Source organism: Streptomyces himalayensis subsp. himalayensis, from assembly GCF_013778455.1.
Lineage (GTDB): Bacteria > Actinomycetota > Actinomycetes > Streptomycetales > Streptomycetaceae > Streptomyces > Streptomyces himalayensis.
In genome coordinates, this window is record NZ_JACEHE010000012.1 from 170,473 (window position 1) to 260,785 (window position 90,313).

At 70.6% G+C, this 90,313-nt stretch carries 68 protein-coding genes and 1 riboswitch (1 of these 69 cut by a window edge); of the genes, 44 read left to right on the plus strand and 24 right to left on the minus strand.

What is annotated here, in order from left to right; genetic code table 11:
* Nucleotides 1-1,572 carry the 3' portion of a glycerol-3-phosphate dehydrogenase/oxidase gene (locus tag H1D24_RS20800; protein ID WP_181659125.1) on the plus strand. 135 nt of this gene lie to the left of the window's left edge, so only the last 1,572 of its 1,707 coding nucleotides appear in the window; its start codon lies off the left edge, out of view; its stop codon occupies nucleotides 1,570-1,572.
* Between the two features lie 46 nt (nucleotides 1,573-1,618).
* Here H1D24_RS20800 and H1D24_RS20805 read toward each other — a convergent pair whose 3' ends face one another.
* Entirely contained in the window at nucleotides 1,619-2,662 is a 1,044-nt protein-coding gene (locus H1D24_RS20805; RefSeq protein ID WP_181659126.1) for a serine hydrolase domain-containing protein, read from the minus strand.
* Between the two features lie 112 nt (nucleotides 2,663-2,774).
* On the opposite strand from H1D24_RS20805, the gene H1D24_RS20810 reads away from it, so the two are divergent.
* The 6 genes from H1D24_RS20810 (at nucleotide 2,775) to H1D24_RS20835 (ending at nucleotide 15,719) form a co-directional block, all read left to right on the plus strand.
* The gene (locus H1D24_RS20810) at nucleotides 2,775-5,237 is read left to right on the plus strand and encodes a protein kinase domain-containing protein (protein ID WP_258564211.1); all 2,463 of its coding nucleotides are present in this window, start codon (nucleotides 2,775-2,777) and stop codon (nucleotides 5,235-5,237) included.
* Between the two features lie 284 nt (nucleotides 5,238-5,521).
* Entirely contained in the window at nucleotides 5,522-8,305 is a 2,784-nt protein-coding gene (locus H1D24_RS20815; RefSeq protein WP_181659127.1) for a serine/threonine kinase C-terminal domain-containing protein, read from the plus strand.
* A 221-nt stretch (nucleotides 8,306-8,526) separates the two neighbouring features.
* Complete coding sequence (locus tag H1D24_RS20820; RefSeq protein WP_181659128.1) at nucleotides 8,527-10,155, plus strand: serine/threonine-protein kinase; 1,629 nt, start codon at nucleotides 8,527-8,529, stop codon at nucleotides 10,153-10,155.
* A gap of 89 nt (nucleotides 10,156-10,244) precedes the next feature.
* The gene (locus tag H1D24_RS20825) at nucleotides 10,245-11,981 is read left to right on the plus strand and encodes a serine/threonine-protein kinase (RefSeq protein ID WP_181659129.1); all 1,737 of its coding nucleotides are present in this window, start codon (nucleotides 10,245-10,247) and stop codon (nucleotides 11,979-11,981) included.
* 186 nt (nucleotides 11,982-12,167) lie between these two features.
* Complete coding sequence (locus H1D24_RS20830) at nucleotides 12,168-13,817, plus strand: succinic semialdehyde dehydrogenase (RefSeq protein ID WP_181659130.1); 1,650 nt, start codon at nucleotides 12,168-12,170, stop codon at nucleotides 13,815-13,817.
* A gap of 54 nt (nucleotides 13,818-13,871) precedes the next feature.
* Complete coding sequence (locus H1D24_RS20835) at nucleotides 13,872-15,719, plus strand: GMC family oxidoreductase N-terminal domain-containing protein (RefSeq protein ID WP_181659131.1); 1,848 nt, start codon at nucleotides 13,872-13,874, stop codon at nucleotides 15,717-15,719.
* A 121-nt stretch (nucleotides 15,720-15,840) separates the two neighbouring features.
* On the opposite strand, the gene H1D24_RS20840 is transcribed toward H1D24_RS20835, so the two are convergent.
* On the minus strand, nucleotides 15,841-16,887 hold the full coding sequence (locus H1D24_RS20840; RefSeq protein WP_181659132.1) for an LAETG motif-containing sortase-dependent surface protein: 1,047 nt from the start codon (nucleotides 16,885-16,887) through the stop codon (nucleotides 15,841-15,843).
* Between the two features lie 388 nt (nucleotides 16,888-17,275).
* On the opposite strand from H1D24_RS20840, the gene H1D24_RS20845 reads away from it, so the two are divergent.
* Nucleotides 17,276-18,001 (plus strand): hypothetical protein, encoded by a 726-nt coding sequence (locus H1D24_RS20845; protein WP_220136979.1) that lies wholly within the window; start codon nucleotides 17,276-17,278, stop codon nucleotides 17,999-18,001.
* 466 nt (nucleotides 18,002-18,467) lie between these two features.
* Here the strand turns inward: H1D24_RS20845 and H1D24_RS20850 are convergent, their stop codons facing one another.
* Nucleotides 18,468-18,755, minus strand: coding sequence for a chorismate mutase (locus tag H1D24_RS20850; protein ID WP_181659134.1), 288 nt, complete (start codon nucleotides 18,753-18,755; stop codon nucleotides 18,468-18,470).
* 401 nt (nucleotides 18,756-19,156) lie between these two features.
* On the opposite strand from H1D24_RS20850, the gene guaA reads away from it, so the two are divergent.
* Nucleotides 19,157-20,737: a glutamine-hydrolyzing GMP synthase gene (guaA, locus tag H1D24_RS20855; RefSeq protein ID WP_181659135.1), complete on the plus strand. Its 1,581-nt coding sequence runs from the start codon at nucleotides 19,157-19,159 to the stop codon at nucleotides 20,735-20,737.
* 83 nt (nucleotides 20,738-20,820) lie between these two features.
* On the opposite strand, the gene H1D24_RS20860 is transcribed toward guaA, so the two are convergent.
* Nucleotides 20,821-21,303 (minus strand): pyridoxamine 5'-phosphate oxidase family protein, encoded by a 483-nt coding sequence (locus H1D24_RS20860; protein WP_181659136.1) that lies wholly within the window; start codon nucleotides 21,301-21,303, stop codon nucleotides 20,821-20,823.
* Between the two features lie 76 nt (nucleotides 21,304-21,379).
* Nucleotides 21,380-22,024, minus strand: coding sequence for a hypothetical protein (locus H1D24_RS20865; protein ID WP_181659137.1), 645 nt, complete (start codon nucleotides 22,022-22,024; stop codon nucleotides 21,380-21,382).
* A gap of 267 nt (nucleotides 22,025-22,291) precedes the next feature.
* On the opposite strand from H1D24_RS20865, the gene H1D24_RS20870 reads away from it, so the two are divergent.
* The 3 genes from H1D24_RS20870 to H1D24_RS20880 all read left to right on the plus strand — a co-directional run bounded on the left by H1D24_RS20870 (nucleotide 22,292) and on the right by H1D24_RS20880 (nucleotide 25,443).
* Nucleotides 22,292-23,077: a class II aldolase/adducin family protein gene (locus H1D24_RS20870; RefSeq protein WP_181659138.1), complete on the plus strand. Its 786-nt coding sequence runs from the start codon at nucleotides 22,292-22,294 to the stop codon at nucleotides 23,075-23,077.
* A gap of 289 nt (nucleotides 23,078-23,366) precedes the next feature.
* On the plus strand, nucleotides 23,367-24,632 hold the full coding sequence (locus tag H1D24_RS20875; RefSeq protein ID WP_181659139.1) for a hypothetical protein: 1,266 nt from the start codon (nucleotides 23,367-23,369) through the stop codon (nucleotides 24,630-24,632).
* A 280-nt stretch (nucleotides 24,633-24,912) separates the two neighbouring features.
* The gene (locus H1D24_RS20880) at nucleotides 24,913-25,443 is read left to right on the plus strand and encodes a DoxX family protein (protein WP_181659140.1); all 531 of its coding nucleotides are present in this window, start codon (nucleotides 24,913-24,915) and stop codon (nucleotides 25,441-25,443) included.
* A gap of 129 nt (nucleotides 25,444-25,572) precedes the next feature.
* Here the strand turns inward: H1D24_RS20880 and H1D24_RS20885 are convergent, their stop codons facing one another.
* Nucleotides 25,573-25,815: a hypothetical protein gene (locus tag H1D24_RS20885; protein ID WP_181659141.1), complete on the minus strand. Its 243-nt coding sequence runs from the start codon at nucleotides 25,813-25,815 to the stop codon at nucleotides 25,573-25,575.
* Complete coding sequence (locus tag H1D24_RS20890; RefSeq protein ID WP_181659142.1) at nucleotides 25,802-27,220, minus strand: PspC domain-containing protein; 1,419 nt, start codon at nucleotides 27,218-27,220, stop codon at nucleotides 25,802-25,804. Before H1D24_RS20890 ends, H1D24_RS20885 begins: the two co-directional genes overlap by 14 nt.
* Before the next feature lie 209 nt (nucleotides 27,221-27,429).
* Between H1D24_RS20890 and H1D24_RS20895 the strand changes: the two genes are divergently transcribed.
* Nucleotides 27,430-28,728, plus strand: a complete 1,299-nt coding sequence (locus tag H1D24_RS20895; protein WP_181659143.1) for an ATP-binding protein — start codon at nucleotides 27,430-27,432, stop codon at nucleotides 28,726-28,728.
* Nucleotides 28,725-29,450, plus strand: a complete 726-nt coding sequence (locus tag H1D24_RS20900) for a LuxR C-terminal-related transcriptional regulator (protein ID WP_181659144.1) — start codon at nucleotides 28,725-28,727, stop codon at nucleotides 29,448-29,450. The genes H1D24_RS20895 and H1D24_RS20900 overlap by 4 nt, the downstream gene beginning before the upstream one ends.
* Nucleotides 29,451-29,585: 135 nt before the next feature.
* Here the strand turns inward: H1D24_RS20900 and H1D24_RS20905 are convergent, their stop codons facing one another.
* The 4 genes from H1D24_RS20905 to H1D24_RS20920 all read right to left on the minus strand — a co-directional run bounded on the left by H1D24_RS20905 (nucleotide 29,586) and on the right by H1D24_RS20920 (nucleotide 32,971).
* Nucleotides 29,586-29,909: a plasmid stabilization protein gene (locus H1D24_RS20905; RefSeq protein WP_181659145.1), complete on the minus strand. Its 324-nt coding sequence runs from the start codon at nucleotides 29,907-29,909 to the stop codon at nucleotides 29,586-29,588.
* Between the two features lie 125 nt (nucleotides 29,910-30,034).
* Entirely contained in the window at nucleotides 30,035-31,048 is a 1,014-nt protein-coding gene (gene ku, locus H1D24_RS20910) for a non-homologous end joining protein Ku (RefSeq protein WP_181659146.1), read from the minus strand.
* A gap of 101 nt (nucleotides 31,049-31,149) precedes the next feature.
* Nucleotides 31,150-31,611: an SRPBCC family protein gene (locus H1D24_RS20915; RefSeq protein WP_181659147.1), complete on the minus strand. Its 462-nt coding sequence runs from the start codon at nucleotides 31,609-31,611 to the stop codon at nucleotides 31,150-31,152.
* A gap of 301 nt (nucleotides 31,612-31,912) precedes the next feature.
* Entirely contained in the window at nucleotides 31,913-32,971 is a 1,059-nt protein-coding gene (locus H1D24_RS20920; protein WP_181659148.1) for a C40 family peptidase, read from the minus strand.
* A gap of 370 nt (nucleotides 32,972-33,341) precedes the next feature.
* On the opposite strand from H1D24_RS20920, the gene H1D24_RS20925 reads away from it, so the two are divergent.
* Entirely contained in the window at nucleotides 33,342-33,695 is a 354-nt protein-coding gene (locus H1D24_RS20925) for a hypothetical protein (protein ID WP_181659149.1), read from the plus strand.
* 115 nt (nucleotides 33,696-33,810) lie between these two features.
* On the opposite strand, the gene H1D24_RS20930 is transcribed toward H1D24_RS20925, so the two are convergent.
* Nucleotides 33,811-35,019: a C40 family peptidase gene (locus H1D24_RS20930; RefSeq protein WP_181659150.1), complete on the minus strand. Its 1,209-nt coding sequence runs from the start codon at nucleotides 35,017-35,019 to the stop codon at nucleotides 33,811-33,813.
* Nucleotides 35,020-35,027: 8 nt separating this feature from the next.
* Nucleotides 35,028-35,223, minus strand: a riboswitch (cyclic di-AMP (ydaO/yuaA leader).
* A gap of 314 nt (nucleotides 35,224-35,537) precedes the next feature.
* Here H1D24_RS20930 and pcrA point away from each other — a divergent pair.
* A complete protein-coding gene (gene pcrA, locus H1D24_RS20935) occupies nucleotides 35,538-38,000 on the plus strand; it encodes a DNA helicase PcrA (RefSeq protein ID WP_181659151.1) in 2,463 nt (820 codons plus the stop codon).
* Nucleotides 38,001-38,149: 149 nt separating this feature from the next.
* On the opposite strand, the gene H1D24_RS20940 is transcribed toward pcrA, so the two are convergent.
* Together H1D24_RS20940 and H1D24_RS20945 are read right to left on the minus strand one after the other, a co-directional pair.
* Nucleotides 38,150-39,991: a peptidoglycan DD-metalloendopeptidase family protein gene (locus tag H1D24_RS20940; protein ID WP_220136981.1), complete on the minus strand. Its 1,842-nt coding sequence runs from the start codon at nucleotides 39,989-39,991 to the stop codon at nucleotides 38,150-38,152.
* Nucleotides 39,992-40,211: 220 nt separating this feature from the next.
* Nucleotides 40,212-41,072 (minus strand): esterase/lipase family protein, encoded by an 861-nt coding sequence (locus H1D24_RS20945; RefSeq protein WP_181659153.1) that lies wholly within the window; start codon nucleotides 41,070-41,072, stop codon nucleotides 40,212-40,214.
* Nucleotides 41,073-41,702: 630 nt separating this feature from the next.
* Here H1D24_RS20945 and icmB point away from each other — a divergent pair.
* The gene (icmB, locus tag H1D24_RS20950; RefSeq protein WP_181659154.1) at nucleotides 41,703-42,113 is read left to right on the plus strand and encodes a coenzyme B12-dependent isobutyryl CoA mutase small subunit; all 411 of its coding nucleotides are present in this window, start codon (nucleotides 41,703-41,705) and stop codon (nucleotides 42,111-42,113) included.
* Between the two features lie 286 nt (nucleotides 42,114-42,399).
* Here the strand turns inward: icmB and H1D24_RS20955 are convergent, their stop codons facing one another.
* Together H1D24_RS20955 and H1D24_RS20960 are read right to left on the minus strand one after the other, a co-directional pair.
* Entirely contained in the window at nucleotides 42,400-44,010 is a 1,611-nt protein-coding gene (locus H1D24_RS20955) for a DUF5691 domain-containing protein (RefSeq protein WP_181659155.1), read from the minus strand.
* A gap of 157 nt (nucleotides 44,011-44,167) precedes the next feature.
* Nucleotides 44,168-45,517: an SWIM zinc finger family protein gene (locus H1D24_RS20960; protein WP_181659156.1), complete on the minus strand. Its 1,350-nt coding sequence runs from the start codon at nucleotides 45,515-45,517 to the stop codon at nucleotides 44,168-44,170.
* Nucleotides 45,518-45,651: 134 nt separating this feature from the next.
* Here H1D24_RS20960 and H1D24_RS20965 point away from each other — a divergent pair, with 134 nt between their 5' ends.
* The 7 genes from H1D24_RS20965 (at nucleotide 45,652) to sucD (ending at nucleotide 56,725) form a co-directional block, all read left to right on the plus strand.
* The gene (locus H1D24_RS20965; protein ID WP_181659202.1) at nucleotides 45,652-46,782 is read left to right on the plus strand and encodes an ATP-binding protein; all 1,131 of its coding nucleotides are present in this window, start codon (nucleotides 45,652-45,654) and stop codon (nucleotides 46,780-46,782) included.
* Nucleotides 46,779-49,529, plus strand: coding sequence for a DUF5682 family protein (locus H1D24_RS20970; RefSeq protein ID WP_220136982.1), 2,751 nt, complete (start codon nucleotides 46,779-46,781; stop codon nucleotides 49,527-49,529). Before H1D24_RS20965 ends, H1D24_RS20970 begins: the two co-directional genes overlap by 4 nt.
* Nucleotides 49,529-50,731: a VWA domain-containing protein gene (locus H1D24_RS20975; RefSeq protein WP_181659157.1), complete on the plus strand. Its 1,203-nt coding sequence runs from the start codon at nucleotides 49,529-49,531 to the stop codon at nucleotides 50,729-50,731. Before H1D24_RS20970 ends, H1D24_RS20975 begins: the two co-directional genes overlap by 1 nt.
* Nucleotides 50,732-50,913: 182 nt before the next feature.
* Complete coding sequence (locus tag H1D24_RS20980) at nucleotides 50,914-51,876, plus strand: methyl-accepting chemotaxis protein (protein ID WP_181659158.1); 963 nt, start codon at nucleotides 50,914-50,916, stop codon at nucleotides 51,874-51,876.
* A 155-nt stretch (nucleotides 51,877-52,031) separates the two neighbouring features.
* Nucleotides 52,032-54,206 carry a hypothetical protein gene (locus H1D24_RS20985; RefSeq protein ID WP_181659159.1) on the plus strand — a complete coding sequence of 725 codons (2,175 nt, stop codon included), beginning with the start codon at nucleotides 52,032-52,034 and terminating at the stop codon, nucleotides 54,204-54,206.
* A 440-nt stretch (nucleotides 54,207-54,646) separates the two neighbouring features.
* Nucleotides 54,647-55,822, plus strand: a complete 1,176-nt coding sequence (gene sucC, locus H1D24_RS20990) for an ADP-forming succinate--CoA ligase subunit beta (RefSeq protein WP_181659160.1) — start codon at nucleotides 54,647-54,649, stop codon at nucleotides 55,820-55,822.
* A gap of 21 nt (nucleotides 55,823-55,843) precedes the next feature.
* Nucleotides 55,844-56,725: a succinate--CoA ligase subunit alpha gene (gene sucD / locus H1D24_RS20995; protein ID WP_181659161.1), complete on the plus strand. Its 882-nt coding sequence runs from the start codon at nucleotides 55,844-55,846 to the stop codon at nucleotides 56,723-56,725.
* A gap of 192 nt (nucleotides 56,726-56,917) precedes the next feature.
* Here sucD and H1D24_RS21000 read toward each other — a convergent pair whose 3' ends face one another.
* Nucleotides 56,918-58,171 (minus strand): sigma factor-like helix-turn-helix DNA-binding protein, encoded by a 1,254-nt coding sequence (locus H1D24_RS21000; RefSeq protein WP_181659162.1) that lies wholly within the window; start codon nucleotides 58,169-58,171, stop codon nucleotides 56,918-56,920.
* A gap of 199 nt (nucleotides 58,172-58,370) precedes the next feature.
* Between H1D24_RS21000 and H1D24_RS21005 the strand changes: the two genes are divergently transcribed.
* Entirely contained in the window at nucleotides 58,371-60,230 is a 1,860-nt protein-coding gene (locus H1D24_RS21005) for a cell division protein PerM (RefSeq protein WP_181659163.1), read from the plus strand.
* On the opposite strand, the gene H1D24_RS21010 is transcribed toward H1D24_RS21005, so the two are convergent.
* Together H1D24_RS21010 and H1D24_RS21015 are read right to left on the minus strand one after the other, a co-directional pair.
* On the minus strand, nucleotides 60,227-61,324 hold the full coding sequence (locus tag H1D24_RS21010) for an IS630 family transposase (protein ID WP_374064273.1): 1,098 nt from the start codon (nucleotides 61,322-61,324) through the stop codon (nucleotides 60,227-60,229). The genes H1D24_RS21005 and H1D24_RS21010 overlap by 4 nt on opposite strands.
* Nucleotides 61,325-61,473: 149 nt before the next feature.
* On the minus strand, nucleotides 61,474-62,370 hold the full coding sequence (locus H1D24_RS21015; RefSeq protein ID WP_374064279.1) for a hypothetical protein: 897 nt from the start codon (nucleotides 62,368-62,370) through the stop codon (nucleotides 61,474-61,476).
* A 313-nt stretch (nucleotides 62,371-62,683) separates the two neighbouring features.
* On the opposite strand from H1D24_RS21015, the gene purN reads away from it, so the two are divergent.
* Both purN and purH read left to right on the plus strand, forming a co-directional pair.
* Nucleotides 62,684-63,301, plus strand: a complete 618-nt coding sequence (gene purN / locus H1D24_RS21020; RefSeq protein WP_181659165.1) for a phosphoribosylglycinamide formyltransferase — start codon at nucleotides 62,684-62,686, stop codon at nucleotides 63,299-63,301.
* Between the two features lie 17 nt (nucleotides 63,302-63,318).
* Nucleotides 63,319-64,902: a bifunctional phosphoribosylaminoimidazolecarboxamide formyltransferase/IMP cyclohydrolase gene (purH, locus tag H1D24_RS21025; protein ID WP_309484399.1), complete on the plus strand. Its 1,584-nt coding sequence runs from the start codon at nucleotides 63,319-63,321 to the stop codon at nucleotides 64,900-64,902.
* A 235-nt stretch (nucleotides 64,903-65,137) separates the two neighbouring features.
* Here the strand turns inward: purH and H1D24_RS21030 are convergent, their stop codons facing one another.
* Nucleotides 65,138-65,743, minus strand: a complete 606-nt coding sequence (locus H1D24_RS21030; protein WP_181659167.1) for an RDD family protein — start codon at nucleotides 65,741-65,743, stop codon at nucleotides 65,138-65,140.
* A gap of 407 nt (nucleotides 65,744-66,150) precedes the next feature.
* Between H1D24_RS21030 and H1D24_RS21035 the strand changes: the two genes are divergently transcribed.
* From H1D24_RS21035 to H1D24_RS21060, 6 genes are all read left to right on the plus strand, one after another.
* A complete protein-coding gene (locus H1D24_RS21035; RefSeq protein ID WP_181659168.1) occupies nucleotides 66,151-67,008 on the plus strand; it encodes a bifunctional methylenetetrahydrofolate dehydrogenase/methenyltetrahydrofolate cyclohydrolase in 858 nt (285 codons plus the stop codon).
* An 857-nt stretch (nucleotides 67,009-67,865) separates the two neighbouring features.
* Nucleotides 67,866-68,348: a DUF3017 domain-containing protein gene (locus tag H1D24_RS21040; RefSeq protein ID WP_181659204.1), complete on the plus strand. Its 483-nt coding sequence runs from the start codon at nucleotides 67,866-67,868 to the stop codon at nucleotides 68,346-68,348.
* Between the two features lie 710 nt (nucleotides 68,349-69,058).
* On the plus strand, nucleotides 69,059-70,135 hold the full coding sequence (locus tag H1D24_RS21045) for an XRE family transcriptional regulator (RefSeq protein ID WP_181659169.1): 1,077 nt from the start codon (nucleotides 69,059-69,061) through the stop codon (nucleotides 70,133-70,135).
* A gap of 545 nt (nucleotides 70,136-70,680) precedes the next feature.
* Nucleotides 70,681-71,670, plus strand: a complete 990-nt coding sequence (locus H1D24_RS21050) for a malate dehydrogenase (protein WP_181659170.1) — start codon at nucleotides 70,681-70,683, stop codon at nucleotides 71,668-71,670.
* Nucleotides 71,671-71,806: 136 nt separating this feature from the next.
* The gene (locus H1D24_RS21055) at nucleotides 71,807-73,621 is read left to right on the plus strand and encodes a sulfatase-like hydrolase/transferase (protein ID WP_181659171.1); all 1,815 of its coding nucleotides are present in this window, start codon (nucleotides 71,807-71,809) and stop codon (nucleotides 73,619-73,621) included.
* Between the two features lie 91 nt (nucleotides 73,622-73,712).
* Nucleotides 73,713-73,958 (plus strand): helix-turn-helix transcriptional regulator, encoded by a 246-nt coding sequence (locus H1D24_RS21060; protein ID WP_181659172.1) that lies wholly within the window; start codon nucleotides 73,713-73,715, stop codon nucleotides 73,956-73,958.
* A gap of 33 nt (nucleotides 73,959-73,991) precedes the next feature.
* On the opposite strand, the gene H1D24_RS21065 is transcribed toward H1D24_RS21060, so the two are convergent.
* Nucleotides 73,992-75,212 carry an RNA-guided endonuclease InsQ/TnpB family protein gene (locus H1D24_RS21065; protein ID WP_181659173.1) on the minus strand — a complete coding sequence of 407 codons (1,221 nt, stop codon included), beginning with the start codon at nucleotides 75,210-75,212 and terminating at the stop codon, nucleotides 73,992-73,994.
* 277 nt (nucleotides 75,213-75,489) lie between these two features.
* Here H1D24_RS21065 and H1D24_RS21070 point away from each other — a divergent pair, with 277 nt between their 5' ends.
* The 7 genes from H1D24_RS21070 to H1D24_RS21100 all read left to right on the plus strand — a co-directional run bounded on the left by H1D24_RS21070 (nucleotide 75,490) and on the right by H1D24_RS21100 (nucleotide 84,520).
* Nucleotides 75,490-75,705 carry a DUF397 domain-containing protein gene (locus H1D24_RS21070; protein ID WP_309484400.1) on the plus strand — a complete coding sequence of 72 codons (216 nt, stop codon included), beginning with the start codon at nucleotides 75,490-75,492 and terminating at the stop codon, nucleotides 75,703-75,705.
* Nucleotides 75,706-75,838: 133 nt separating this feature from the next.
* Nucleotides 75,839-76,873 carry a questin oxidase family protein gene (locus tag H1D24_RS21075; RefSeq protein WP_181659174.1) on the plus strand — a complete coding sequence of 345 codons (1,035 nt, stop codon included), beginning with the start codon at nucleotides 75,839-75,841 and terminating at the stop codon, nucleotides 76,871-76,873.
* A gap of 441 nt (nucleotides 76,874-77,314) precedes the next feature.
* Nucleotides 77,315-78,817, plus strand: coding sequence for an aldehyde dehydrogenase family protein (locus tag H1D24_RS21080; RefSeq protein ID WP_181659175.1), 1,503 nt, complete (start codon nucleotides 77,315-77,317; stop codon nucleotides 78,815-78,817).
* 103 nt (nucleotides 78,818-78,920) lie between these two features.
* Complete coding sequence (locus H1D24_RS21085) at nucleotides 78,921-80,435, plus strand: GMC family oxidoreductase (protein ID WP_181659176.1); 1,515 nt, start codon at nucleotides 78,921-78,923, stop codon at nucleotides 80,433-80,435.
* Entirely contained in the window at nucleotides 80,435-81,580 is a 1,146-nt protein-coding gene (locus H1D24_RS21090) for a quaternary amine ABC transporter ATP-binding protein (RefSeq protein ID WP_181659177.1), read from the plus strand. The genes H1D24_RS21085 and H1D24_RS21090 overlap by 1 nt, the downstream gene beginning before the upstream one ends.
* Complete coding sequence (locus H1D24_RS21095) at nucleotides 81,580-83,553, plus strand: ABC transporter permease (protein ID WP_181659178.1); 1,974 nt, start codon at nucleotides 81,580-81,582, stop codon at nucleotides 83,551-83,553. The genes H1D24_RS21090 and H1D24_RS21095 overlap by 1 nt, the downstream gene beginning before the upstream one ends.
* A 1-nt stretch (nucleotide 83,554) precedes the next feature.
* Entirely contained in the window at nucleotides 83,555-84,520 is a 966-nt protein-coding gene (locus H1D24_RS21100; protein WP_181659179.1) for an ABC transporter substrate-binding protein, read from the plus strand.
* A 124-nt stretch (nucleotides 84,521-84,644) separates the two neighbouring features.
* Here the strand turns inward: H1D24_RS21100 and H1D24_RS21105 are convergent, their stop codons facing one another.
* The 3 genes from H1D24_RS21105 to H1D24_RS21115 all read right to left on the minus strand — a co-directional run bounded on the left by H1D24_RS21105 (nucleotide 84,645) and on the right by H1D24_RS21115 (nucleotide 86,859).
* Nucleotides 84,645-85,484: a hypothetical protein gene (locus tag H1D24_RS21105; RefSeq protein WP_181659180.1), complete on the minus strand. Its 840-nt coding sequence runs from the start codon at nucleotides 85,482-85,484 to the stop codon at nucleotides 84,645-84,647.
* A 122-nt stretch (nucleotides 85,485-85,606) separates the two neighbouring features.
* On the minus strand, nucleotides 85,607-86,341 hold the full coding sequence (locus tag H1D24_RS21110) for an isocitrate lyase/PEP mutase family protein (protein WP_181659181.1): 735 nt from the start codon (nucleotides 86,339-86,341) through the stop codon (nucleotides 85,607-85,609).
* On the minus strand, nucleotides 86,338-86,859 hold the full coding sequence (locus H1D24_RS21115; RefSeq protein ID WP_181659182.1) for a carboxymuconolactone decarboxylase family protein: 522 nt from the start codon (nucleotides 86,857-86,859) through the stop codon (nucleotides 86,338-86,340). The genes H1D24_RS21110 and H1D24_RS21115 overlap by 4 nt, the downstream gene beginning before the upstream one ends.
* A 47-nt stretch (nucleotides 86,860-86,906) precedes the next feature.
* Here H1D24_RS21115 and pdxR point away from each other — a divergent pair, with 47 nt between their 5' ends.
* The 4 genes from pdxR (at nucleotide 86,907) to H1D24_RS21135 (ending at nucleotide 90,296) form a co-directional block, all read left to right on the plus strand.
* Nucleotides 86,907-88,313 carry a MocR-like pyridoxine biosynthesis transcription factor PdxR gene (pdxR, locus tag H1D24_RS21120; RefSeq protein WP_181659183.1) on the plus strand — a complete coding sequence of 469 codons (1,407 nt, stop codon included), beginning with the start codon at nucleotides 86,907-86,909 and terminating at the stop codon, nucleotides 88,311-88,313.
* 14 nt (nucleotides 88,314-88,327) lie between these two features.
* On the plus strand, nucleotides 88,328-88,666 hold the full coding sequence (locus H1D24_RS44105) for a phosphodiester glycosidase family protein (protein WP_181659184.1): 339 nt from the start codon (nucleotides 88,328-88,330) through the stop codon (nucleotides 88,664-88,666).
* Entirely contained in the window at nucleotides 88,642-89,028 is a 387-nt protein-coding gene (locus tag H1D24_RS21130; RefSeq protein WP_181659185.1) for a hypothetical protein, read from the plus strand. The genes H1D24_RS44105 and H1D24_RS21130 overlap by 25 nt, the downstream gene beginning before the upstream one ends.
* 80 nt (nucleotides 89,029-89,108) lie before the next feature.
* On the plus strand, nucleotides 89,109-90,296 hold the full coding sequence (locus H1D24_RS21135) for a glutathionylspermidine synthase family protein (protein ID WP_181659186.1): 1,188 nt from the start codon (nucleotides 89,109-89,111) through the stop codon (nucleotides 90,294-90,296).
* Nucleotides 90,297-90,313: the final 17 nt, after the last annotated feature.

Here is a 90,313-nt window from a genome sequence, read left to right on the forward strand (position 1 = left end):
CTGTCCACAGGCCTGGTCGAGGCGAGGGACTGGGCGTCCGGCACCTCGAGCCGGTCGAGCAAGCTGATCCACGGCGGTCTGCGCTATCTGGAGATGCTCGACTTCGCGCTGGTGCGCGAGGCGCTGAAGGAGCGGGGCCTGCTCCTGGAGCGGCTCGCACCCCATCTGGTCAAGCCGGTGCCGTTCCTCTATCCGCTCCAGCACAGGGGCTGGGAGCGGCTCTACGCAGGATCGGGCGTGGCCATGTACGACGCCATGTCGATGGCGCGCGGGCACGGCCGGGGACTGCCGGTGCACCGCCATCTGAGCAGGAGTCATGCACTGCGGGTCGCGCCGTGCCTCAAGAAGGAGGCGCTGGTGGGGGCCCTGCAGTACTACGACGCGCAGATGGACGACGCCCGCTATGTGGCGACGCTGGTGCGCACGGCGGCGGCGTACGGCGCGAAGGTCGCCAACCGCGCCAGGGTGACCGGCTTCCTGCGTGAGGGCGAGCGCGTCGTCGGCGCCCGGGTGCAGGACGTGGAGGCAGGCGGGGAGTACGAGGTCCGCGCCCAGCAGGTCGTCAACGCCACCGGTGTGTGGACGGACGACACCCAGGCGATGGTGGGCGAGAGGGGGCAGTTCCATGTCCGGGCGTCCAAGGGCATCCACCTCGTCGTGCCCAAGGACCGGATCCACTCCACGACGGGCCTGATCCTGCGGACCGAGAAGTCCGTTCTCTTCGTGATCCCGTGGGGGCGGCACTGGATCATCGGGACGACGGACACGGACTGGGACCTGGACAAGGCGCACCCGGCGGCGTCGAGCGCCGACATCGACTATCTGCTGGAGCACGTCAACTCGGTGCTCGCGGTCCCACTTTCGAGGGATGACGTGCAGGGGGTGTACGCGGGTCTGCGGCCGTTGCTCGCCGGGGAGTCGGAGGCGACGAGCAAGCTCAGCCGCGAGCACACGGTGGCGCATCCGGCACCCGGTCTCGTCGTCGTGGCGGGCGGCAAATACACGACGTACCGGGTGATGGCCAAGGATGCGGTGGACGAGGCGGTGCACGGCCTCGACCAGCGCGTCGCGGACTGCGTCACGGAGGACATCCCGCTCGTCGGCGCCGAGGGATACCGGGCGCTGTGGAACGCGCGGGCACGGATAGCGGCGCGCACCGGTATCCATGTGGTCCGCGTGGAGCACCTGTTGAACCGCTACGGTTCGCTCACCGAGGAGCTCCTCGACCTCATCGCCGCGGATCCCACGCTGGGCGAGCCGCTCCAGGCGGCGGACGACTATCTGCGGGCCGAGATCGTCTACGCCGCCTCCCACGAGGGCGCGCGGCACCTCGACGACGTCCTGACGCGGCGCACCCGGATATCCATCGAGACCTTCGACCGGGGCACGCGCAGCGCCCGGGAGGCCGCCGAGTTGATGGCTCCGGTGCTGGGCTGGGACAAGGACCAGATCGAGCGCGAGGTGGAGCACTATCAGAAGCGGGTCGAGGCCGAGCGCGAATCGCAGCGCCAGCCGGACGACCTGACGGCGGACGCGGCACGGCTGGGGGCGCCGGACATCGTGCCTCTGTAGCGGGGCCGGAGCGGGGTCCGGGGCACGCGGGAGGCCGTTCTCAGGTTCAGGGCGCCCGGGGACAGAATTCGGCGGCCAGGAGGGCGGGTTCGAGCTTCCGATCGGCTATGCCGTCCGTGTTGACCCGGAGTATGAGGACGCGTCGGCCGTCGGCGGTGGCCGCGGTGCGCACATAGCTGCCGGCTATGCGTCCGTTGTGCCCCCACACCGTGGTGCCGCAGGGCAGCCGCAGAGGGTACAGGCCCATTCCGTAGCGGCCTTGCGTGGCACGGGTGTTGAGCATCTCGTGCAGTTCGGCGGGCGGGAGCAGCCTTCCGCCGAGCAGGGCGGCGTAGAAGCGGCCGAGATCGGCGAGGGTGGAGACGAGTTCGCCGGCCGCACCGGCGACCCGGGGGTCCAGGGCCGTGACGTCCGTGCCGTCGGCGGTGTAGGAGCGGCCGTGCGGCGACGGCAGCGAGGTGTGGGCGCCCGGGAAGGAGGTGCCCGTCAGATGGAGGGGGGTGATGATGCGGCGCTCGGCCTCGGCGGCGTAGGAGCGGCCGGTGACCTGCTCTATGACCATGCCGAGCAGCACATAGTTGGTGTTCGAGTACGCGAAGCCGCCCCGCTCGGACGGGGGGTGCGCAAGCGAGGTGCGGACCGCTTGGAGGGGAGAGAGGGGGACGGTGCCCTGGGTGTCCGTTGTGAAGTCGTAGAGGCCGCTGGTGTGGGTGAGCAGCGTCCGCAGGGTCAGCTTTCGGCCATCGTTGCCGTGGCCCCGTATGAGGCCGGGCAGATGGCGGTCCACGGTATCGGACAGGGAGAGCCGTTGTTCGGCCGCGAGTTGCAGCACTACCGTGGCGATGAACGTCTTGGTGACGCTGCCCGCGCGGAAGTGGTCGGCGCGCCGTATGGCGGGACCCGTACGGGCGAAGCGGGTGCCGCTTTCCTCGCGGGTCAGAAGGGCCGCCGCAGGGGCCCTGCCGCGGGTGACGAGCAGCGGAAGAGCGGCGTCCGCGGGCGGTGTCGCCGAGGCCGGGGCGCTGCCCGGGGCCAGACCGAGGAGGACCGCGGCCAGCAGCACGGCCAGCGGTGTCCGAGGCAGGGGCATACGGTCCTCCATGTGTGCGACCCATCATGGGGGACGGCGGACCCTGGGCGTCGGCCGGTCCCCGGGTGAGGGACAATGAAGGCTCTGTCAGGGCGGGTTGCAGAGGGGACGCATGTCGGAGGCCGAGCAGACGGGTAACGCCCGTCAGGACAACACCGCACGTCTCCTCGCCGGGCGCTACCGGCTGGGAGGGGTCCTCGGCCGCGGCGGCATGGGCACCGTCTGGCGCGCCCTGGACGAGACGCTGGGGCGCCCGGTCGCCGTCAAGGAGCTGAGGTTCCCCTCGAACATCGACCAGGAGGAGAAGCGCCGCCTCGTCACGCGCACGCTGCGTGAGGCCAAGGCCATCGCCCGGATCCGCAACACCAGTGCGGTGACGGTGTACGACGTGGTCCACGAGGACGACCGGCCGTGGATCGTGATGGAACTCGTCGAGGGCAAGTCGCTCGCCGAGGTCATCCGCGAGGACGGGCTGCTGACGCCGAAGCGCGCGGCCGAGGTCGGCCTGGCGGTCCTCGACGTCCTGCGCTCGGCGCACCGCGAGGGGATTCTCCACCGCGACGTGAAGCCGTCCAACGTGCTGATCGCGGACGACGGCCGGGTCGTGCTGACGGACTTCGGCATCGCCCAGGTCGAGGGCGACCCGTCCATCACCTCGACCGGCATGCTCGTCGGCGCGCCCTCGTACATCTCGCCGGAGCGGGCGCGCGGGCACAAGCCGGGCCCCGCGGCCGACCTGTGGTCGCTCGGCGGTCTGCTGTACGCGTCGGTGGAGGGCTTCCCTCCGTACGACAAGGGCTCCGCGATCGCGACGCTCACCGCCGTGATGACCGAGCCGCTGGAGCCGCCGAAGAACGCGGGCCCGCTGGAGAAGGTCATCTACGGCCTGCTCGCCAAGGACCCCGAGCAGCGGCTCGACGACGCGGGTGCGCGGGCTCTGCTCAACGACCTGATCCACGCCCCCGAGCCGGAGCCGGTCGACGCCACGAAGGTTGTGCCGTTGCCGCCGGTGCCGGAGAAGCGGCCGCGCAGGGGCGGTTCCAAGGCGGGCGGTTCGAAGGCGGGCGGTACGTCGGGCGGAGGTTCGGCGTCCGCGGCTGCGGGCGCCTCCGCTGGTGCTGCCTCCGGTGCCGCGTCGTCCGGTGGCGCGGCGGCCGCCGCGGGGCGGAAGGCCGAGGACGCTGCGGATCGACTGCGCGGTGCGCTGCGCTCCCTGCGGCCGGCGCGCAAGACCGCTGCGGGATCGTCCGCGGCGTCGGCGTCGGCGTCGGCGTCGGCCGCGGCGCCCGCGGACGGGACGCGAGGCACCACGGCGGATGCGGAGGGGACCCCGGGCCGGTCGGCGACAGGCGCAGCTGGTTCCCCCGGCACCGGAACCGGCGCGGATTCCGTCAGCGGTTCCGGTGCGGCATCCGGGAATGGCGCCGATGCCGAAGCTCCCGGTACCGGTGGCTCTGCCCGTTCAGCCGGTACTGGTGCCCGTGGCGGCGGGGCGGAAGTAGCCGAACCCGAGGCAGCGCACACCACCGCTTCGGGAGCGACCGCTTCGGGAGCGACCGCTTTGGAATCGGACGCTTCGAGAACAAACGCTTCGGCAGGCACCGCCTCCAAGGAAGCCGCCGACGACGCCGGGTCGGGCGCCACTCGCGCTGCTGGTGCTGTGGATGCCGCTGGTGCGGCCACGAGTGGGACGTCCGGTGCCCAGGGCGACGCCGGGGCGAATGCGACGGCCGCGCACAGTGCTTCCGGCCTCCCGGCCACTCCGCCGCCCCCGGACACCCCGCCGCATCCTCAGCCCAAGGCGTCGCTCACCGATGTGGTGTCACGGCGCGTGCTCGTGGCCGTCGCCGTGGTCGTGGCGCTCGCCGTGCTCGGCACCGTGCTGGCGCTCTCGTTGAGCGGCGGCGACGGCGCGCAGGACAGCAGCAACGGCAGCGACAAGGCCGCATCCAGCGGCGCGAGCGCCGACAGCGGCGAGGCGGGCAAGGGCAGCGGGGGCGACGCCGGTACCGACAAGGGCAGCGGCGGGGACACGGGTTCGAGCGAGGACAGCGGCTCGGGGGAGTCCGCGGGCCAGGGGAAGGACCTCGGCGAAAACTCGAGCAGCGGCAGCGGCAACGACGCCGGCACCGGCTCGCGGTACGGCGCCGTGACGACGTACAAGCATGATCAGGGGTTCTCGATCGGCCTGCCGAAGGGCTGGAAGTACGTCTCCTCGGATGCCGCGGGTGCGCGTTTCACCGGCCCGGACGGACAGAAGCTGCTGGTCGGCTGGACGACGACGCCCAAGGACGATGCGGTGCGCGACTGGGAGAACCAGGAGCGGTACATGACCCGCGCCCAGTACGACCGCATCCGGATCGAGAAGGTGGGCTACCGCGGCTGGAACGCTGCGGACTGGGAGTTCACCTACGTGGACGGCGGCACCAAGTGGCGGTCGATAGACCGTGGTTTCGTCGTGAACTCGCGACTCGGCTATGCGCTCATGTACACGGCGAAGGCGGCGGACTGGAGCAGCGAGCAGCGGCGTGGAACCTGGCAGACGTTCGCCCGGACCTTCACGCCCAAGTCCTGACCTGTCGCAAACCGTCCTGACCCGTCGCGACCCGCCCAGGCCGGTCCTGGCCGGTCCTGGCCCGTCCAGGACGTCCAGGCCGGTCCTGGCCCGTCCAGGCCGGTCCCAGGCCGTCCCAGCCCGTCCGATTTCGCGGCACGTCCCGTGAGATCTCGCATCCCGTCAATACGGATTGCCTTCGGCACGTATCGTGAGTGGTTGCGGACGGTGCGCAGCCGCATCCGTGCGTAAGAAGTACGAAAGACGAACGGAATTGACCACCGTGCGGGGACGGGGGATGCGTCGTGGACGACTACGCGGGGCGAGTGCTCGCCGACCGCTACCGCCTGCCGCTGCCGCCGTCCGACGAGTACGAACTGGCGCAGACGCGGGCCTTCGACACCTTCAGCGGACAGGAAGTCCTGGTAAGGCAGGTGCCGTTGCCGGAGGTCGTCGAGGCGGAGGTGCTCGACGCCGACGGTCTTCCCGAGGGATTCGTCAGCGCGGGCCCGCGGCGCGCACCCGGTCGCGCGACGCGCAGGGCCACGGACCCGGCGGTGCGGCGCGCGATCGAAGCGGCGCAGGCGGCCGCGCAGATCCCCGACCATCCACGGCTCGACCAGGTCTTCGACGTGTTCGCGGAGGGCGGTTCGCTGTGGATCGTCAGCGAGCTGGTGGCGGCCCGGCCGCTGGCCGCGCTGCTCGCCGAGAAGCCGCTCACGCCCTACCGGGCGGCGGAGGTCGCCTCGGACGTTCTGACGGCCCTGCGGGCGCTGCACGCCCACGGCTGGGTGCATCGCAACATCACCACGCGTACGGTCCTGGTCTGCGACGACGGTCGCGTGATGCTGACGGGCCTGGCCGCCGGCGCGGCGGAGGAGGCGCTGTGCGGATACGATCCGCGGCCGGTCACTGACTTCGGCGGAGCCGCTGACTTCGGCGGAGCCGCTGACTTCGGCGGTGCTGATGGCTTGGGCGGGGCCGACGACTTCGCCGGTGCCGATGGATCCGTCGGGTCCCATGGCTCCGTCGGGTCCCATGGATCGGTCGGGTCCCATGGCTCCGTCGGGTCCCATGGCTTCGGCGCGGCCGACGGGCTCGCCGGTGGCCGGTCCGGGGACTTCGACACGAGCGCCTCTGGCCGTGGCGGCGGGCCAGGTGACTCGCATCCTGCCGGTACGCCGGTCATCGGCCCGCCCTCCTCCGGACCGGCGGTGCCGACGTCGTCGTACAGGCCGTCCGGCACCTCCCCGGCCACGGCTCTCGGGCGGCGCGACCTGGAAGCCGGTGGTGACGTCAGGGCGGCACGCGCGGGCGCCATCGCGGCCTATCGCGCCGGAGCCCAGGCAGCCGCGCGGGTGAGTCAGGAACAGCGCACCGGCGCGACGCCCGCCCTGCCCGCGCCTCGCTCCGACGAGGCACCGGCCCCCGACCGGAACGGGGACACACAGCGCGGTGAAGCCGTGGCGCACGGACACATTGCCAACCCCTATGGAGTGGGCCGAGCGCAGCCCCAGCCCTGGCACGGGGCGGTTCCGCGAGCCCGCGGGGTGGTGGCGGGGCAGCACGACGAAACCGGAACCGAAACCAGACCCGGAACCGAAACCAGCCCCGGAACCGGAACCGGAAGCGAAGCCGGAACCGGACCCGTAACCGGAGTCGAATCGCCGTCCAGCGCTGAGATGATCCCGGCCGCGCGCCGCGACGGAGCATCAGCACTCGCCGAATCCGGCACCGACTCCACGCGCCCCGGAACCCGCTGGGGCGAGCTCGTGGCACCCGGTCGCGAGAACCGGGGGCCCGCCACACCACTGGCCGCCGAGCGGGCCCGGCAGGCCCGGATGGTGGTGGTCGGACCCGTCACCGAGCGGTGGGCGCCGGAACAGGCCGGCCCCGTGCACGAGAACTGGCAGCTGGCGCCCCCCATCGGCCCGGCCACCGACCTGTGGGCGCTGGGTGCGCTGCTGTTCCGTGCCGTGCAGGGCCACGCGCCGTATCCGGAGGAGAGCACGGCGGAACTGGTGCAACTCGTGTGCGCGGAGCCGCCCGCGTTCGCGGAGGAGTGCGGACCGCTGCGGCCCGTCGTCGAGTCGCTGCTGCGTCAGGACCCCACCGAGCGCATCGACTTCGAGGAACTGCGCGGCTGGCTGCGCTCCCTCGTCAGGTCGGCTCCGGAGCCGGACGCGGGCGCCAACGTCGTGGCGGCGCCGCCGTACGACGCCGGCCGTCTGCCCGTCGTACGCCGCCGCGGTGAGCTCGTACGGAAGCGCCGCGCCGCCCCGCCCGCCACCACCGGACACAGCGGCCGGCACAAGAGGGCCAGGCCGGAGCGGCAGCCGCGGCAGCGGGGGCCGAGGTCGCTCGGCCGGACGCTGCTTCTGCTCATACTGCTGGGAGTGGTCGCGGCCATCGCCTACGCGATGCTGTTCATGCCGAAGGCCGAGACCAGTAGCGACGGCAGTCAGGGGCAGGACCGGACAGGCACCGCGGGAGAGGCGATGTCGGCCGCCCCGGGATCCACGCAGGGGCAGGACGGCAGCCAGGACGGCGACTCGGAGAAGTCGCCCGGGGCGTCGTCCGGCAAGACGCCCGAGGAGAGCGGCGGTTCGCAGCACACGCAGACCACCGGTCCCGATCTGCCGGAGGGGTTCGTTCTGCGCAAGGACCCGGAGGGCTTCCAGGTCGCCGTGGCCCGCGGATGGGACCGGAAGCCCGAGAACGAGCAGGGCCAGATCCGCTACTCGGACGGCGACTTCACGCTGATCGTCGTCTCGGGCCGGGACAGCACCTCGGTGTACGGCGGCGACCCCATGGTGTACCAGCGCGAGAAGGAGCTGGAACTGCAGCCCTTCCGCGATTCCAGTTGGGCCACCTCCAGCGGGATGCGCCGTATCGAGGTGGGCGGACGCGTCATGGCGGAGGGCCAGTTCACCTGGCAGGACGCGAAGGGGCGGGAGATCTACGTACGCAACCTCGCGCTGATCCTCGACGGCCGGTATCACGTCGTCCAGGTCCGCGGTCCGGAAGCGGAGCGTGACGAGGTGACGAGGCTGTACGAGCAGGCTTCGGCGACATATCAGGTCACGTGAGGGACTGACCCGGTCGCGGCGAGAACCGTCACAGGGCGGTCCTACCGTCGGCCTGCCGGTCCGAGCCCACTGCGGCGCCCTTTACGGCGCACCGTCCTGCCGGACGGTGTTCGCACCTGCGTACGGAATGCCGCGGCGCGCAACCACCTGCATACCTGATCCGGTCACGTCGGCCGGAGGATGACCTTCCATGTGCACACGCGTGCGGCATGATGGGGCGCATGGGGACCGAGGGGGACAACGTCCGCGTCATCGCCGGCCGTTACCGGCTGGAGGCCCGCCTTGGACGGGGCGGAATGGGCGTCGTCTGGCGTGCCACCGACCAGCTCCTCGGCCGTCAGGTGGCCGTCAAGGAGCTTGCGCTCGACGAGACGCTGTCCCTGGAGGAGGCCCGGCACCAGCGCGAGCGCACGCTGCGGGAGGCGCGGGCGGTCGCCCAGCTCAGCCACCCCAACGTGGTCGTCGTGCACGACGTCGTCGAGGACGACGAACGCCCCTACCTCGTGATGGAGTTGATCGACGGCGGTTCCCTCGCCGAGCGGATCGCCCGGAACGGACCGGTGGACGCCGCCGAGGCGGCCCGTATCGGACTCGCGCTGCTGGCCGCTCTGCAGAAGGCGCACCAGGCGGGAGTGCTGCACCGCGACCTCAAGCCCGCCAACGTCCTGATGGAGGCGGGTACCGGCCGCGTCGTGCTCACCGACTTCGGGATCGCGCAGGTCACCGGGGCGACGACGCTCACCGAGACCGGGTCGTTCGTCGGCTCGCCCGAGTACACCTCGCCCGAGCGGATGTCCGGCGACAGAACCGGACCCGAGTCCGACCTGTGGTCTCTCGGAGCGCTGCTGTGCACGGTGCTCAGCGGGGAATCCCTTTTCCACCGCGACTCCTTGGGCGGCGTCCTGCACGCCGTCGTCATGGATGACATCCGGATCCCGGACGCGGCCGCCCCGCTGCTGCCGGTCGTCCTCGGGCTGCTGGAGCGCGACCCCGACCGCCGGCTGACCGCGGCGGAGGCGGAACGCATGCTGCGCGCCTACGTCGACACGGGCCGCACCCCGCACCTGCCCGCCGACCACGTCCCCACCCAGCGCGATGTGCCCCGCCACCAGGGCCACCACATGCCGCGCCCTCATGTGCCGCGTCCACACGTGCCGGTGCCGCACGCTTCCGAGCCGGGGCCCGCGAAACCGAGGCGCTCGGCCCGTACGATCCTGGCCGCCGCGGCCCTGGCCGTTGCCGTGGTCGGGGCCGGAGTCTCCGCCGCCGCGTTGCTCATGGGCGGAGACGGCGAGGGGGAACGGGCGCCCGGCACCTCGGCGCCGTCGCCCACCGGCTCCCCGGAAAGCCCCACCCCGACGGTGACCGTGACCCGGCAGCAGACGGAGACCACGACGGCGCCCGCGGCACCGGCGGGCTATCGCATCGTCAAGGACCCAAAGGGGTTCTCGCTCGCCGTACCGGACGGCTTCAAGCGCAACCCGCAGGGGTCGCGCGTCTTCTACATGTCGCCGGGCGGCACCTTCCGTATCGGCATCAAGGTGGCCGACCCGGAGGAGGGCGGTCCGCTCGAGGTGATGCGCCGCTCCCACGCCAAGGGCCCGGAGAACAACCTCGGTTACCGCGACGGCGAGGTCCTCGCCACCACGCACAACGGACGTCCCGCGGCCCTCTGGGAGTTCACCTGGGACGGCTTCACCGAGGCGGAGGGCGCCCGGCACACGTACGACCTGTGCTGGGAGGAGGGCGGCCGGATGTACGACGTGTGGGTGTCGGCGCCGGTCGGCCGGTCCGACGAGGCGAAACGGTATTTCGATACCGCGGTTGACTCGTTCGTGCGGGCGCAGTGAACCGAGCCGGCCGTGTGGTTTGTCACGGTGCTGCATCCGAACCCCACCCCATGTGGTCTTCCCCCGTTCCCCTTCGCAAGGATGTGGCCATGATGAACCAAGGGGGACAGCCGAACGAGCCGACGAGCTACGGGCTGCAGCCACCGCAGCACAACCCGCAGAACGTCCCGCACCCGCAACACCCCCAGCACAATCCGTACGCGCAGCAGCCGCCCGCCGCTCCGTACGCCGCCCCCACCCCGGTAGCGCCGCAACAGCAGCCTCCGCACCAGCAGCCCCCTCGGCCGCACCCGCAGGCGCAGGCGCAGCCGGACCCGGGCGCAGGCCGCCTGATAGCAGGCCGCTACCGGCTGCTGTCCAAGCTCGGGCACGGAGGCATGGGCACCGTATGGCGGGCGAAGGACGAGACCGTCGACCGTGAGGTGGCCGTCAAGGAGCCCCGGGTTCCCGACCACGTTCCCGAGCGCGAGCGCGCCAACGCCTTCGAGCGCATGCGCCGCGAGGCCCGCGCCGCGGCCCGGCTCGACCACCCGTCGGTCGTCACCGTGCACGACGTGGCCGTCGAGGACGGACGGCCGTGGATCGTCATGGAGTTCGTGCAGGGCCGGTCGCTGGGCGACGCGCTGAAGGAGGGCACCCTCGACGCCCGCGAGTCCGCCCGCATCGGGCTCGAGGTCCTGGGCGCGCTCGAGGCCGCCCACCAGGCGGGCATCCTGCACCGCGACGTCAAGCCCGACAACGTCATGCTCGGGCGGCACGGCCGGGTGGTCCTCACCGACTTCGGCATCGCCCAGATCGAGGGCGAGACCAGCCTGACGGACACCGGCGGCTTTGTCGGCTCGCCCGAGTTCATCGCCCCCGAGCGGGTACTGGGCCAGCGCCCGGGACCGTCCTCCGACCTCTGGTCGCTGGGTGTCGTCCTGTACGCCGCGACGGAGGGCGTGTCGCCGTTCCGCCGCACCACCACGCCGTCGACGCTGCAGGCGGTCCTCAACGCCACGCCCGCGGCGCCCGCCTCCGCGCAGGGCCCGCTGGCCGAGGCGATCAACGGGCTGCTCCAGAAGGATCCCGCGCACAGGCCCGGTGCCGCCCGGATCCGCCATCTGCTGGAGCAGGCCGCTCAGCCGCCCCAGCCCCAGCCGACGCAGGTCGTCCAGATCGGCGGCGGGCCTGGCGGGTCCGGGGGCAGGAGCATCCGCCTCGGCCGCAAGGCGTGGCTGGGCGCGGGGGCCGCGGTCGTGGCCGCGGCCGTGGCGGCGTATCTGGTGATCGCGAACCCGTTCGCGGGCCCGCTGCCGGAGGGCTGGACGACACGCGAGGAGAAGGCGCTGGGTGCGACTCTGGCTGTGCCCACGGACTACGTGAGGTCCGTGCCGGACGGCACGAACGACAAGGAGCACTGGGTCACCTACACCGACCCGAGCTACTCGCTGTCCATCGCTCTGACCCTCTACAAGAAGTCCGAGGACACCCTCGACGAGATCGCGGGCTCCGCGACCTCGGAGGCGTATGACGACATGGACTCCATGGAGGACACCGAGGACGGCGACTTCTCCTTCATGGCGGAGAAGCCCGCGCCCAAGGGGAGCACCACGAAGACCTCGTACGAGGAGCGCGACGCGGCGGAGAACACCGTCACCTACGTCGACGACCAGACCGATTCGGACACCCCGCGCCCGCGCGAGGCCAGGGTCTTCTACTACATGACCGAGTCCGGTGACCTGTACAAGCTCTGGATCGACTATCCGGGCAAGGGCGACTTCACGGAGCGCGGCCGGGAGGTCGCCAAGGCGGCCATCGAGAACCTGACGATCGAGAAGCTCTGACCGTCAGCGGCGCGGACGGGGACCGCCTGAGGGGGTGCCTGAGAGGGCCTGAACGATCCCCCGTAACCCTGGGTAATCCCTGCTCGGGGTATTCGCTGCCAGTGATCACTGGCTCCATGTGCGCAGTCCGTGAAAGCCATTACCGACGGGTACCCAAAAGCTCGGCGTGCCCCTACGCTCACGCCCATGACGGACTCGCAGGCCACCGCCCCCACGCCTGGGGCCACGCCGGACACGACCGGTGCCACGGTCGGTACGAACCCGCTCGCCCCCGCCCCGGCGGGCGCGCGCACGGCGGCCGACGTGGTCACGCCCGAGCTGGTCGCCCAGCTCACCCGAGACGTCGTCGGCTCGGGCCGTACGGCCAACCACACGCCGTTCACCGGCGAGAAGCTGGCCGACCTGCCCGAGTCCACGCCCGCGGACGTCGAGGAGGCCTTCGCGCGGGCCCGCGCCGCCCAGCCGGTGTGGGCCGCGACGCCCGTACGGCAACGGGCCGCCGTCCTTCTCCGTTTCCACGATCTCGTCCTCGCCCGCCAGGCCGAGGTGCTCGACCTCATCCAGCTGGAGACCGGCAAGGCCCGGCTCCACGCGCACGAAGAGGTCCAGGCGGTTGCCGTGGCCGCGCGCCACTACGGCCGCAAGGCCCCCTCGTATCTGCGCCCCAAGGGGCACACCGGAGCCGTGCCGACCCTCACCAAGGTCACCGAACTCCGCCACCCGCGGGGCGTCATCGGCCAGATCGCGCCCTGGAACTACCCCCTCGAACTGTCCGTCGGCGACGCCCTGCCTGCCTTCGTCGCGGGCAACGCGGTCGTCATGAAGCCCGACACGGAGACCGCCCTGACCGCCCTCTGGGCGCGTGATCTGCTGATCGAGGCCGGGCTCCCCGCCGGGGTCTTCCAGGTGGTGCTCGGCGACGGCCCGGTCGTCGGCCCGGAGGTCGTCAAGCGCGCCGACTACGTCTCTTTCACCGGCTCCACGCGCACCGGCCGCGAGGTCGCCCAGGGTGCCGCCGCCCGCCTGGTCGGCGCATCCCTCGAACTCGGCGGCAAGAACGCCATGCTGGTGCTGCACGACGCCGACATCGAGAAGGCCGCGGCGGGCGCGGTGCGCGGCTGTTTCTCGACCGCGGGGCAGCTGTGCATCTCCATCGAGCGGCTCTACGTCCACGAGTCGGTGGCGGACGCTTTCGTGGAGCGGTTCACGGCGCGTACGAAGGCGATGCGGCTCGGCACATCCCTCGCGTACGGCGCGGACATGGGCTCGCTGGCCGGAGCGCGGCAGCTGGAGGTCGTGGCCCGGCATGTCGAGGAGGCCGTCAAGCAGGGTGCGAAGGTGCTGGCGGGCGGCATGGCCCGCCCGGACGTCGGGCCGTACTTCTACGAGCCGACCATCCTGGACGGCGTCGAGGCTCCGATGGCGGTCTGCACCGAGGAGACCTTCGGCCCGGTCGTCTCCATCTACCGTTTCAAGGATGAAGACGAGGCGGTCGAGCTCGCCAACTCCACGCCGTACGGCCTGAACTCCTCGGTCTGGACGAAGGACGGCCGTCGCGGGCGCCGGATCGCGGCCCGTCTGCGCAGCGGCACGGTCAACGTCAACGAGGGGTACGCGTCGGCGTACGGCAGCGTCCAGTCCCCGATGGGCGGCATGAAGGACTCCGGCCTCGGCCGCCGCCATGGCTCCGAGGGCATCCTCAAGTACACCGAGCCGCAGACCGTCGCCCATCAGCGGATCATGCCCATGGCACCCGCGTTCGGCATGGACGACGAGAAGTACGCGGCCTTCATGAGCCGGAGCCTGCGGGTGATGAAGGCGCTGCGCCTGCGCTAGCAGCCACCCCGCTCTCAACCACCCGTTTTCAGCAGTTCTCAACGAGGAGAGCCAGTGTCACAGGAGGACTCTGCCCAAGTCCGGGGCAGCGACGGCCACGAAGTCCGGGGCAGCGACGGCCACGACGATGCCTACGACTACGACGTCATCGTCATCGGCTCCGGCTTCGGCGGCTCGGTGTCCGCGCTGCGGCTGACCGAGAAGGGGTACCGCGTCGGCGTCCTGGAGGCGGGCCGCCGCTTCACGCGCGAGACCCTGCCGCGCAACTCCTGGGACCTCAAGAACTACCTGTGGGCCCCGCCGCTCGGCCTCTACGGCATCCAGCGCATCCATCTGCTGGGCAATGTGATGGTGCTGGCGGGCGCGGGGGTCGGCGGCGGCTCGCTGAACTACGCCAACACGCTCTACGTACCGCCGGCCGCGTTCTTCAACGACCCGCAGTGGAAGGACATCACGGACTGGCAGGAGGAGCTGAAGCCCTACTACGACCAGGCCGAGCGCATGCTCGGAGTGCGGCTCAACCCGACGATGACGCCCTCGGACGTCCATCTGAAGGCGACCGCGGAGGCCATGGGCGTAGGCGACTCCTTCCATATGGCGCCGGTCGGGGTCTTCTTCGGCGACGGGAAGGACGCCGACGGTTCGGAGGCGGTCAAGGCGGAACCGGGACGGGAGGTCGCCGACCCATACTTCGGCGGCGTCGGACCGTCCCGCAACGCCTGCACCGAGTGCGGCGAGTGCATGACAGGCTGCCGCCACGGCGCGAAGAACACCCTCAACGAGAACTACCTCTATCTCGCCGAGAAGGCCGGCGCGGTCGTCCACCCGATGACGACGGTCGTCTCCGTCACCGAGGACTCGGGGGCCGGCTTCGCCGTCGCGACGCTGCCCACGGACGACAAGCGCAAGGGGGAGGGCCGGACGTATCGGGCCCGCAAGGTCGTCATCGCGGCCGGTACGTACGGGACGCAGACGCTCCTGCACCGGATGAAGGACGGCGGACAGCTGCCGTATCTCTCCGACCGGCTCGGGACCCTGACCCGTACGAACTCCGAGGCGCTGGTGGGCGCCCAGACGGACAACCGCCGCTACCGCAAGAAGCACGGCGTCGCGAAGGCCGACTTCACCAAGGGCGTGGCGATCACGTCCTCGATACACCCCGACGAGAACACGCACATCGAGCCGGTCCGCTACGGCAAGGGCTCGAACGCGATGGGTGGCCTGACGACCCTGCAGGTGCCGTACCGGCCGGGCGCGCGGGTGAGGGGCTGGCTGGGGAACCTGGCCCGCCACCCGTTGCTCGCCGTGCGCCAGCTGTCCAACCGGCGCTGGTCGGAGCGGACCATCATCGGTCTGGTCATGCAGTCGCTGGACAACTCCCTGACCACGTACCGCAAGCCGAAGGGCATAGGCAAGGGACTGCTGACCGCCCGGCAGGGGCACGGCGCCCCGAACCCGGAGCAGATCCCCGAGGCCACGCAGGCCGCGAGCCTCCTCGCCGAGGAGATCAACGGCTTCGCCGGCTCCAACATCGGCGAGCTGATGGGCACCCCGCTGACGGCCCACTTCCTGGGCGGCTGTCCGATCGGGGACTCGCCCGTGTCCGGCGTGATCGACCCGTACCACCGGGTCTACGGCCACCCGGGCATCTCGGTCGTCGACGGCGCCGCGGTCTCGGCGAACCTGGGCGTCAACCCGTCCCTGACGATCACCGCGCAGGCGGAGCGGGCCATGTCGTTCTGGCCGAACAAGGGCGAGGAGGACCCGCGCCCGGCCCAGGGCACCGCGTACGAGCGGCTCCCGGCCGTCGCGCCGAAGGCCCCGGTCGTCCCGGCGGACGCGTTCGGCGCGCTGAAGCTGCCGTTCCTGGGTATGCCGGCGGTGCCGCCGAAGAGGCCGTAACGCCTCTCGGCGTTACGCGAAAAGGACCCGTGCTCCCCTCCGAGCGCGGGTCCTTTTCCGTATATGGGGCCTTCGGCTGTGCCCCATACGGGGCTGTGCCGTGCCCTACTTGCGATGTGCCTTACGCGGCAGCGCCCTCGCTCTTACGACGCCGGACGACGAAGACCGCACCGGCACCGCCGACGACCGCGACACCGCCGACGAGGGCGATGGTGGGCAGCATCGAGGAGGAACCGGTCTCGGCGAGGTTGCCGGTGGCCGGGATCTTGTCGGCGCCGCCCTGCGGCTCCTTGCCGCTCTCCGGCTTGTCGCCCTTGCCCGGCTTGGCCTTGCCCGGGTCGTCGTTGTCGCTGCCGGCCGGGAGGACGGTGAACTCGTAGAACGCGAACGAGCTGTGGACGCAGTTCTTCTCCTCGTCCACGTAGCCGCCGAGGCCGATGGTGAAGCCGTCGCCGGCAGGCGCCTTCGCGCTGATGTTGACGCGCAGCTTGATGGCGACGACCTCCTTGGCACCCAGCGATGTCTCGCCGAAGTACCAGCCGTTGCCGACCTCGTCGGCGATCGACTCCCAGGTCTTGCTCGCCGGGTTGAAGTACTCGAGCTGGGCGTAGGTGCTCAGCCAGTCCTTCTCGTTGTCGCTCTCCGAGAAGTTGTCCACAGCGGCGAGCCACTGGACGGTGCCCAGAGCCTTGTCGCTCTTGTTGGAGGCGGTCAGCGTGAACTTGTGCCAGCCGCTGCCCGCGACGATCTTGCCGGGAAGACCGGAGACGGCGAGGTCCAGCTGGGAGTCGACGTCGACACCGTCCTCGTCGACCGGGCACTCCTCGGGCCACTCGCTCGGCTCGGCGCTCGGCGACGCGGACTCGCTCGGCGGCACCGAAGCGCTCGGCGACGCGGACTCGCTCGGCGAGGAGGACGCGCCGCTCTCTTCGGTGGCCGGGGTGCTCTCGGTCGCCGAAGGGCTGCTCGCTTCGGTGGCCGGGGTGCTCTCGGTGGCCGAGGGGCTGCTCGCTTCGGTGGCCGGAGTGCTCTCGGTCGCCGAAGGCGAGCTGCTCTCCGTCGTCGTGGTCGTGGTGTCGTCCGCGAACGCGGCCGGCGCCGACAGGAGCGCGATCGGGGCTATGACAGCCGTCGCGGCCGCAGCGGCCAGGGCACGGCGAAGCTTCATGAAGACCTCGGTGAAGTCCGGCGTACTGCGGCACCGCAGTACGAAGTGAGGAGGCCTCCGCCTCATGGGGGGACGCGGATGTGGCCGTTGGTTCCGAACATGTGACCTGTGGTCCCTGGGAATGGTTGTGCTCATTCTTAGGGAATTCTTATGTGACTTGGGACACGTGGGGTTCGTGCTGGTTCACGGCCTTGGGCTCTGAGCCGTCCGTGGGTTCGTTGTGCGGTCGTGATCAAGCCCGTACAACCATTTCCGCGAGCTTGGATCGTTACGTAAATCGCTGGCAAAACGGGCTTGTTGGGGGCTTGGATGACGCTTCCGCGGACGGATTCGGGTTTCCGTGCGGACGGCTTTTCGGGCCGTGAGACATGAAGGTGGAGAACAAGACGTGAAGTCAGCTGCGCAGCGGGCCCTCGTGGCCGCGTCCGTGGTGGCCGCTCTGGGCCTGACCGCCGCGTGCGGCGGGAACGGTGGCGGGGACGACGCCAAGGCGTCGTCGAAGGAGAGCTCTCAGAGCAAGGAGACCGCGGCCGCGGAGGCCGGGGCCAAGGCGCTGACCGCCGCGCAGCTGGACAAGGCCGTCGTCACCAGCGCCGAGCTCAAGGGCTACAAGATCGAGAAGATGTCCGGTGCGGACATGCCGTCCGAGATCGTGCCCGCCGACCCGGCCGAGTGCCAGCCGCTCGCGGACATGTTCATGTTCAGCACCCAGCCGAAGGCGCAGGCCCGTATCGGCCGTACTCTCACCGGCCCGAACGAGCTCGACGCCACGGTCACCTCGCTCGCCCTCCTCGCGCACGAGCAGGCCGACGCCGAGAAGATCATGGCGGGGCTGCGCACGGCCACCGAGAAGTGCACCGGGTACGAGCACGCCGACTACGAGTACAGCGGCGTCGAGGCGCTGGACGCCCCTGACGCGGGCGACGAGGCCGTGTCGTACAAGGTCACCGGAGACATAGACGGCGACAAGGTGCCGATGGCCTTCACGGTCGTCCGCAGCAGCTCGACCATCGTGTCCTTCTACGCGATCAACATGCTCGACGCCAAGAAGGTCGAGGTTCCCGCAGAGGTCGTCGACGCCCAGCTCGCCAAGCTGGAGAAGGTCGCCGGCTGAGCACACAAGCAGGCTGACCGCAAAAGAGAGACCGGCCGGCCCCGGGCGTCCCCGGAGCCGGCCGGCCCTTTGTCGACCGGGCTGCTGTCCCCTGCCGTCCGGTCACATGTCTGGAGCGAGGTCCCACGACGCACAGCACGATCCGTACGCCTCATCGCTCCAGCGGAGCCACGCGTGGTTCTCCAACGAGCCGCCCCTGGCTGGCACGGACACCCGGACCAACGAAGCCCGCGAAAGCCCGGTCACGCGCCGTATGGGTGAGAGCGGATGCGAACGTGTGCGCGGCTGTACGCCTTGGACCGGCACGGGTGCGCCTGGGGCCGGAACGAGCGAGCGCGCCTGCGGCCGACACGGGTGCGTATGCGACCGTCACGAGTGGGCCCGCGACCGACACGAGTACGCCCGCGGCCGGGCGCATGCTGTCGTGGCACGTGCCCGGCCGCGCGGCCGTGATGCAGGCGGCCGCTCAGATACGGCCCCGGCACAGCTCCAGCAGCGTCATCGCCAGCGACGTGCCGGGCTTGCCCAGCGCGTCCCGGTAGCGGCCGAGGACCTCCATCTCGCGGGACAGGTTCACACGGCGTCCGCCGGATGCGATCCGGGCGTCCTGGATCACGGCCGAGACGGCCATCCGTTCCTGGACCAGGCCGATGATCCTGTCGTCGAGTGCGTCGATGCGCTCGCGCGCGCCGGTGATCAGGTCGGCCGCCTCGTCGGTACGGGCGCCGGTCTTCTCCGCGGAGGTGGTGGTCATCTCGGTGGCTCCTTTTCGGGTGGGTCCCCTGGTCGGGGGCGGTGCCCCGGAGCGGCAGGGCCCGTAACGACAGAGCGCCCCGGGCCTTGTCGGCCCGGGGCGCCTGGGAAGTCGCTTGTCAGTTGCTCAAGCAGCACGACCATGGCAGCCGGTGGGCCGGTTGCCATAGGTAAAGACGAAGGTCTGGTGCTTGCGCATGGGAGCAGTATGGCCCGCGGCGCGGACAGCGTCCACGCGGGTTCGGATGGTGAGACGAAGGCGGAGACCGAGCAGGGACGAAGGAGAGGGTGCGCGCCCCGGTAGAATCGACATATCAGACCCCCTGCCGCACGCAGCCCGGGCTGATGCCAGACACCTCTGCTCACGCAGATCCGCCTGCTCAACGCCGGAAGGCCGCCGCCGTGCCATCAGCGTCCCCCGCCGCCCCCGACACCGTCCTGGTCGTCGACTTCGGTGCGCAGTACGCCCAGCTCATCGCCCGTCGCGTCCGTGAGGCCCGGGTCTACAGCGAGATCGTGCCGAGCACCATGCCGGTCGAGGAGATGCTCGCCAAGAACCCCGCGGCGATCGTCCTCTCCGGCGGTCCGTCGTCGGTGTACGAGGAGGGCGCGCCGACCGTCGACCGCGCGCTCTTCGAGGCCGGCGTCCCCGTCTTCGGCATGTGCTACGGCTTCCAGCTGATGGCCACCTCGCTGGGTGGCGTGGTCGACAACACGGGCGCCCGTGAGTACGGCCGTACGCAGCTCGCCGTGTCCCGCCCCGGCTCGACCCTCTTCGAGGGCACCCCGTCCGAGCAGGCGGTGTGGATGTCGCACGGTGACGCCTGCTCCGCGGCGCCCGAGGGCTTCACGGTCACCGCGTCCACGGACGTCGTGCCGGTCGCGGCCTTCGAGAACGACGAGAAGAAGCTGTACGGCGTGCAGTACCACCCCGAGGTGATGCACTCCACGCACGGCCAGCAGGTTCTCGAGCACTTCCTCTACCGCGGCGCGGGTCTGAAGCCGTCGTGGACCACGGGCAACGTGATCGAGGAGCAGGTCGAGTCGATCCGCGCGCAGGTGGGCACCAAGCGCGCGATCTGCGGTCTGTCCGGCGGCGTCGACTCCGCGGTCGCGGCCGCGCTCGTGCAGAAGGCCATCGGCTCCCAGCTGACCTGCGTGTACGTCGACCACGGTCTGATGCGCAAGGACGAGACCGAGCAGGTCGAGAAGGACTTCGTCGCGGCCACGGGCGTGCAGCTCAAGGTCGTCGACGCGGAGGAGCGGTTCCTCAACGCTCTCCAGGGCGTCTCGGACCCCGAGGAGAAGCGGAAGATCATCGGCCGGGAGTTCATCCGGGTCTTCGAGCAGGCCCAGGCCGAGATCATCGCCGAGGCCCCCGACGACCAGCCGGTCGAGTTCCTGGTGCAGGGCACGCTCTACCCGGACGTCGTCGAGTCCGGCGGCGGCACCGGCACGGCGAACATCAAGTCCCACCACAACGTGGGCGGCCTGCCCGAGGACCTCGAGTTCAAGCTCGTCGAGCCGCTGCGCAAGCTGTTCAAGGACGAGGTCCGGATGGTCGGCGCCGAGCTGGGCCTGCCGGACGAGATCGTCCAGCGTCAGCCGTTCCCCGGCCCCGGCCTCGGCATCCGCATCGTCGGCGAGGTCACCAAGGAGCGCCTGGACCTGCTGCGCGAGGCCGACGCCATCGCCCGCGAGGAGCTCACCGCGGCAGGCCTGGACCGCGACATCTGGCAGTGCCCGGTCGTGCTGCTCGCGGACGTCCGCAGCGTCGGCGTCCAGGGCGACGGCCGTACCTACGGCCACCCGATCGTGCTGCGGCCCGTCTCGTCCGAGGACGCGATGACGGCCGACTGGTCGCGCCTGCCGTACGACGTACTGGCCCGGATCTCGACCCGGATCACCAACGAGGTCAAGGACGTCAACCGCGTCGTGCTCGACGTGACGAGCAAGCCGCCGGGGACGATCGAGTGGGAGTGACCTCCCCAGAGTGACGAACGGCGCCGCCCAGATCACTTGGCGGCGCCTTTCGCGTACGTGGGTGGGTCCTGTGCCTGCGCGCCTCAGGTCCGCTTGACCGTGCGTACCGCATCGCCCGGCTTCCACACCTCCACGACCAGGTACTTCTCGTCCTCGACATACGTCCGCACCACCTCCGTCACCTCGGTCCGGAAGAGATGGAACGGTTCCGGCGGCTTGACCTCGCCCGCATAGAGAGCCACGGTCTCCGGATCCTCGACCTCGATCGCGCGGCCGGAGATCCGGACGTCACCGCCCGCCATGTGGGTACCGGCTCCGGGGTTCGCCTGGAGCGAGAAGCGCGGATCGCGCCGGAGGTCGAGCGCCTTGAGTGAGTCCGGCATCATGCCGAACCACAGCTCGCCGTGCAGAAATCGGACCTCGAGCCCGGTGGTGCGGGGCGAACCGTCCTTGCGAAGGGTCGCAAGGATGTGATGCGTGAACTTTCCGAAGCGGTCTTCGACGGTTCTGGCGAGTTCGGGTTCGGCTGCGGAGAAGGCTGCCCAGTTATTCGACTGCGACGTCATACGGCCAGTCTGGCGCGGAAACCCGACACCTTCTGTCGTCTTGCCGCGCCGTGTCGTCGGTGTCGCCGCCGGCGTGTCAGGCCGTGTGTCCGGTCTGCTGCCCGGCGGTGCCGGGTCGTGCGAAGCGGTCCCGGCCGTACTCGTCGCGGACCGGCGTGCATCCCGCGGCCGCCAGCCGCTGCCCCAGCTTCTCGCGGCGGGCCGTGCCGATCCGGAGGCTGCCCAGCAGGAACACGGGCGTCAGCACGGCGAGCGGCAGCAGAACGGCGAACTTGCCGGTCAGCAGTGCCAGCAGCAGGAAGAGGCCGGCACTGCCCCAGGCCATCGTCATCAGCTGCTTACGGTTGACGGCCGAGCCGGCGGCGTCGTACCGGATGAGCGTCGTGACCAGATCCACGTCCGCCTCTGCCTCGGGCAGCGGTACGAGGGTGCCCGGGTGCATGCCCGGGACGGGGCCGCCACCACCCGCCTGCGGATACGCGGCCGCGTTGGCCGCGGCCCGCTGCTGCGCCGCGGGGCTCGTGTCACGGACAAGGAAGATCCGGATCTCCTTCTGTCGGCCCACATGGCGGACCTCCGCGTACCGGAAGCCGTAGCACTCGGCGATGTGGACGAGCGCGCCGAACGTCTTCCACTCCGCGAACGGATGGATGAGTTCGACGACGTCCTGGGAGGCGACTTGCCGGAGGAGGGCGGAGATCTGGCGGTCGGCGATGGTCATGGTGATCTTTCTGATGGGGACGGTGCGTTGTCCGGTGGGACGGACAGGACGTACTGGATGGACAGGACGCACTGGACCGGACCGGGCGGACAGGGGACATACAGCGAGACTCGTCAGCACCCGTGACGGTTGTGCATGCGGTCTCTTCACATCCGTGCCCTGTCTTCCTGCGCTGACCGGCGGTAACTTCCGCTCCGTACGACTCCGTACCGCTCGGTACGCACCGCGGGACCGGTGAAGGTCCGCACTTCCAGGGCTGGAGGACATATGCAGGCGCCGACGCCGATCCCCACCGAGCAGCTGCGGTTCGCGATGCCACCGGTGCACGAGTCGGTCGCCGACGAGCGGCAGTACCGCAAGGAACGGCTGGCAGGGGCCCTGCGGGTGTTCGGGCGGCTCGGATACGAGGACGGAGTGTCCGGGCACATCACCGCGCGGGACCCCGAGTACACGGACTGCTTCTGGGTGAACCCCTTCGGGATGCCGTTCCAGCACATCACCGCGGGCGATCTCGTCCTCGCCAACTCCGAGGGGCAGGTCGTCGAGGGCGAATACCACGTCAACCAGGCAGCGTTCACCGTACACGCGCAGGTGCACACCGCCCGCCCCGACGCGGTCGCCGTCGCCCACTGTCACTCGGTGTACGGGCGCGCACTGTCGACGCTGCGCGAACTCCTCGACCCGATCACGCAGGAATCCTGTGCTTTCTACGAGGATCACGCTCTCTACGACGATTACACGGGCGTCGCCGTGGACGCAGAGGAGGGCCGCCGGATCGCGTCCGCGCTCGGCCCGCGCAAGGCGGTGATCCTGCGCAACCACGGGCTGCTGACGGTCGGCGACTCGGTCGACGCGGCGGCCTGGTGGTTCATCTCGATGGAGCGCTCCTGCCAGGTCCAGCTGAGCGCCAGGGCCGCGGGCCGGCCGACGCTGATCGACCACAAGCAGGCGCTGGCCACCCGCGAACAGCTCGGCGGCGATCTGGTGGCGTGGATCAACTACCAGCCGCTGTGGCGTGCCGTCAGCAGCACGGAACCCGATCTGCTGCCGTAGAAGCAGCCACCGGCGCCCGCTCGACGACGTACGCCCATGCCCCATCCCGCTGGATGATCTCGGCCATACCGAAATTCTCGCAGCCGGGGTCAACACGGCTTCCCCGCAATCACCCGTCCTGACCTGACCCGCGGGAAAGGCGACGGTTGAGGTGCGGCACAATTCCCTGACACGGCAGGCGGATTCGGCGGACAAGAATCCCATAACGGGATCAATGCCAAAAAGCGATCGAAAGCCGTAAAGAGATCTTCGCGGTTTCGGGAAGCGGCGCGGGAAGGCGGCGGCAGTCGTGGCGGTGCAGGAGGCGAGACAGGGCTCGCACGAAGGCGGCTGCGCGTGCGGCGACTGCCCGCACGGCGCGCGTGAAGGGCACCGTCGGGCTGTGGCGGCGTTCCTCGCGAAACGTGACGAGTTGGCCGCCGGGCAGGGGCTGCCCGCGGCCGTCGCGCACTCGGCCGGCGCCTCGCGGCAGTGGGTGTCGGACGAGCTGACGCAGTCCGCGGCCCTCGTCGCCGAACGCAGTCGCGCGGAGGGCGAGGCATGGCTGGCGCGGCTGTGGCGGCGCACCCTCGTCGTCGTCTGGGCCGCCGTCGCCGTACTGCTGCTGGTGCAGGCGCTCACGGCGATCGGTGCCGGATGGTCGGCGGCCCGGACGGCCGGGTTGCTCTCGGCGCTCGTCGTGGCCGGTCTGCTGAGCGGTGCCGGTTATGCGCACCGGGCGCGCGGAGGCGTGCTGGCGCCGGTGATCGGCGAGGACAACCGTCTGTCGACCTCCCGGGCCGTGGCCGGCTGCTGGGTGCTGTTCGTCGTCTTCGCCGTGCTGGTACTCGCGGGCGAACTCGCCGCCGCCTCGGGCCACCGGGAGCGCGACGAGCTGATCGCCGGGCTCGAACTCGCCCGAGGCGCCGGGGTGGTGACCGTCGTCGCCGTGGTGTGCGGCGTCGCCGTCCTCGTACGCCGGGTCGTGGCGCTGCGCGTGCTGGGCCAGCGGCTGCAGAAGGTACGCGCGGACCGGCCGCGGGCCGCCGACCTGCTCACCGACGACGCGGGCCGCGGCAGCTTCGCCGACACGCAGTACATCCTGATCAGCGCCGTCGCCGTGATCTTCGCGGCGGTACGGCTCGCGCGCCACCCCGAACAGCTGCCCGATCTGCCGTGGGGGCTTGCTCTGCTGGTGCTCGTATCGGCCGCGACGTATCTCGCCGGCAAGTACGCGGAGGGCGGCCGGCCGGTGATCCTCTCGGTCGTACGGGCACGGGAGGCCGGCGACCTCGACGCGCCCATCCGTACCGGCGACGACATCGAGATCCGCGGCGCCGGCTTCGTCCCGCCCGGCGCGGGCACCGCGGACCGGCTGGCGCGCATGGTCGTCCGGATCGGCACGGTGCACGCCCATGTGCCGCTCGTGCCGGTGCCCGGCGGCTTCACCAACCCCACGGACACCGTGCTGACGGTGCCGGTCTCCGTCGATGTGGAGCCTGGCCGGGTCGAGGTGCAGGTAATCACGGCGGCGGGCGTCGAGACGAACTCGTGTGCGATTGACGTAGTGGACTGAGACGGGGCGCGGGGTGCGCGGTTCCGCCGCCTTCGCCGCCGTCCTCCGCGTCCCGGACCGGTCGGGGTCACGCGTGCGCCGTGACCGCCGCCGTCGTTCGTAGAGGCGCCGCGATACCGCCGAACGTGGGGGACATACCGCCGAATCGCTGGAAGATGCGGCGCAATTGTTGGGTCTGCCGACGAATACGTCATATGCCTGGTGAACCACGTCCTCGTGGCGTACGTATTAAGTCTGTTGAAGAGTAAAGCGACGGCGGGCAGAGAGGCGGCTCAGCGCGATGGTGCACGGTATGCGAACGGACAGTCACATCAGCTATGTCAATGGAGAACGCAGCGACTGGCGGGAGACCGCGACACGCTACGCGCTGGTCCCGTTGCGGATCTTCCTCGGGTTCACCTTCATCTACGCGGGCCTCGACAAGCTCACCGACAGCGCCTTCATGTCCGCGACGGGAACGGGCTCGGTCGGCGACATGATGCGCGGAGTGCGCGACGTCTCCGCGATCCCCTCGCTCGTCGACCTGGCGCTGAAGAACCCGGTCGGCTTCGGGTACGCCATCGCCCTCGGTGAACTGGCCGTCGGTCTCGGCACCCTGTTCGGGCTCCTGACGCGCCTTGCCGCGCTCGGCGGCGCCCTGATCTCCCTCAGCCTCTGGCTGACGGTGAGCTGGGCGACCACGCCGTTCTACTACGGCAACGACCTGGCGTATCTGATGGCCTGGCTGCCGCTCGTGCTCGCGGGCGCGTCGGTGCTGTCCGTGGACGCGGCCATCAGGGGGCGGCGCGGGCGGGGGGCCGAGTACGCGTAGGCGGGACTGCGCTCGGTCGCTTCGCTTCAGGTGGTCGCTCGGTCGCTCCGCCGCCGGTGCCCCGGATCAGGTGCCGATGCCCCGGATCAGGGTCAGGATGGCCCGCATCAGGGTGAGGATGCCTCTGGTTCAGGGTGCTGGTGGCGGGCCGTCCAAGGTCCGAGGGCCGGTGGTGTTCCGGCGGCTACGGCGTACCGCATAGGTCGTGCCCGTGGTGACCGCGGCGAGGAACAGCCCGACCGCCACGATCGGGATGATCGCGTACCACGGAGTCTCCCAGGCGCCGCCCGCGTCGCCCAGGTAGGCGACCCCCGCGGCCAGCAGGAAGACGCCCGCGACCAGCTTTCCCGGCTGGAACTCATGACGCAGCACGGGCCACCTCCGCCTGTCCGACGCCTACTTCGAGCCGCAGGTCGACGGTTCCGCCGTCCTTGCTGCCTGCCGGAGGATCAAGCGTCACCGTTTTCTCCTTGCCCGGTGCGATGTCCACGTCCTGCTGGGCCTCGCCCGGCAACTGGATGTCGCCGATGCCCACTTCGACGTGCAGTTTCACCGTCGCGTCCGGCGGGACGACGACCTCGATGCGGCCCATGCCGAGCTCGGCCCGCGTGGTGAGCGTCTCGCCCTCGCCGACGTCCACACGGCTCAGGTCGAGGGTGCCGACACCCGTGTCCAGCGCGTACGCCGGCTGGACCTTCGCGACTGTGGCGGGCGCCCACTCCGTACGCACCCAGTTCGTGTCGATGTCCTTCGGCAGAGCCGCCGACATCGCCAGGAGTCCCGCCGTGACGACCGCGAGCAGAATCGACCCGACCCCTGTCCGGCCGACGAAGGCACTGACCGTGATGCCCAGCGCGAACACGGTCAGAGCACCGGCGAGACCGGTCTGGAGGCTGGTGACCAGGGCGTGGTCGTCCCAGGTCAGGCCGGTGCCGAGGGCCCCCGCGGCCAGTGCCAGCAGGAACACCCAGCCGCCGATCCAGCGCGGGCCCTGGGAGCCGCGCCCGCGCGGCCCGCTCGGCTGGGGTGGGCGGGCCGCTGCGTACGTGCTCGTCGCGTGGGGCTGCCGGGAGCTGCTCGGCTCGGTGGCGGGGCCCTTCAGCTCCGGAGGGCCCCACAAGTAGCCCGTACCGCCGACGTGTGTGCCGTCCTTGACGATCGGATCGCGCCACCAGGACGGTATGGGGGCGGCGACCGGAGGCGCCTGTGCCTCGGGCGGGGCGTCGGCCACCGCCTGTGCGGCGAGGGGGTCGGCGTCGGCGGTGCCGCGCTGCGCCGACCAGTAGCCGGCGCCGGCGAGAAGCAGCGCCAGGACCGCGGCGAAGGTGAGGAGCCCGCCGTTGCTCAGCATCGACAGGAACAGGCCGCAGCCGACGAGCGCGCAGAGCACGGCCGTCAGCGCCGGGCCGTCCACGCGGCCCGACAGCAGCCTGCGCGCCTCGTTCTCCTCCTCCTCGTCGAAGGGTACGAACAGCCAGGCGAAGCCGTAGAAGATGAGGCCGATGCCGCCGGTGACCGCGAGAACGGCGAGACCGATCCGGAAGATCACCGGATCCATGTCGCACTGGCGACCGAGACCGGCGCAGACCCCGCCCAGCATCTTGTGCCGACGGTCCCGGCGGAACTTCGACGGGGCTGTCGGCTCGGCGGGGTCCTGGGCGGCGGCGGCATCCGGCAGCCCCCCGGCCAGGGGCCCGCCTGTGCCTTCCCGCGGGCCGCCGTGGCCGCCGGCCGGCCCGGGCGCGGCATCTGCGGCGGCGCGCTGCTGATCGGTCATGCGTCCATGGTGACGTCCCACAACCCACATCGGCATCGGGCTGGACCCTGGACGATCCCTGATATTGCGCCCTGAGGTAGTCCCCGCGTTGTGGCTGGGGGAGAAGCCGAGAGCCTGTGCACAGGGTTCCGTGGGCGCAGCCCGTGTCAGGGAAGCTTAGGGGTCCAACCCTGATGTCCCGCGCCGCAAGGCGTGTGACCATCGGTGGCATGCCGGAAGCCGCCGCCGCCCCCACCCCCACCGCGCGCCCCCTCCGCAAGCTCTACCGCAGCAGCGACGGCCGCTGGCTCGGCGGAGTGGCCAGGGGTCTCGCCGGGCACCTGGGGCTGCCCGTCATCTGGGTGCGGCTCGTCTTCGTAGGACTGTTCATGGCGGACGGCCTCGGCGCCCTGCTCTACGCGGCGTTCTGGTTCTTCGTCCCGCTCGGCGTCGGCGGCGTCGACGCCGAGCGCCCCCCGGCGGTCACCACGGAGGCGTCTCCTGACGGCCGCCGCAGACTCGTGGCCCGCAAACCGGACAAGGGCCAGATCGTCGCGCTGCTCGCCATGGTCGTCGTGGCCATGGTCTTCGTCGGCAACGTCGACCTGGGCGGCCCGGTCAAGGCGTACCTGTGGCCGGCCCTGCTCGTCGGCGCGGGCGTGGCCCTGGTCTGGCGCCAGGCGGACAACGCGCGGCGGGCGCGCTGGATGGAGGTCGGCCGGCGCCGCCGCACCCTGACCCTGGTGCGCTCGGCGGCGGGCGTGCTGCTCGTCGGCACCGGAGTCACCGGCATCTTCGTGCTGCAGGGATCGGCCGAGCACCTCGGCTCCGTGCTCCAGGCGGCGCTCGCCGTCCTGGTCGGCATAGCCCTGCTCGCCGGCCCGTATCTCGTACGCATGACCCAGGACCTGTCCGAGGAGCGGCTGATGCGTATCCGCGCGCAGGAGCGTGCGGAGGTCGCCGCGCATGTGCACGACTCGGTCCTGCACACGCTGACGCTGATCCAGCGCAACGCGGAGAACGCCGGCGAGGTCCGGCGCCTGGCGAGGGCTCAGGAGCGCGACCTGCGCGCCTGGCTGTACAAGCCGGAGGGCAACGGCAAGTCCGCAGAAGACGCAGCCGAGGAGCCGGACACGCTCGCCGAGGCCGTGCGTCGCAATGCCGCCGAGGTCGAGGACAAGCACGGCGTCCCCATCGAGGTCGTGGTCGTAGGCGACTGCCCCCTCGACGAGAAACTGGGAGCACAGATGCAGGCCGCGCGGGAAGCAATGGTGAACGCCGCCAAGTACGGTGGCGAGGGCGGTGCGGTGCAGGTCTACGCCGAGGTCGAGGACCGGACCGTCTTCGTGTCGGTCCGTGACCGCGGGCCCGGTTTCGATCTGGATTCCGTCCCCGAGGACCGGATGGGCGTACGAGAATCGATCATCGGCCGTATGCAGCGCAACGGCGGTACGGCGCGGCTGCGGGCCGTACCGGACGGCGGCACCGAGGTCGAGCTGACCATGGAAAGGGCGGAGAAGACGTCATGAGCGACGTGGCGGGGGCGAACGAGCCGACCGGTACGAACGATCCTGCGGAGGGCGCGGGCGGGCGTCGCGTACGGGTCGTCCTGGTCGACGACCACCGTATGTTCCGCACGGGAGTCCAGGCGGAGATCGGCCGGACCGAGCAGACCGGGGTCGAGGTGGTCGGCGAGGCCGCCGACGTCGACCAGGCGGTGTCGGTCATCACGGCCACTCGGCCCGAGGTGGTGCTGCTCGACGTGCATCTCCCCGGTGGCGGAGGCGTCGAGGTGCTGCGCCGCTGTGCTTCCCTGATGGGCGACGCGGAGCAGCCCGTCCGGTTCCTGGCGCTGTCCGTCTCGGACGCCGCCGAGGACGTCATCGGTGTCATCCGGGGCGGCGCTCGGGGCTATGTCACCAAGACGATCACGGGCACGGACCTGGTCGATTCGATCTTCCGCGTCCAGGACGGCGACGCGGTGTTCTCGCCGCGTCTGGCGGGCTTCGTCCTCGACGCGTTCGCGTCCACCGACGCCCCGCCGGTCGACGAGGACCTGGACCGTCTCACCCAGCGTGAGCGCGAGGTGCTGCGGCTCATCGCCCGCGGCTATGCGTACAAGGAGATCGCCAAGCAGCTCTTCATCTCCGTGAAGACGGTCGAGTCGCACGTGTCGGCGGTGCTGCGCAAGCTCCAGCTCTCCAACCGGCACGAACTGACCCGCTGGGCCACGGCGCGCCGGCTGGTCTGACGAGCCGTCCGGCAGGCATCCCCAAGCGGTCGGCCGGTGCGGTGGGTCGGCCGGACGGGGCCCGGGCTCCGGGGAGCCAGGGACCCGTCGCCGTACTCGGCTGCCGCAGTCAGCTGCCGAACTCGGCTGCCGAACTCAGCCGCCGAGGGCCCTCTTCAGCTCGGCCTTGTTCATGCTGGAGCGCCCGTCGATGTTGCGCCGCTTGGCTTCGGCGTAGAGCTGGTCGTACGTCGGTTCCTGGGCGCCGGAGCGGGACCTCTCGCCGCCGCGCTTCGACGCGGACTTGTCCTGGGTCGAACTACGGCTGGCGGTGCGGGACTCGCCGGACTGTGCGCGTTCTTTGTTCACGGTGCGGGCCGCGATCTCCTTGGCTCGCTCCGTACTCTCTCCGCGCTGTTCGGCACTCTCCTTGATGTGCTCGTACTGACGCTCGCGTTTCTGGCTGGATCCTCTTGGCATGATCCTCACCTGTCTGTTTCTCTCAGCTGTGCTTGTGTGTTCTCACACCCGGTTGTGTTCTCACACCCGGTTGTGTTCTCACACCCCGTTGTGTTCTCACGCCCCGTTTGCGCGGCACGATCCGCTCAGGCGGCCTTCTTCCGGCGAGTGGCTTTGCTCAAGGCGTCGATGAGCTCTTCGCGGTTCATCCGGGAGCGGCCAGGAACTCCGATTTCCGTGGCGCGCTCGTAAAGTTCTTCCTTCTTCAGATTCCTCAGATCCTTTTCTGGCTCCGGCTCCGGCTTCGATTTCTTCGCGGCCGACGGAGTGCCGCGGGCGGTCTTCTTACGCCTCTTGCCACCGGCCTTTTCCCCCGCACGGTCGATGCTGGCCTGAAGGACCTGCATCAGGTCGACGACATTGGTGGCCTCGGGCGGTTCCTCCGCGACGGCGATCTCCTCGCCCTGGCGCTTGGCCTCGACGAGTTCCGCGACCTTTTCCTCGTACGTGTCCCGGTAGTCCTCGGGATTCCAGTCGACCGCAAGACCGTCCATCAGGCGGAGTGCCATGTCCACTTCCTTGCCGGACAGGTCCACGCTTTCCGGCAGACCAGGCACCGTCTCGTGTGGATCGCGTATTTCATCGGCCCAATGCATCGTCTGCAGAACCAGTACGTCCGGCTGGGCACGCACAGCCGTCAGATACTGCTTGCTGCGCATCACGAACGTGGCGATCCCTGCGCGGTTCGATTTCTCCAGAGCGGTACGCAGCAGCTGGTACACCTTCGCGTACTCCTTGCCGCGCGGCCCCAGGTAGTACGTCCTGTCGAAGTACACCGGCTCCACGTCGTCCAGGTCGACGAAGCCGCTGATCTCCACCAGCTGGGACTTTCCGGGGGCGATCCGGTCGAGCTCCTCCCGCTCGACGACGACGTACTCGGCGTCCTCCTCCTCGTCGCCGAGCGGGTAGCCCTTGGCGATGTCCTCGAAGCGCACCTCCTTGCCGGTGCGCTCGTTGACACGCTTGTTGCGGACCCGGTCGGAGGTGCCGCGCTGCAGCAGGCGGAAGTGCGTGGTGTGGTCCTCGATGGCCGTGTAAAGCGATACGGGGACCGTCACCAGGCCGAAGCTGAGGACGCCCGACCAGATCGCTCGCGCCATCGCGGATCACCTCCGCATCCCGGGTTCGTTCCACGATCGTCGGATCGTGTCGCCAGACCTCGTGTCCTCGGGAGAGGCGGTCAGCCCCTCAGGAGAGGCGGTCAGCCGCCCGGAGCGATCCGGCCGCGCCAGGCACCCGTTTCGGTGCCGCGCTCCTCGATGAAGTGCTTGAAGCGCTTCATGTCGCCCTTGGCCCGGCGGCCGATGATGCCTGCCATATCGGCGGTCTTCTCCGCGAGACCGGAGGGCTCGACGTCCAGGGCGAGGTTGACCCTGGTGTGCGTGTCGTCCAGGCGCTGGAACGTCACGACGCCCTTCTGCTTCACCTCGCCGGAGGTGGTGCGCCAGGCGACCCGTTCGTCGGGGAGCTGGTCGACGATCTCCGTGTCGAACTCCCTGCGGGCCCCGGCGATGCTCGTGACCCAGTGGTTGTGCCGGTCGTCGATCTGCTGGACCTGTTCCACACCTTCCATGAAATTCGGGAACTCCTCGAACTGCGTCCACTGGTTGTACGCGGTGTGCAGCGGGACGTCCACGTCGACGGACTCCATGGTCGTGCTCATGAGGTGTCTCCTCCTTCCGACGGGAGACCGCTCAGGCGATCCCCCCGAGCAACAGGAATCATCTGTATTCGGCTTCCCCTAAGAGGAGGGCCTAACCGGCTCTGCGTGTCCCGATTCGTGTGGATGTGTACCGGGCGTACTGGGTGAGGTGCGCGACCTGAGGGCGGGCGTGGAGGGCGTGGAGGCGCCCACGGCGGATGCCGCCGGCGCCACGCCACCCGCATCGAGGGCGCAATGACACCTGCATTCCCGGTGCTACGCCACCCGCATCCCCGGTGCAATGCCCCCCGCATTCCCGGTGCTACGCCACCCGCGTCGCCCCCGCGAACGGCATTTCGTCGATGGGTGCGACGCGCACCGGCGCGCTGGGATTAGGGGCGTGGATCATGCGGCCGTTGCCCACGTAGATGCCGACGTGGCTGACGCTCGAGTAGAAGAAGACCAGATCGCCCGGGAGCAGTTCGGCGCGCGGGATGCGCCGGCCGGCGTCGATCTGGGCATACGTCGTGCGGGGCAGGGACACGCCCGCCGAACGGTACGCGGCCTGGGTGAGGCCGGAGCAGTCGAAGGCGTTGGGACCGGTGGCACCCCACACGTAGGGGCTGCCCAGCGCCCGGAACGCATAGGAAACGGCCTCGGAGGCACGGGAGTTGGGGGCTGCGGCCGATCCGTCCGGGAAGGCCTCGAGGCCTCCGGGACCGGAGGCGGGGAACGCGCCCCCCGTCCCGTCCCCGAAGATCCCGGCGCGCTCGCCCGTGGAGAGGCGGTTGAGCAGCTGCTGAGCCTCGGCCAGCTTCGTGGTCACGGTCTTCTTGTGCCGCTTCAGTTCGGCCTGGCGGGCCGTGAGTTCGGCGAGCCGGCCGTCGGCCTCCTCGCGGAGCTGCTCGATCTGCTGCAGCTGCTTCTGGACGACTGCGACGTCCGCGGCCTGGCGGTGACCGGCGCGCTCCGCCAACGCCGCGCGCTCCAGGTACTGGTCGGGGTCGGAGGAGAGTGCCAGCTCCACGCCCGGGTCTACGGCGCCTGAACGATACTGCGCAGCCGCCGCCGAACCCAGCGCACCGCGCGCGGAGTTCAACTGCTCCATTCTGCGGGCCGCCTCGTCGCGCAGCTCGTCGACGCTCTTCTCGGTCTCGCCGGCGTCCTCCTTCGCGCCGTTGTACTTCTCGGTGGCGATCTCCGCCTCGTGGTAGAGCTTGTCGACCTTGGCCTTCACCTGGGCTGGGGTGAGATCCGGCGCCGCGTGACCGGCGCCGTCGAAGGCCGTCGCGGTCGCTGCTCCGGCGAGTGCGAGAGTGGTGGCGGTGCGGGCCGTATGGCCGCTGAGCGAGCGCTGTCTGGGCTTCCGGTGCGCTGCCACGGGGGTCCACGTCCTTCCGGGGGGCGTACGGCGTACGACCGCCGAGGAACCGGCATGGGGACGGGTGTCCGGCGGCGGCCCGCACAGGGGGAGCGCGCCGCCGCCGGACCTTCTCGGCGGAGGTGTCCGACTGCCGCCCTCGGCCCGGGCGGCGATGGGGAGCCGGGCACCTGGGGAAGCACGCTAAACCCGTCCGTCACCCCGCGGTGACGCCATGTGCGCAACTGGCCGGAGTGGACCGCCCGGTGCCCGTATGTGACCGTGGCGTCGGCAGGCCGCCGCCCCCTTGCCGTACGCCTGTGACCGTTGCCCCGGAAGTGGCCCCCCTGCCCGGAGGCCGGTGCTAGTGGTCCGGTTAGGCTCCGGCCTCATGGACGTACTCATCCATCTCTTCGTCGGCCTGCACATCATCGGCATCGCCTCGCTTCTGGGCGGCTTTCTGACCCAGATGAAGGCGATGGGCGAGGGCACGGCACGGTTCGGCCCGGCGATGCTGCACGGCGCGCTCACGATGCTCGTCACGGGAGTGATCCTGGTCGGCCTCAACCAGGCCGACGACCAGCCCGTCGACAACATCAAGATCGGCGTGAAGCTGGCGCTGCTGATCGTGATCCTGGGACTCGTCTACGTGAAGCGCGACGAGGAGAAGGTGGACAAGAGGTCGTTCGGTCTGGTGGGCCTGCTGACGACGGCGAACGTGTTCATCGCGGTGCTCTGGACCTGAGGGCCTGGCTGATCTCAGCGAGGCGGGCTGATCTCAGCGAGGCGAGCTGATCTCAGCCCGTCCGGCAACCCAACCGGCGCGAGGCAACCGCAGCCCCCGCCCCCACGCCCCGCACCTACGCGGGCCGCACCACGCTGTGAATCGGCATGTAGTAAATCGACTCGACCCGAACATTCGCCCCCGGCTTGGGCGCATGGATCATCTCGCCATTCCCGATGTAAATCCCGACGTGGCTGATGTCGTCGTAGAAGAAAACCAGGTCCCCCGGCTCAGCATTGTCGACAGACACGGTCGTGCCGACCTTCACCTGATCCCAGGTGGTACGCGGCAGCGACACCCCTGCCGTCTTCCACGCGGCCTGGGTGAGCCCTGAGCAGTCGTACGACTCGGGCCCCGTGGCCCCCCACACGTACGGCTTCCCTATCTGGGCCTCGGCGAAGTCGATGACCTTGGCGGCCATCGTGGCGTAGCTGGAGGATCCGGTGCTGCCGGAGTCACTCCCGGTGCCCGTCCCGGAACCGGTGGCAGCCTCCTGCTCGGCCTGCTCCTGCTCGGCCTGCTCCTGCTCGGCCTGCTCCTGCTCGGCCTGCGCCTCCTGACGCTGCCGCTCCTCCTCGGCCTGCCGGCGCGCCAGCTCCTCGGCCTTGCGCCTGGCCTCTTCCTCCTTCGCCTTCTCGATCGCGGCGAGCCGCGCCTTCTCCTCGGCGGTCAGCTCCGACAGCAGCTCGCGCGCCTCGCTGAGCTTCTGCTGGACGTCCTGCTTGCTCGCCTTCAGGTCCGCCTGCGACTCGGTCAGCGACGCGAGGGACTCCGTCGCCTCCTCGCGCTTCTTCGTCGTCTCGATCTGCTGCGTCTGGTAGTCGTCGACCGCTTCCTTCTGCCGGTTGGTGAGCCGGCTCATGAGCTGGCTCTGGTCGAAGTACTCCTGCGGGTCCTCGGCGAGCAGCAGCGTGGCGGTGTCGGAGACGCCCCCGGTGCGGTACTGGGCGGCGGCGAAGGAGCCGAGCTCGCGGCGTGCCTCGTTCAGCTTCTCGGTGCGCTTGGCCACGTCGTCGAGCAGCCCGTCGACGTGCTTGCGCTGCTCGTCGGTCCGTTCCTGGGCCGCGTTGTACTTCTGGGTGGCGACGCCCGCCTGACGGTAGAGGTCGTCGACCTTCTTCTGGACCTCTTCGAGACTGGGCTTCGGTTCGGCGGGCGCGGCGGTCGCCGTCTGTGACATGAGCGCCACGGATGTGAGGGCGGCGGCGGTGAAGCCGACCGCGGGGGACGTGCGGAGACCGGCGACGAGCTGGCCGGTGGTCCGCGGCTTGCGGTGCGACGCCAAGAGAGGCGACTCCTTCCGTGGACCGCCTACCGGGTTAGCTGTCGGGTTCGGGCGGGTGGTTCGGAAGGCTGCCCTACGGTCCGTCCGTGCCTCGTGCCCGCGGGTGTCGCGCGCACTCGGTACGGGACCGATTCACCCCAAGGTCAAAGTGGGTCCCCGGCTCCGGCTGCCGCGAGGGCGCACCGGACTCGGCGGAGGCAACCCGTCCCGGCGTCGTTCGCCGGCGGGGGTACGGGCAGCCCGCCGGGCACGCTAGCCAACTCGTGTGGCCGCTGTGAAGGTTGATGTTCGATATGCCCGATACAATTTTGTGACCTTGACCGTTCGGCGGGGTCTTAGGGGGTGCTTCTACGTAAAGCAGAAAGACCGCTGATATCTGCAGCTGTAGGGATTTATCCGGCTTTTCAAGCCAAGTGTTCGGGTTCCGAGTCGAGATCTCTCGCCGCTGTCGGCGGCGATGCGGCCGACTTCCCAAGGCGGCAGTGACTGTCAGCGCGGCGGCCTAGACTCGAGAAGCGATGAGCAGCCTCTTTGACGACAGCTTCCTGGCCGATCTCCAGCCCGCGCGGCACGCGGACGAGGAGCCCCCGCCGCCGCCCGAGGACAGGGCTCCGGAGGACATCCCGGACGACCTGTTCGAGGGCCGGTTCGACGTGCCTCCGCCGCCCCGGGACGCGTACTACCGGGACGGCGCGCCCCGCCCCGCCATCGACCCGGCCGAGCTGCTCCAGGGGCTGAACGACGAGCAGCGCGCCGCCGTCGTGCACTCCGGCTCCCCGCTGCTCATCGTGGCCGGCGCCGGCTCCGGCAAGACGCGCGTGCTGACGCACCGCATCGCGTATCTGCTGGCCGAGCGCGGCGTGCACCCCGGGCAGATCCTGGCGATCACGTTCACGAACAAGGCCGCGGGCGAGATGAAGGAGCGCGTCGAGCACCTCGTCGGCCCGCGTGCGGGCGCGATGTGGGTGATGACCTTCCACAGCGCGTGCGTCCGCATCCTGCGCCGCGAGTCGAAGAAGCTGGGCTTCACCTCCAGTTTCTCGATCTACGACGCCGCGGACTCCAAGCGCCTCATGGCGCTGGTCTGCCGTGATCTCGATCTCGACCCGAAGCGCTATCCGCCGAAGTCCTTCAGCGCCAAGATCTCCAACCTCAAGAACGAGCTCATCGACGAGGAGACCTTCGCTGCCCAGGCGGCCGACGGCTTCGAGAAGACCCTCGCCCAGGCGTATGCGCTCTACCAGTCGCGTCTGCGCGAGGCGAACGCGCTGGACTTCGACGACCTGATCATGACGACCGTCCATCTGCTCCAGGCGTTCCCGGACGTCGCCGAGCACTACCGGCGGCGCTTCCGGCACGTCCTCGTCGACGAGTACCAGGACACCAACCACGCCCAGTACGCACTCGTGCGCGAGCTCGTCGGCCAGCCGGGCGGGGACGACGACCCCGAACCGGCCGAGCTGTGCGTCGTCGGTGACGCGGACCAGTCGATCTACGCCTTCCGCGGCGCCACCATCCGCAACATCCTCCAGTTCGAGGAGGACTACCCGGACGCCACGACGATCCTGCTCGAACAGAACTACCGCTCCAGCCAGACGATCCTGAGCGCCGCAAACGCCGTCATCGAGCGCAACGAGAGCCGCCGCCCCAAGAACCTGTGGACCAACGCCGGCGCGGGCGCGCGTATCACCGGCTATGTCGCCGACACCGAGCACGACGAGGCACAGTTCGTCGCCGACGAGATCGACCGGCTCACGGACGCGGGGGAGGCGAAGTCGGGCGACGTCGCCGTCTTCTACCGCACGAACGCGCAGTCCCGTGTGTTCGAGGAAGTCTTCATCCGCGTCGGCCTGCCGTACAAGGTCGTCGGCGGCGTCCGCTTCTACGAGCGCAAGGAGGTCCGGGACGTCCTCGCGTATCTGCGCGTGCTGTCGAACCCGGAGGACTCCGTCCCGCTGCGTCGCATCCTGAACGTCCCCAAGCGCGGCATCGGCGAGCGCGCCGAGGCGATGATCGATGCCCTCGCCCAGCGCGAGAAGATCAGCTTCGCGCAGGCGCTGCGCCGCGTCGACGAGGCGTACGGCATGGCGGCCCGCTCGACCAACGCCGTCAAGCGGTTCAACACGCTGATGGAGGACCTGCACACCATCGCGGAGTCCGGCGTCGGCCCGGCGACCGTCCTCGAAGCCATACTCGAACGGACCGGCTACCTCGCCGAGCTGCAGGCATCCACCGACCCCCAGGACGAGACACGCATCGAGAACCTGCAGGAACTGGCCGCCGTGGCCCTGGAGTTCGAGCAGGAGCGCGCTGAGGGCGAGGCGGGTTCGCTGTCCGACTTCCTGGAGCAGGTTGCGCTCGTCGCCGACTCCGACCAGATCCCGGACGAGGACGAGGATGGCAGCGGCGTCATCACGCTCATGACCCTGCACACCGCCAAGGGCCTCGAGTTCCCAGTCGTCTTCCTGACGGGCATGGAGGACGGCGTCTTCCCGCACATGCGCTCGCTCGGCCAGACCAAGGAGCTCGAGGAGGAACGGCGCCTGGCGTATGTCGGGATCACGCGCGCGCGGGAGCGCCTCTATCTGACGCGGTCCACGATGCGCAGCGCCTGGGGCCAGCCGGCGTACAACCCGCCGTCGCGCTTCCTGGAGGAGATCCCCGCCCAGCACGTGGAGTGGAAGCGGACGGGATCCACCGCTCCGGTCTCCTCAGGGCCGGCCGCCGGTGTCGCCGCCTCACTGTCCTCGTCGCGCTCGCGCAGCGCGGCCTCCGGGGCCTCGGGGTTCGCCACGCGACGGGCGTCCGAGAAGCCGGTGGTCTCGCTGGCGGTCGGGGACCGGGTCACGCACGACCAGTTCGGCCTGGGCACGGTGGTCGGCGTGAAGGGTACGGGCGCGAACGCCGAGGCCACGATCGACTTCGGCGACCCCAAGCCGAAGCGCCTGCTGCTGCGATACGCACCGGTGGAGAAGCTGTAGGAATGTGAGCCCGACTGGGGGCACCTCCTGGGGGCACCCCCAGCGTTAGCTTGGGGAGTTAGCTGGGGGAGTTTGAGGGCAAAGGACGCGGGGTTCTGGGGGCGGAGCCCCCGAAGAAGGTCCCACTCGACCCGGGGAACCCGCCAAGGCTAAGCCGGGTCGATACCGTGACTCCGCAGCCACGGCAGCGGGTCTATCGCAGCCCCGCCGCCCGGCCGCACCTCGAAGTGCAGATGCGGCCCGGTGGAGTTGCCGGAGTTCCCGGAGTACGCGATGACGTCACCGGCCTTTACGGTGCCGCTCGAGATCGTGTGGCTGGAGAGATGGCAGTACCACGTCTCGGTACCGTCCTTGGCGGTCACGATCGCCATGTTGCCGTACGCGGGATTCCACTCCACGCGTACGGTGCCGTCCGTCGCGGCCATCACAGGTGTGCCGTAGGAGACGGGGAAGTCGATGCCGGTGTGCACGGACATCCAGTTGATGCCCGACTGTCCGTAATAGGCGCTGAGCCCGTGCTGCGCCACCGGCAGGGCGAACTTCGGGCGGAGCCGTTCCTTGCGTGCCGCTTCCTCGGCCGCCCTCTTCCGCTCGGCCTCCTGCTGGGCCTTGAGGTCGATGCGCTCCTGAGTGCGGCTCGCCCGGTCGGCGAAGTCGCCCGCGTCAGCGGAGAGGTTCTCGAGCTGGGTGTCCAGCTTGTTGTTGGCGACGGACGGCTTCACGGAGCTGGTGTCCGGGGCCGCGGTCGTCGTGCTGTCGTCGTCGCCGCCCAGGTTGCTCACGGAGGCGGCCGCGATTCCCGCGACGCCCATCACACACGCGGACGGCACGGCCACGGTGAGCAGTGCGGAACGCTTGGCGGGGGAGCGGCGCCGGGACCGTGCGCGGGGCACTCGGGCCGAGGAGGACACCGTGGAGACCAGCGGTTCAGCGGCCTTCTCTTCAGAAGTCGCCTCGTCGAGGTGAAGATCGCGATCGTGATGTTCGCCGCCGTGGTCGCGTTCGTGGCCCCGGAGGCCGTCCTCGGGAGCGAACTCGGCTTCGGGGGAGTCATGTTGCTCGTACTGCTCGTACGAGACCTGCTCGAACGCGGCGGTCGGCTGCTCGTACGACTCCTGCCCCGGCTCAGGGGCGAGCTCCGAGACCGGCTCCGGCTCAGGGGCCGGGTTCAGGCTCTCGTACGCCGTCGAGCCGCCGTCGGAGTTCCATGCGGTGGCGTCGTACGCGCCCGTGTCGAAGCTCTGGCCTCCGAAGGCCCCTGTTGAGAATGCCTGCGTATCGAGCGGCGGCTGTCCGAAGTCGTGCTGCCCGAAATCGCTCTGCCCGAAATCGCTCTGCCCGAAATCGCTCTGCCCGAAATCGCTCTGCCCGAAATCGCTCTGCCCGAAATCGCTCTGTCCGAGATCGTGCTGCGCAAAGGCCTGTTGGTCGTACGCCTGGTTTGCGTGGGTCTCCCACTGGCCGGTCTGACTGGTCTGGCCGTCGACGGCCCACTCTCCCGAATCCCACTGGCCCGTGCCGGTGGCATCCGGGCTGGTGGCCTGCGTGGGGATGTGGGCGGCGAGCTGGTCGTAGCCGGCGGACGCCCAGACCCCGGTCGTGTCATAACTGCCGGTCTCGTAGGCGGCATGGTGCTGCGCCGCATACGGGTCGTAGTTCAGCGTCTCCTGCGTGGCGACCGTCTGGTGCTGATACGTGCCGGTGGCATCACCGCCGGCCGCGGCTCCCAGGCCGGACCACTGGCCGCTGTCGTACGAGTTGCCGGGGAGGTCACCGAAGAGCGGATCGGTCTCGAAGCCGGGGCTGGTGTAGGAGCCGGTGGCGTAGGAGCCCGTGGAGAGCGTGTCGGCGGAGTAGCCGTCGTACCCGGTGTAGCCGCCGTGCTGCGCGCTCTGCCCCTCGTAGGAGGCGTAGTCGTAGCGCGCATAGTCGGCGTCTGTGGCCGGTGCCGGGGGAGTTGCGGTCCCCGACGGGTGACGGTCGTTCACCAACTTCTCTTTCGCCTCGACAGCAGGAGCTGGGGTCTGAACCCGCGGCGCTAACCACTGAAGTCACACAGTCCCAGGGGCAGAGCAGTGCGGTGACTGTACCCGGCGGTTCGCGGGCGCGACAATCTTCGGCAGGTTTCGCGCACGCAGGAAACGGGCAATCAGTGGCCTTTCGGCGAACTGCGGGCAGAGCTTTGGCTCTGCGTTCGACTAGCGTTCGAGATCAGGCCACCGTCAGACCATCGGTTCGGCCGGCTGCGCGGGCCTTCATCCCCTCCTCCGCGTCCAGCGCCTGCCGGATGCCGTTGGCCACTGCGGGGTGAACGGGCAGGGCGAGATGCCCGATCCCGCTCACCTGCACGTTGTGCGCGGTCAGATCCGGGTGGTCGAGGCATGCGCTGTCGAGCGGGTCCATCATCTGGTCGAGATCGCTCCAGAAACTCACGAACCGCGTACGGCAGTCAGGTGAAGGCTGCTTCAGCTCTTCGATCACCTCGGAACCCGGCCGCATCTGCCGGACGATCGGATGCGCGTCCAGCAGCGGCGCTATACGGGTGCCCGAGTGCGGCGTACCGAGAGTGACCAGCGTGCGCACCTTTACATCACCGCCGAGGCGCTGCACGTAGTAGCGGGCGATCAGCCCGCCGAGGCTGTGCCCCACGATGTCCACCTCGCGATGGCCGCTGCGCTCGCAGATCTCCTCTATATGGCGGCCGAGCAGTTCGGCCGCGGTGCGGATGTCGCAGGTGAGAGGCGAGTAGTTGAGCGACTCCACATGCTGCCTGCCGTGCTGGGCCAGGGAGCGCCGCAGCAGTACGAAGACCGAGCGGTTGTCGATGAAGCCATGCAGCAGAACGACGGGGAGTTTCCTCTCCGTCGGCAACTGGGGAGCATCCGGCTGGGGCAGCGCCGCGGTGGCTCTGCGCTCCTGCGTGATGCCCGAGGGGTACAGCAGGAGGTGACCGGCGAGTATCGCGATTTCGAGGGCCGTCGCCTTCAGCAGGGTGATGGAGAGCCCTGCCAGCCTCCAGGGAAAGAGACGCTGACAGAGCGGAAGAATGGGCAGAACCGTCGTGGCCTTCATCGTCGACCGACCTCCCGTCGGCACACGAAGGACGGCTCTGTCCCCCGTATGCCCTCGTGGGCAGCCGCGATGGAGGAGGTCGGCAGTGCACAGGCTGCGCGGTGGTGCTCTTGTCCCGTCTGCGGTGCGTGTAATTCCATTTTCTCGGATGGATGCGACTCTGACAGTGGCTCTGTGTAGTGGTTCGGTGGCTCCCTGTGCGATAGCCGATACGTCGCCTCGGCGCGCCATGCCGAGCGGCTGACGGCGCGGAGGCCGACGACCTCGTGCGGCTCCCCTGACGCCCGCCCCGGCTGCGGCCTGGTGCCGCAGGATGCGGAGCAGTGCGCGGCGAACGTGTCCCACCGTGTGATTTCCCCCTCGGTCACCGTCGTAAAACTGCCTGTTGCGGGATGCTGGCGATAACGTTCGTTCACTTCCTCGTGTCCGCACGGCGGGGCAGTGCCGGGCGGGGCGGCCGCAACCGTGTTTCCGCTCGCTCTCGCATGCTCGGTCTTGTGCTCTCAGGAGGCGGGAATGGGGGCAATGGGGCGTGGGCCGGTCGGGTGGACGGTCGGAATCGGGGCCGCCGGTGCAGTCGGTGGCGCAGTGGGTACATGCCGGAGGGCATGTCGGTACATGGAGGCAGTGATGGGTGTGGCAACGGGGCCGATCCGCGTGGTGGTCGCCAAGCCGGGGCTCGACGGCCATGATCGCGGGGCCAAGGTGATCGCGCGGGCGCTGCGTGACGCCGGTATGGAGGTCATCTACACCGGCCTGCACCAGACGCCTGAGCAGATCGTCGACACCGCGATCCAGGAGGACGCCGACGCGATCGGTCTCTCCATCCTGTCCGGCGCGCACAACACGCTCTTCGCGCGCGTGCTGGAGCTTCTCAAGGAGCGCGACGCGGAGGACATCAAGGTCTTCGGCGGCGGCATCATCCCCGAGGCGGACATTCCCCCGCTCAAGGAGAAGGGCGTCGCCGCGATCTTCACCCCGGGCGCCACGACTGCCTCGATCGTGGACTGGGTCCACGCGAACGTACGCCAGCCGGCGTAGTGCCATGGGGGGCTGGGCTGGGCTGGGCCCCGGCCCCATGGCCCCTGCGGCGGCTGACCGGCGTCCGCAGGGGCCGTTCGAGTGAGAGCGCCGGCAGGCTCGGGCTTCCAGCCGGTTCCGGTGGCTTGTGTTGTGGGCAGTCGTTCCTCCCCAGCTACCTCGCCCAGCTACCGCTTGGGGTGCCCCCTCAGGAGGTGCCCCCAGACGATGGGGGTGCCTCCCAGGGCACGTCGTAGACGACCATCCGCCCGTCAAGGAGCTCACGTTGCCGTGGGTCCCTGGACGCTCACGGCGCCGTTAGCTCCGCCCGCATGGTGGCTCGTAGGCGAAGCGTGCCCACGAGGCGTTGGAAGGCTTCCGACCAGTAGCCCACGGCGCCCGGGGAGGCGTCCTCCGGCTCGTCGGGTATGGCAGTGAGTCCGTCCAGACGGGCTGCCGTCGCCGGGTCCAGGCAGCGCTCCGCGAGCCCCATCACACCGCTGAAGCTCCACGGATAACTCCCCGCATCCCGTGCGATGTTCAAGGCATCCACCACCGCGTGGCCCAGTGGCTCAGCCCACGGAGTCGCGCACACCCCCAGCAGCTGGAACGCCTCCGACAGGCCGTGCGCCGATATGAACCCCGCGACCCACTCGGCCCGTTCGCCGGCCGGCAGTGCGGCCAGCAGCTTCGCGCGCTCGGCGAGCGACACCGCGCCCGGTCCCGCGGCGCCCGGCGATGCCGGAGCGCCGAGCAGCGCCCGTGACCAGGCCGCGTCACGCTGCCGTACCGCGGCCCTGCACCACGCACCGTGCAGCTCGCCCTGCCAGTCGTCGGCGACCGGCAACGCGACTATCTCCTCCGGCTTACGCCCCCCGAGCCGCTCCGACCAGATGGCGAGCGGCGCCGCCTCTGCCAGCTGGCCCAGCCACCACGACCGTTCCCCCCGGCCCGCGGGGGGCTTGGGCACCACGCCGTCCCGCTCCATGCCCGCATCGCACTCGTGCGGCGCCTCCACCACGACCGTCGGTTGCGTCTGCGTATGGTCGAAGGACACGCAGGAGGCGGCGCGCGCCGCCATACGCGAAGCCAGCGCCGAGCCCGGCAGTGCGGACAGCAACTCAGCCGCCGTCGCCCGGACGTTGCGGCTCCTGTCGGCCAGGGCCCGCTCGAGGAACGGCTCGTCCGCGTCGCTCAGCCCCGTACGCAGTGAGTCGAGGAACATCAGCCTGTCCTCGGCACGCTCAGTGGACCAGGTAGTGCCCAGAAGATCACGGGCCGCAGACGGGTCCTGTGCCCGCATCGCGACCAGCAGCGTGACGCGTTCAGCGAACAGCCCCTCCTGCCAGAGCCGTTCGACCTCGACCGGGTCCCCGAGGGCGGGTACTGCGGTGCCGCCGCCCGGAGTGGAACGCAGCGCGAACCTCCAGTCCGGGTTCAGACGCGCCAGCCATATCGCGCGCGGTCCCGCGAAGGCGAGCGTCTGCGGCCGCAGATCGGTTCGGCCCCTGGCCGCGTCAAGGAGCGCGGGCAGCAGGTCCGGTGGGGCTGCGTAGCCGTGCTCGTTCGCCGCCGCGAGCCACTGGGGCAGCAGCTCCATGAGGTCCGGTGCCGTTCCGCGACGGCCACCGCTGCCGGCGTCCGGGCGGTCGGCGAGCAGCACCGCGAGCCGCCGCCTGGCCGCTGACGGCAACGCGGGCCGGCGATCCTCCGTCGCGGGCTCGGGCAGCGCGGCGGCGGACGCGGGCCGGAGTCCTGCTCTACGCCGCACGGTCTGCACCGCAGCCGTGTCCAAGAGGGCGGTCGGCGCATCTTTTCCAGCGGTGCCAACGGGAGTCGTGCGCCGGTCAGTACCGAGCAACGCAGCCGTGACGAGCTCCTCCCAGGAGGACTCGCTCATGACGGGGTTCCTGTTCATGCGATTCCCTTCCGTAGGGAATGAGCTGGACTGGTGTGGGTGTGGTGTCGGCGCGGGCGAACACCCATGCGGGCGTGCGTGGACCTGGGGATGTCCGTGCGTGTCTGGTCGAGTGGACCGAGGCGTTGCCTCTCAGCGTGGGGCCTCTCCCGTCGGTTCAGCACAGTGGAATCGGCTCTCCCGGTCCTTCGGGCCAGACCGCGAGCGGGGTGAAGCCGCGGTGCCCGCACTCGCCGAAGACCGTGACGGGAGCGCCGCCCGACACAGCGACCAGGCGCCACAGTCCTGAGCCGGACATGGCGGAGGACGCAAGAAGCAGCGCGGACTTGCCGTCAGCGTCGGCCAGTTGCCAACCGTCTCCGTCCGGGGCCGGTATGACGCGGTCCAGAGTCACCGGCCAGGACTCCAGCCAGGGGTCGTCCTTCAGTGCTTCGCCGTACCGCGCCACAGCCTGCGTCGTGCTCACCCCCGCCGGCCGCACGGCCGTCGGTGTAGGTGGAGTGAACTGCTCGCCGAGATCGGCCCTCAGCTGTCCGGCGCCCGGGTACGAGGACACCTCGGCGTCGAGCGCAAGGCCCACCGGCAGGGCGAGTGCCGGCGCCCGGCCCGCCGCCCCGTACGACAGCAACAGCACCATGCGCCCGGACTCCTCGCCGTACAGCCATATCCGGCGGGTGGTCAGGTGGCTGTCCGCTGTGTCGTACTGCGCGAGGACCAGCCAGCGGTCGCGCACTGCCGGACCCGCCGCGGCCGCGGGCAGCCCGATGCGCGAACGAACCGTGGCGGCCAGGGAGTCAGGCAACTGTTCGCGGCGCAGCCAGCCCTGGTCGAGGAGATGGATGAGCGCACACTCCTCCAGCAGCCGAGCCGGCCAGCCGGATCCGGAGGACGGTATGGCCCCCAACTCCCTGACCCGCGCGGCCAGCCCGGGCGCCTGGGCGTCGACCATGCGGGCCGCGGTCTCCTCCCACAGCCCGTACCCACTGCTCTCCGCCGAGGCCAGCCCGGACCGGAGGAGATCGGCCAGGCGCTGCTCCAGTTCCATCGCCCCCGCGGTGACCCGCTCCGCCCGTTTCTCCGCACGGCGCCGCGCTGCCTCCGGATCACCGGACGTGGCCGGTGACGGGCCGGCCGTCCGCTTCTGCTCAGCCCGCTGTCTGCGCCCTCCTATCCACTGCTCCGCCCACTCCGGCGCCTGCGCATCCGGCACGCCGCCGTCCCCGCCCGCCCAGAGCAGCAGCAGCCCCAGAGCGTGCTTGCACGGGAACTTGCGGCTCGGACAACTGCACTTGTACGCCGGACCTGCGGTGTCCGCGATGTCGACGACCGTTTGATACGGCTTGCTGCCGCTGCCCTTGCACAGCCCCCACACCGTCCCATCGCCGGAACTGCCCGTCTCCGACCACGGCCCGGCCGCGCCGAGCCTGCTTCCCGCTTTGCGTGACGCGGCGTCAGGTGCCAGTGCAAGCACCTGGTCCGCCGTCCAGCGCACCCCCTGCTGAGTCATGTCGTCGAAGGTAGGACCCGCCACTGACAATCGACCTTGCGTGGGGTGTCTGCGCAGGTCAGAGCCGATTGTCAGTGGCGTGGTGCACGGTGGTGACCAGACCCGAGCAGGCCAAGCTGGAGGGGGACCGAGCCATGTCCGTGTCCGTTGAACCGACGTCCGTCGACGCGAGCGGCAACAACCCGTCGGAGGCGCTGCGGCCGCACGCGGAGACCGCGTTCGCCGACGAACTCGCGGCGCTCGCCGCGCAGGACGACCGGCCGCGGCCGGCCCGCTGGCGTATGTCGCCGTGGGCGGTCGCCACGTATCTGCTCGGCGGCTCACTCGCCGACGGCACAGTGATCACGCCGAAGTACGTGGGTCCGCGCCGCATCGTCGAGGTGGCCGTCACCACGCTCGCCACCGATCGCGCCCTGCTGCTGCTCGGCGTGCCGGGCACGGCGAAGACCTGGGTGTCCGAGCATCTGGCCGCCGCGATCAGCGGCGATTCCACGCTGCTGGTGCAGGGCACGGCCGGGACGCCGGAGGAGGCGATCCGGTACGGCTGGAACTACGCGCAGCTGCTGGCGCACGGGCCCAGCCGGGACGCGCTCGTACCGAGCCCCGTCATGCGGGCCATGGCCGAGGGGATGACGGCGAGAATCGAGGAGCTGACCCGCATCCCGGCCGACGTACAGGACACGCTGATCACGATCCTGTCGGAAAAGACGCTGCCGATACCGGAACTGGGTCAGGAGGTCCAGGCCGTCCGCGGTTTCAACGTGATCGCCACGGCCAACGACCGCGACCGCGGTGTCAACGACCTGTCCAGCGCGCTGCGCCGCCGTTTCAACACGGTGGTGCTGCCGCTGCCGGAGAGCGCCGATGCCGAGGTCGACATCGTGGCCCGCCGCGTCGACCAGATCGGGCGCTCGCTGGACCTGCCGACCGCGCCCGACGGCATCGACGAGATCCGCCGGGTCGTCACGGTCTTCCGTGAGTTGCGCGACGGTGTCACGGCTGACGGGCGTACGAAGGTGAAGTCGCCCAGCGGCACGCTGTCGACTGCCGAGGCGATCTCGGTCGTCACCAACGGGCTCGCGCTTGCCGCGCACTTCGGTGACGGCGTGCTGCGGCCGTCGGACGTGGCCGCCGGAATCCTGGGCGCCGTCGTCCGCGACCCGTCGGCGGACCGCGTGATCTGGCAGGAGTATCTGGAGGCCGTGGTGCGTGAGCGCGACGGTTGGAAGGACTTCTACCGCGCATGCCGGGAGGTGAGCGCATGACCGGGCCCGACAAGTCGGACGCCAGGCGCGGAGCGGGCGGCGAGGGTGCCGTGTCCGGTGGGCCGCTGCTCCTGGGCGTGCGGCACCACGGGCCGGGTTCGGCCCGGGCCGTGCGGGCAGCCCTGGATGCTGCCCGGCCCCGGACCGTGCTCATCGAGGGCCCGCCGGAGGCGGATGCGCTGATCGCTCTGGCCGCTGACGAGGACATGCGGCCACCGGTCGCGCTCCTCGCTCACGTCGTGGACGAGCCTGGCCGCGCGGCGTTCTGGCCGTTCGCCGAGTTCTCCCCGGAATGGATCGCCATCCAATGGGCCCTTGAGCATGACGTTCCGGCTCGCTTCATCGACCTCCCGGCGACACACTCGCTGGCCTGGCAAGAGAAGGCGACCGGGTCCCCGCCACCAGTGCCCGAAGCGTCGCCCGAACCGCCCGCGGAGCCCGGACCGGACCTGTCACCTGAAGCCGCCGCGCAGCCTGGACCAGGTGCGTCGCCCGGACCGGCCGTGTCGCCCGGACCGGCCGTGTCGCCCGGCGAATCCGGCAACCCCGAGGACCCGGACGTCGTCAAGACGCACGCGCCGGCGGGTACTCCCGAGGCAGCCGCGCAGGAGGACGCGCTGCGGATCGATCCGCTCGCCGTGCTCGCCGACGCCGCCGGTTACGACGACCCGGAGCGCTGGTGGGAGGACGTCATCGAGTACCGGGGTGGCGGCACCTCCCAGGCCCTCAAGGAGCTCGGGCACAACGGGGAGGCGTTCGCGCCGTTCGAGGTGCTGGCGGACGCCATGGGAGCGCTGCGTGACGTGTACGGGTCCGGCGGGCACGACCGCGACCTGGTCCGCGAGGCGTACATGCGGATTCAGTTGCGCGCCGCACAGCGCGAGTTCGGCGACGACGTGGCAGTCGTCTGCGGAGCCTGGCATGTGCCCGCGCTGCGGCAGCGGACCACGGTGACCGCCGACCGGGCGCTGCTCAAGGGACTGCCCAAGGTGAAGGCCGACATGACCTGGGTGCCCTGGACGCACCGACGTCTGTCCCGCGCGAGTGGGTACGGCGCAGGAATCGACTCCCCGGGGTGGTACGGGCATCTGTTCAGCGCCCCTGACCGGCCGGTCGAGCGCTGGATGACGAAGGTCGCTGGGTTCCTCCGGGAGGAGGACAGGATCGTGTCGTCCGCGCATGTCATCGAGGCGGTCCGGCTCGCCCGTACGCTCGCGGCGATGCGCGGCCGCCCGTTGCCCGGCCTGACCGAGACCACCGACGCGATACGGGCCGTGATGTGCGAGGGCTCGGACGTACCGCTCGCGCTGGTGCACGACAAGCTGGTCGTGGGGGACGTACTCGGGGAGGTGCCCGCTGCGGCGCCGGCCGTCCCGCTGCAGCGCGACCTCACCCGCCTGCAGCGCAGGCTGCGACTCAAGCCCGAGGCGCTGGAACGGGAGTTGGAGCTGGACCTGCGCAAGGAGACAGATGCGGCGCGCAGCACGCTGCTGCACCGGCTCCGGCTCCTCGGAGTCGACTGGGGCGAACCTGCAAGATCGGCACGCGGCAGCACCGGCACATTCCGGGAGACCTGGCGGCTGCGCTGGGAACCGGAGCTGTCGGTGCGGGTCGCCGAGGCAGGGATATGGGGCACCACCGTGCTCACCGCCGCCATGGCGAAGGCCGAGTCGGACGCCGTCGCCGCCGAAGCGCTCGCCGATGTCACGGCGCTCGCCGAGCGCTGCCTCCTGGCGGAACTCCCGGACGCGCTCCCGGTGGTGATGCGCGTCCTCGCCGACCGGGCGGCCCTCGACACGGACGTCGGCCACCTCGCGCAGGCGCTCCCGGCACTGGTCCGCTCCCTGCGCTACGGCGATGTGCGCGGCACGGACACCCATGCGCTGGCCGAGGTCGCCGCGGGCCTCGCCGAGCGCCTCTTCGTCGGACTTCCACCCGCTTGCGCATCACTCGACGCGGATGCGGCAGCGGAGATGCGCAGCCACGTCGATGCCGTGCACGGGGCCGTCGGACTGCTGGACGAGCCCCGCGAAGCTGGGGCGGAGCCTGGCGGAGCCGAGACGGGGCCTGCTGGAGCCGGGGCGGAGCCTGGTGGAGCTGAGATGGAGCTCGGCGGAGCTGAGATGGAGCGCGGCGACGGCGAGGCGGCGCGCGGCGGAATACGGACGCGCTGGCACTCGGTGCTCCGGGGGCTCGCCGGGCGGGACAGCGTGCCCGGAGTGATCCGCGGCCGCAGTACGCGACTGCTGCTCGACGACGTGGAGTTGGACGGGGACGAGGCCGGGCGCCTCATGGGGCTCGCCCTCTCGCCGGGCACACCGCCAGGGGACGCGGCGGCATGGATCGAGGGGTTCGTCGGCGGCGGCTCCGGGGGCGGCATGCTGCTCGTGCACGACGAGCAGCTGCTGGCCCTGGTCGACGCGTGGCTCACCGGAGTCTCCGCGGATGCGTTCACCGACGTACTGCCGTTGCTGCGTCGCACTTTCTCGGCGTACGAACCGGGAGTGCGCCGCACCCTCGGCGAGCTGGTGCGCCGCGGGCCGGCGGGGGCGTCCGGCCCGGACCACGGCGGGGGCGCGGCACCGCACGGATTCGCGCCGGAGCTCGACGGGCCTCGTGCGGACGGCGTGCTGCCCGTGCTGTCCCTGCTGCTTGGGCTGGACATCCCGGCAGACGACATTCCGGCACAGGCAGACGCGCTACCTGCACCCGCCCACAACGACCTTGCGTTCGCGGAGGCATCGTGATGAGTACGGCTCTGAACACCGACACGGCCGCGCAGCGGACCGACGAGCGGCTGCGGCGCTGGCGGCTCGTGCTGGGCGGGGACGCCGCGGACGGTACCGGTTGTGCGCTCACCGGGCAGGACGCGGCGATGGACGGAGCACTCGCCGCGCTGTACGGGAACGGAGAACAGCGGAACGGGAACAAGGCCCAGCGCGGCAGGGAGCGTTCGGCGGGGCTCGGAGCGTCCGCGCCGAACGTGGCGCGCTGGCTCGGCGACATCCGGACGTACTTCCCGTCATCCGTGGTCCAGGTCATGCAGCGCGACGCGATCGAAAGGCTCGGCCTGTCCACGCTGCTGCTCGAACCGGAGATGCTGGAGGCCGTGGAGGCCGATGTGCATCTCGTCGGGACACTGCTCTCGCTCAACAAGGCCATGCCGGAGACGACGAAGGAGACGGCGCGGGCCGTGGTGCGCAAGGTCGTCGAGGACCTCGAGAAGCGGCTCGCCACCCGCACTCGCGCCACCCTCAGCGGAGCTCTCGACCGCAGCGCCCGGATCAGCCGGCCGCGCCACCACGACATCGACTGGAACCGCACCATCGCGGCCAACCTGAAGCACTATCTGCCGGAGTACCGGACGATCGTGCCCGAACGGCTGATCGGGTATGGGCGGGCCTCCCAGTCGGTCAAGAAGGAGGTCATCCTCTGTATCGACCAGTCGGGATCGATGGCGGCATCCGTCGTCTACGCCTCGGTGTTCGGCGCCGTGCTGGCGTCCATGCGTTCCATAGCGACCCGGCTCGTCGTCTTCGACACGGCAGTAGTCGACCTCACGGACCAGCTCGACGACCCCGTCGACGTCCTCTTCGGCACCCAGCTCGGTGGTGGGACGGACATCAACAGGGCTCTCGCATACTGCCAATCGAAGATCACGCGGCCCGCGGACACGGTGGTGGTGGTCATCTCGGACCTCTACGAAGGGGGGATACGGAACGAGATGCTGAAGCGGGTCGCGGCGATGAAGGCGTCCGGAGTGCAGTTCGTCACGCTGCTCGCGTTGTCCGACGAGGGAGCACCGGCGTACGACCGTGAACATGCGGCGGCGCTCGCGGCCCTGGACGCACCGGCCTTCGCCTGTACTCCCGATCTCTTCCCGGACGTGATGGCGGCGGCGATCGAAAAGCGCCCTCTTCCCATACCGGACATGAGTACCCAACGGTAAGGGGGGACTTGCGCAACCTCAGGAGTCCCGTGCGAGGATCGGCACATCGCCTCGACGGAGCCTTGCGTTCCGGCCCGTCCCCTCGCACGGGAGGATCCTTCCCGATCTTGAGTTTCCCAGCAGCCCTGCCCTTTACCGCTCTGCGCGTTGTGCGCACGGCGGCCGGGCGGGGTGCGCTGCAGGTGGCGCTGCTGCTCGGGGGGTTGTTCGTGCTGGGGCTGGTCTGCGGCGAGCAGGCTCATGCAGCAGAGAGCACCAGGGCCCTGGAGAAGTCGGCTGATGCTGTGCAGCAATCGGCCGATGGTGCGCAGCAGTCGGCCGATGGTGCGCAGCAGTCGGCTGATGGTGCGCAGCAGTCGGCTGATGGTGCGCAGCAGTCGGCTGATGCTGTGCAGCGGTCCGTCGATCCCGGGCAGCCCGTCGGTCCTTCCGTGGGGACGGTCACGGGTGGCGCGATTGACGTCGGCGAAGCCGCCGCCCGTGCGGTCCAGTCCCCGATCGGTCAGGCACGCAAGGTCGTGCGCCCGGTCGTCGAGTCGGCCGCGAAGGCGGCCAACGGGGCAGTCGACGGGGTAGTCGACGAGCAAACCGGCAAGCAGGTCGGCGAGTCGGCCGTGCGCCCTGTCGGTCCGCTGGTCGAGGGGGTCACCGGGGCGCTTCCTGAGATGCCGCCGCCGGCGGATTCCGAATGGCCTGAACTGCCTCGGCTGCCCGGGCTGCCGTCGCTTCCTGGTGGGACGCCGCTCGGCGGCGACGGGGTGCAGCAGCCGCAGGCCGGTACCGGTGACCGGCCCGGTGGCGAAGCTGCGGTGGAGGACGACGCGAGGAAGTCGTCCGACGCTGCATACGGGTCGGCGTACGGCCCGCACGCGCAGGTCGCCGGCCCGGCCGGCCACCTGACGGGTCTCCAAGACGACGCCGCCGCGCACCCGGTGCATGTCCCCGCCCGTACTCCCGGTGGGCAGCCGACAGGCGCGCTCGTCAATCAGTCGCTGTTCGACACTGGTTCTCCGCGGCACGGCGACCTGCATGCCGCGTCATTCGCGGAAGGCGCCCCGTTCCGGCTGGTGCCGGGCGGCACCGCCGCAACCTCCGCCGCGGGCGTCCGCGACAGGCACCGCGACATCAACGAATTCCCCGGCTAGGGCAGCCCTTCCCGCTCGAGACCTGCCGCGCGGGGGCGGGACAGGTCTGCCCGCCGTCCGGACACCCTCCCGTCTCCGGACGGATGCCGTCGGCTCCGGTCCATCGCACCGGGCCGGAACCAGAATTCGAATTTCCCGAAGGATCTGACGCAAGCATGCACAAGAACATCCGCCGTTCCATCGTGATAGCCGCCGGAGTCACGGGCGCGTGGGCGATCGGCTCCGCCGTCGCCAGCGCCGACGAGTTGCCCGCCCACTCCCTCTCCGTGCCGGACACGGTCACTGACACGGTCGGGGATGTCCAGGGCGAGGTCGCCGGTGTGCAGGACGCGGTCTCCGACGTCACCTCCGGCGTCGCCGTCGCCGTCGCCGTCGAGGCCGAGCCGACCGTGACGGACACCGCCGCCAAGGCGAAGTCCATGGCCGGCACGGCCACCGGCAAGACCGCCGCTGCCACGTCCGGCGCAACCGGTGTCGCCACCGGTACGGTGGCCGAGACCAAGTCCACGGTCGCCGACGCCGCTTCCAGGGCGACGGCGAAGGCCAAGGCCACCCACGCGGTGACGAAGGCCGCTGACCGCGCCGAGCAGGCGCGCGCGTACATCGACGCGCAGATCCCCGAGTACGTCTCGTACGCCTCGGCCGTCTCGCACGAGTCCACCGTCGCGGAGGTCTCCGTGCGCGCCACCGCGGAGGCCGCCACGCCCGAGGTCGACAGCACGCAGGACGCTATCGACTACCTGTTCGGCCCCCTCTCCGCGTTCGCGCCGGAGCTCCAGAAGGCCCTCGCCCAGGCCCAGGGCAAGGCCACGCAGGTGGCCTTCGGCGTGCGCGGCACGGCCGATCAGATCGTCCACGGCGTCCACGGCACGGCCGGTCAGCTGACCAGCGATGTCCAGGGCGCGGCGGGACAGGTGGCCTACGAGGCGCATGGCGTCGCGGGCCGGGTGGCCCCCGCCGCTCAGGACGTCGCGGGCCAGGTGACCTCCGGGGTGCCGGGCACCGCTGGACACGTCGCCCACCAGGCACGGGGCGCCGCCGGCCAGGCGGCCTACGCGGCACAGGGAACGGCTGGCCAGGTGGCCTACGCGGCGCAGGGAACGGCTGGCCAGGTGGCCTACGAGGCGCAGGCCACCGTCGGCCAGGCGGCCTACGAGGCGCAGGCCACCGTCGGGCAGACGGCCTCCGGTGCGCACCGCACTGCCGGGCATGCCGCGTACGAGGCAAAGGCCACCGCCGGCCAGGTCGCCTACGCAACCCAGGGCACGGCTGGCCAGGCGGCCTACGAGGCGCAGGCCACCGTCGGGCAGACGGCCTCCGGTGCGCACCGCACTGCCGGGCATGCCGCGTACGAGGCAAAGGGCACCGCCGGCCAGGTCGCCTACGCAACCCAGGGCACCGCTGGTCAGGCGGTTTACGACGCTCAGGGCACCGCTGGTCAGGCGGTTTACGACGCCCAGTCCACCGCCGGCGAGGCGGTCTACTACGCCCAGAGCACCGCTGGCCAGTCGGTCCACGCCGCCCAAGGCGCCGCTGATCAGGCGGTTTACGGCGCCCAGTCCACCGCCGGCGAGGCGGTCTACTACGCCCAGAGCACCGCCGGCCAGTCGGTCCACGCCGCCCAGGCCACCGCTGCCCACTCGGTCCACGCCGCCCAGGCCACCGCCGCCCAGCTCCCCGCCGATGTGCAGAGCCGTGTCGGCGGTGCTGTCGCCGCCGCGCCGACGTACGTCCACGGAGCGGCGGCGACCGCGGCGGCGACCGCGGTGCCGATCGTCGACGAGACCGCCGCGTCCGTGCTGCCGCCTATCGCGGCCACCGCGGTCGACGGCGTCGTCCCGGTCACCGGGCAGGCCGTCGGGGACGCGAGCGTGTTGGCGGGTGGCGTCGTCGGTGATGTGCACCCGTTCGCGGGCGGGGTCGTGGCCGAGGTCGCGCCCTTCGCGGTGGGTGTCGTGAGTCACGACGTGCAGCCCTTTGCCGGTGGCGCCGTCGGTGCCGTGCGGCCTTTCGTGGAGACCGTTGTCGATCAGGTGCAGCCCGTCGTGCAGGGCGTCGGCGGCAGCGCCAACGACCTCGCGTGGGGCGTCACGGGCGACGTCCAGCCGTTTGCCACCCGAGTGGCGGATCAGGCGGAGCCGTTCGCCGGCGGCGTGGCCGGGCAGGTCCAGCCGTTCGCGGAGGACCTGACGGGGACCGTCACCGCCGACGCGCAGCCGCTCGCCGGGAACGCGGTGACGGGCGCCCAGGGCGTCGCCGAGTCGGTCACCCCGAGCTGGGTGCCGTCCGCGTCCGAGGCCACCGCTCACTACACGCAGTACTCCGCCTGATCTCGGAGTACACCGTTGACCTCGCAGTACATCGCTGACCTCGCAGTACACCGTCTGACGCCTCACTGCGCCTACGACGCTTACGGCTTCACGGGCACTAGCGGCGCGTACTGCGTGTGACGTCTGCGGCTTCCACGGATCTTCACCCGGAAGCCGCGCGACGGACGGCGGGCGGTCCCTGTGACATGGGGACCGCCCGTTTTCCCTGCCTGTGGGTGGCCCAAGGGGCGCAATCTGTGACCGGTATCACCGCCTGGGTGTGATCTGCGATTTATGGACCGGAGGCCTACGGCGATAACCTGCGAGACGGACATGCCGCGTGCCCGGACAACCGTGTACGCCTCCCTTGTGACCCCTAGTGACAGCGGAAGTCACGTTGCCCTTCGCGGCACGCCCACGCAGAAAACGAACCGCGAGATCACTGATAGGGACGGACGCGCGTGGACCTGTTCGAGTACCAGGCGAGGGACCTCTTCGCCAAGCACGGTGTACCGGTGCTGGCCGGTGAAGTCATCGACACGCCTGAGGCGGCGCGCGCGGTGACCGAGCGTCTGGGCGGCCGTTCGGTCGTCAAGGCGCAGGTCAAGACCGGCGGCCGCGGCAAGGCCGGTGGCGTGAAGCTGGCCTCCGACCCGCAGGACGCGGTCGAGAAGGCCGGCCAGATTCTGGGCATGGACATCAAGGGCCACACGGTCCACAAGGTGATGCTGGCCGAGATGGCGCCCGAGATCGCGGAGGAGTACTACGTCTCCTTCCTCCTCGACCGCACCAACCGCACCTTCCTCTCCATCGCCTCCGTCGAGGGCGGCATGGAGATCGAGGAGGTGGCGGCCACCCGCCCCGAGGCCGTCGCCAAGATCGCGGTCGACGCCAACGAGGGCGTCACCGAGGCCAAGGCCCGCGAGATCGTCGCGGCCGCCAAGTTCCCGGCCGAGGTCGCCGACCAGATCACCGAGATCCTGCAGACCCTGTGGAAGACCTTCATCGCCGAGGACGCCCTCCTCGTCGAGGTCAACCCGCTCGCCAAGGTCGCCGACGGCCGCGTCATCGCCCTCGACGGCAAGGTGTCCCTGGACGCCAACGCCGAGTTCCGTCACGCGGACTACGCCGAGCTCGAGGACAAGGCCGCGGCCAACCCGCTCGAGGCGGCCGCCAAGGCCAAGGGCCTCAACTACGTCAAGCTGGAGGGCGAGGTCGGCATCATCGGCAACGGCGCCGGCCTGGTCATGTCGACGCTGGACGTCGTCGCGTACGCCGGTGAGAACCACTCCGGCGTCAAGCCCGCCAACTTCCTCGACATCGGTGGCGGCGCCTCCGCCGAGGTCATGGCGAACGGCCTCGAGATCATCCTCGGCGACCCGGACGTCAAGTCCGTGTTCGTCAACGTGTTCGGCGGCATCACCGCGTGTGACGCGGTTGCCAACGGCATCGTGCAGGCCCTGGAGCTCCTCGAGTCCAAGGGCGAAGAGGTCACCAAGCCGCTGGTCGTGCGCCTCGACGGCAACAACGCTGAGCTGGGTCGCCAGATCCTGGACGACCGCAACCACCCGCTGGTCCAGCGTGTGGACACCATGGACGGCGCGGCCGACAAGGCCGCCGAGCTGGCTGCGAAGTAAGGGACGAGGGACACCAACACCATGGCTATTTTCCTCACCAAGGAATCCAAGGTCATCGTCCAGGGCATGACCGGCTCCGAGGGCCAGAAGCACACCAAGCGCATGCTGGCTTCCGGCACGAACATCGTCGGTGGAGTGAACCCGCGCAAGGCGGGCACCACCGTCGACTTCGACGGCAGCGAGATCCCGGTCTTCGGGTCGGTCGCCGAGGCGATCGAGAAGACCGGCGCCGACGTCACGGTCATCTTCGTCCCGGAGAAGTTCACCAAGGACGCGGTCCTCGAGGCGATCGACGCGGAGATCGGCCTCGCGGTCGTCATCACCGAGGGCGTCGCGGTCCACGACACCGCGCAGTTCTGGGCGTACGCGCAGTCCAAGGGCAACAAGACCCGCATCATCGGCCCGAACTGCCCGGGTCTGATCACGCCGGGTCAGTCGAACGCCGGCATCATCCCGGCCGACATCACCAAGCCCGGCCGCATCGGTCTCGTGTCCAAGTCCGGCACGCTGACCTACCAGATGATGTACGAGCTCCGTGACATCGGTTTCAGCTCCTGCGTCGGCATCGGCGGTGACCCGATCATCGGCACCACCCACATCGACGCGCTGAAGGCGTTCCAGGACGACCCCGACACCGACCTGATCGTCATGATCGGTGAGATCGGCGGCGACGCCGAGGAGCGTGCGGCGGACTTCATCAAGGCCAACGTGACGAAGCCGGTCGTCGGCTACGTCGCCGGCTTCACCGCGCCGGAGGGCAAGACCATGGGTCACGCCGGCGCCATTGTCTCCGGTTCGTCGGGCACCGCCCAGGCGAAGAAGGAGGCGCTCGAGGCCGCGGGCGTCAAGGTCGGCAAGACGCCGACCGAGACGGCGAAGCTGGCTCGGGAGATCCTGGCGTAACGCTGGGCGCTGTGCCTGAGCTGTTCTGGCGGGCCCGTACCCCTTGGGGTGCGGGCCCGCCTGCGTTTTCCCTACGGGGCTGGGGTGCGTATTTGGGTGCTGCCGTCCGGGGGGCTGTGCCCACCCGTTCCGCCGTGCGGAACGCCTGCCCACAGCGGGTCGGCGCGGCTGCCCCCAGTTGTCCGTAGTCGGTCAGTTCGGTGTGGGTACCAGGCGGTGCGGGCCCTTGTGGGGGTTCGCCTGGAGGCGGTCGTGGAGGGTTGTGTCTGCCTTTGTGAGGAGGCCCGGGCCCATGCGTGGGGGTACGCCCGTCACCGAGTTGCCTGGGGCCTGTGGGGGCTCGTAGTGCGTCGGTGCGCTCCACGCGGACAGGGCCGTCGCGGCCGCGAGCAATACCGTGGTCGCTACCACCGCTCTCGTCCACAGGCGGGCCCGTCGCTCGCTGTCGGCGCGCACCTCGGCCGCCTTCGGCGTCTGCAGTTTCTCCGCGTCGGCCAGTTCGGCAAGGCGCCGGTGCAGGTCGTCGGGAGAGTCGAGATGGGGCAGCTGCGCGGTGATCGCCTCGCGGGCGTGCAGCAGCCGGCTCGCCGTCGCCGGGGTGCTCGCCTCCGTCTCGGCGGCGATCTCGGGCAGGTCGAGTCCGAGGCCGTCGTAGAGCAGCAGCGTGCGGCGGTACGGCGGCGGCAGGTCCAGGAGCGCGGCGAGCAGTTTGCGGTCGTCGGGGTCCGCGGGGGGTTCTTCGGGCTGACGGTGCGACCGGCGCAGCCGATGCCACGGCGACATGGCGTACTCGTGTGCCGCCGCCCGCACCCATCCCGTCGGATCACGGTCGACGGCGACCTCCGGCCAGCGTTGCCACGCCTGTTGGAAGGCCCGCCCGACGGACTCCCGCGCGAGCTCACGCCGACCGGTGAGCAGGTATGTCTGGCGTACGAGGGAGGGGGCACCGCACGCGTACAGGGCGTCGAAGGCGTCGGCGGGCGTCAGCCGGTCGTCGTCCGGCGCGGCCGCGTCGGCCGGGTGGGCCGGGGCGGTGGCCCGGCCGGCGGGGTGGGCAGGGGCCGCCGGAACCGCCGGGTCCGACGAGTCTTCCGGGTCCAACGAGTCTTCCGGGGCGGGCGAGGGGATGCGGCTCGGCTCGGGCTGCGGGTCCCGCCCGTACTCGAGTACGCGGGTGTCGTGGGCTCGGCTCCGGCGGGCACTCTGTGCTGTGGAGACCGCCGGGGTTGACGGGTTTGATGCTTTGCTGTGCTTGCGGCCGGCCGCAAGTGCCATCAGCGCGGACGGCAGCCTGGTCGCGTCCCTGACCTCGCGCTTCGGTCGCCGCATTGCCCGTGCGAGCATGCCCAGTTGCTCGACGACCTGCTTCTGGGTCAGCGACTTCGCCTTCCGGGGTCTACGCCGCTCCGCCGGGGACGGAAGCGGGGTGTCAGGGTTCTCGCTCATCGGGCACACCCCTCCGTCCGAAAAAGTGCATAAACGTATCTTCGGCGACACATCCGGTATTCGCCTGTTACGCAGAGAAGGTGCGTGTCATTGGCACGATGGCCCCGTGCCCCGTGTGACCGATCGCAGCCCGTCGCCGTCCCGGCCGCCGTCCTCGTCCTCGTCCTCGTCCTCGTCTCATTCCTCGCCGTCGCGGTCCTTGCCTGCGCACGCCGTGCTCTCCCGTGTGCTCGGGCGCCTTCCCGCCGGGCTGGGCGCGGCTCTCCTGGGCGGCGCTGTGGCGGCAGGGCTCGGCCTGGGCTCGCTCGCCGTGCTCGTCACGCTGTTTTGGATCAGCTCGCCGTATCCGGACAGCGGGCCCGGTGGGGCCCTGCATGTCGCCGCCGCGCTGTGGCTTCTCGCGCACGGCGTGGACCTGGTCAGAACCGACACGCTCTCCGGGGTACCGGCGCCCGTGGGCGTCACGCCACTGCTGTTGCTCGTACTGCCTGCGTGGCTGGTGCACCGGGCTGCGCGGGATGCGGCGGAAGGGCCGCCGGTGCCGCCGGTGCTGTCGGTGCCTCCCAAGGGCGGATACGGCGGGGTGTCCGTGCGGCCGGTGAGGGCGGGGGTCGCATGGTGGGGTGTCGTTGCCGGGTATCTGCTGGTCGCCGCGGCCGCCGCGGTGTACGCGGCGGGTGGTGAACTGCGTCCCTCCTGGCTCGGTGCCGCCCTCCGCCTTCCCCTGCTGGTCGCGGTGGCGAGCGGGGTCGGGGTCTGGACGGCCTTTGGGCGCCCTCGGAGGCCTCTGCGGGCCGCTGTCTGCAGAGCGCTGTGCTCGCTGGGTCTGCCGCCCGAGGCTGTACGGCGGGTCGTCGACGGGGCTCTCCCCGATGCCGGCGGGGCGGGGGCCGGTGGTGCAGGTGCAGTCGGCGGACGTGGCGGACCTGCCCCAGCGGCAGCGGCCCCCGGGTCACGGGTCGCTGTCGCCAGGCGGGCCGCGGTCGCCGGGACTGTGGTGCTTGTCGGTGGTGGTGGGCTGGTCGTCGCCCTGTCGCTGGGCTGGCACGCGGGCGCGACCAAGGACTCGTTCCTGCAGATCACGGACGTGTGGTCCGGCCGATTCGCGGTGCTGCTGCTGGTGGTCGCGTTGTTGCCGAACGCGGCCGTATGGGGGGCGGCGTACGGGCTGGGGCCGGGGTTCGTTCTCGGCGCCGGGAACGTTGTGGCACCACTTTCTTTGGGGTCGATGGGCTCGGCGGACGCTGTGGGTTCGGTGGGGTCAGCGGGCTCGCCGGGCTCGGGGAGCTCTTCGGGGTCGTGGACGTTGCTACCGCCGTTTCCGCTGCTGGCCGCGCTGCTGCAGGATTCGCCGGGGGGAACGGCCGGGGAGGCGGGGGGCGCGGAGAGCCTGCTGACCTGGGGGGTCGTACTCGTCCCGGTCGCTGCGGGGGTGACGGTCGCCTGGTTCACGGTCGGGGTGGCTGCGCCTGCCGACGGCGGACAGCGGGACGCGTGGCCGCCCGGGCGGACCGTACTGACCGTCATGGGGGCTTCGGTGCTGTGCGGGGTGGCCATGGCGGGGCTCGCCGCTCTGGCCGGAGGGCCGATGGGGGTGGATGTCCTGAGCCGGTTCGGGCCTGTGTGGTGGCAGGTCGGGGCGGCGGGGGTGGCGTGGACTGCCGGAGTGGGGGTGCCGGTGGCGGTGGGACTGCGGGCCTGGCGTACACGCAGGCGAACGCCGAGGACGGCTTCGGTGGGGAGCCGGTGGGGGCGGGTTTGGCGAGCGCCGTGGGGGTGGGTGGCGCGGCTTGGGAAGCTGCGCGTTCAGGTGCCGCGGGTGTCGGTGCCGCGGGTGTCGCTGCCCCGATGGGGCAGGTTGTCGCGGCGGGGTCCTGCGGCGGAGTCCGCGGGTGCCACGGACGATACGGAGTTCGAGCCGTACGACTTTCTGCCGGTGGAGCAGGGGGTACCGGCCTGGTACGACGATGCCGCGCGAGAGGCACGGTGGGCGGCGCTCAGAGAACGGGACGTCTCGGGGGAACCGCCGTCGCCCCCTTCGGGCGGGATTCCTTCCTAGTGTCCTGCGCCAGAGATCCGTCGGCAGAAGCGGGCAAGGGAGTCGAGGATTTCTTCGGCTGTCTTGGTCCAGATGAACGGCTTGGGGTCTTCGTTCCAGTTCTTGACCCAATGGCCAATGTCGGCTTCCAGAGCCTGGACGTTCTTGTGTGCGCCACGGCGGATCATCTGGTCGGCCAGGAACCCGAACCACCGCTCAACCTGGTTGATCCAGGAGGAGCCGGTCGGCGTGAAGTGCATGTGAAACCGGGGGTGTTTGGCCAACCACGTCCTGATCGCGGGAGTCTTGTGGGTGCCGTAGTTGTCACAGATCAAGTGGATCTGCAGATGCGCCGGAACCTCCTTGTTGATCCGGATCAGGAACTTCTTGAACTCGGCCGCCCGATGCCGGCGATGCAGGGAACTGATGACCTCGCCGGTGGCGACGTCGAACGCGGCGAACAAGGTGGTCAGGCCGTTGCGCACGTAGTCATGGGTACGCCGCTCGGGCATGCCCGGCATTATCGGCAGCACCGGCTGGGACCGGTCCAGCGCCTGGATCTGCGACTTCTCGTCCACCGACAGCACCACCGCACCCTCGGGCGGGTTGAAGTACAGGCCGATGACGTCGTAGACCTTCTCCACGAACAACGGGTCTGTCGACAGCTTGAACGTGTCCGTCAGGTGCGGCTTGAGCTGGAACTTCCTCCAGATCCGGCCGACTGTCGACTTCGACAGACCACTGTGTTCGGCCATCGACTTACGCGACCAGTGGGTGGCGTTCTTCGGGAGTTCCTCCAGCGTGGTGACCACGACCGCCTCCACTCGATCGACGCTGATGGTGGGCGGCCGGCCCGGCCGAGGCTCGTCCGCCAGGCCGTCCAGCCGCTCAGCGAGAAACCGCCGCCGCCACTTGCGGACCGTGTCTGCGGAAATCCTCAGGTCGCGGGCCACCTCGACGATGGGTGGGACGTCAGGGCCCGCGCACGCCAGCACGATCCGCGCCCGTAACGCCAGCGCCTGGGCCGAGTTCGCCCGCCGGGTCCAGCGTTCCAGCACATCCCGCTCGTCATCGCCAAGCAGCAGCGGCTCCAGCTTCGGACCACGACGCGGCACCGGTACCCCGGCAGAAGAACCCATACAAGATCTAACGACGGACTACCGGCGCAGGACACTAGCACCCTGTCGCTACCGTTGTGGGCAGTCGTTCCTCCCGTGCGGCCCGTGAGCAGTCGTCGGGCTCTGGGGGCGCGGCGCCCCCAAGATCAGCTCCGCGTCCCCAACAGCGGCCGGACCTCCTCCGGCAGCAGACGCTCGCACGACTGCTTCGCCGAGTTCGTGAGCGCATCGCTCACGCATGTGTAGTAGTCCCGGTACACAAGCTGCGCGGCGAACGTCGCCGCCACCATGGCCAGCGCGAGCGCCCCCGTCACCAGACCGCTGACCGCCGCCGTGGTCTGCGGCTTCGCGCCACCGCCACCGCCACCGCCACCGGCGCCGGACGCAGGCGCCGGGGTCGATGCCGGTGCCGGAGCCGTCGGGTCCGGCGTGCGCGGCTTGGCGCGCAGCGCGCTGATCCCCCAGTACAGCGCCAGCGCACCGAGCAGCAGCGCCACGTACGGCCAGCTGAAGAGCGCGAAGAAGAAGGCCCACATGCCGGAGAGCAGCGCGTAGCGAGCGCGACGCTGTACGGGGTCCGTGGGGTCCCAGCGCAGACCGGGCGGGCCCTCGGGGCCGCCCTGCCCGCCGGGCCGCTCGCCGAAGCCGCCGGGGGAGCGGCCCGGCTGCTGGTCGCTCCACTGCCGGCCCCAAGGGGAACGGCTCCGTCCGGAGCCCTGGTCGGAGTCCTGCCCGTTGGCAGGGCGGCGGGGCTGCCACGGGCGGTCCGGCGTCCCCTCCGGCGGCGGCGCGAAGGGGTTGTCGTCCTGAGACGAGCCCTGAGGAGACGAGGACGAGCCCTGCGGGGACCCGGCGGAGTCCTGACCGCCGCTCCCCGACCCGTTCGCGTCGCCGCCCTCCGGCGTGGCCGGCGGCGGGGCGGGCCGGCGGTCCCGCAGCAGGGTCGAGCCGCGCTCCCGTCCCGGCGCGAGCCCGTACACAGAGGGCCCCTGCGTGAGCCCGTACGCGAAGGACAGCGGGAGGCGGAGGCTTCGGCCCGGCATCAGGTCCGGCATCAGGTGTGCGTCTTCCCCTTGGTCGATCTGGCGTCGATCTGGCGTTGATCAGTTGGCAGTTCGTCGGTCCGGTGGCGGTTCTTCCGGGCGTCGTCCCCGGTCCCTCGGGCGTCTTGACGGCGTCTCGGGGACGGATCCTCCCCAGACGCTACCTTCCGGCCACGCCCCCGTCCCCCGGGGGCCGCCCCATGTGCCGGTATCGTTGCTGACGGTCGGCCGCTTCGTAGAGTTCCCCGTATCGAGGGACGCGAAGCTTTCGTACGACCGTACAAAGACAGCTCCCGTGAGAAAGGGCCCCGCCGTGGCCGCCAAGCGCCTCGTCGTGCTGGTCTCCGGATCAGGTACGAATCTGCAGGCTCTGCTCGATGCCATCGCGGCGCAGGGACCCGAGGCCTATGGGGCCGAGATCGTCGCCGTCGGTGCCGACCGCGACTCCATCGCCGGGCTCGAACGCGCCGAACGCGCCGGTCTGCCGACGTTTGTGCGGAAGGTGAAGGACTACGAGAGCCGGGAGGCGTGGGACGCGGCGCTTACCGAGGCCGTCGCCGCCTACGAGCCGGATCTCGTCGTCTCGGCCGGATTCATGAAGATCGTCGGGAAGGAATTCCTGGCCCGGTTCGGCGGGCGGTTCGTGAACACCCACCCCGCGCTGCTGCCCAGTTTTCCCGGAGCCCACGGTGTGCGCGACGCCCTCGCGCACGGCGTCAAGGTCACCGGATGCACCGTCCACTTCGTCGACGACGGCGTCGACACCGGCCCGATCATCGCTCAGGGCGTGGTCGAGGTCCGGGACGAGGACGACGAGAGCGCTCTGCACGAGCGCATCAAGGAAGTCGAGCGAAGGCTGCTCGTCGAGGCCGTGGGGCGTCTGGCCCGCGACGGCTTTCGCATTGAGGGACGAAAGGTAGTTATCCCGTGACCGCCGAAGGTACGCAGGTGACTCAGGACACGAAGCGGGCCATCCGCCGGGCGCTGGTCAGCGTCTACGACAAGACCGGACTCGAGGAGCTCGCGCGCGGGCTGCACGAGGCGGGCGTCGAGCTGGTGTCCACCGGCTCCACCGCCGCGAAGATCGCCGCCGCTGGCGTGCCGGTCACCAAGGTCGAGGACCTCACCGGCTTCCCCGAGTGCCTCGACGGCCGCGTCAAGACGCTGCACCCGCGCGTGCACGCCGGGATCCTCGCCGACCTGCGGCTCGAGGACCACCAGCGGCAGCTCGCCGAGCTGGGCGTGGAGCCGTTCCAGCTGGTGATCGTCAACCTCTACCCGTTCCGCGAGACCGTCGCGTCCGGCGCCTCGCCGGACGAGTGCGTCGAGCAGATCGACATCGGCGGCCCGTCGATGGTCCGCGCCGCCGCCAAGAACCACCCGTCCGTGGCTGTGGTCACCAGTCCCGAGCGGTACGGCGACGTGCTCGCCGCCGTCCGCGGCGGCGGCTTCGACCTGGGCGCCCGCAAGCGGCTCGCTGCCGAAGCGTTCCAGCACACCGCCTCGTACGACGTCGCGGTCGCCTCCTGGTTCGCGAGCGAGTACGCCCCGGTCGACGCTGCGGCTGACAGCGGCTCCGCCGCGGGCAGCTTCCCCGACTTCATCGGTGCCACCTTCGAGCGCAAGAACACCCTGCGCTACGGCGAGAACCCGCACCAGGACGCCGCCCTCTACGTGGACGGCACGGGCGGCCTTGCCGAGGCCGAGCAGCTGCACGGCAAGGAGATGTCGTACAACAACTACACGGACACCGAGGCCGCGCGCCGGGCGGCGTACGACCACCCGGAGCCCTGCGTCGCGATCATCAAGCACGCCAACCCGTGCGGCATCGCGATCGGCGCGGACGTCGGCGAGGCCCACCGCAAGGCGCACGCATGCGACCCGCTGTCCGCCTTCGGCGGCGTCATCGCCGTCAACCGGCCGGTGACCGTGGAGATGGCCGAGCAGGTCGCCGAGATCTTCACCGAGGTCATCGTGGCGCCCTACTACGAGGCCGGGGCGGTCGAGATCCTCGCCCGCAAGAAGAACATCCGTGTACTGCGCTGCCCCGACGCCCCGTCCGCCCCGGTCGAGGTCAAGCCCATCGACGGCGGCGCGCTGCTCCAGGTCACCGACCGGCTCCAGGCCGACGGCGACGACCCGGCCACCTGGACCCTCGCCACCGGCGAGCCGCTGTCCGAGGACGAACTCGCCGAACTCGCCTTCGCCTGGCGGGCCTGCCGTGCCGTCAAGTCCAACGCGATCCTGCTCGCCAAGGACGGCGCCTCTGTCGGCGTCGGCATGGGCCAGGTCAACCGCGTCGACTCCGCGAAGCTCGCCGTCGAGCGGGCCGGCGCCGAGCGCGCCCAGGGCTCGTACGCCGCGTCGGACGCGTTCTTCCCGTTCCCCGACGGCCTCGAGATCCTCACCGAGGCGGGCGTCAAGGCCGTTGTCCAGCCCGGCGGTTCGGTCCGCGACGAGCAGGTCGTCGAGGCCGCGCAGAAGGCGGGCGTGACGATGTACTTCACGGGTACGCGGCACTTCTTCCACTGATCGCCGGTTGCCGGCAAGTGACCGGCCCGCACAGCGGGGCGGCCCCCGTCCCTCCCTCGCGGAGGCCGGAGGCCGCCCCGCTGCGTTCACCTGGGGAAGCAGGCGGCCGGGCCCGGGATCGCCGGGACCATGGAGCCGGCGCAGAGAGACGCCAAGGGCCGCGCCTCCCTTGCGACGGGGAGGCGCGGCCCTTTGGGGAACAGCGTGCGGGTATCCCTGCGGTGAGCTTCGGGCGTCAGCCCTTGACGACCACCGAGCCGCACACCTTGTCCGCGAAGGTCTGCTTCTTGGCGTCCCACAGCGGCCACAGCCAGCCGAGGTAGCAGGCGATGCTGTCGAGGAAGTGGGCGAGACGGCGCACGAACGCCATGCCGACGCCGAGCGGGCGGCCGTCGCTCTCGCGCAGCAGCCGGATGCCGAGGGCCTTCTTGCCGATGGTCTGGCCGGTCTTGCCCTCCTGGATCAGCTGCCAGATCGCGACGGCGAGTATCGCCACGCCGCCGATCAGGGAGAGGATCGTGGCTGCGTTCTCGCCGGCGGCGGCACCGATGAGGACGATGGCGTAGGGCACGAGGAAGACCAGGCCGTCCACGAGGGTCGCCAGGAAGCGCAGACCCCAGTGCGCGTACGGCGGCGTACCCCCGTACGCCTGCTGCTGCCCGTATCCGGGGTACGCCTGGGCCGGCTGCTGCGGGTAGCCGTAGCCCTGCTGGGGCGGGACGCCCTGCGGGGCCTGCGGGTAGCCGCCGGGCTGGGGCTGCTGCTGGGGGTAGCCGTAGCCCGGCTGGGCCGGCTGCTGGGGCGGGGTCCCGTAAGGGTTGTTCGGGTCGCCGAAACTCATGGGCGGTCTTTCCTCCGTTGATGGCGCGGGGACGACGCGGCCGGCTCGGAGGAAAGTTCTACTGATGCGGTTCGTCCCCCCGGCGCTGTCCGCGGCAGTGCGACGCTCATCGTTCTTTAGCCGCCGCTGACTTGTCCAGCCGCATTCCCTATGTGTTGTGCAAGCGCAACCTGGCTGATCATGGTGGAATCGCGTCACATCGACCGCGAGGGCCCGGCCCGGCCCCGGCGGGTTGCCGATCACGTCGGGGCGGCGCAGGGACCCGATCCCGGTGGTTGGGCGTGCCTCGGACCGGAACGTCGGGGTGTCCGGATCGGAACGGCGGGTGCCGGGCCGCGGGCGTGCCGGGACCGGACCCGCTGGGACCGGATTGGAACCAGGACCGTGTCATCCGCGAGGATGGGGGCATGACTGCCCAGATTCTCGATGGCAAGGCCACCGCTGCCGCGATCAAGTCCGACCTGGCCGCCCGTGTCGCGGCCCTGAAGGAGAAGGGCGTCACGCCCGGCCTCGGTACGCTGCTGGTCGGGGAGGACCCGGGCAGCCAGAAGTACGTCGCGGGCAAGCACCGCGACTGCGCCCAGGTCGGCATCGCCTCCATCCAGCGTGAACTGCCCGCCTCCGCCACCCAGGAGGAGATCGAGGCGGTCGTACGCGAGCTCAACGAGGACCCGGCCTGCACCGGGTACATCGTCCAGCTGCCGCTGCCCAAGGGCATCGACGAGAACCGCGTCCTCGAGCTGATGGACCCCGCCAAGGACGCCGACGGGCTGCACCCGATGAACCTCGGCCGCCTCGTCCTGAACGAGCCGGCCCCGCTGCCCTGCACCCCGTACGGCATCATCCGGCTGCTGCGGCAGCACGGAGTGGAGATCCGGGGCGCCGAGGTGGTCGTCGTCGGCCGCGGCGTCACCATCGGCCGACCGATGCCGCTGCTGCTCACGCGCCGCTCGGAGAACGCGACGGTGACGCAGTGCCACACCGGTACGCGCGATCTGTCCGCGCACCTCAGGCGGGCGGACATCATCGTCGCCGCGGCCGGTGTGCCGCACCTGATCAAGCCCGAGGATGTGAAGCCCGGCGCGGCCGTCCTGGACGTCGGCGTCTCGCGCGACGAGAGCGGCAAGATCGTCGGGGACGTCCACCCGGGCGTCGCCGAGGTCGCCGGCTGGCTCTCGCCCAACCCGGGCGGCGTCGGCCCGATGACCCGGGCCCAGCTCCTCGTCAACGTCGTGGAGGCCGCGGAACGCTCCGCCGCCGAGTAACCCGTCCTGACGGGTCGCCGCACGGATGGGGCGGCAGCCGGCAACGGAACGCAGGGCGAACGGATGAACGCAGAGGCAGACGCATGAACGCAGAGGCGAGCGACGAACCCGGGACGGCTGCGGACACCGGGCACGCGGAGCGTGCCGCCCGGCGGCCGACGGGGACCGCAGGGCGGTCGGCGCGTGACGGCCGGCAGGCGGCGGGTGACGGCCGGCTGCCGCCGGGGACGGCCGGACTGTCGGCGGCTGACGCCCTGCAGACGGCGAGGGACGCCCGTCGCCCGGCGCGTGACGCCGAGCGGTCGGCGGTCGAGCGGTCAGTGGGTGACGCCCACCAGCCGACGGGTGACGCTCGGCGGCCCGGGGCGACGGAGTCGGCCTCGGACGGGGAGCGGCTGCGGGATGCGGAGTCCGCGCCGACCGCGGAGCCGGCGTCTGTCGCGGAGTCCGCGTCTGCCGGGGAGCCTGCGTCGGGTGCGGAGCTCGCGTCTGTCGAGGGGGCGGCGTCCATGGCGGAGCGGGTGTCGGGTGCCGTGCGATCGGGCGAAGGGTCCGTGGGCGTGGAGCGGTCCCGGGGCGGGGAGCCGTCCTCGGCCTCGGAGTCCGCGCGCGTCAAGGGGCCCGCGCCTTCCGGGGAGCGGTCGCCGGATTCGGAGCCCTTGCCTGCCGGAGAACGGGCGCCGGCCGCGGCGCTGTCGGGTGAGGAGCCCGCGGGCGCGGAGCGGGCGTATGCCGGGGAGTCGTCGGCCGCAGAGCGGGCGTCGGCTGCGGATCGCTCGAAGGAGGAGAAGCGGCCTTTGCGTGCTAAGCAGTCGCAAGGTGGCGAGCGTGCGTGGAACGCGGGGCCGGGGACGGGCGTGGAGTCAGGGTCGTTCGGCCAGTCCGCGGCACACGAGGACGGGCCGAGTGCCAAGGGGGCGGTCAGCACCGTCGGGTCGGACGGGCGGCCGCAGCGCACCTCGCGGCGGTTCCCTCTGTTCACGCGCGACACCGCCCGGCCTGAGGGCGGTGGCCGGGCGGCCTCTGGGGACGCCCCGGCCCCGGCCCGGCAGTGGCCCGTGCTCGCGGTGCTCTCGCTGGTCGGGCTCGGTCTCCTGCTGACGGCGTTCGACCTGTTCCGCATCGGCACGATGGTGATCGGCGTCGCGCTGATGGCGGGCGCCGTCATGCGCTGGACGCTGCCCTCCGTGGGCATGCTCGCCGTGCGTTCGCGCTTCACGGACATGGTCACGTACGGCGTGCTGGGCGTGGCCATCGTGCTGCTCGCGATGATGGTGCAGCCAGAGCCGTGGCTGAAGATCCCGTTCCTGGACGACGCGCTGCACTTCACGATCAGCTGACGCGACCCGGGATGCGGCCTCCGGAGCGGCCTCACGATCGGGATTCGGCTGACGCGCCAGTACCGACTTGGCTGACGCGCCGTACCGACTTAGCTGACGCGGCCTCCGACGTGCGAGAGGACGGCGTCCGTCCCCTCCCCCGAGGGAGGACGGGCGCCGTCCCTGCGTTCAGAGTCATGGACGTGACAAGAAGGATCAAGGGAGGCCGGGCAGCTGTGGCACGGAAGTGACCGTTCCGCCACGGTGTGCGCGGCCCGCAACGGGCGTCCTGACGGCATCGTGGCGAGCGGTACGTCGCCCCGGTGAACGGAATCGGACTCTCCAACTCCGGATCGCTGGGCTCCAATTGCGTGACCGCACGCTCGCTGTGTGACGATGTGGCGACAAGTTCAAGGATTTACGACCATCGCTCGCGACGGCGGGGCTAACGTGAGCAATCGGGCGCCTCGGGATTCCTTGGGGCGTCCCCGACGTAGAACGGTGATTCGTCCGGTAATTCGCGGTACCGATGGAAAACTGGACCGGAGACCGTCGGGCGTGCAACGGTGCATGCCGGTGGCTCGAATGCTCCTGTGCGCCCCCACTGGCGGAACTGAGATCCTGGCTCGGCGCATCCCTCTGGGTAGTCAGAACGGGGGCCGGGCAGAGGCACCGCCGGCGGGGAGAGCGCGGGCAACAGGGCACGTATCGGGGGTAAGAGGGGGGAAGCAATGCCTCGTTGGAGGGAGCTGCCGCAGGAGCTCGATCCGCAGGTCAGGGAGTTTGCCAGCCAGCTGCGCAGGCTCGTCGACCGGAGCGGTTTGAGCATCGCCGCGGTGGCAGACCGCACCGGCTACAGCAAGACGTCGTGGGAGCGCTATCTGAACGGCCGGCTGCTCGCGCCCAAGGGCGCGATCGTCGCGCTGGCCGAGGTGACCGGTACCAACCCCATCCATCTGACGACCATGTGGGAGCTCGCGGAGCGCGCCTGGAGCCGCTCCGAGATGCGCCACGACATGACCATGGAGGCGATCCGGATATCCCAGGCGCGCGCCGCGCTCGGGGAGTTCGGGCCGACCCCCGTCAAGAGCAAGAACGGCCGGACCGCCCAGAAGAGTGCCGGTGTCGGGACGGCGGGCCCGGTCACGGGCGTGGCCGGTCCCGCCGGAGTGGCCCCCAGCGTTCCGCTGCAGCCCTCCGCGCCGGACATGGAGGGAGTCTCGGCCGGAGACGGCCGGGGTTCCGTCGCAGCGCCGCCCGGACGCCCCGGCCCGGCGGGCACGGCGCCCGGCCCCGGCGGCTCTCCCGACCGGCAGCGGCGGGGGCGCAGACTGACGATGTTCCTCGCGGGCGTCGTCGGCGCGCTCATCGTGATCGCCGCCGCCGTCCTGCTCGTCGACCCGGGCGACGACACCAAGGGCGGCACCGAAGGCAAGGCGCCCTCGGCCACGCCGACCACGAGCAACGCGAATCTGCCGGAAGGCGTCCAGTGCAGCGGCAAGGACTGCACGGGCAAGGACCCGGAGACCATGGGCTGCGGCGGCGAGTTGGCGAGGACCACCACCAGCGTCACGGTGGGTACGGCCCTCGTCGAGGTCCGCTACAGCAAGACCTGCGGCGCGGCCTGGGCGCGCATCACCCAGGCGGCCGCGGGCGACAAGGTCCAGATCACCTCCGGGGCCACCGAGCAGAACGGCACGGTGGACGGCGACGCCGACGCGTATACGCCGATGGTGGCCGTCAAGGACGCCACCGACGCGACGGCCTGCGCAACCCTGAAGGCTGGTCAGAAGGGCTGCACCGAGTAGTACTTCGTGACGCCGTCGGGAGTGTTGAGGGTCTCCACGGCGGCGTCAGAGGGGTCCGTGAGAAGTAATTCCAACGAGTTCGGGAAATGGGGGAATGCCTGCCCCGGTCCGGGGCAGGCGGACAATACCCCCACGGGAGTGCGGTGCTGTCAAGGACACCATTCGCACCCCGGCACCCCACGGCGGCCGCCGTTGCCCCACCTCTCCCGGGCAGGCGGCCGCCGCTTCTGTGCGTGGCGGCGGCATGTCTGACCGCTGACCCGTATCAGGGCATGGTCGAGATCAGTGGCATGCACCCCGTACCGGCGGAATGGGTCCCGTACCGGCGGCATGGGCTCGACTCCGTGTCGTGCGCGCCGTGTCGGCGACAAGGGCCCCGAATCGGCGGCATGCGCCCGTATCGGCGACAAGGGCCCCGTATCCGCGCCATGTGGGCCGGGCCACAGGGGTGTGGGGGGCCACCGTGTCCCAGGCGCGATAGCCTGACCGGTGGATCTCTTGACGCCGAGAGATCGATCAAAGACCGCTGTCCTACGGAGATCGCCATGACCCGCACTCCCGTGAATGTCACCGTCACCGGCGCGGCCGGCCAGATCGGATACGCGCTGCTCTTCCGCATCGCCTCCGGTCAGCTGCTGGGCGCGGACGTGCCGGTCAAGCTGCGTCTGCTGGAGATCACCCCGGCGCTGAAGGCCGCCGAGGGCACCGCCATGGAGCTGGACGACTGTGCGTTCCCGCTGCTCCAGGGCATCGAGATCACCGACGACCCGAACGTCGCCTTCGACGGTGCCAACGTGGCGCTGCTGGTCGGTGCCCGTCCCCGCACCAAGGGCATGGAGCGCGGTGACCTCCTCGAGGCCAACGGTGGCATCTTCAAGCCGCAGGGCAAGGCCATCAACGACCACGCCGCGGACGACATCAAGGTCCTCGTCGTCGGCAACCCGGCCAACACCAACGCCCTCATCGCCCAGGCCGCCGCTCCGGACGTACCGGCCGAGCGCTTCACCGCGATGACCCGCCTCGACCACAACCGCGCGCTCACCCAGCTCGCGAAGAAGACGGGCACCACGGTCGCCGACATCAAGCGCCTGACCATCTGGGGCAACCACTCCGCCACCCAGTACCCGGACATCTTCCACGCCACGGTCGCCGGTAAGAACGCCGCCGAGACCGTGAACGACGAGAAGTGGCTGGCCGAGGACTTCATCCCGACCGTCGCCAAGCGCGGCGCCGCGATCATCGAGGCCCGTGGCGCCTCGTCGGCCGCCTCCGCCGCCAACGCCGCCATCGACCACGTGTACACCTGGGTCAACGGCACGGCCGAGGGCAACTGGACCTCCATGGGCATCCCGTCGGACGGCTCCTACGGCGTCCCGGAGGGCCTGATCTCCTCCTTCCCCGTCACCACCAAGGACGGCAAGTACGAGATCGTCCAGGGCCTGGAGATCAACGAGTTCTCCCGCGCCCGTATCGACGCCTCGGTCCAGGAGCTGTCCGAGGAGCGCGAGGCGGTTCGCGCGCTGGGCCTCATCTGAGCCGCAGTCGCTGACCAGCATTGACGTAAGGCCTCGGTCCGTTACCGGACCGAGGCCTTCCACGTACGGGGCTGTCACAGGACTGCAATGCGGTGTGCATGGATGTAACGGCACAAAGCCATGCATGATCAATAACATGACCGATCGCCGCACTTTTCTTGCCGGTTCGGCCGCGACCCTCGGTCTCGCCACCCTGGCCGGATGCTCATCGGACGGGAAGGACTCCGGCACCGGCGCGGAGTCCGACACCGTTCCCGGGCCCGCCTCCGCGAAGCCCGCCGTCGCACGCCGAGAGGACCGCCCGAACCTCGTCGTCATCCTCGCCGACGACCTCGGGTACGGCGAGGTCGGAGCGTACGGCCAGAAGATCATCAACACCCCGCGGATCGACCGGCTGGCCACCGAGGGACTGCGTTTCACCTCGGCCTATTCGCCCGCACCGGTCTGCGCCCCCTCGCGCTGCTCGCTGCTCACGGGGCTGCACAGCGGCCACGCGACCGTACGCCAGAACCCCTTCCACGCGCCGCAGGGCTCCCTCACCGCGAACGACACCACCTTCGCCGAGGTGCTGCGCGCCCGCGGCTACCGCACCGCCGTCATCGGCAAGTGGGGGTTCGGCCCGGAGCAGGTCGGCCAGCCCAGCCACCCCAACTCCCGTGGCTTCGAGGAGTTCTACGGCTACATCAGCCACCGCCACGCGCACAGCTACTACCCGTCGTATCTCTGGCACAACGGCGAAGAGGTGCCCCTGGACGGGAAGACGTACGCCCCCGACCTCATCACGGCACGCGCGCTGGACTTCATCGCCGGCCACGCCGACGAGCCGTTTCTGCTGTACCTGGCCCCCACGGTGCCGCACGCCCCCAGCGACGTCCCGGAGTTCGGGGAGTACGCCCACGAGCCGTGGCCGGACGCCGACAAGGGGCACGCCGCGCAGGTCGCCTACTTCGACACCCTCGTCGGCCAGGTCGCCGACAAGCTCACCGCGCTCGGCATCGCCCACGACACCGTCGTGCTCGTCGCGAGCGACAACGGCCCGCACGAGGAGGGCGGCGTCGACCCCGACCGGTTTGACGCGAACGGTCCGCTGCGCGGCTACAAGCGCAACCTGTACGAGGGCGGCATCCGTACACCGCTGATCGCCTGGGGCCCGGGCCGGATCGCGGCGGGGACGACGGACCGGCCGACACCGCTCACCGATCTGCTCCCCACACTCGCCGACCTGGCGGGCGCGCCCGCACCGACCGACATCGACGGGCTGTCGGCGGCCCCGTTGCTGAGCGGCGACGCCAAGGCCGCCGCCGCCCGCCATGACGCGCTGTACTTCTACCGCAACGACCCCGCCTCGACGCCCCGCGCCAACGCCCAGGACAAGGGCCGCATCCGCCGCCTCGCCGAGGCGGTACGCCAGGACGACTGGAAGCTGGTCCGCTTCGCCCCCGGCCGCGACCGGACGGCCCCCGACGCCCAGTGGAGCGCCGAGCTCTACCGCCTCTCCACGGACCTCGGCGAGGCACAAGACCTGGCCGCGTCCAACCCTCGGAAGGTCGCAGAGCTGGTCTCCGTAGCCCGTTCCGCGTGGGTCGACGACTACCGGCGCAAGCCCTTCGGCGTACGGATCGTCAGCTTCCCCGAAGGGCGGTTCACCGGCGAGGAGTTCACGCTGGAGGCCGTCCTCGGCAACGGCTCGTCCCGCGTCTGGACGGATGCCCGGCTCACCCTGATCGCCCCGGACGGCTGGCAGGTGCACGCCCTGACCCAGTCCCGCGCCCCCCGCCTCCCCGCCGGCGCATCCCTCGCCACACGCTGGCGCCTCACACCCCCGGCCCCGGCCCCCGCCGACGCCTGGCAGCTGAGGGCGGTGGGCACGGCCCGCACGACCGGCAAGGCGTCACTGCGCTACGAGACGACGCGGACGCTGGGGAAGCCGCGGACGACGGGCAGGGTCTAGGCCCTGTCGTCTGCGGCTTCTGACGCGAGACGGCGACTCTCTTCCCCTCGAGTCGTTGCAGCCCTACTCTCTGATGTAGTACTCCTTATACATGAGCGAGCAGGTGCACAACAGACTGGCGATGGTGCGCGCGGAGCGGAAGGTGTCGCGCCAGCGCCTGGCCGAGGCAGTGGGTGCCCACTACCAGACCATCGGCTACATCGAGCGGGGGCAGTACAACCCGAGCCTCGACCTGGCTCTGAGGATCGCGCGGTTCTTCGATCTGCCGGTCGAGGCGCTGTTCTCGCTCGAACCGTTCCGCCCGCTCACGGACGAGGTCTACGGGAGGAAGCATTGAATCCTCCCCTCCCTGAAGGAGGGGATTCCTGGCTCAGGCCGCCTCCTGGAGCAGCGCTCCAGGAGGTCTTCCGCCATCAGCACCAGCCGGGTTGAGACCAGCCCGGACGAGCATGACGCGTGCGGAGTTCTTGTCCCGTGGGGACACGGTTCCGCACGCGGTGCAGGTGTAGCTGCGCTCACCCAGCGGCAGTGCGTGCTTGGCTCTCGCATCGCAGTGCGCGCAGTCCATCGTGGTGTGCGCGGGGTGTACGAGGCGGATGTTCCGCCCGTGCTTGCGGCCCATCTCGGTCAGAGCGGCCTTGGTGGCGCCGATGGCGGCGTCAGCGGCCTTGCGGGCCATGGTGGTCTTGGCGAGGAACTTCGGACGGAAGTCCTCGACAGCGATGGCGTCGTGGCCGCGGACAACCTTCTTGGCCCACTTGCGACCGGTGTCCTCACGCTGCCTCGCGACCTTTTTGTGCGCCTTGGCCCGCAGTTTCTTCGCCTCGCGGTAGCCCTTCGATCCGGGCTGGCCCTTCTTCGGCTTGCGGCGGGCCATCATTCGGTCGTACCGGGCCAGCTTCGTCTGGGCCTTCTTGCCGTGCTGGGCGTGCGGCAGGTCGTGCGCGTCGGACGTGGTGGTCGCGGTCTCCTTCACGCCCCAGTCGACACCGAGTGCGTGGCCGGTCTGCGGCAGGGGCTCAACCTGGGCGGGGACGACGAACGAGCAGTACCAATGCCCGAGGCTGTCCTGGTACACGCGCACCGAGGACGGCTCAGCCGGCAGTTCCCGCGACCACGCCACTGTTACGACGATGCCCCCGGCCAGGTGCAGCCGGCCGTCCTTCAAACGGAACCCACGCCGTGTGTAGTTGAGGGTCGGCAGTGCCTCGCGCTTGGTCTTCCACTTCGGCATCCTGGCCCGGCGCGTCATGGGCAGGCGCTCTGTGATGTCCTTCTGCGCCTTGGCGCGGGAGCGGCCGAAGTCGCGGATGATCTGCTGCTGGGGAACCGACGAGCCCGCCCGCAGCCACGGCGTGCGGGTGCGGGCTTCGGTCAGCATCTTGTCGAGTTGAGCCGGGCCGCACGTGGCCTTCTGGCCGGTGGCCTTGTTGTGCAGGTGTACGGCCTTGGACTTGGCGACACATTCGTTCCACACCCACCGGCATCGGTCCCACTCCGCCGTCAGGGCGGTGCGGGCGGTGGACGACACGCGCAGCCGGTAGGTGTAGCGGGCATGCCCGGCCTCCGCAGCCGCCCTCACCTGCGCCATCGCGCCCCCTCACGGTCCCCGGCCGGGACGCCATGGCATCCCCAACCCTCCGAAGGACCATACGTACGACTGCCGCACATGCGTACCCCGATCCCACAGCCACCACCCCAACCAGCGATCAGGGGTACGGGCGTTCGCATCACCCCGGCGGCGCCTGACGGCGGTACGGGCGCTCCGCGCCCTGAACCGGATGCGGCGACGCTCCGCGTCGCGACACCCGGATGCGATTCCTCCCCGGCGTGAACGCCGGGGCCTCCTCGCAAGAAGCAGGTGAATCGTGACGTTCGCGAAGCATGCGCCAGGCCCTGATATCAGCCAACTGGACGGCCTGATCTGGCGCAAGAGCACCTATAGCGGTGCCGAGAACGCTTGCGTCGAACACGCCCCCCTCCCGTCCGGCCGGCAAGCCGTCCGTGACTCCAAGGACCCCGGCCGCGGAATCCTCCATTTCGGGCCGGGCGCATGGCGGGTGTTCGTCGAGTCCTGGCGCTGACGAGTCAGCACTCGCAGCGGTGAGTTCGCTGAATTCACCGGCCGCTACGTCGTTGGTCGTAGGTCCTGGTCGGGGCCGGGCATCGTTCCCGGGACCGATACGGAGCCGTAAGACGGCTGACTAGCGTGCTTGCATGGACACATCAGGAGATACGACGGGTGTGCTCGACGAAGCGCTGGAGCGGTTGCATGTGTCGGGGCCGGAGCGGGTCGGGCGGCTGACCAATCACGCTCCTATGGTGGTTGAGGCGCTCGCCTCTCACGGGCAGTCGGGTGCTGTGCACCGCTGGCTGGATCTGTACGAGGCGAAACTCGAGGAATTCCCCAGCTCGGTGGAGTCCGTTACTGATGCCAACTGGCCTGCTGCGCTGGGTGATTCACGTCGGATTGCCGACTGGATCGCGTACTTCACGCGCGCCATCGGTGAAGGCTCCTGGAGAGACCTGCTCGCGACGTGGTGGCCGCGTCTGCTGCCAGGGATGTACGGGGGGTCAACCCACCCGGTGGTCCGCGTGGGCCATGCCGTGCGCGCCCTCATCGAGGGCGGGGGAAGTGCTCCTCGTCTCACCGAACTCGCTCATGGGCTGGGTTATTGGGCCGCGCGGCATCATCCTGTCTCCGGTATCGCGCTGCTTCCCGGTGTTCATGAGATGGGGGATGTCGTCGAGGCCCTGGACGCCGTGCCGCCGGTCCCGGATCCGCACGGTGGATTCCCGGCCCGGCTGGCCCTCGTCGAATGGCTGCCCGCTTGGGCGAGCGAGGTGACCGACCCGGACGCGGCCAGGGAGCGGCTCGCCGAGCTGGTGCGTGCCGCGACTCATCGCTATGCAACGCATGGCCACGGCAACGAGACGATGCTGGTCCACGCGGCGACGGCGCCCAGCGCCGTGCTGCGCACGCTGCCCGCTCTACCCCGTGCCCTGTGGGCACCGAGCCTCCACGCGGCGTGGCTGGCCTCGGCGGCGGTGACGGCGATGTACGCCCCGAGTGAGCCGGTGCCCTATGTGCCGCCCGGTCGCATCACCGCCGAAGAGGTCCTCGAGCGCGCCCTGGCGCACGGTGACGAACACGTCATCAAGCTGACCGACACCGCACTGGATATCGGTGACGACGAACAGGCGCTCGCCGCCGCTCTACGTGCCATCGAGCTCAGCGAGCCGATTTCCTGAATGGCGAATGCCCGTAGCGGCGGTTCTGTGAATGCCCTCGCGATGGTTCTTCTAGGCGCGCGTCTTCCCTGCGCGCGCCTTTTGCTACTGCCCGGTATCCCTCTGATTCATGTCTCTTGCGTCACTTTCTCAGGGAATATCGCTACTCAGCGTATTTTCAGGGATCGAGGTCTCCATTCCCAGTGGTATCGCGCACTTTCGCCGTCGGGCCGTCATGTTCTGGGCCTTTGCGGGCAGGCCTCAGGGTTGCGGTGTGTAGCGGCGCTTGGCGCGGCGGCGGTTACGGTGAATTCGGGTGGAGAGCCGTAAGACATGCATATGCAGTGACATAGAGCACTTTCAGCTGACCCGTGTGCATGCTTTCCGCCTGGCAGGGCAGGTGCCCGCGATCGCCGAAAGTGATCGGCGTGCAGAAAGACGGAGTGGAAGGCCGAACAGGACGTGTCGTCGCACAAGACCATTCATGTGGGCGGAGAGTGGCGCAGCGCCCTCTCCGGTGCCACGCGGGAGATTCTCGACCCGGCGGACGCGAAGCCGTTCGCCGTGATCGCCGAGGGTGGTGCCGAGGACGCGGACGCCGCCATCGCTGCCGCCCGTGCCGCATTCGACCAGGGCCCCTGGCCCAGGACGCCCGTCGCCGAGCGGGCCGCGCTGCTGCGCCGGGTCGCCGGCCTGCTCCGCCGCGACCGCGAGGAGCTCGGCCTGCTGGAGAGCCGCGACGCGGGTAAGACGGTGGAGGAAGGGCGCGTGGACATCGACTGTGTCGCCGACGCCTTCGTCTACTTCGCCGACCTCGTGGCCGCGGAGGGCGCGGGCCGTGTCGTCGACGCCGGGACGGACACCGTCCACAGCGTCGTCGTGCACGAGCCCGTCGGCGTCTGCGCGCTCATCACGCCCTGGAACTACCCGCTGCTGCAGGCCAGCTGGAAGATCGCACCCGCGCTGGCGGCCGGCAACACGTTCGTCGTCAAGCCGAGCGAGATCACGCCGATGACGACCGTCGCGCTGATCGGCCTGCTCGTCGAGGCCGGGCTGCCCGCCGGGGTCGCCAACATCGTGACGGGCCCCGGTCATTCGGTCGGTGCGCGGTTCGCCGAGCACCCGGACGTCGACCTCGTGTCGTTCACGGGCGGGCTCGTCAGCGGTACGAAGGTCGCTCAGGCCGCGGCCGTCGGCGTCAAGAAGGTCGCCCTCGAGCTTGGGGGCAAGAACCCCAACGTCGTGTTCGCCGACGCCTGCGCCACCGACGAAGGCTTCGACACCGCCGTCGACCAGGCGCTCAACGCCGCCTTCATCCACAGCGGCCAGGTGTGCTCCGCGGGCTCCCGGCTCATCATCGAGGAGTCGGTGCGCGAGCGCTTCGTCGCCGAACTCGCCCGCCGGGCCGCGAAGATCCGGCTCGGCCGCGGCACCGAGGACGGCGTCGAGTGCGGGCCGCTCGTATCCGAGCAGCAGCGCGCGAAGACGGAGGGCTACGTGGCCTCCGCGCTGGAGGAGGGCGCGGTGCTGGTGACCGGCGGGCAGCGGCCCGAGCCGTCCGGCATCCGGCCCGCCACCGGCTACTTCTACGAGCCGACCGTCCTCGACCACTGCCACCGCGGGATGCGGGTCGTGCGGGAGGAGGTCTTCGGGCCGGTGCTCACCGTCGAGACCTTCCGCACCGAGGACGAGGCCGTCGCCCTCGCCAACGACACCGAGTACGGGCTCGCGGGCGCCGTCTGGACCGCCGACGCGGGACGCGCCCGGCGCGTCGCAGGACGCCTGCGGCACGGCACCGTGTGGATCAACGACTTCCACCCCTACCTCCCGCAGGCCGAGTGGGGCGGCTTCGGCAAGAGCGGGGTCGGCCGCGAACTCGGGCCCGCCGGGCTCGCCGAGTACCGCGAGAGCAAGCACGTCTACCAGAACCTGGACCCGCGCCCGGTGCGGTGGTTCGCGGGTTGAGCGGAGGCCGCTGAACCCGCCGTCGTACCCCTCGGTACGACCCCATACGCGCGGTAAGACCCCATACGCGCAGCACCTTGCACGACAGAGGAGCAACACATACATGTCTGAGTACGACTACGTCGTCATCGGCGGCGGCACCGCGGGATCCGTGATCGCGTCCCGTCTGACCGAGAACCCGGACGTCCGCGTCGCCGTCATCGAGGGCGGCCCCAGCGACGTCGACCGGGAGGACGTCCTCACCCTGCGCCGCTGGATGGGCCTGCTCGGCGGAGAGCTCGACTACGACTACCCGACGACCGAGCAGCCACGCGGCAACTCGCACATCCGGCACAGCCGCGCCCGCGTGCTCGGCGGCTGCTCCTCGCACAACACCCTGATCTCCTTCAAGCCGCTGCCGTCCGACTGGGACGAGTGGGAGCAGGCCGGCGCCAAGGGCTGGGGCGCCGTGCAGATGGAGGCGTACTACGCGCGGCTGCTCAACAACATCGTGGCCGTGGACGAGCAGGACCGGAACGCCATCGCGCGCGACTTCGTCGACGCCGCGCATGCCGCGCTCGGGGTTCCGCGTGTCGAGGGCTTCAACAAGAAGCCGTTCGACGAGGGCGTCGGCTTCTTCGACCTCGCCTACCACCCGGAGAACAACAAGCGGTCGAGTGCGTCGGTCGCGTATCTGCATCCCTTCCTCGACCGGTCCAACCTCGACATCTGGCTGGAGACCTGGGCGTACAGGCTGGAGTTCGACGGCACGCGTGTGAAGGGTGTGCACGTCCGGACCAAGGACGGCGAGGAGATCCTCGTCGAGGCGAAGCGGGAAGTGCTGCTGTGCGCGGGCGCGGTGGACTCGCCGCGGCTGCTGATGCACTCCGGCGTCGGACCGAAGGCGGACCTGGAGCGGCTCGGCATACCCCTCGTGCGCGATCTGCCGGGCGTCGGCGAGAACCTGCTCGACCACCCGGAGTCCGTCATCGTGTGGGAGACGAACGGGCCGATCCCCGAGAACTCCGCGATGGACAGCGATGCGGGGCTGTTCGTGCGGCGGGATCCCGAACACCATGGCCCTGACCTGATGTTCCACTTCTACCAGGTCCCGTTCACCGACAACCCGGAGCGGCTCGGCTACGAACGGCCCGAGCTCGGCGTCTCGATGACCCCCAACATCCCCAAGCCCAAGAGCCGCGGCCGGATCTACCTGACCAGCGCGGACCCGGAGGTCAAGCCCGCCCTCGACTTCCGCTACTTCACGGACGAGGACGACTACGACGGCCGCACCCTCGTCGACGGCATCAAGATCGCCCGCGAGATCGCCAAGACCGAACCGCTCGCGAGCTGGCTGAAGCGCGAGGTGTGCCCGGGCCCCGAGGTCACCGGCGACGAGGAGCTCAGCGAGTACGCGCGCAAGGTCGCGCACACCGTGTACCACCCGGCGGGCACCTGCCGCATGGGGGCCGTCGACGACGAACTCGCCGTCGTCGACCCGGAATTGAAGATCCGCGGGCTCGACGGCATCCGTATCGCCGACGCGTCCGTCTTCCCGACGATGCCCGCGGTCAACCCGATGATCGGGGTGCTGATGGTCGGGGAGAAGGCCGCCGAGCTGCTGCGGGGTGATGCGTGATGAGTACGACCGCTGCCACCGCCGTGGCCCCCGCGAAGGCGCCCGCCGGCGCTCCCGTCTTCTCCGTCGACGGCCTGTGGAAGGTCTTCGGCCCGAAGGCCGACCGCGTGCCCGCCGACCCGGAGCTCGCCGCGCTCACCCCGGCTGAGCTTCGGCAGCGCACCGGCTGCAACGCCGCCGTCCGTGACGTGAGCTTCGACGTCCACAAGGGCGAGGTCTTCGTCGTCATGGGCCTGTCCGGCTCCGGCAAGTCCACGCTCGTACGCTGCCTGACCCGGCTGATCGAGCCGACGTACGGGAAGATCGCCATCGAGGGCGAGGACGTGCTCGGCATGGACAGGTCCCGGCTGCGCGAACTGCGCCGCCACCGGGCGGCCATGGTCTTCCAGCACTTCGGGCTGCTGCCCCACCGGTCCGTCCTCGACAACGTCGCGTACGGCCTGGAGATCCAGGGGATCGGGAAGGCCGAGCGCCGTGCGAAGGCCCAGGAGGTCGTCGCCAAGGTCGGCCTCGAGGGCATGGAGCAGCGGCGGCCGGGGCAGCTGTCGGGCGGCCAGCAGCAGCGTGTCGGCCTGGCACGGGCGCTCGCGGTCGACCCCGAAGTGCTGCTCTTCGACGAACCGTTCAGCGCGCTCGACCCGCTGATCCGGCGCGACATGCAGGAGGAGGTCATCCGCCTGCACCGCGAAGAGGGCCGCACCATGGTCTTCATCACCCACGACCTGAACGAGGCGCTGCGCCTCGGCGACCGCATCGCGCTGATGCGCGACGGCCGCATCGTGCAGCTCGGCACGCCCGAGGAGATCGTCGGGTCGCCCGCCGACGACTACGTACGCGAGTTCGTGCGGGACGTGCCGCGCGAGCAGGTCATGACCGTGCGTACGGCCATGCGTCCCGCGGGCGGGGACGAGGCGGGCCACGGCCCGGCCGTCGCCCCTGAGGCGACGGTGTCGGAGGCCATCGAGGCCGTCGCGCGCACGGGGTTCCCGGCGCGTGTGATGGACGAGGGGCGGTGCGTGGGGGTCGTCGACTCGGAGACGCTGCTCGGCGTGGTGGCAGGGACGGGGGACACCGCCGAAAGCGCGGGTGCCGGGACCGAGCCCGCCGACGTCCGGCCTGCCGCCCCCGGCGAGGAGGTGGCCTGATGGCTACCGCCACCGCGCCCGTTCCCCATACGGGAATCGCCGGCCTCGTCAGAGGACTGATGCGCCGCCCCGCCGTCGGCAAGCTCCTGCTGCTCGCCGTCGTCGCGGCCGTCCTCGTGCCGGTCGTCCACGCTCGCTGGGCGAGCGGTGCCTGGCCCGACGCGCTGACCGTCGACCTGTCCGGGCCGCTCGGCAGCGCCAGTGACTGGATCATCGACAACCGCGACAGCCACCCGCTGTTCCTGTACTTCTTCGGGCACATCTCGAACGCCGTCACCCTGTCCGTACGCGCGGTCTATCTCGTACTCCTTGCCGTCGGCTGGGCGGGTGTCACGGCCGCGGCCGGGCTGGTCGCCTGGCGCGTCGCCGGGGTGCGGCTCGCCCTCGGCACCGCCGTCGCGTTCCTCGTCTGCGGGCTGCTCGGCATGTGGGTGCCCACCATGCAGACGCTGGCGCTCATGGTGGTGGCGGTCGTCGCCTCCGTCGTGCTCGGCGCGCTGCTCGGGCTCGCCGCGGGGCTCTCCGACCGTATGTACCGCGCGCTGCGGCCCGTCCTCGACACCATGCAGGTGCTGCCCGCCTTCGCGTATCTGCTGCCGGTCGTGCTCGTCTTCGGTATCGGCGTCCCGGCGGCCGTTCTCGCCACCGTCGTGTACGCCGCGCCGCCGATGGCCCGCCTCACCGCGCTCGGACTGCGCGGTGCCGACGAGGGCGTGATGGAGGCCGTGGACTCCCTCGGCGCCACGGCGCGTCAGCGGCTGCTGACCGCCCGGCTGCCGCTGGCCCGCAAGGAGCTGCTGCTCGGCCTCAACCAGACGATCATGATGGCGCTGTCCATGGCGGTGATCGCCTCGGTGATCGGCGCGGGCGGTCTCGGTGACCGCGTGTACCAGGCCCTCGCCTCGGTGGACGTGGGCGCGGCACTCGCCGCGGGCATCCCGATCGTGCTGCTGGCCGTGGTGCTGGACCGTACGACGGCGGCCGCGGGCGCCCGGCTCGGCGCGTCCGAGCCGGACCACGGCGCGCTCCGGGGCGGACGGGGCTGGACGGCCGCCGCCGCGCTCACCGTCGTCATCGCGCTCGCCGGACGCTTCGCGGACCGCCTCGAGTGGCCCGGCGCCTGGACCGCCACCATTGCCGAGCCCGTCAACAACGCCGTCGACTGGATGACCGACCACCTCTACACCGGCGTGCCCGTCGTGGGCGGCACCGCCGACTGGGCCGGCCACTTCACCACCTGGGTCCTCGACCCGGTCCGCGACGGGCTGCAGTGGCTGCCCTGGTGGTCCGTCCTCCTGATCGTCGCGGCGCTCGCCTGGCTGATCGGCACCTGGCGCACCGCGCTCACCGCGGTCCTCGCCATGGCCGCGATCGGCGTCCTCGGCGTGTGGAAGCCGTCGCTGGACACGCTGTCGCAGGTCCTTGCGGCCGTCGCGGTCACCCTCGTCCTGGGCGTCGCGACCGGCATCGCGGCCGCACGCAGCGCCCGTGTGGACCGGATGCTCCGCCCCGTACTGGACGTGTTCCAGACGATGCCCCAGTTCGTCTACCTGATCCCGGTGGTCGCGCTGTTCGGCGTCGGCCGCGCGCCCGCCGTCGCCGCGGCGGTCGTGTACGCGCTGCCCGCCGTGGTCCGCATCACCGCGCAGGGCCTGCGCCAGGTCGACCCGGGCGCACTGGAGTCCGCCCGCTCGCTGGGCGCCACCAGCGGGCAGCAACTGCGCCAGGTGCAGCTTCCGCTGGCCCGCAGCGCCCTGCTGCTCGCGGTCAACCAGGGCGTCGTCCTCGTCCTCGCCGTCGTCATCATCGGCGGCCTGGTCGGCGGCGGAGCGCTCGGCTACGACGTCGTGTTCGGGCTCGCCCAGGGCGATCTGGCGACCGGTCTGGTGGCCGGTGCCGCGATCGTCTGCCTGGGCCTGATGCTCGACCGGGTGACGCAGCCGGCTGAGCGGCACGCGAAGAAGGGAGCGTGACATGCGATTCCGTACCCGAATGACCAGCCTGGTCGCGGCCGGGGCCGCGCTGCTGGCGCTGACCGGCTGCGGCGCCGCCGACATGACCAAGCAGGCGTCGCCCTACGCCAACGCGCAGGGCGCCAAGACCGTGACGCTCTCCGTGCAGTCCTGGGTGGGCGCCCAGGCCAACGTCGGCGTGGCGAAGTACCTGCTGGAGCACGAGCTCGGCCACCGCGTCGACACCGTGCAGATCGACGAGGTCCCCGCGTGGGACGCGCTCAGCCAGGGGCGGGTCGACGCGATCCTGGAGGACTGGGGTCACCCGGACGAGGAAAAGCGCTACGTCGAGGACAAGAAGACCATCGCCAACGCCGGCGAGCTCGGGGTCACCGGCCACATCGGCTGGTACGTCCCGACGTACTTCGCCGAGCAGCACCCTGACGTCACCGACTGGAAGAACCTGAACAAGTACGCGGACGAACTGCGCACCGCCGAGAGCGGCGGCAAGGGCCAGCTGCTCGACGGCTCGCCGTCGTACGTCACCAACGACAAGGCGCTGGTGGAGAACCTGGATCTGGACTTCCAGGTGGTGTTCGCCGGTTCGGAGGCCGCCCAGATCACCCAGATCCGGCAGTTCGCCAAGCAGAAGAAGCCGTTCCTGACGTACTGGTACGAGCCGCAGTGGCTCTTCGAGAAGGTGCCGATGACGGAGGTGAAGCTGCCCGCGTACGAGGAGGGCTGCGACGCCGACCCGGAGAAGGTCGCCTGCGCCTACCCGCACACGCCGCTGCAGAAGTACCTCAACGCGGACTTCGCGAAGACCGGCGGCAAGGCGGCGGAGTTCCTGAGGAACTTCACGTGGACGACCGAAGACCAGAACGAGGTGTCCCTGATGATCGCCGACCAGAAGATGTCGCCTGAGGAGGCGGCGAAGAAGTGGGTCGAGGGACATGAGTCCACGTGGAAGGCGTGGCTGCCGAAGTGATCCGGTGAGCGAACCGAAGTGGTCCCCCGTGCCGGGCGCCCCCCTCGCAGGGCGTCCGGCGCGGGGTGTCAGGGCGTGCCCCAGCCCGCGTGCCCCGAGGCCGCGTGTCGCGTGACCGCGACGCCTACACGGTCGGCACCTCCTCGTACAGCTTCGACACGTCCACCGACTCGTCCGCCGACGGGGTTTCGGTCGGCACGGGCTTGTCGTAGTCCTTGAACGTCGCCGTCACGTCCTTGCCGTCGCCCTTCTTGGTCGTCCTGACCGGGTAGGGCTTGCCCTCGGTGGCGACGTACACGGTGTGCGTCACGCCCTCTTCCATGCCCGACACCGGGATGGCCGGCGTGCCGTCGACCGTCGTCGGGTCGCCCTTCCGCAAGTCCTTGGCCTTGCGGGATTCCTCGGCGGCCTTCTGCTGGATCTCCTTGAGGTCGCAGACGCCTGCCAGGTCTCCCAGCAGAGAGTCGTCCGTGCTGCCGCGGATGTAGCGGTTCTTGAAGATCTCGGCCGCGCTCTCGCCCTCGGAGCCGGGGACCTCCGTCTTCCAGTACTTCTCGTCCGCCTTCAGCCAGACCTGCTCGCCGCGCTTGACGAGTTCCACGTTGCCGCTGTCCTTGAACCGCATCGAGCCGTTGCAGTTGCCGTCGCGATCGAGGGTGAGGTCGGCGGACGAGACCTCGCCCTGGCCGATGTCGGTGCTGTTCTCGTCCAGGGTGACTCGGACGGACTGCGCGCTCGTGAACGCGTCAGACGCCTTGTCGGCGATCTCCCGCGCGCTCAGGTCCTCGATGCCGTTCCCGGCGCTCGCCGTCGCTGCGGGCGCGCTGAGGGGGACGGCGACCAGTGCCGTGGTGCAGCCGGCGACCACCAGCAGGCGGCGGGCCCTGGAGGCCCTGGGCCGATCCGCGTACATCTTCAGGTGCATCGCGCACGCCTCCTCGGGGCTCCAGGGGTATATCGCCATATATTTTACTTTTGAGTCAGAAGGGGCGCATGGGGAGCAGGCCAGGGCTTTCGGTGCCGTGCCCGGGCGCGGATGGGCCCCCACTCCGCCCGCGGCGGGCCCGCGCGCCCGCAGTGCCGTGCTCAGGAACGCAGACGTCGGGCGAAGTCGGCCAGTGCGGCTGTCGCGCGGTGTTGCAGGCCTCCGCCGAAGGTGATGCGGGTGGCGCCGAGTTCGCCCAGCTCGGCGAGCGACGACGGCGCGGCGTACGCCGGGGCGACCACGTTGACCGGCCCCTGAATGCCCGCCCGCAGCAGCGGCAGTACACCGACGGGAGCGCCGATCGGATACACGCAGTCCGCGCCCGCGGCCACATACAGCGCGGCCCGCTCGATCGCCCGCTCGGGCGCGGCGACGCCGCGGATGAACGTGTCCACGCGCGCGTTGAGGAAGATCCGGTCGCCCGCGGCCTCCCTCACCTCCGCCAGCCAGTCGGCGTGCTGCCGCGGGTCCTTGAGGACGCCCTGGTGGGAGTCCTCGAGGTTGCAGCCGACCGCGCCCGTCTCCAGGAGCCGCTCCACCAGTTCCTTCGGCGGCAGTCCGTAGCCGCCCTCGATGTCCGCGGACACCGGGACGTCGACCGCCCGGGCGATCCGGGCGACCGCCGCGAGCATCTCGTCGGCGGGCGTCGCCCCGTCCTCGTACCCGAGGGAGGCGGCGACGCCCGCGCTGGGCGTCGCCAGTGCCGGGAACCCGGCCTCCACGAACACCCGCGCGCTGGCCGCGTCCCACGGCCCGGGAAGGACGAGAGGATCGTCGGGCAGACGCCCGTGGTGCAGGGCGCGGAACGTGTCGGCAGCGCTCTCGGCAGCGCTCATGTGTGATCGCCCGGCTGGTAGTGCCCCGGGACCATCCGCGTGGTCACACCGAACCGATTCCACGCGTTGATCACCGTGATCGCCGCGATCAGCTGCGCGAGCTCGGACTCGTCGAAGTGCTTGGCGGCCTTCTCGTACACCTCGTCCGGGACGAAACCGTCCGTGAGGACGGTGACCGCCTCGGTCAGTTCGATCGCCGCGAGCTCCCTCTCGGTGTAGAAGTGCTGCGACTCCTCCCAGGCGCTGAGCTGGATGACGCGCTCCACGCTCTCTCCCGCCGCGAGGGCGTCCTTCGTGTGCATGTCCAGGCAGAACGCGCAGTGGTTGAGCTGCGAGGCGCGGATCTTCACCAGCTCCAGAAGCGTTGGGTCCACACCCTGACGGGCCGCCGCGTCCAGCCGGACCATGGCCTTGTAGACCTCGGGCGCGAGCTTCGCCCAGGGCAGGCGGGGGGTGTGCTCGGGGGCGTATGAGGTGTCCGCTGCGGTGTTCCCGTGGGTGCTCTCGTTGCTCGTCATGCCGTCGACCCTATGGGCGGAGTAGCCCAGGGGTATGGTCCATTTCCATGGTGGAATCCTGGGCCAATCTCGGAGTGGACCTGCATATCGACCCGAGTCGTACGGGCAGCGGTTCCGGCTTGCGGAAGGGGCTGACCGACGCCCTGCGCGACGCGGTCCGCAGCGGACGGCTGGCACCCGGCACACGCCTGCCGTCGTCCCGCTCGCTCGCGGCCGACCTGGGCATCGCCCGCAACACGGTCGCCGACGCCTACGCGGATCTGGTGGCCGAGGGCTGGCTCACCACCCGGCAGGGCTCGGGCACCCGGGTCGCCGAGCGGGCCGTTCCGGCGCCGAGCCGCCCGGCGCCCCGGCGCAGGGCGGCCGGCCGCCCGACGTACGACCTGACGCCCGGCAGCCCCGACCTGAGTTCGTTCCCGCGCAGCGAGTGGCTCAAGGCCGCCCGCCGTGCACTGGCCGCCGCACCGAACGACGCCCTCGGCTACGGCGACCCGCGCGGCCGCGTCGAACTGCGCACCGCCCTCGCCGGCTATCTGGCACGCGCGCGTGGCGTGCACGCCGATCCGGAACGGATCCTGATCTGCGCCGGGTTCGCCCACGCACTGATGCTGCTCGGTGCCGCCCTCGGGGAGCGCGGTGTCAGGGACGTGGCCGTGGAGTCGTACGGGCTGGATGTCTTCTGGAAGGTGCTGACCCGCGCCGGACTGGGCATCCCGCCGCTGCCGTTCGACGAACTGGGCACATCCACCATCGAGTTGGACGACATGCGGCCGGGTGCCGTGCTGCTGACGCCCGCGCACCAGTTCCCCATGGGCGTGCCGCTGCACCCCGACCGGCGGGCCGCCGCCGTCGACTGGGCGCGGCGCAGCGGCGGACTGATCCTGGAGGACGACTACGACGGGGAGTTCCGCTACGACCGGCAGCCGATCGGCGCGCTCCAGGGACTCGACCCGGACCGCGTCGTCTACCTCGGCACCGCCAGCAAGTCACTCGCCCCCGGGCTGCGCCTGGGCTGGATGGTACTGCCGCCCGCGCTGGCAGCCGGGGTCGCGGAGGCGAAGGGCGTCACCGACTGGTCGTGCGGCACCCTGGACCAGCTGACACTCGCGGAGTTCATCGACTCCGGGGCGTACGACCGGCATGTGCGCTCGATGCGGCTGCGCTACCGGCGCCGCCGCGACCAGCTCGTGGCCGCGCTGGCGGAGCGGGCGCCCGGCGTGAGCGCGACCGGTATCGCGGCCGGGCTGCACGCCGTCATCGAACTCCCGCCCGGCACCGAGGAGTCCGTAGTCCGCGCGGCCGCCTGGCAGGGACTGGGCCTCTTCGGCCTGAGCCGCTTCCGCCACGAGGGCGCGGTCACCGAGCCCCGGGACGCGCTGGTGGTGGGGTACGGAAGGCCGCCGGACCATGCGTGGTCCGGGGCACTGGACGCCCTGTGCAGGGCGCTGCCGTAGGAGTGGCCCGGGGGGTGCCGGCGGGGCCGTGGGAGTGGCCTTGCTCCCTCGGCGCCGTCGATGCCCTGAACCTCGATGGCGGCGGCTCCACCGCCATGGCCGTCGGCGGCACGCTCGTCCACACCACGTCGGCGCGACCGGGGAGCGCCCGGTGGGCGACACCGTCCAGGTGCTGCCTGCCGACCACGACTGACCGCGTGCGCCGTCTGTGCCCCCGGGGCCCGGTTGCGCGACCGGGCGGGCACACCCGTACGCTGACCACCGGTCGGCAGCGGCCAGTTGACCGACCAGTCGACGAAACCGACAGGAACGCTACGGGGGAGCACAGATGGCAGACATACGGCGTCAGTTGAGGTCCGGCACGGTCGTACTCGGGGGTGTGGGACTTCTCGCGGCGGCACTCACCTCCTGTTCCTCCGACCCGGACAAGCGGTGTGTGGACCGCGACAGCTACGAGGCCGCCAAGGGCTACGAGGTCGTCGCCGACAAGAACTGCAAGACCGGCAGCGGCGGCTCCGGCAGCCGCAAGAGCCGGAAGAGCGGCAAGGTGTCCGGCGACGGCGACTGGTACTACGGCGGCAAGGAGAAGAAGGGCTGGGTCGACGGCGGCTCCTTCACCAAGAAGTCGAGCAGCGCCGGCAGTTCCGGCGGAACGAGCGGCGGCGTGGACCGCGGCGGCTTCGGCAGCGGCGACGGCGGCAGCTCGGGCGGCTGAGCGGCCGGACACCTGGAACAGCCGAACACCGGTAACAGCCGAACACCCGTAGAAGCCGAACACCGGGAACAGCCGGACACATGGAACGACGCACCATCGAGCCCCGCGGCGGCTGGCAGCAGACCGTCGAGGAACAGGGGCTGATCTATCCGCTCACCCGTTACCCGGACGGCTCGCTGCGCCCGTACTGGGACGAGAGCGCGTACTACGTCTTCTCGCTGCCCGAGGTCGAGGCGCTGGAGGAGGTCGTCGAGGAACTGCACCGCATGTGTCTCGCGGCGGCGCAGTACATCGTGGACGAGGACCGGTTCGCGGATCTCGGCATCACCGATCCGCGGCTGGCGGAACTGGTCGGCGAGGCGTGGCGGCGCCGGGCCGAACTGCCGTCCGTCTACGGCCGCTTCGACCTCCGCTACGACGGCAGCGGCCCGGCCAAGCTGCTCGAGTACAACGCCGACACGCCGACGTCCCTGGTCGAGGCCGCGAGCCCGCAGTGGTTCTGGATGGAGGAGCGCTTCCCGGGCGCCGACCAGTGGAACTCCCTGCACGAACGCCTCGTCGACGCCTGGAAGAAGCAGGCCGCGCTGCTGCCACCGGGCAGCCCCCTGTACTTCGCGCACTCCTCGGCCGACGAGCTCGGCGAGGACCTGATGACCGTCGCGTATCTGCGGGAGACGGCCCAGCAGGCCGGGCTCGACACCGAGTGGATCTCCATGGAGGAGATCGGCTGGGACCGGCTCTCCGGGCGCTTCGTGGACAAGCAACTCCGCTTCATCCGCAGCTGCTTCAAGCTCTACCCGTGGGAGTGGCTGACCACGGACCGCTTCGGCGAGCACGTCCTCGACACGCTCGACAACGGCGGCGGCACCGGCAGCACCCTGTGGATCGAGCCCGCCTGGAAGATGCTTCTGTCCAACAAGGCGCTTCTCGCCATCCTCTGGGAGCTGTTCCCGGGCCATCCGAACCTCCTGCCCGCCTATCTCGACGGGCCGCGCGAGCTGGCGACGACCGCCGGGTACGTGGCCAAGCCGCTGCTCGGCCGTGAGGGCGCCGGTGTCACGGTGCACGAGGCGGGCCAGGGCGACCCCGTCGCCCGGGAAGAACCCTGCTGCTACCAGGAGTTGGCGCCGCTGCCGTCGTTCGACGGCAACCGCGTGGTGCTCGGTGCCTGGGTCGTGCAGGACGAGTCGGCGGGGCTCGGCATCCGCGAGTCGTCGGGGCTGGTCACGGACGAGTACGCCCGCTTCCTGCCCCATGTGATCCTGTAAGAGCCTACTGCCGGAGG

Excerpts from the sequence above, each read along its gene's own strand:
- H1D24_RS20805 (WP_181659126.1), bottom strand. The coding sequence starts at position 2,662 with ATGCCCCTGCCTCGGACACCGCTGGCCGTGCTGCTGGCCGCGGTCCTC.
- H1D24_RS20810 (WP_258564211.1), top strand. The coding sequence starts at position 2,775 with ATGTCGGAGGCCGAGCAGACGGGTAACGCCCGTCAGGACAACACCGCA.
- H1D24_RS20820 (WP_181659128.1), top strand. The coding sequence starts at position 8,527 with ATGGGGACCGAGGGGGACAACGTCCGCGTCATCGCCGGCCGTTACCGG.
- H1D24_RS20825 (WP_181659129.1), top strand. The coding sequence starts at position 10,245 with ATGATGAACCAAGGGGGACAGCCGAACGAGCCGACGAGCTACGGGCTG.
- H1D24_RS20830 (WP_181659130.1), top strand. The coding sequence starts at position 12,168 with ATGACGGACTCGCAGGCCACCGCCCCCACGCCTGGGGCCACGCCGGAC.
- H1D24_RS20840 (WP_181659132.1), bottom strand. The coding sequence starts at position 16,887 with ATGAAGCTTCGCCGTGCCCTGGCCGCTGCGGCCGCGACGGCTGTCATA.
- H1D24_RS20850 (WP_181659134.1), bottom strand. The coding sequence starts at position 18,755 with ATGACCACCACCTCCGCGGAGAAGACCGGCGCCCGTACCGACGAGGCG.
- H1D24_RS20860 (WP_181659136.1), bottom strand. The coding sequence starts at position 21,303 with ATGACGTCGCAGTCGAATAACTGGGCAGCCTTCTCCGCAGCCGAACCC.
- H1D24_RS20865 (WP_181659137.1), bottom strand. The coding sequence starts at position 22,024 with ATGACCATCGCCGACCGCCAGATCTCCGCCCTCCTCCGGCAAGTCGCC.
- H1D24_RS20870 (WP_181659138.1), top strand. The coding sequence starts at position 22,292 with ATGCAGGCGCCGACGCCGATCCCCACCGAGCAGCTGCGGTTCGCGATG.
- H1D24_RS20880 (WP_181659140.1), top strand. The coding sequence starts at position 24,913 with ATGGTGCACGGTATGCGAACGGACAGTCACATCAGCTATGTCAATGGA.
- H1D24_RS20890 (WP_181659142.1), bottom strand. The coding sequence starts at position 27,220 with ATGACCGATCAGCAGCGCGCCGCCGCAGATGCCGCGCCCGGGCCGGCC.
- H1D24_RS20895 (WP_181659143.1), top strand. The coding sequence starts at position 27,430 with ATGCCGGAAGCCGCCGCCGCCCCCACCCCCACCGCGCGCCCCCTCCGC.
- H1D24_RS20900 (WP_181659144.1), top strand. The coding sequence starts at position 28,725 with ATGAGCGACGTGGCGGGGGCGAACGAGCCGACCGGTACGAACGATCCT.
- H1D24_RS20905 (WP_181659145.1), bottom strand. The coding sequence starts at position 29,909 with ATGCCAAGAGGATCCAGCCAGAAACGCGAGCGTCAGTACGAGCACATC.
- ku (WP_181659146.1), bottom strand. The coding sequence starts at position 31,048 with ATGGCGCGAGCGATCTGGTCGGGCGTCCTCAGCTTCGGCCTGGTGACG.
- H1D24_RS20915 (WP_181659147.1), bottom strand. The coding sequence starts at position 31,611 with ATGAGCACGACCATGGAGTCCGTCGACGTGGACGTCCCGCTGCACACC.
- H1D24_RS20925 (WP_181659149.1), top strand. The coding sequence starts at position 33,342 with ATGGACGTACTCATCCATCTCTTCGTCGGCCTGCACATCATCGGCATC.
- pcrA (WP_181659151.1), top strand. The coding sequence starts at position 35,538 with ATGAGCAGCCTCTTTGACGACAGCTTCCTGGCCGATCTCCAGCCCGCG.
- H1D24_RS20945 (WP_181659153.1), bottom strand. The coding sequence starts at position 41,072 with ATGAAGGCCACGACGGTTCTGCCCATTCTTCCGCTCTGTCAGCGTCTC.
- icmB (WP_181659154.1), top strand. The coding sequence starts at position 41,703 with ATGGGTGTGGCAACGGGGCCGATCCGCGTGGTGGTCGCCAAGCCGGGG.
- H1D24_RS20955 (WP_181659155.1), bottom strand. The coding sequence starts at position 44,010 with ATGAACAGGAACCCCGTCATGAGCGAGTCCTCCTGGGAGGAGCTCGTC.
- H1D24_RS20960 (WP_181659156.1), bottom strand. The coding sequence starts at position 45,517 with ATGACTCAGCAGGGGGTGCGCTGGACGGCGGACCAGGTGCTTGCACTG.
- H1D24_RS20965 (WP_181659202.1), top strand. The coding sequence starts at position 45,652 with ATGTCCGTGTCCGTTGAACCGACGTCCGTCGACGCGAGCGGCAACAAC.
- H1D24_RS20970 (WP_220136982.1), top strand. The coding sequence starts at position 46,779 with ATGACCGGGCCCGACAAGTCGGACGCCAGGCGCGGAGCGGGCGGCGAG.
- H1D24_RS20975 (WP_181659157.1), top strand. The coding sequence starts at position 49,529 with ATGAGTACGGCTCTGAACACCGACACGGCCGCGCAGCGGACCGACGAG.
- H1D24_RS20985 (WP_181659159.1), top strand. The coding sequence starts at position 52,032 with ATGCACAAGAACATCCGCCGTTCCATCGTGATAGCCGCCGGAGTCACG.
- sucD (WP_181659161.1), top strand. The coding sequence starts at position 55,844 with ATGGCTATTTTCCTCACCAAGGAATCCAAGGTCATCGTCCAGGGCATG.
- H1D24_RS21000 (WP_181659162.1), bottom strand. The coding sequence starts at position 58,171 with ATGAGCGAGAACCCTGACACCCCGCTTCCGTCCCCGGCGGAGCGGCGT.
- H1D24_RS21015 (WP_374064279.1), bottom strand. The coding sequence starts at position 62,370 with ATGCCGGGCCGAAGCCTCCGCCTCCCGCTGTCCTTCGCGTACGGGCTC.
- H1D24_RS21030 (WP_181659167.1), bottom strand. The coding sequence starts at position 65,743 with ATGAGTTTCGGCGACCCGAACAACCCTTACGGGACCCCGCCCCAGCAG.
- H1D24_RS21035 (WP_181659168.1), top strand. The coding sequence starts at position 66,151 with ATGACTGCCCAGATTCTCGATGGCAAGGCCACCGCTGCCGCGATCAAG.
- H1D24_RS21045 (WP_181659169.1), top strand. The coding sequence starts at position 69,059 with ATGCCTCGTTGGAGGGAGCTGCCGCAGGAGCTCGATCCGCAGGTCAGG.
- H1D24_RS21050 (WP_181659170.1), top strand. The coding sequence starts at position 70,681 with ATGACCCGCACTCCCGTGAATGTCACCGTCACCGGCGCGGCCGGCCAG.
- H1D24_RS21055 (WP_181659171.1), top strand. The coding sequence starts at position 71,807 with ATGACCGATCGCCGCACTTTTCTTGCCGGTTCGGCCGCGACCCTCGGT.
- H1D24_RS21060 (WP_181659172.1), top strand. The coding sequence starts at position 73,713 with ATGAGCGAGCAGGTGCACAACAGACTGGCGATGGTGCGCGCGGAGCGG.
- H1D24_RS21065 (WP_181659173.1), bottom strand. The coding sequence starts at position 75,212 with ATGGCGCAGGTGAGGGCGGCTGCGGAGGCCGGGCATGCCCGCTACACC.
- H1D24_RS21075 (WP_181659174.1), top strand. The coding sequence starts at position 75,839 with ATGGACACATCAGGAGATACGACGGGTGTGCTCGACGAAGCGCTGGAG.
- H1D24_RS21085 (WP_181659176.1), top strand. The coding sequence starts at position 78,921 with ATGTCTGAGTACGACTACGTCGTCATCGGCGGCGGCACCGCGGGATCC.
- H1D24_RS21090 (WP_181659177.1), top strand. The coding sequence starts at position 80,435 with ATGAGTACGACCGCTGCCACCGCCGTGGCCCCCGCGAAGGCGCCCGCC.
- H1D24_RS21095 (WP_181659178.1), top strand. The coding sequence starts at position 81,580 with ATGGCTACCGCCACCGCGCCCGTTCCCCATACGGGAATCGCCGGCCTC.
- H1D24_RS21100 (WP_181659179.1), top strand. The coding sequence starts at position 83,555 with ATGCGATTCCGTACCCGAATGACCAGCCTGGTCGCGGCCGGGGCCGCG.
- H1D24_RS21105 (WP_181659180.1), bottom strand. The coding sequence starts at position 85,484 with ATGGCGATATACCCCTGGAGCCCCGAGGAGGCGTGCGCGATGCACCTG.
- H1D24_RS21110 (WP_181659181.1), bottom strand. The coding sequence starts at position 86,341 with ATGAGCGCTGCCGAGAGCGCTGCCGACACGTTCCGCGCCCTGCACCAC.
- H1D24_RS21115 (WP_181659182.1), bottom strand. The coding sequence starts at position 86,859 with ATGACGAGCAACGAGAGCACCCACGGGAACACCGCAGCGGACACCTCA.
- pdxR (WP_181659183.1), top strand. The coding sequence starts at position 86,907 with ATGGTGGAATCCTGGGCCAATCTCGGAGTGGACCTGCATATCGACCCG.
- H1D24_RS21130 (WP_181659185.1), top strand. The coding sequence starts at position 88,642 with ATGGCAGACATACGGCGTCAGTTGAGGTCCGGCACGGTCGTACTCGGG.
- H1D24_RS21135 (WP_181659186.1), top strand. The coding sequence starts at position 89,109 with ATGGAACGACGCACCATCGAGCCCCGCGGCGGCTGGCAGCAGACCGTC.